Raw genomic sequence first — 115,343 nt, forward strand, 5'->3', positions numbered from 1 at the left:
CTATTATCAAACGACTACTTATGAAAAAAATCCGTTGGATGGCGCTACACTGGATGGTCACTTCAACACCACAGGTAAAAAAGGTACAATGGAGAGCACTGGTATACAAGGACTCTTTAAAACTGTTGCCAATGAAAACCTAGAGACAACAAACTGGGATTGGAACATTGACCCACAAGGATTACGGATTGGTCTTCGTCGAATAACGAACCGCTACGGATTACCAATCTTAATCAGCGAAAATGGTCTTGGTGAATACGATACCGTTGAAGCGGATGGTACGATAAACGACGACTACCGCATCGAGTATATTCACACTCATTTAAAGGCTATTCAGGAAGCAATTACAGACGGTGTTGACATGATTGGTTATTGTGTGTGGTCCTTTACTGATCTTCTCAGCTGGTTAAATGGATTCCAGAAACGCTATGGGTTTGTATATGTTAATCAGAGTGAAGACGGAAAACACGACCTTCGACGTATCAAAAAGAAGAGCTTTTATTGGTACAAGGAAGTCATTGATAATAATGGAGAAAATATTCAAGCAAATGTAAGCGCTGTCGTTAGGGTGTCTCGGTACTTGGATTAACGATAGCCTCTAAATAGCGAAATTATATTTCTATGGAGGGATGTAAAATGAAAAAGGCGTTAATTATTTGTGCAGGTGGTATGTCATCTTCTTTAATGGCTAAGAAAACAACAGAGTTTCTTAAAAAGGAGGGTCATGATATTGAATTAGAAGCAACAGGAGCTAATGAAGGTCAAAAACTGATTGAAAAAGGTGATTTTGATTTATTTTTGGTAAGTCCTCAAACAAAAATGTACTATAAAAGGCTTAAAGATGCCGGGGATCGTTCAGGCAAACCAGTTGTAAACATCCCACCTCAGGCATATGTTCCGATTCCTATGGGGATTGAAAAGTTAGCGAATGTGATTTTACAAGAGTTTCCGGATGAATGATCTGCTCTTAGATTAAGTCCAATTGAGTGGAAATAAGGCACGCTTATTAATAAACAGCTTCCCCGCTACTAAACGCTAGTAGCGAGAGCTGGATTAATAGAAGAGGGATTTAAATGAAAAAAGATGAAATGGCACAGATAGTACAAAACAGAAAAAAGTTAAGTGTAAAATCAATGTATTTTAATCGATATTTACTTGTAAGATATGTATCCGCGTCATTCTTTTTTACAAATTTTTATTGGTTAATCTCATTATTGATGAGTGATTCGTCACTATTCTTTATCCCATTGGTATTAATCATCGTATTTGTTGTGAGTGCTGCCGAACAGGTAAAAATATTTAGCAGTCATACTAATAATGCAACACACACAAAATTCTATTTTAAAATTCAACTTGTGATAAATATTATATTGTTATTACCAACTTATTTTTCTTCTTCCTTTACCCAGTTATACCCTTTCCTAATTGAAAAAGGGTCGTCTAAACTATTTATTTTAGCGATATTAATGTTAGGAATAATATTAAGTGCGATCACTCTCAAGCGTTTACATTCGATTAAACATAATGAGGATAAACATTTTGAACGCATCAAGGAATATGAACAAGCTATTAATTAATAATAGATAGGGGAAATTACAATGGAAAGTGAAAATAAAGTATTTGCTCTCTTAGAAAAATATCTAATGGGTCCAATGGGTAAAATTGCGTCCTTCCGTATAGTGCGTGCCATAATGGCTGCAGGGATGGCTTCTATTCCGTTTGTAATTGTAGGATCGATGTTCTTAGTCTTGAACGTACTACCAGAGACATTTACTTTTTTAGAGGGCTTTTTTGATAATACATTTTTCAGAATTAGTGATTTGTATATGTTAGCAAACAAAACAACGATGGGAATATTAGCGTTATATTTTGGCCTCGTTATTGGGTATGAGTATACAAAAATATTTGCTGAAGAAGAAGAGCTAAACCTAAACCCGTTAAATGGTGCTTTACTATCTTTGTTTGCATTTTTTATGACTGTTCCTCAGTTAGTTATCGAGAATGGGAAAATGACTCTCGTACATCTAATTGATGAAGACAATACAATTGTCCATGGGTGGGAAATGGTTGCAGATGGGGTAAGTCGCTTAGGAGCGACAGGAATATTCACAGCAATCATCATGTCCGTTATAGCGGTGCAAGTCTATAGATTGTGTGTTAAACAAAATTGGGTTATTAAAATGCCTGAGGCCGTTCCAGAGGGTGTGTCCAGGTCATTCACAGCCCTAATTCCGGCATTTCTAGTAGCTTTTGTTGTTTTATTAATCAATGGTATTCTAGTTGCACTGGGGACTGATATCTTTAAGATTGTTGCAATTCCTTTTGGCTTTGTTGTTAATTTAACAAGTAGCTGGGTAGGTATTTTAATTATTTACTTCTTAATCTCCGCTCTTTGGATTGTAGGTATTCATGGGGCAACTATTATTTCAGGCTTCTTGACACCAATCGTTCTAACAAACTTGCAATCTAACATAGATGGAGCAAACATTCCATTTGCAGGCGAATTCCAAAATGCATTTGTTTATATGGGGGGGTCGGGGGCTACTTTAGGCTTATGTATTTTCATTGCATTTTTAGCTAAATCAAAGCAATTAAAGGTTCTAGGCAAAGCCGCTCTTGCTCCTGGTATTTTTAATATTAACGAGCCGCTAATATTCGGATTACCAATTGTCTATAATCCCTTTTTAGCAATCCCATTTTTCCTAGCACCAATGGTATCAGCATCAATAGGTTATTGGGCGATCAAACTAAAAATTATAGGTCCTGTCATCGCACAACTTCCTTGGCCTACTCCAATTGGTGCCGGAGCTTTCTTGAGTACAGGTGGGGACTACTTGGCAATCATTGTTGCATTGGTTTCTGCTCTTGCAGCATTTATAGTTTGGCTGCCCTTCATTAAGATGTATGACAATAAGTTAGTTAAGCAAGAAGAAGGTGGAGAATCGCTAATTTAAACTAAATTATAAGTTGTGGATCTACGTCAATATTTAGGACACATCCTCCTTGAAATTCATTGTATAAATTTAACTTAGATGTGTCCATAAAACTATACTAGCATCATTGCAATCCTGAATAACTAGCTTAAGGCGGCGTATTAGAAGGATAGATCCCTTCTGATATTGCTGCTTTTTTATTCAAAACCGTTTACTCTTGTTTCATAGTAAAGCGTTTATTTTTCAATATATATTGCTCAAGTGCCCCCAATTGGATCAACAATCCAATATTCAGGAATATTAAAATATGCATATGAAACTAACTTGTTCATTTTATCTTGTTTCAAGGAGAAGGAGGAATGATTTCAATTACAAGATCCGGTGAGCCTTCAATGCCACGGTCTGTCAAAATCTCCACGCGCTGACGCGAACCATAACAAGATCAGGCTGACGGACCTCTGTTTGAGAAAGAATAACATCGGCTGGGGCATAAAAAAATAAAGAAGTTAGACATACAACCTTTCGCATAGTTGATTATAAATCTCTGCGTTTATCAGTTGATCAGTCGTTGAAGGAGATGGACTTATCAGTTCCAGTTTCCCTCCCGCTAATTCATAGCGCTCCTGATCATTCATTGAAGCATAGTTCTGATAAGTTAGATGACCTCCTTTCATAACGTTATGTTTCTTCGCACTTTTCTATCTTTAATCTCAAAGCCTCCTTCGTACTTCAATAACTAGCGGTGTACCATTTTTTAAATCATTATATCACTTACCAGCACGAAATTAAACAAATTCAGGAACGTTAGTTCCCACCATGTAAACATACACAAAGATAATCAGCTTGCTGAAATACCTATACTTTAGATCTAGCAAAATCATCGAAGTATGCATACTCCTTGAGTATTAACAACAAATGCTTAATAATTAGTGCAAATGCTTTATTTTTGCTATCCATTTGAGAATAACTTCAATCGCCTTCATATCAAAGAGATAAAAGAGCGAGATGGTAGCGACAACTAGGAGGAGGAGATTATCTTGAACAAATTACAAGGGGAAACAGCAATCGTTACAGGGGCCAGTGCTGGAATTGGTGCTGCTATTGCTAAGGAATTAGCAAGTAAAGGGGCAAATATCGTCCTCGCCGCCCGCCGAATGGATAAGTTGAACGAAGTAAAGAATGAAATTACGGAAATAACAAATGGAAAAGTGAAAGTCATTGCTGTCCAGGCGGATGTATCCGCTAAGAATGACGTTAATCAACTCGTGGAACAGGCACAAACGGAGCTAGGAAATGTGGACATTCTTGTCAATAATGCTGGACAAATGCTAACAGCAACCGTACAATCTGGCAAGGTGGAAGAATGGGAAAAAATGATTGACGTGAATGTGAAAGGCACGCTTTACAGCATCGATGCTGTCTTACCTTCTATGGTATCCCGGTCGGCTGGCCATATTATCAATATTGCTTCCGTTTCCGGTCTTGAAGTAACAAAAACAAATACCGTTTATAGCGCTACAAAACATGCGGTCCGGGTCATCTCTCAAGGATTAGAAAAAGAACTCGCTAGAACAGGTGTAAGAATAACCAATATTTCACCGGGCATGGTCGATACGAACTTAAGCAGTGACAACAGCTGGAATGGCCGTAAAAAGCTTGAACCAACTGATATTGCAAAGGCTGTCGTCTATGCTGTTACCCAGCCTAATTATGTAAATGTTAATGAAATCACGGTTCGACCGGTGTAAAAATAGGAGGGGTCTATCCAAGGATCCCTCCTTTAGCTTATTTTTTATTGTAGCTGTTATAATAACTCCTTTATAGGGAAATAGCCGCAAATAATAGATTCGTCTTTTCAAAAAGGAGGAACTAAAATGGCAGAACAAATGAAACACAAAGTATTCACCTTTTACAATGAGATACCCCTTTCGGACGATATGGCTAAATTTCTTTCACCTAAAGAAGAGGTTCAATTTTGTGTGAAAACAATAAGAGATATTGCCGTATTCACAGACAAGCGAATCCTGATTGCAGATAAGCAAGGAATTACTGGGAAAAAAGTAGAATATTTCTCTATACCGTTTAAAAATATCATCACGTATTCTATTGAGACTGCTGGTAGATTAGATTTAGATTCAGAAATCAAGCTATTCTTATCTGGTGGTTTACGTGTGGAATTACGATTCATGAAAGATAAAAACATGGATCAATTGCTGTTAAAAGTATATCAGCTCATTAATGAATATATTATTTAATGAATTTCATAATACGTATTTAATGCTTCACCATCACCATATGTAGTTGATTTAGTTCGTTCCCAACTACATATCGTGATGGAAAAGCCGACTTTGGTAATTATGAAATTCATTCTATTAATTAAAATAGAGATTGGGCAAAACACTCAGATTAAATTCAACACTGAGTGTTTTATTTGATTACAAGACTAATATTATCGATATCTCTAATTTATTCGTATTGATTTACAGACTTCTTACAGCAAATATCCTCCCTCATCATCTCCTCCACCAACTCCCGATTCCGCTTCTGAAAAAGATCATTATGTGAGGACACCATCGCATATTCATCGGCCTGCGGTTGAATAAATTGCTTCGCCCGGTTCACAGCATTTGCGGCATCTTGAAAACAGCCAGCAATCAAATTCAGTTTCCCATCGAAAGTTAAAATATCTCCAGCACCGTACAGGCCGGGAACGGATGATTCACAGTGGGCATTACCCGCAATAAAAAAGTCATTCGCCATTTTGATATTTAATTTACTTTTTTGTAGTAAACTCGCATCCTGTTCATACCCGTGATTAATGATCACATCTTCAACAGCAACTTCAATTTTCTCCCCAGTCACCTGATTTGTTATCTCAACCGATTCTATTTTCTTATCGTTCTCACAAGCAACTAATTTCGTAATCATCGTTTGCGGAAGACACTTCACAGAGCTGTTTCGCAGTTTAGTAACTTGCGCCTCATGACCAGTCGGTTCATTCTTTCTATATGTCATATATACTTTTTCCGCAATCGGCTCGAGTTCATTCGCCCAGTCAATTGCCGTATTCCCGCCCCCTGAAATAAGCACGGTTTTGCCCTTGAATCGTTTAAGTGACGTGACTGCGTAATGAATATTCGCAACTTCAAATCGCTCTTCCCCTTCAATCTCCAGTCTTTTCGGATTTAAAATCCCCGCTCCAACTGCGACAATCACTGTTTTTGAAAAATGCCTTTCGCCTGAAGCCGCCCGCAATATAAAATGTCCTGCTTCATTACGGGAAATCTCTTCTATTTTCTCATTGAGCACAACGGTTGGCTCAAAAATCAACGCTTGATCGACTAATTGCTCCATGAGCTTTTCCCCTGGAACGGGCGGCACCCCACCGACATCCCAAATCATTTTCTCTGGATAAACTTGGATTTTCCCGCCGAGACGCGGCTGATATTCAATCAGCTTCGTCTTCATTTCCCGTAAACCGCTATAGAAAGTGGAATAAAGCCCGGCCGGACCTCCACCAATAATCGTTACATCAAACAGTTCCTCTTGTTTCATCCTCATCCACTCCAACCCCAAATTATTTTAATTTTGAATAGACATTGACACATTGAAAATTTAACTATATATTAACATATATAATTGAAATTGATAATCATTATCAGTTAAATGTCACTAATTTAGGATGGAGGTAATATAAATGACCCGCCTTTCTGGTGAAGATTTATATATTGGCTATGGGGATCACTCAATCGTTAAAAATCTCAGTTTAACCATTCCAGATAAGAAAATTACAACGATCATCGGATCCAACGGTTGTGGAAAATCTACTTTATTGAAGGCTATTACACGGATTATCCCTCACCAAGGAGGCTCCGTCCTGTTAGATGGGAAAGATATTGTAAAAGAAAACACAAAAACGCTCGCAAGAAAAATGGCAATACTTCCTCAAACTCCTGAAAGTGTCGATGGGCTAACGGTTGGAGAGCTAGTATCCTACGGGCGATTCCCCTATCAAACTGGTTTCGGACGTTTAACGAAAAAGGATTTGGAAGTCATCGATTGGGCACTTGAAGTTACAGGTATAGCAGATTTTAAATACCGCCCGATCAGTTCTCTTTCCGGCGGTCAGCGCCAACGAGTTTGGATTGCCATGACGCTCGCACAAGAAACGGAAATTATCTTTCTGGACGAACCAACGACTTATTTAGACATGGCGCACCAGCTCGAGGTCTTAGAGTTATTACAGAAATTAAATGAAGAACATAACCGTACGATTATTATGGTGTTGCATGACTTAAATCAAGCGGCCAGGTTCGCTGATTATATCATTGCGCTAAAGAAAGGAGAGATCGTGAAAGCCGGGACTTGTGAAGAAATTATAAATTCGGAAGTGCTCCGGGAAGTTTTTCAAATCGATGCCGTTATCGGACGAGATCCGCGCACGAATAAACCAATGTGTATGACATATAACCTACTGAAAGGAGAAAACGAATATGAAGAAACGAATCATCCCATTTTTGCTGCTGCTCATTCTCATTAGCGCCTGCGGTAATTCCAATGCAACGGAAGAAACAAGTAACACAACAGAAGACAAAGGTGAAACCATTACATACGAATCGGAGACAGGTCCGATTGAGGTCCCCGCCAATCCTAAACGGGTCGTCATCCTCTCCGGTTATACAGGAAATGTCATCCATTTAGGAGTGAACGTTGTTGGTGTGGATGTCTGGTCTAAAGACAATCCGACCTTTGCAGAAGAATTGAAAGATGTAGCAGAAGTTTCAGAAGATGACTTGGAAGGGATCTTGGAATTGGAACCAGACCTAATTATTGCGTTATCAACGGTGAACAATCTTGAAAAGTTAGAAGAAATTGCACCAACTGTAACCTTTACATGGGGCAAAGTAGATTATTTAACCCAACATATCGAAATTGGCAAACTCCTTGGGAAAGCGGAAGAAGCGACAGAATGGGTGGAAGACTTTAAACAGCGCGCAGAGCAAATCGGTGAAGAAGTCCGTGCCAAGATTGGCGAGGATGCAACCGTATCGGTTATGGAAGCCTATGGCAAAGACCTTTATGTTTACGGCGAAGACTTTGCCCGTGGAACAGAAATCTTATATGATTCAATGAAACTCAAAATGCCTGAAAAAGTAAAGGAACACGCATCCGAATCAGGTTATTATACATTATCGGCAGAAGTGCTCCCAGAATTTGCAGGTGATTATATCGTGCTAAGTAAATATTCCGAGGCAGACACCGCCTTCCAGGAAACGGACACCTACAAGAATATACCGGCTGTGAAGAGTGGTAATGTGATTGATATGCAAGGGGAAGGTGCATCATTCAGCGACCCGGTTACATTGGAAAAGCAGCTCACACTCTTTGAAGAAGGATTTTTAGGAAAATAAAGTTATGAAGGAAAAAGCTTTAGCATTTAAATTTATACTAGCCATTCCCGTCTTTATCTGCATGTTTTTCCTTGCGATGAGCTTTGGGGCAGCGGAAATTTCGGTTCAAGATGTGTGGCTCGCACTCACAACTTCTGAGTCGAATGACGCAATTTCCATTATCCGTGAAATTCGCTTGCCCCGGGAAGTTGCTGCGATAGCTGTCGGAGCAGCGCTTGCTGTATCTGGTGCGATCATGCAAGGCTTAACCCGCAACCCGCTCGCCGATCCTGGGCTCCTCGGCTTAACGGCCGGTGCGAATGCGGCTTTAGCAATTACGATTGCCCTTCTCCCTACAGCCAACTATTTTCTCACGATGGTTGCCTGTTTCGACGGAGCGGCAATCGGAGCCGGATTAGTATTTGGCATTAGTTCGATGAAAAAGAGTGGGTTTTCTCCCTTTCACATCGTACTTGCTGGAGCTGCGGTCTCCGCATTTCTAGTTGCCATTGCTGAGGGGATCGGGATTTATTTTAAAATATCAAAAGATGTCTCCATGTGGACAGCAGGCGGAATGATCGGTACGAATTGGAAGCAACTGCAAATTATCTTGCCCTTTATCCTGATCGGAATTGTACTGGCGATTTTCCTTTCCAAGCAGCTGACGATTCTCAGTTTGAATGAAGAGGTAGCGATTGGTCTTGGGCAAAATATTTTCAAAGTTAAAATCCTGCTTTTTATCGTCATTATTATCCTCGCAGGCGCATCCGTTGCCCTCGTAGGGAATTTGACGTTTATTGGACTGATGATTCCGCATATCGTCAGGTCTTTTGTTGGGACGGATTACCGGTTTATCTTGCCAATGGCTGCGATTGCAGGAGCTGCCTTCATGCTGTTCGCTGATACAGTTGGACGCACGTTGAATGCACCATTTGAAACACCTGTTGTCGCCATCATATCCGTGATCGGCTTACCTTTTTTCCTCCTCATCGTTCGTAAAGGAGGAAGAGCATTCGTATGATACATCCGGCATTAATTAAAAAACAGCGCATCATTTTAATCATTTCATTATTACTTATTATATCGACGGTTATAATAGGCATGGGCATCGGTTCATCCAGCTTAACCTTTGACCGACTCATCCAGACGCTCCTCGGGTCTGGCAGTAGAAATGAAGAATTCATCTTATATTCAATTCGCTTGCCACGGATAGTGATTACCCTTCTATCTGGGATGGCTCTGGCTTTATCTGGAGCAATCCTGCAAGGAATTACGAGAAATGATTTGGCTGATCCCGGCATTATCGGTATTAATTCCGGGGCAGGAGTCGCCATTGCCGTTTTCTTTTTATTTTTCCCGATTGAAGCAGGAAGTTTTGTTTACATGATTCCAGTTGTTGGATTTCTCGGCGCAGTTATGACAGGCTTCCTTATTTATCTATTTGCCTATAGTAGAAAAAATGGCTTGCAACCTATAAATCTTGTGCTCATCGGGATTGGATTTTCTGCGGCACTCTCAGGTGCAATGATCGTAATTATTTCCTCTGCCGAGCGGGAGAAAGTAGATTTTATCGCCAAATGGATCGCGGGAAACATCTGGGGAACAGACTGGCCATTTATTGTCGCTCTCCTTCCCTGGCTCATCATTTTGATTCCATTTACCTTATATAGAGCGAACCGGTTAAACCTGCTTGGATTAAGTGAACCTGTTGCGGTTGGTGTTGGGGTTTCTATTGAGAGAGAGCGCGTCACACTACTATTAACAGCTGTTGCATTAGCAGCTGCTGCGGTTTCGGTCACAGGGGGAATCAGCTTCATCGGACTGATTGCACCACATCTTGCAAAATCACTAGTCGGACCAAGGAATCAACTGTTTATCCCGATTGCAATTTTACTTGGTGGCTGGTTGTTGCTGGTTGCGGATACGGTTGGAAGAAATTTGATTGATACGACGATTCCAGCTGGGATTATGGTTGCTTTGATTGGGGCCCCATATTTTGTTTATTTGTTGATAAGGGATTGAAGAAGTAGCGACTTAGAGCAAAAATATGACTGCAAATTGTGATTCATTTGCAGTCATTCCATCTTCTGTTATTCCGCACCTCGATTTTTATCGAATTCCTTGTTACTACCTTTTTGAAGTTCCATATCTGATTCAGAACCACCCTCATCATTTTCAGTCGGCTCGTTATCTCTTATATGGTCCTCGTTAAAATAACGAAGCTCATCATGCACCACTGCAAAATCACTTAACTTCCTATCTTTCCCACTATAGAATTTGCCTTATTATTAAATATGAATAAACCGCAAATTCCTTTTATAGGAAAACAACCAAGGCTTATCATATACATTATCTAAGTGGTAATTTTTAACCATGTCATTCATCACAATACATTAGCCATTGAATAATAATATCATTTCAGTTATACTGATAAAGGATTTTACAAAATATAAAGAAACCCTCTGATACAGACACATTTAGATGTCTTATTAGAGGGTTTTATTTAGATTACACACATAGTTATAAAGGAGCACTTTTATGTTAAAATCACTTTTAAAAAAGAAAACAGCTAAAGATCCCATACCAATTGACCTATGGGAAGAGAAATTCACGTATATTAAAAAGAAATGGCAAGGGACACCTGCCAACATCCAAACTTACATATTTCCGAATATGAAGCGATTTAAAGCAGAATTCCCAAAAAGTACACCGAATAAAAATGATCTATTTATCGGAGTAATACATTGGCCCGCTAATAACTGTGATATTGTTGCTATCACAAAAGGGAATACTTGCTTAGAGTATCCGCTTATCAATCAATACTTTGAGGATTTAGACGATACGTTCCTCAACACTGTGGGAATACTACCTAGTAATGATAATACCTGTCAATACTGTAATGAATTCGCAACGTTTATAAATACAGAGGGAAGTTGTCAGGAGTGTAAATAAAGCGCTTAAAACTTTTACATAGATTGGTGGGTAGGGGCATTCGGCCAATGACTTTACCCGTCAATCTTATCATATAAGCAATCGAATGAATTTCATAATTACCAAAGTCGGCTTTTCCATCACCATATGTAGTTGGGAACGAACCAACTCAACTACATATGGTGATGGTGAAGCATTAAATACGTATTATGAAATTCATTAAATCATGTTTATTTTAAAATATCCATGATTGAATAGAAAAGAGTGACATAATGCAGCCAACAATACATCATTTCTTACCATTGATTGAAACATTACCCCTCGATAGACCGCTCACCAAGCAAGATTTATTAAAAGAACAGATTTTAATCGAAAGAGACGGGGATATTGAAATGTACTATGCCCCTCACAACGAATATATTAACCGTGAAGCCAAAGTAGTTATTATTGGAATTACCCCTGGTTGGAGACAAATGAAAATCGCTTATGAACAATTTATAAAGAGTTTTGCAGCTGACGACAAGTTAGAAACATGCCTGACAGAAACTAAAAAGGCAGCTGGATTTGCTGCTTCCATGAGGAAAAATCTTATCGATATGATCGATCAATGCGGTATTCCCAGCGTACTTGGTATAGCTCACTCAACCGACCTGTTCAGTAAAAACAGATATCTACTTCATACAACATCCGTTATAAAATATCCGGTATTTTTTAAAGGAAGTAACTATACTGGACATCAGCCGGCGATAAATCGTTCCAATTTGTTACATCATTACGCTTTCCTAGATTTTCCAAAAGAATTAGCGCAAATTAGGGAACCTGCATTAATCATTCCCCTTGGAAAAACGGTGGAACAGGTGGTACTTAAGCTAAAGGATGAACAACAATTATCACATCATACTTACTTAACGGGATTTCCCCATCCTTCTGGTGCTAATGGGCATCGTGTTATGTAATTTCAGCGGGAAAAATCACAACTACGTGAAAAAGTGAAAGAATGGGGAGAGGAATGGGAGTGGTGTTAGTGCCTGGCTTTACGACAAAATCAGTTTAATGCCTGTCACTTACCGAAATTTGTCGAAGGTTTAATATCCTTCGTGATTACTACACATTCTCGCATAGCCATCAATCCTAAAATAGTTGATATTCATAAACCAAATGTTATCATTCCTCTTATTCAATAGTTGATGTCAGGAATATTCTCCATCACGTTGTTCATTGTAAATGCAATACAGCTGATATGTGGGGATAGAACGGTCTCGTCATCTTGAAATAGATTAACAAGTTCGTAGCGGTCGTTTTTCAAAATATATTGCTCGAGCGTTTCCATCCGCGGGTCAACCATCCAGTATTCTGGTATGTTAAATTGTGCATAAGTTGCCAACTTGTCAATTTTGTCTCGTTTCACAGACGAGGGAGATATAACTTCAATGACAAGATCGGGAGGACCTTCTATACCATGTTGAGAGATAACTTCCATGCGATTTCGAGAAACCAGCACTATATCTGGCTGACGTACATCTTTTGGCGACAAGATGACATCAATGGGGGCGAAGAAAATGAGATAGTCGGTTTCACAAGTTAAAGATAATTGCTTAAATACTTCAGAACTAATCAGCTGATGAATCGTCGATGGCGCCGGACTCATCAACTCCAATTTCCCGTCTACCAACTCGTAACGCTTTTCATCATCTATCAAGGCGTAGTCATCATAGGTCAGATGGTCTTCTCTAACAATAGATTTGTCTTTATTCACTTTTTTATTGCTCATTGTATCGTCTCCCTTCATTTGTAGCTGCTCATCGTTTACCATTTATCTGAAATATGACGAGAAGATAGCGATTCAACAAACACAACTCAGGTTCCGAAGCCTGAACCGTCCTAATCTTACATGGCACGCACACTTACTATCCTCCTAATTCTAAAAGAAACCCTAGCATTAGCACGAAATGAAATTACTATTGATTTTTAGTCTTTCAGTTACGTTTCAACAACAATATCGCGACGGCAGTTTTTTCCTTCAATAAGACATGTGTAGGCTCCCTCCGACATCAGCTTAATGGTATGGAAATCAAGGTATTCATGCACTTCAGGGAAAAGGCTTCAAGAGATTCTTTTAAAAAATATGTGGAAGATTTGTTTGTAGAGTTGATCATGCTTCGTGCAGGGTTGTATTTGGGGATTTTCTTTAATAAGTACTGGCATAGCTGCCATCGCTTTACATCCTTTTAAAGGCTTGGTGTGTGAGCTAGGAAGTGTTTTGTGTTTGGTAGAAAGTTAATTTAAAACAATACCACCTTGTGTGAAAGCTGCTAAGCTATTTTTAGTGAATAATGGGAATGGTTAAAAGGAATTGCAAATAATCTAGCGGAAGAGATCTAATAATTTGTAGTATAATCCACAACTTCCCGAAATGCAAGTCCGAAATCTAAATAGTCTTTCATCTTACTTGCAGAATAAATAGTCTTATGCAGATCTGCTGCAGATGCATCTCTTATTTTGTTTTGTATTTATATTGTCTTGTATTGTTTAATTAAAGGGGGCGGATGGTGGTCCAGATAATGGCCCGCATGGCGGTTCGGGTAGTGGTCCATATCGTGGTTCATAGGATGGCTCCTAGGGTCGTTTGTTCGTTTACTTTTAACGAGTTGCTCCAGCTACCTGACACTTCAACAATATTCGAGAAGTGCCTAGCATGTTTGATGAATTAAAATCGTTCTTCTCAGCTGCTTTACTGATTGGTAAAAAAATATTAACAATCTTCATTATTGCTATTATAAGATTCACGTGCTATCCTTTAACTAATTCAGACTAATTATATAGGATTAATAAACTATATAATTAGAACAATTTTTTGAGGAGGAGAGCATCATGAATACTGTTCCATTAATTGTCACTACAGAATGGTTAGCTGAAAGACTGGATGATCCTAATTTAAGATTGTTAGATGCTACAACATTTTTAAAACAACCGGAAAATGGCGGTTATTATGATGTTTGGTCAGGTAAAGATGCATATGAAAAAGGCCATATTCCTGGTGCTGTTTACGCTGATCTACTTGAAGAGCTTTCCGATCCCGATTCAACATTCAAATTCACAGTTCCACCAAGGGAATTGTTTGTGGAAAAAATTAGCGATCTGGGCGTTGGTGATGGTACGTATGTTGTCGTATATGATCAGGGATTTGCAACAGTTGGAGCACCAATCATCGCTTCAGACTGGGCATCACGTCTCGCTTGGCAATTGAATTACGAAGGCTTTGACAATGTTGCAGTTCTTGATGGAGGATTTCCGAAATGGCAGGAAGAGGGGCGTCCGGTAACGACTGAGCCTGGAACCTATCCGAAGGCGACATTTACCGGGAAACGTCGGCCAGAACTGTTAGCAACAAAAGAAGACGTAAAAAATGCTATCAACGATGAGAATGTTATTCTTATTAATAGCTTAACAGAAGCTGATTTTAACGGAGAAACAGATACCTACACACGAAGCGGACATATTCCTAGCAGTGTAAATGTATTTTTCGGCAATTTCTCGAATCCTAACACGAAGGAACTTTATGATGATGAAGCATTACGAGAAGTCTTTGAAAAGGTGGGAGCGCTCGATCCAAATAAGAAGGTGATAACCTACTGCGGCAGCGGGATTGCTGCAACTTGGAATGCACTCCTCTTAAACAAATTGGGTCAACATAATGTCGCAATGTATGATGGCTCTATGACTGAATGGACAGCAGATTCATCGTTACCATTAGATAAAGCGGAGAAATAGGGTTTCTTTTGAAATTGGATTTAGACTAACGGATAGAGAGCCATAAGTGAGAATGTGCATTATGTCATTTAATCTTATGGCTTTTAAATTTTAGTGTTTGGAACTTGGACAATATTGATGTCACGCTTACTATGAAAAAAGTGGTAACTCACCAGCGAATTGATGAGTACCACTCTATTATCATATTTAAATCATTTACCATGTCCAACCATAGGCTTTAACATCAACTGTTTCTACTTTGTCAGCAATTTCCTGAGGTAAATCAGGGTAGGATAAATCAAATCCAGCTTCACTTCCAGGATTTAGCCCAACGTCAACACTACCTTTTAAAACTCCTAGCAATGATCCATCTTCTGCAAAAAGTGCCGCAGCTATTCTGATATCATCTTGTAATTCTTCTGTAGTGTTCGTCACTACACCGGTCACTGTATAAGGCTGTGAATACTCATCAGCACCAGTAGTACCATTTACACCGGATACTTCCATTAGATTAGGGCTGTTACTTGTCTCATCAAAAGAAAAATTGTAAGTAGTCTCTTTATACTCGGATGCATCCGTTGCCGTATCCAAAATTGTTGATTCACTTATATAAGCCTGTTCACCAGGCTCTACAACGCTCGGAACCGAGTAAATCATTGAGGCAGTTCCTAGAATGCCATCTTCTGTATCTTTAAAGTTCATCTGTGTTTCACCAATTTCAATCGGAACATCTCCTGTATTCTCAAAAACAGCAGAAGAATGAACCCAGATTGTGCCGATTGAATTCTCCCATGCTCCACCTGTTGAGTTTACGATTTCTAATTTTGGTTCTGCTTCTTGTTCTTGCGTTTGCTCATCATCTTGTTCTTCAGCTGCACTTGCCTCCGCTTCATCCGCAGTCGAATCATTTGTGTCGCCTGCGTGTCCACTTCCACCACAAGCAACTAGAAACAGCGCAAAAGAAATAATGAGAAAGAAAAGAATGCTAGATTTGAATTTCATAGTCATTTTGAATCACTACCTCCGATATAGTACTATTTCATTACATCGTAGCACATGAGGGTAATTATATCTAGTTATCTACTTAATTCCTATATATTACTTAGTGCACCGTTCATTTATTCCCAAAAAATAACGAGAGTAGTGCTAACTTTTAAGTGAAGTCATAATTGACTTTTTGGCTTTTTAATCTCTAACTATGAAACCTTTCAAATTCCGACTTAAATGCTCTTTTTCGGGAGTGTACCTTTTTATAATGCTCTATTATCCGCTCTCTTGCATTTAAATCCCCATTGGACTCCAAGGTTTCCCCCAAGGAGGCGATAAGTGCGGCTGCCTTATAATAGCTCTTACGGTAGCCTCCCCCAACAATAGCATCTGTCCTTCGTTCTATTATTTTTGTTAACCATTGAATATATTTTTCATATTGTTCAGCTGATAAATCAATTTTTTCTTTCCAAGTTAAAAACTGATTTTCAAGCAATTTGGAATCTGTATATCCTAATCTGTGTGCTAAACTATTGATAAGCTGTTGCCCAGCTTTTGTAATTTCTGACCTCTTATTTAACATTAAAATAAAAAGTGGCACAGCTATCCCTATGAAACTGTTCGTCCATCCTAATGCAGTTGTATCCTTTTTACAATGTTCATAGATAACATCAAATTCAGCATTAATAAAATCAATAACCTTTTTTTGTTCCTTTGAAAGGTTATTTGTTAATAACTGTCGATTTATCCGATTAAAATAATCCGTTTTTTGTTCGGGCAATGTTTTTGCGTGTTTTGCCGCTTTATTTGCTACTTCAAATCCATCTTCATTAAGTTGAAATAATCGGAAATAGTTACTTAAAGATGAATCCGAATAAAAGGCAGCCACATAGCATGTTTCTACAATATTATGATGTTCTAAACTATTTGCAGCTACAGCAGTCAAATCTGCAATCCTAGCTCGAATAATCAAGTTTTCAGGCAATTGGTGTAGTGCTTCAAGCCCGAGTTTTTCACACTCTATCATTTGATTTCGATTCACTAGATACTCACACGCATATTTATAAAGTATGGGATGGTTTCTCGATACGTCCTTAGCTGTTTCACATAGTCTGCGAATTCCTCCTTGATACATACATGCTTCGATTAATAGTTTCCCTGCCAAGTCTCCATTTTTATTCCCTAAAAAGACAATCCAGTCCTCCATAAATAAGTCTAGGTTCGGAAGTGCCTCTGGACCTACAGTAAATATTTCTTCCATACTTAGATTATTCGACAATTTCCATGTAAAATAATTAAATATTGCGGCAGGTCTCTTTTCTCTTTCCATAGCCTGATATTTTGCATAGATTGCATGTTGAGCAATATGATGTAAATCTAATTCTATGATATTCTCTTCTACAAGATCCTCCAATTCAAGTTCTTCCCACTCTTCTGTATCTCCATCATTTATTTGAAACACCATCATACAAAGCATTTCATAGAATTTAGAAGCTTGTATGTAATCTTTTTGATATAACAATTCCTCTGTTAGCTGGAAAGCCCTTAACAAATCATCTCCAATTCTAAACTCATCGAAATAATCGTATTTAAAATCTCTATCCCAATAGCTTTCACCATACACTTCATAGCTAGTGCATTCAAAATAAACTTTTCCACTCTCTATATCCTCACAGAGTGCTTCTATCCATTCCAAATCAGCGGTAATCAAATGTTGATCCGATTGATTCATTATAGGACTTAAAAATGCATTTCTTTTATCTTCCTTCGTGACTCTAGCTAGATTGAATATCCAATTGTCTTTTTCGGAGTCTGACATGCTCGTTAATTTTTTATTAATAATTTCCATAAACTCTTTATAATTCATTATTTATCACCTCGCGTTTTAATTTAATTGGGTGTGGAAAAGTGGTCAGACGTTTACCAATTTATTCACTCCTCTTCCAATCGTGGTAAAGCATTCAGCAAGTCTCTATGTAATTTATAAATTTGTCGAAGTCAATGATTAGTTGTATCGGAATTTTTTTAATATCTTGTGTTACTTTTTGAATTTTTGCTCCCGTTTGCAAATTTTCGGTTGACTTATAACCTAGTAAAAGACAATGATAAATGGTAACATTATACCATATTGTATTTTAATTTTACATGAAAGGGGGAAATCCATTGAGTCAGGATAAATTAAACCAAAAGGCTCTAGATGAAATTATCGAAAATTTCAAGGATTTTTTCAAGAAAGAAATAGCTCAAAATCATGTTAATAATACAGTGAAATTAGTTAGATTAAAGGCATTCAATCTGAATCCATTCCTTGATAAATATAAAGCAAGATTTTTAACCGGGCAGGATGATGCCAAGAGTATTGCAAAAGCGTTAGTATATGCTAGAACTCTCGGACCTTCAATTAATACTATATTTGGAAACCAGTTGCAAAAATATTGTAGTCAAATATTGAAAGGCTTTGGTTCTACTACACAAGGTATTGATATTGAATTTATTGATATGGTAGACGGAAGAAAAAAATACTGCCAAATTAAAGCCGGGCCAAATACAATAAACAGGGATGACGTCACTACCATTAAAAATCACTTTGACAGTGTGAGAAACTTAGCCCGAACAAATAATCTCGATATTGGCTTAAATGATTTAATAGTGGGAGTATTTTATGGTACACCTGATCAATTAAGTAACCATTATAAAAATATAGATAAGGACTACCCCGTTATCATAGGTAAAGACTTTTGGCATCGACTAACTGGACACGCTAACTTTTATGATGTGCTGGGTGAGGTAATGGGGGAAATAGCTTTAGAATATGATGGTACAGAACTTTTAGAAGAAGTCATTGGACAATTAGCTAAAGAAATAGAAACAGCTCTTCAAAGTCAAAAAAATGTATCAGAAGAAAACCAAAAGCAACTTAATAAAGAATCGAAAGGAAAAATAAGAGAATTACGAGAAAAATATGAAGTAAAATAAATGAGGATGCGATTAATTGCATCCTCACTTTTCTAATTAAATTGATTTAAAGTGTTGATAATTGATAATCCGATTGCTTTCGCCATGTTAACAGGAACAGCATTTCCTATTTGTTTATAGGCATTATTTATAGAACAATCAAACTCCCAACTATCAGGGAAGCTTTGTATCCTTGCATATTCCCTAACGGTGAAAGGTCGGGTTTCATCTGGGTGACATCTTTCCGTTTGTTTTTGGGCAGGTGAGGTAGTTAAAGTCAATGATGGTTCATCCCAAGATAACCTCCGAGCCATGCCTGTTCTCCCACCACCAGAGTAATAGCTTTTTCCCATATAATCTTTCGCTATTTCTTCAGGAAGATCTCTCCAATATCCTCCTGGAGGTACAAGATCAAGAACTTTCTTTTTAGATTCGGGATAATTTGCTCCATCAGATGCGGGGACATCTTTAAGTACATCCTTTAAAGTTAGTTCATAACCATAAGGTTTAGGGAACTTAAAATTTATATCGATATAATTATTTATTAAATCATTTCTAACACCAACAATAACAATTCTTTCCCTTTTTTGAGCTACATCATAATCTAATGCCTTAAGAACTTTCCATTTCACTTTGTAACCGATACTGGAAAAAACATTTAGCATTGTTTCTAGCGTTCTCCCATGATCATGATTGACAAGGCCCCTAACATTCTCAGCTAAAAACATTTTAGGTTTTAATTGATCTAAGATCTTACCAAAGTGATAAAATAATGTACCTCGGGCATCCTGCAAACCTTCTTTTTTGCCAGCATAACTAAATGCTTGGCAAGGATATCCCCCAGATAAGAGATCCAATTCGCCTACCGCAATTTCATCAATATAGTTTTCTATGCCGACCTCCGTTACTTTCTCAATATCTTCTTCAATTACATTCCAATGAGGTTTGTTTTTTCTTAAGGTATTACAAGCATGCTTGTCAAATTCAATATTTCCAATAGACTCAAAACCAGCTTGTTCTAGACCAAGTGCCAGACCACCAGCGCCAGCGAATAATTCTAATACCTTATATTCCTTTTTAGGTTTTATTCCTCTTACCTCAACAAAATTATTATCATCTGTTTCTTTCACTATTTTTTGCGAGGTCTTTTTATTATCCTCTATCTCTTCTAGATCAAAGCCAAAGCTCATTTGTTCGGAGATTTCATCAAGCTCTACATCAAGGGTTTCACATAACTTTATAACATTAGATTTGATAGGACTGTAGTTAGGGGAAAGTATCATGGATAATTGATTTTTACTTACTCCTAACTGTTCAGCTAATTCTGTTTGTGTTTGTATTCCGCGTTTTTCCATATGAGCTCTTACTCTTTCTTTACTTAATGTATACAACTCTACCCTTCCCTTCATAAGTTAAATATAAATTTAACTATTGCACAGGTTATTATATTATGAATAGACATTGATAGTCAACAAATTAAAATCATATCTTTTTACTGTATCATACTATTATATTAGATTCGAGAAGTGACGGTCACGTGAATTAGCCTGTACCTATCAAAACTCATTTCACCTATTCACCCGCCTCCCCAATCAAAATACCCGCTCTCTCCAACTCCCGACAAACCTCCTCAATCTTTTCCAAAGAATCTGCCTCCAATGTATGCAAATGCAATCCATTCGTAAGAGATGACAAATGCGCAACATTCGGCACCCGCAAATTCTGATAGAAGAGATCAACTTCCTTTCGATTACTCACGCGAATCGAAGCCGTAATATCCCCATAAACCGGATGATCCACACTCACATCCCTCACCGTCACCCCATGGTCGACCATAATATACAATTCCGCTAACGTCTGTTCCGGTGTATGATTCACAACAATTGTCTTTCGTACCATATTATCTTCCGCTTGATCACTTATATAAATATAACCTTGACTCGTTGCGACAACTGGTTCATTTTTTGCTTTTAAAATCGACACATCTTGCACAATCACTTGTCTTGATACATTCGATTTTTCCGCAAATACAGAAGCGGTAATTGGCTCTTTTGACTTTTTGAGCTCCCTTATAATCAGCTTCTGACGCTCACTGGATGACATTTTTTCTTTACCTTGCATGTGCTTTATCCCCTTATTTGTATAGATTTTTATAATAAGTGCTTGATATTATATTAATTTTATGTAAATATAGATGTCATGACACCCACCCTAGATTATCTCATCCAGCTTATTTTTATGCAATACATGTGAAGTAATTAACAATCAAACTCTTAATAAATATGAAAATGGAGCGTACATACAATGAATCAAATCAAACTACGAAAAATGTTAGAAGACTTTTTTCTAGAAGATATTGGAGATAAGGACCTGACAAGTCATGCGATCTTCCCAGCGAAGCAAAATGGAAGCGGTATTTTTATAGCGAAGGAATCTGGAGTTATTGCAGGCCTAGACATTATTCAACAAGCTTATCATTTACTAGATTCAAAGTTAGAAGTCTCTCTTTACTATACGGACGGAGACTATGTGCAAAGGGGCGAGAAAATTGCGGAAGTCCGCGGTTCAGTTCGGAATATCTTAACTGGGGAACGGGTTATTTTAAATCTACTCCAGCGCATGAGTGGGATTGCGACCTTGACGAATCAATGTGTAGGAACGTTGAATGACTCTTCCATTCAAATTTGTGATACAAGAAAAACGACACCGGGCTTACGTATGTTCGAGAAATATGCAGTGACGGTCGGTGGTGGTAAGAATCATCGGAACGGATTATATGATGGTGTAATGATTAAAGATAACCATATTTCCTATGCAGGGTCGATTACAAAAGCTGTCGAAAAAGCCCGAGAAGCACTTGGACATATGGTGAAGATTGAAGTCGAAACAGAAAGTAAAGCAGGGGTAATCGAAGCTGTGGAAGCAAAAGCTGATGTGATCATGTTTGATAACCGGACTCCGGAAGAAGTGAAGGAATTTGCGAAGCTCGTGCCGCCCCCGATTATCACGGAAGCGTCTGGTGGAATCAACCTTGAAACCCTAGCAACATATGCAGGAACAGGTGTGCACTATATTTCACTAGGTGCGTTAACCCACTCGGTGAAAGCATTGGATATTAGTTTGCTTGTAAAAGAAGAACAGGAAAATAACTAAGGTTCCGGCAAGGAGATGCAAGATGAGAAACGTTTGGAAACTGTCGATAATCTTACTTAGCTTCACATTATTAGTCGCATGTGGAAGCGAAACAAATTCTGAACCAGCCGATGGGCAAAATACGCAGCTTTCAACAACAATCAAAGGCGGACGAACTGGTGGTGCTTGGGCGGTGTTTACGGAAGGGATTGCGGAGTCGATTCGCCGGGAGAATGGTGGATCATTTATAACGGTCGAGCCTGGAAGCATTATTGAGAATCCATTAATGGTTGGAACAGGAAAAGTTCCCTATGGCCTGTCCTATTCGATGACAGCTTATGCTGCTTATAGAGGACTAGAACCGTACAACCAAGCCTTTAAAGATATCCGTGCCGTCAGTGTCGTTGTCCCCGCAAACTATTATCAGCTTTTTACTAGAGAAGAGCTTGGGGTCACCTCGATTGCGGACTTATTAGAAAGTAATGATCCACTCCGCATATCAGTGAACCAACAAGGTTCAGCAGGCGAAGTTATTACCCGGGAAATTTTAAAATTTTATGGGGTGAGCTATGAAGAGATCATTTCTGAAGGTGGTTCAGTTGATTTCCTCTCTGGTTCGATGGCTTTTGAACTCATGGCTGACGGTAGGCTTGATGCTGCGGGGAATGCTGAATCCGCTCCTTCCAGTAACATTATCGAAGCAGCAACTACGACAAATTTGAATATGATTTCCTTTGAAAAAGAAGTGATCCAGACTATTGCCAAAAACCTAGGAATGGAGCCGAACATCATTCCAGCTGGAACCTATGATTTTCTCGCAGAAGACGTTCATACGGTGAGCACACCGGCAATTCTCATGGTTCATAAAGATGTCTCTGATGAAGAAGTCTATGCTGTCACAAATAGTATTTATAATAATTTGAATTATTTAGATACCGTTCATGAAGAATTTAAAGCATTAACGAAAAGAAATATGAGCAATGTTGGAGAACTCCCCCTGCATCCGGGAGCGGAGAAGTTTTTTAAAGAAAAAGGGCTGCTTGAAAAATAATCCAAAGGTGGACGGAGCTTAGCCTCCGATAAAGGAGTTTGTTCAATGGTGAACCTAAAAACACGTATAACCGGCTGGTTCGGGTATGGGTACCGTCGCCAGCTGTCATCCTATCATTTACATATCTTTAGACTGCTTGCTTGTATTCTAGCAGTCTATCAAATCTGGTCGGTCATTTGGGGGAAATTAGATCCGCTGAATCAAATGGCATTGCATTTATCCGGTATTCTTGCAATCGCCTTTTTGCTGTATGGTTATTCCAGGAAAGCCCACGCAGGTAAAACAACGGAAAATCCGACTTGGATCGATTATACAGCGGTACTCCTCGTCATTCTAGCTGGCATTTATTTTTCGCTGCATGCGGAGCGCATAGCGATAAGAATTCCAATTATGGACCCGCTCACGACTCTCGATTTATTTTTCGGGCTTGTGTTTATCTTGTTAGCAATTGAAGCCGCACGCCGCACGATGGGTTTTCCAATTATTGCGATTCTGCTCGTTGGTTTTTGTTATATTTTCTTCGGGCATTATTTGCCGGGAATCTGGCAACACCGGGAGTTTTCTTTTATAGAGGTCATTCATGAGCTCGCCTTCAGTTATAACGGATTATGGGGTTCTCCGATTTCAGTAGCGGCAACTTTCGTGTTTATGTTCCTCTTGTTTGGCGCATTTTTAAAGCAAGCTGGGACAGGTGAATTTTTCTTTCAATTATCGACTGCGATTGCTGGGAGAACACGAGGCGGAGCTGCCAAAGTAGCTGTATTAACGAGCGCCTTTTTCGGTTCAATTTCCGGAAGTCCAACTGCGAATGTCGTTGCAACAGGATCCTTTACGATTCCAGTGAGTAAAAAAAATGGCTATAAACCATCTGTTGCTGCAGGAATTGAAGCTGTAGCGTCAACTGGCGGAAGCATTCTGCCTCCGATTATGGGTTCGTCTGCCTTCTTAATGGCCGCGGTAACCCAAATCCCATATGGAATGATTGCCCTTGCTGCTACGATTCCAGCTATTCTCTATTATGTTTCCTTGCTGTTGATGGTTCATTTAGAGGCAGTGCGTTCTGATATACCTCGGCCGAAAGCAGAGAATATACCAGACATTAAAAAGGTGTTAAAGGAAGGATGGTTCCATTTCATCCCTTTCATTGTGCTTATGTATTTTCTTATTCAAGGTTACAGTGCATCGCGAACAGGGTTTTACGCCATTATTGCCATTATCGTCGTAAGCTGGTTTCGCAGGGAAACTCGTATTGGAGTTAAAGCGACATTTCAAGCGCTGGTGGACGGGGCAAGATCATCCATTCCTGTTACGGCGGCTTGTGCTGTTGCAGGCTTGATCATTACAGCCATCATGTCTACAGGGCTCGGAGGAAAATTAACGAGTATCGTGCTTGGCTTAACGGGCGGACTTTTTATCCCTACATTGCTGCTTGTAATGGTCATTTGTATTGTATTAGGAATGGGCATGCCAGTAGCTGCTGCGTATATTTTAACTGCGATGCTTGCTGCCCCTACATTAATTGAATTAGGTATTCAGCCAATGGCAGCACATTTATTTATCGTTTATTTCTCCATTTTTTCAGCAATCACACCACCTGTTGCCGTAGCAGCGTATGCAGCTGCTGGAATTGCCGACGAAAATCCGAACCGAGTGGGCTTAGAGGCAGTGAAATTCGGAATCGTTGGGTTCTTTATTCCATTTATGTTCGTGTTGGAACCGGCATTATTGCTGGAGGGTTCAATTGGAGAAATCGTGCTAGCTGTTCTTACTGCTTTACTAGGTATTACTGCACTTACTGGAGCGATGATTGGCTGGCTTGTAACGAATGCGACCGCGCTCGACCGGTTACTTTTACTTGGTAGTGGCTGTTTATTCATCTTCCCGGGTGTCATCTGGAATATAGCTGGCCTTGCACTCGTTCTCGTTGTTTTCTTCATGCAAAAAGGGTCAAGAGAGCAAATTTCACCGATTCATTCGATAAGAGAAGCGGAGTAAATGGCCGCTTCTCTTATTTGGTTGTTGCATTTAGTTGCAACAGGGATTTGTCAGTTAACGATTGATCAGTATGCCTGAGTCGGGCTTTAAGCAATTTTGTCAGTGACTAATTTAACAAAAAGCAACCGGGTCGGGTGGTGAGTGGCACCATTAACGACCAAATAAGCAAAAAAACGCCCCACACCAGCGTGGAGCAACCTTTGGACGCCCGCTTACCCACAAATCACCGCTTGCTTCAAAACTTCCTTCTCCAATAAAGCAACCCCAACCTCAATATCTTCTTCCTCTGTAAATTCATCAGGATGATGACTCAATCCATCGACAGAAGGAACGAACACCAGGGTAGTCGGCCAGCTGGAAGCGGTGTTCATCGCATCATGACCTGCACCACTTGCCATGAACATATAAGAAACTCCGGCCTCTTCACATGTCGCCGCAAACGCCTGCGCTAATTCCTCATCCATCATGACCGGGTCATCATTTTGGATGACTTCCATTGAAATGGGTGTCGCACGCTTCCTCTCGATTTGCTCCGCTTTTTCCTTTATCCGTTCAAGCACCCGTTCACGGGAATCGACATATATACTGCGGATATCCACCTTGATTGATGCACTCCCGGGCACAACGTTCATGGCCCTTGGCGTTATATCCAGTACACCGACCGTTGCAACTGTTTCATGTTCATCTTCAAAAAGACCTGCTTCTTCAACAGCAAGCGCTAACTCAGCTGCAGCAAGCAATGCATCTCGTCGATTCTTCATCCCAGTCGTTCCAGAGTGGGAACTCTTTCCGGAAATATGAATTGCCAATCGAAGCGGTGCCGCAATTCCTGTCACAATACCGATTTGTTTATTCTCCTGGATCAACTTTGGCCCTTGTTCAATATGCAATTCATAAAATGCTTTTACACGTCTATCACTTTGGTCTGCCTGTGGGAACTGATCCAACTCAAGTCCCTGTTCCTTTACCGCATCCCTTAGCGATATTCCATTTCTATCCTTCAATGTTTCCAATGTCGCAAGGTTCACCTTATTCATCATCACCTTACTACCAAGCGTCGCAAAGTTAAAACGTGACGATTCCTCACAAGTAAAACCGATTAATTCAATCGGATGCTGCGTCTGGGTTCCTGCTTCTTTTATCGAGCGGATAATTTCAAATCCAGCTACAACACCAAGCAGACCATCATACTTCCCACCTTGATAAATCGTATCTAAATGAGACCCAATAATGACAGGGGGAAGCGAGTCGTCTGCACCAGGCAGGCGGACGATAACATTCCCCGCTGCATCAATTTCTGTTCCAAGCCCAAGCAAGGTCCCTTCCCTCATCAAATATTGCTTTGCGAGATATTCTTCGGATGTATAGGCGATCCGCTCAATCCCTCTATCCGCCTCACCTAATTCATTCAATCTATCTAACGTTTTCATTAAGCGCTCGATTTTCATATGGTCCATCCCCATTACTTTAGCATTATGTATAGTTATAACTTACCGTATATTCCGTAATAACTCCAGACATTTTAAGATCTTAGCGTACATGCAAAAAGGGTCAAGGGAACAAGTCCCTTGACCGCATCAATATCACAAGCTTAATTGTTTCCTCTTACTTCCCATGCAGCTTCCAGTGCAGTTCCCGTACTTGTTCCGCAAGTTCCGGAACTGGTCCATCAACTACTGCGTCCCGAATCACGTCTTGGATTGGCAGACTTCGAACAGGCGACGGAGCAACTCCCAGCTCACTCATCCACTCGGCAAGCTGCTCCGACGAACTTGCGTACACAATCCGGCCTAAACCAACCCAGCCATGAGCCGCTGAACACATCGGACAATGTTCACCTGAAGTATAAACAGTCGCCTCTCTTCTATCTTCCGGCTTCATGTTCCCCGCTGCCCAGCGCGCGATAGCGAATTCCGGATGTTGCGTATGATCTCCGCCCGCAACATGATTATGGTCTTCAAATAGTACCTCTCCATCCGCTGAGACAAGGACAGAACCGAATGGCTCATCACCTTTCTCGAGAGCGGACTTTGCCAGTTCCACACAACAGCGTAAATGTTTTCTATCTGTCTCTGTTATCATATTGTAATCCTCCTTCATTCATGTACCCATATTCTATCGATGTACCCATTCACTTTACAAGCTTTCCGATTCCTTGAGGGCAACCTCTTTCAGGTCCCCCTGTAGTCTCAGAAGGTAAAATATTCCAGCAATAATCAGGATACCACCGACAGCTTCCACAGGTGTAAGCATCTCATTTAAGAGGAAGATCGCTAAAACAGAAGCTCCAATTGGTTCTCCCAACGTAGCCATGGATACCGTTGTTGTATTGACATAGTTTAATAGCATATTGAAAATGATATGTGCTCCTGTTGGAAAAAATGGCGAGCATAATGAATACGATCCAATCATTTGCACTATAACCAGTAAACGGTATCCCGCCAATTAAATTAAAGATTGCAACCGCTACCCCAGCCATAAAGAACACTAAAAAGCTGTATACCCAATGATTAATCGATTTTACATTCCGTTGACCGATCATTAAATATAGAACAACAGATACGACGGCACAGAAAGATAAAATATTTCTAAAGAAGGCGCCACTACCGCCCCCTAAATTACCTCCTCCAACAATGACAACACCAATAAAAGCAACACCCATCGCAAACACAGTACGGATATCTACCTTTTCTTTAAAGAAGAGGAGTCCTAGAGCTAAGGCAATTGCGGGCTGTAATGCTAGAATTAGAGTAGAACTTGTCACGGTTGTATGATTTAAGGATTTAAACCACAATCCAAAATACCCAGCTAAAAAGATACCAGCAAATACAATCGCTACCCATTCTCTAACTCGTATCCTAAGAAATGCTTTCCGATGTTTAATAACCATAGGAAGAATGATTAAACATGCTAAAAACATCCGATACATGACCATCACCGTCGAGGGTGCATTCGATAATTTCACAAATATTGCAGATAAGGAGATGCAGATAATTGTAATGACTAATAGAATGTTAATCGTTCTCTGCTTCAATCGTTTCCCTCCCAAAATACGTTCTATATTTTCTAAACAACCAATAAAATCAGGCAGTGTTTAGTTGACTCACCTGATTTTACTTAGCAACGATATTCATTTAACCATCCTAATAAGAAAATGTCACATAATTTTCTTTCAGTATCTTTTGTAATTTATTCAGCTTTTCAATCGAGTCACCGGAAAAACGTTTCCCAAATTCAATTACCATTGCTTCCATTAGAGCTATCGTCGGGATAATCGAGAACACGTCGTCACTTGCTTCGATTTTCAGGACTGTTGTTGCATACTTCATAATCGGACAAGAAATATGATCAGTGATTAAGATAATTGGGATATCCAGTTCATGCGCTACTTTAGCGGCCCGGATAATTCGCTCGGTATATGGTTCTAAGGAAAAAACTAATAAAACCTCCTCATTTTCTATTTGCATCACCTTATCTAACACTACTTCAGAATCGTGACTTAACTGCCTTACCTTTGGATAAAACTCTCCAATTAGCTGTTCAAAATAAAGCGCGACCGGCTTATAAGGCCTCATACCAAAGATATTGATAGATTTAGCTTGAACAAGCATATCAATTGATTTATCAAAATTCCCTAGCAAATAACTTTTTGCAAAAAAATAAAGAGGCAAATTTGTTTATGCCTCTCTGTTCCATCTTATTCAAGTTTTCTTAAATCAAAGATCTCAAACGTCCATTTCATCCCAGCGCAATTAATCTTTCTTCAGGTTCTGCAATTAATTTACCTGTCATGCCAGAAACAATTGCTTTAACATTTAAAGTCCCAGAATACCTAAACGATAATTAATTCTCATGCCATATCATTTCAAGCTTATTCTAATAAGATCTCAGGAAACAGAACTTTTCAATTATAATAAAATTATCTTCCCATCCAACCGCCATCAACAGCTAACAAGTGGCCATGCACATAATTTGAAGCATCTGAAGCTAAATATACTACCGTACCCTTGAAATCCTCTGGGCTTCCCCAACGACTAGCAGGGATACGTTCTAAAATTTGCCTACTTCTCGTTTCATCTCGAATGAGTGCTTCATTCATATCTGTTGCAATATAGCCAGGGACGATTGCATTTACATTGACATGGTGCTGTGCCCATTCATTTGCAAGTGCTTTTGTTAACTGGGCTACCCCACCTTTTGCGGATGCATAGGCTGGGATATTGATTCCACCTTGAAAAGAGTTCAAAGATGCTACATTAATAATTTTTCCACTTTTCTTTGGAACCATATAGTTTCCCGCTTGCTGCGCTAAAAGCCAAACGGCTTTTAAATTAACATTCATCACATCGTCCCAATCAGATTCTGAAAAGTCTACAGCAGGAGAACGGCGTTGGATGCCACCATTATTGACAAGGATATCAATCTTTCCGAAGTAATCCACTACAGACGGGACTGCTTGTTTAACCTGTTCATTATCCCTTAGATCGCAGGCTATAATGACGCATTTTCTTCCGAAATTCTCTATTTCTTTTTTTGTTTCTTCTTTCTCTACATTACGTTGCAATAAGGCTATATCGGCTCCCGCTTCGGCTAGCGCTAATGCCATTTCTTGCCCAATACCTCTTGTTGCACCAGTAACTACTGCTACCTTGCCTTCTAAAGAAAAAGATTTCAACATGAATAGAGTTACCCCCTGTTTATGGTTGTATTAAAATTTTTAATGATTTATCAGGCTCTCCCATAAGCGAAAAACCTTTTTCGATTTCCTCAATTTTTAGTTGATGGGAGATTACTGCGGATATATCGACTTTTCCACCAGCCATAATATCAATTGCTGTTCTAAAATCATCTTTACTATAACAACGGGTAGTTGTTAATGATATTTCATTAAAGTGCATGGAGGTCAAATCAATTAATGGTCTATTCTTAAACACACTAACTACTACAATTTTCCCCTGTGTTTTTATTAGTTTTACCGTTTGTTCTAAAGTTGTTTCGGTACCTGCAACCTCAAAAACGGTATCAATCAATTTTCCATTTGTATAGGATAAAATTCCATCGACAACATCCTTTTCTCCCGCATTAATTGGATGTAACCCCAAATCTTTTGCCTTTTCTAAACGGTAAGGACTAATATCTGAAATAAAAATATTATTCGCTCCGTTTAATTTAGCAATCATACCTATTAAAAGTCCAATCGGGCCAGCACCTAAAATGGCGACATTCTCACCAATTTTAAGACTGGATCTCCTAACAGTATGAACCGCTACTGCAAGTGGCTCGGCTAATGCAGCGACAGATAAGGAAAGCTCTTTCGGCACCCGATGCAATCGATTAATTGGTACGGTTACATACTCTGCAAAACCACCATCCATATCGATTCCTATTAACTTTAATTCCTGGCATACATGCATTTGTCCTGCCTCACATGCCGGACATTTTCCACAACTAATAGTTGGTTCGATTACTACACGGTCACCAACTGTAAAATCAGAGACTCCATTGATTGAATCAATTATTCCACTAAATTCATGCCCCATTATTAAGGGAGCTTCCGCTCTTGGATGCTTGCCGAAAAAAATCATCATATCTGTTCCACATATTCCCGCTGAAGATACTTTAATTAATGCTTCATCTTTTTTAGGAATGGGTTTTTGTACTTGTTTTATCCTTACATCTTTTCCGGAAAAGAATTGTCCAGCTTTCATGTTTGTCAACATAAACCCTCCCTACACATTCTTCCAATCAATATTCCTGTTAAATATTAAATTGTTAGCTTGATTAGTAATTAACATTACTGTTAACACAAGTTAAAAGACTTTTTCTATTTAAGCCAGCTAATAAATTATCAATAGTTAATGAGGCCATTTTCATTCTTGTTTCATGGGTCGCGCTGCCAATATGAGGTGTAATTAATATATTTTGAAGACTCATTATTGGGTTATCCGTATTTATTGGTTCAGGGTCTGTAACATCTAGTGCAGCATAAGCAATTTCTTTATTTACTAAAGCTTCATAAAGTGCTACTGTATCAACCACGGCCCCTCTTGAAGCATTGACAAAATAACTAGTTGGCTTCATTTTAGAAAACTCTTCTCTGCCAAATAGATGACGACTTTGTTCAGACAGAGGAACAAGTACAATAATAAAGTCTGACTCCTCAAGTAAACCTTCAAAAGAAGCATATTTCGCACCAATCTTTTCATTTTCTTCCCTTGGACTACGATTATGATAAATAATGTTCATTCCACTTGCTTGCGCTCTTTTTGCAACAGACCTACCAATATTCCCCATTCCGACAATTCCTAAAGTCTTCCCATACAAGTCAACACCTAATGGAATATTAAAGGGACTATCCCATTTTCCAGCCTTAACATATTCCCATCCTTCATGAATTCTCCTTGCTGAGGAAAGCATTAAACCAAATGTTAAATCGGCTGTTGCTTCTACTAGAACACCAGGAGTATTCCCAAATGGAATAGAATATTTTGTACATGCCGTAATATCAACATTATCAAATCCAACCGATGATTGAGCAATCACACGTAATGCTGGTGCATGGGATAATAAATCATCGTCTATCTTAATATCCCCCCTGCTAATCAGCCCTTCCGCATCTTTTAGCCAATCTAATAATAACTCTTGCGGGATACGGCTTGGTTTATCCCATACATTTAATTCACATTGCTCCTGCAATTTTTCCATCAAATTGTTATCTAGTTTTCCAATAACGACTGCTTTAGATTTACTCATTTAGCTACTCCTTTTTTTTCACTAAAATATGCTTCTCCAACTGTTTGTTTCGTATCGATAAAATGTTCATCTATTAAGCTATATAAACGGTCACTATCTTGAGAGTGAAGCACATTGATTAAATGTTCATGATTTTGTACTAATTTATAAATTTGATCCTTCTCTTCTGCAAACCTTTTTTTAGTTGCAACGATTAATAGACAGAGTAAAAGATGCCTAATATTATTCCATGTGTATAAGATTCTCTTATGATTTGTGTCAAGTATGATGCTTTCATGAAACAGAAGGTCATAATAAGAAAACTCTAGATAATCATCTTGTTCCGCAGAAAGTTCCATTTTCTGTACAATCTTTGTATACTTCCTAACTTTTTCTTCATCAAAATCGTTCATCACTCGTTGGAAAGCAAAGTTTTCAAGAAGAAATCGCACATCATAAAGCTCATCAACGTCTTTTTCGGTTAAACCCAAAACTTTTGCACCCATACGGCCAAGGTCTATTAGACCTTCATTTGCCAAGACCTTAAGCGCCTCTCTTACTGGGGAACGACTTGTTTGGAAGTTAGTCGATACTTGTTTTTCCGTCAAAATTGTTCCAGTTGGTATTTCTCCGCTAATGATATTTAATCGCAAGTTATTTATTATTTTTTCACCTAACGTATCATTCTTTAGCCATTTTTCAGGATAATCCATATTATATAACCCCTTAATAATTAATTATTTATTATTATTCACTCCTCTAATATTCAAGCTCCGATGATAGAATCCCTACAATCAACCTATATATTATTAATGAATTGACTTTTTATTTGTAGCTGATTCAAAGTTATTCATCATAATATTCCATGCCTCATTAATATTCGGATTTTTGTTAAACAATGCTGGTCCTCCAAGTACTATGATATCAATGCCCGCTTCGTATAGTTCCTGGTAAACTTTTTCATCAATAGAACCGTCAGCCTCTATTAAAAAATCAAAACCATTTTCCTCACGTATTTTAACCAAGTCTTTAATTTTATCTAACATATGCATAATAAATGGCTGACCAGCATATCCAGGATCAACAGTCATTACCGTAACCTTATCCAGCAAATGGAGATAATGTTTAATTTCATTTAATGAGGCCGATGGATTTATGGCGACTCCGACATTACAACCTAGAGATTTTATTTTATTTATAGTACGAAATGCTTCTTTTGCAACAGTATCAGAATGAAAAGTTATATAATTGGCACCTGATCTAGCTATTTCATCCAAATGCTCCCAAGGGTTAGTAACCATTAGATGTGCATCAATTGGAACAGTAGTTATTGATTTTATTTGTTCAATAAACATAGGTGTTGTTCCAAAACTTTTAACATAATTTCCATCTTTAATATCTATGTGAAAAAAATGGGAATTTTCATTTAAGAATTCAATTTGTTGTTTAGCTTTGAAAATATCAATTAACATTACTGAAGGTGCAAAGTATATACCTCGAGATCTTTGTTTGATCATGATTAAACCTCTCCACATTATATATTTATATTTAAGAAGACATAATACTAATAATGTAAAAGTTGCTCGGCAGCAAGGTTCTAGAAGTTGCCCACTGAAAAGATCTAGGCCACTTCTAGAAGACTTTGTCCAACTTAGTTTAGTAATATTATAGTATTAGATTATAATAGGCACTCTCGTTTTCAATTCTCGTTGTATGTTAGGATTACTTTGGCTGCTTCTCTACTTAGCATGAGTTCAAATCCTTTTTGCCACTCAGATAATGGTAAACGATGTGTAATTAATGATTTTGCATCGAGCATGCCTTTTTCGAGTAGCTTTAAACAATTTTTTAAAGATGTTGTATCGTAGGCCATGTGACCTGTTAGCGTAATAGCATTCATTGATAGGTCATTAATCGAAAAATCAACTGGTTCAAAACTCATGCCCACCCTAACAATTTGACCGTTAGTCCTAAGAATCTCTAAAGACTGCTTAAGCACTTCTGGTGGACCTGCACAGTCTACAATCACCCCTACTTCATTTTCACCTGTTATTTCTTTTACTCTGTTCACTACATCTTCCTCATCGCTTACTATAAAATGGGTAACTCCAAGTTTTTCTGCAATCTTAAAACGTACAGCCTCGTTCCTCCTAGATGCAACTAGTATTATATTAACTGCGCCCATCAACTTAGCAATTTGTACAGAACATAAACCTAATGGTCCAGCACCGAATATCACAACATTCTCACCAGGTAATAGCTTAGAACGCTGTGCTAAGGCCATGTAGGCATTACCCATTGGATCTAGCAATGCAGCTTCCTCAAAAGAAAGATTATCAGGAATTCTAAAAATTGCATTTTTATAAACCTCTAAAATTTTACCGGGAATTCTTACATATTTAGTAAAGCCACCATCCATACCTACTGTTAGTCCTAAAGATTTTTTATGTGGACAAACCAAAAAATTTCCTACAGAGCATGCATGACATTTACCACAAGCTCCTCCGGTATTTTCGGAAACAACTCTATCTCCGACCTTCCAATCAGTAACATTTTCTCCAACCTCAACGATAATTCCGGAAAATTCATGGCCTGCTATTCTTCTGTTTTCTACAGTTTCTTCCGCATCATTGTCTACGTTATAATGCTTTAAGTCTGCACCACATATTCCTGCTGCTTTCACTTCTACAAGTAGATCGTCCTTACCAACCTTCGGGATTGGTAAATCAGTTTCAAATTTAAAATGTCCAATATCCGTACCGTATCTTACTAATCCATGCATTTTATTTTTCCCCCTCGTATATTATGTTCAAGCGGTGTTTTTTCCAATTACTATATCTAGATGATTTACTAATATAATTGAATTAATATATCTCCCTCGTTAACAAAGTCTCCTTCGTTAACCCTAACTTCTTTTACAGTTCCCTTTACACTGGATGTAATGGGCATCTCCATTTTCATAGACTCAAGTATTATAACCGTCTGATCTTTTTCCAACCTTTCATTTTCTGTTACATTAACTTTCCAAACCGTGCCGGCGATATTCGAAATAATAGTATTCATTTTTACCTCCCATTACTTTTCAAAAGTGATTTGAATTCCGTTGTCAAAAAGTTTGTTGTTATTTCTCCATTGTCGAATTTAGGATGACTGCTTATTTCCATTAATGTTGGAATATTGGTTTTGATACCTTCAATTACATATTCCTCCAAAGCTTTCTTTAACGACGAAATCGCTTCTTGCCTATCTGCTCCCTTAACAATCATTTTCCCTATCATTGGGTCATAAAAGGGTGTAATGATTGAGCCTTCACGTATAGCCAACTCATGCCTTATATTCTCACCTTGCGGAAATGAAATATTAGAAATCGTTCCTGGTGATGGGAAAAATGTAACTGGATCCTCAGCATATATACGAACCTCTATCGCATGCCCATCACACTGAATATCCTCTTGACGATGCCTCAATTTTTGTCCAATTGCAATTCGTATTTGTTCTTCTACTAAGTCAACTCCGGTTATTTCTTCAGTAATTGGATGTTCTACCTGAAGTCTCGTGTTCATCTCTAAGAAGAAAATTTCTTGACTTTCACTGACTAAAAATTCAATAGTTCCAGCGTTTGTATACGCTAACGACTTAGCTGCTTTTATAGCTGTGTTGACTAACTTACCTCTTGTTTCACTACTTAGACAGGTAGCAGGAGCTTCTTCTAATACTTTTTGATGATGTCTTTGAGTGGAACAATCTCTTTCCCAAAGATGTATTGTATTGCCATATTTGTCTGCTAGAATTTGTACCTCTATATGTCGTGGATTTATGATATATTTTTCTAAATACATTTCCCCACTGGCAAAGAAGTTTTCTGATCGTTTTTGGTTGTTCGTAAACTTTTGTTTGAGTTCGTCCTCGTTGTGAATAACTTCAATACCGATACCACCACCACCAGCGCTTGCCTTTAACATGATCGGATAACCAATTTCCCTAGCTACTTCCACAGCTTCTTCAGAATTTTTTAAAGGTCTTCTTGTACCTGGCACTATAGGTATGCCTGATTCAACCATCAATTTTCTTGCCTGTATTTTATTGCCCATTTTTTGGATCACTTCAGGAGAAGGACCTATAAAAGTGATACCAGCTATACCACATGCATTAGCAAACTCAGCATTTTCTGACAGTAATCCGTAACCAGGATGAATTGCTTCTGCACCTGCTTGTTTAGCCACCTCAATAATGCGTTCGATATTTAAGTAACTCTCGCTTACTCTAGATTCACCTATATAATAAGCTTCATCAGCTAAATTCACATGTAATGTATCTTTATCTGCTTTCGAATAAACTCCTACTGTTTTAATGCCTAATTCACGACACGTTTTGATAATACGGACTGCTATTTCTCCGCGATTCGCTATAAGAATTTTCTTGAACAAAAAATCACCTCTCCCTACAGAACCATCAAAGTAAAATCAAATCAAAAACCCGAATTGCTTTTTATATATACTCTCTGCTTTTTCTACAGATACATATGTGAATTTTATCTCATCACCGGGCTTAGCTTGTCCTACTAGACCAAGGTCGCTAGAAGCAACAGTACCAACTACTGGGTATCCCGCTGTTAAAGTTCTGCCTCTATGAAGGATTATAGGTTGCCCACTAGGAACTACCTGAACAGCTCCAATAGCTACTCCACGAGATAACACCTCCTTAAAGGTGGAATGAGCAATAGGTGGACCATCTAGACGTACTCCAATATGATTGGATTGTGGAGAAACTTGATATTTTGATGTAAAAAATGTTTTTAGTTCGCTTTCAAATTTATTTGTATCTGGTCCATCACTCACATGTATATTCCATGGAGCCCCATATCTGGGAATTTCAAAATCTCTAAGATCCGCATTTGTTTCATTTAAAGAAACGTTAGTGTTCTTGAGTTTTATTTTTTGATTGTTATGTAAAGGCTCACCAAATTTCGTAACTGTATCAAGTGATACACTTCCAAGGATTTTGGGTTCATCTAACCCTCCTGCAAATGCTATATAATTTTTTAAGCCCTTACGCATATTCTTGATACTCAACGTACCTCCAGCGGGCAATTTCTGTACTTCCCATTGATTTACCAATCTACCATCAATTATTACATCTGCTGGACAACCAGTTACACAAAAAAGTACATCCACTTCACTTCTGATTGAGAAATCAAAAATCATTACTTCTATTGAAGGTTCAGACAAGTTATTGCCTAAGAGTTTATTTCCTACCATGTACGCATAAGTGTCTGTAGCACCATTAATTGTCACACCAAATTTTTCATAACCAAATCGACCTGCATCCTGTATAGTAGCTATTTTCACATCCTCTGTAATTAAATGAGAGTTATTCATAATCTACATCCATTCCTTCAATATGTTTTAATTTGTAAAATTCATATTCATCCTTTTCAATCGCAAAAAACTCTAAGTAATCTCCTGGGTTTAATATCCCTGGTGGCTCGGCTGTATGGTCGAATAAAGTTGTAGGCGATTGACCTAACATTTTCCATCCACTTGGCGCATCCATAGATGATATAGATATTTGCCCGAAAGCAATACCTAAAGTTCCAGCAGGTACAGAAGGACGAGGAGAACTAACTCGTTTCACACTTTTATTAATCGGACTTTCCATCATAGGTCCTCTTGAAAAACATAGAATTCGGTTTGGTTGAGATGTTATTGCTTGAATTAATTCTTCTTTACTTTTTTTCACTTCTTCTGCGATTAAATCAAAATCCGGTCCATATTCACCTCCAAAGGCTAGTGGTATTTTGTAATGTTTACTTTTTAAATCGATTTCTTTATCATTTATTTCTTCTATTATTCTATTAATCCAATCTAGTAAATTTGTTCTGTCAATTATTAGTAAATCGAAATGAATAAATAGTGAAGTTAGTGTTGGTACAATGCTGAGTATCCCTCGAATATTTTTCTTTCTTATTTCGTTGGTAAGAAAATGTGTTTTCTTCCAATCCTCTATTGAAAAGTGTTCCGAAAAACTTATTAATAAGCCTGAATCTCCATAATTGATTAACTCCGGTTTTAGCATTTATTCTTCACCCCTTACCATATATGAGCTTTACGAAAATGATTATAAAAATAATTGTTTTTCGATACCTTGAATCTCCACTCCTGCATCGACAAGGCTTGCCTTTATTTTTTCAGCAAGTTCTAAAGCACCCTTATTATCTCCATGTAAAAGTAGTGCATTACCTTGGACTTTTATCTTATTCCCAGTAATTGTGGTCACTTTTTGTTCAATGACCATATTTAGACAACGCTGTACAATAATTTCCGGGTCATGTAAAACAGCATTTGGTTCTGAACGCGACACAATCCTACCCTCATCATTGTAAGAACGATCAGCAAACATAATAGCTGCAGTTTTTAGTCCCCTCTCTTTGGCTGCAAAGAGAAACTCATCAGGTTGAGACAAGATGATAAGTTTAGGATCAAACGACTCTACAGCATCTAACACTGCATTGGCATAATTTCTATCAATTGCAACTAAATTTCCTAGTGCCCCGTGTGGGGTAATGTGTTGTATTTTACCCCCATGAGCTTTTGTAAAAGCACTTAATGCGCCTAATTGATAAAGAACATCGGTTGTAACTTCCCAAGGCGTTGCATCAATTTTCCTTCTTCCAAATCCCACCAGGTCAGGGAAAGAAGGGTGCGCCCCTATCCCCACTCCTTTTTCAACAGCTTGTTTTACTGTTTTACTCATAATTTGGGGGTCTCCAGCATGAAATCCACAAGCTATATTTGCGGAACTTACTAAGTCTAATAGTCTTGAATCATCAGCTATTGAGTAGCTACCAAATCCTTCTCCCATGTCTGCTACTATGTCTATCACTGGTTTCAAAAAATCCACCTCCGAAGTTTTATATTGTACCTTAATTACTGCATATTACTAGGGGTTACACGACGCTTAAAACGAATGATAAGAAAAGTCATGGCAATTAAAACAAGCAGTAATATTATAAAAAGAGGTCTTTCAAATAAGAAAAGCACACTTCCTTCTGATTTTATTAAAACTGCAGTCCGGCGAACTTGAGTTTCAAGCATTGGCCCAAGTATGAAAGCAATCATTAATGGAATCACAGAAATATCCAGCTTCATCATAATATAACCTATTAGACCAAAAACCATCATTACACCGACATCAAAGAAACTTCCACGAAATGCAAATGTACCCGCGGCAGCTATAACAAATACACTTGGAAACAAGAATCCCTTTGGAACAGTTAAAACCTTTGTAATTAATGGAATCATTACTTGTCCAACTAATAAGTTTAATAGACTCGCAATCAGTAACCCTATAAATATCGCGTATACTACGCCGGGGGTTTCTACAAACATCATCGGCCCAACAGTAATTCCGTGCACTAAGAAAGCGCCAGCAATAACTGCAATGGATGTATCACCTGGGATGCCAAGTGACAAATATGGAATTAAGTTAGAACCCCCTGCTGCACTGTTTGCACTCTCTGTCGCTGCTACTCCCTTTAATTCACCCTTTCCATATTTTTCAGGGTTTTTAGAGCTTAATACTTCTTGATTATAACTTACAATTCCCGCCACCTCTGCGCCTAATCCAGGAATAGAACCCACTGCCATTCCTATTGATGAAGATCTAAACAAAGTTTTAAGCCCTTTATCCTTTTTTAAATCTTTCCAATAAAGTTTGTTATCCTCTTTATTATCAGAAGATTTGATAGCGCTCTCTCGCTTGTTTGCATCAGTACCTTCCATCTGTTTAAATATCTCAGGGATGGTAAGCAATCCTATTAATAACGGTACAAGCTCAATTCCGGAGTAAAGTTGAGGATTATTAAAACTTAATCTACTCAGCCCTACTACTGGATCAACTCCAACTGTTCCAAGTAATAGACCCAAACCTGCGGACAACATCCCGGTTGCAAAAGATCTTCCTTGGAGTGTTCCTAAAATTAATAATGCGCATAAAATGACGATGGCGTATTCCGGTGCTCCAAACATAATTGCCACAGAAGCTATTATTCCTGAAAGAAATATTAAACAAATAGTGCCAAACGTATCTCCAATAGTTGAAGCTACCAACGCCATTTTAATTGCTTTTTTCCCTTTACCTTGTTGCGTTAGCGGGTATCCATCAAAGGTGGTTGCCAACGCGGCTGGTGTCCCAGGAGTTTTAAGCATTATTGCTGAAATTGAACCCCCAAATAATGCCCCTTTGAGTATACCAAGCAACATGGGAACGCCGACCCATATAGGCATTGCGAAAGTTAATGGCATTAATAATGCCATTACCATAGTTCCTGTCATCCCAGGAATACCGCCCACTATTTGGCCAACTGCAACACCGACTAAAACCAATATAATAGTCTCCGGTTGCAAGACCTGAAGTGCAGAATTTATAATCTGATCTATCACATCAACTCACCTCAATTTCTCAATCACCTCAAGATTAAAGCTCATACGCCCTCTTTATAACGTACTATTTTTTTGATACGGAACAAGCGGCGTGTATTCTAGTTGGTTCTCCAAATCAATACTAATATGTTAAAGTTTAATTTTGGAAAAGGTGTTTTTACACCTTTTCCAAATCATGGTTTACAAGTCACGGAAAACATCGCTAGTAACCTTTTGCTAGAAAAAGATGCTATTAGGGAAGTTTACTCCCAACTGCATGTTAAATAAAAGATGGATGATACCTATAACTCCTATACTTATTATGAGTGACATCCACCAACGTTTTTCCCCTAAATATCTTATAACACCAATCAAAAGCAGTAGACTCGCTAAATAAAATCCAAATAAATTTATAGCAACAAAAATATAAAAAACAAATATTGCTATAATAATTGCCGCTTGTTTTCCTTTCCCCTTTTCCCAAAATTCCCTCTTTTCAGTTTTATCTTTTTTCTTCATTATAGAAATTGCCTCTGCAATGGCAGAAATTATAATAATGAATAACGCTAAGAAAGGGAAAAATCCTGGTGTAATTAACTCCTTACCAATTACATCTGGTATATAAATTGGAAAAATAAATATACCACTTAAAATGCCCAGTATTCCAATTGATAGAAATAATATAGCCTCTTTATTTCTTGTCATAAAATTCCCCTATTCATCATCATTAAGATATTTCGGGACTACTTCTCCCAATCTTTCATCTTCTTCAAACATCAGTTTTTCATAATCTTCTGAACCCCTATAAAAAGCTTGTACTCCTAATTTATCCATTGCATTCTTATATTCATCAGAATTAATTACCTTCTCCATAGCCGCATCGATTGCTTCTACAACTTCATCTGGGATGTCCTTTGGTCCAACGATACCATATACTGTAGGAGGTCCTTCACCTGTTAATCCAAGTTCTTCCAATGTTTTAACATCTGGGTAACTTGGATTTGCTTCAAGGGAACTCTCGGCTAATAACTTAATAGAACCTGATTCGAGAGAGGATTTAAAATCTGCAATAACACCGACATCAATATCTCCACCTAGTAGAGCAGATAAAACTTCAGATCCGCCATTATATGGCACCTGCTCTGTCTCAACCCCACTTGTATCAAATAATTCTCTTGCTGCTAGTACCACTGGATTTACTATACCGCCTGAGCCCCATTTAAGTGAACCAGGATTTTCCTTAGCATACTCCAGCAGATCATCCATACTTTCCCACTCGCTATCTGATCGTACAATTACAGGATGATGAGCATATGCCATTGACGCAACATACGTAAAGTCATCGATTTCATAATCAACGTTTTCAAAATGCATATGAGATATATCAGTAGCAGCGGATAGTGTATAACCGTCAGAGTCTTGATTAGAAATCTCTGTCATAGCTACAATTCCCCCACCTCCACTGCGATCACTTACATTGACGGTAACCCCTAATTCATCCTCAAGTTGGTCAGCCAACTGCCTGGTGATTATATCCACATACCCCCCAGGAGAATAGGGAGAATATATATTTATCGTTTTATTTGGAAAATCATCGTGAGCCTCTGCCTCCGAGTTGGTACCCGAACAACCTGCCATTATAAAAATAGTAAAAAGTAAGCAAAAACCTATTAATAGTAATCGACCGTATTTTTTTTTCATTTGAATCTCTCCTTATAAATATATTTTAAAACTACAGGTAGTACGAATTCACAATCTACTCATATAAAACTTTTTTTAGACTTTCTACACCGGCCTCTAACTCTTCCATAGAAGCTGCGAATGACAATCGAATACATTCATTATCATTATAGGCTGCCCCTGGGGTTACAAGAACACCAGCATTTTCAAAAATATATTGACTAAATTCTTCAGAATTCATTCCATTGTAATTAACCTTAGCAAATACATAAAAAGTGCCTTCTGGAGACCTACATTCGAAACCAGGCAATGAATTTAATTCAGAAACCAAAAAGTCTCTCCTTCTTTTATAATCCTCCACCATTAAGTTCACTTCACTTTCACAATCAAACGCTTCTATTGCAGCATATTGGGAAAAAGAAGTTGCACAGCTTACCAAATGCTGTTGTACTTTAACCATTTCTTTGACTAATTCTTTTTCTGCAGCAATATACCCTAATCTCCATCCAGTCATGGCATAGCTTTTTGAAAATCCATTTATTGTGATAATGCTTTCTTTTACAGAGGGGTCACTAGCTAGACTAATATTTTTAAAATTGTCGTATACAATATGTTCGTAAATCTCATCTGAAATTGCCAAAATATTATGATCCAAAATAAATTGATTAATCTCTTTGACTTCTTCTTTCGTAAAAACTCTTCCCGTTGGATTATTAGGGGAATTGATGATAATCATCTTCGTTTTGCTTGTTACATTTTTCTCGAGTTTTTCACGTGTTATTTTAAAATTATCATCATAGTGTAGTGGAACTGAAACTGGCTTTGCTCCTGAAAGTTGAACTAATGGTTTATAAGATACCCAAGAGGGATCTAGTATTAAGACTTCATCACCTTCTTCTAAGAATGTGATGATTGCAAGATAAATGGCAAATTTAGCTCCTGGAGTGACAATGATTTCATCAACTGGATCAACCTCAATATCATTTTCATTTTGTAGCTTCTTAGCTATACTCTCCCTTAAAGTACTAACTCCTGGAGCTGGGACATAGTGAGTAAAACCAGCTTCAATACTTTTATATGCAGCTTCCTTTATGCGTTTGGGGGTATCAAAATTTGGCTCACCTATTGTCAAGTTAACTATCTTTTTCCCCGCTGCGCGCAACTCCATTGCTTTATCATTTAAAGAGCTAGAAGCCGAAGGACCAATACTTTGCACCTTAGAATTAGCAAATTTATTCACAAATTTATTCACCATCTTATTTGCCTCCTGTTTTGTGTTTAACAAAAAGAATGAGCTACTTAAGCCAATAATAATACAAATATGTGTAATATTTTTTGTTAAATATATCGCTTATCATCCGATGAATCCCTATTTGTCGAATAATAAATTTCGTTCTGAATCTTTTCTCCCCAATTTTCAGAGATAATTATTCTTCACTAAGCTGAAGATCCGCAAAAATCTTTTGGAAGTTACTCTCGAATGGAATAACTCCTTCCTCTCTAAACTTTTTTAAAGTGACCTCTTCTTGTTTCTCACGTGTGTACGCCTTTTTATAAACTTCAGCCACTTGATTCTTTGGTACGATAACAACAGCATCATCGTCACCGAAAACTAGATCACCTGGATTAACGGTTACATTACAAATATTAATTGGATTGTTTATCTTCCCCCCCACTCTCTTAGTGGTACTTTTAATATTAATGCCCCCAGAATATACAGGGAACCTAATATCCCTAATAGCTTTTGAATCTCTAACCGAACCATCTGTAACCAGACCTAAACATCCTTTTTCTTTAGCAATTGTACTCAGGACTCCACCAAACATTCCCCCTGACTCAAGATAACCACCGTATGATACTACTAATACATCTCCTGGTCTAATTAGCTCTAGTGCCTTATGTAGAATAAGATTATCACCTGGAGACGCTTGTACAGTAAATGCCGATCCACATAACCGTGATTCTGTCAAAATAGGTCTTATATTATGATTCAGAGCACCATTATTAGGTAAACATTCATTAATTGAGGCACTTTCGTTAATATTCGAAAACTTATCAATCCACTCAGACCCTAATCTTGTAAACGATTTCAAAATATCCATTTTTCCATTACCTCCAAATATTCTAATTATTTACTAAGTATTCTAGTCGACAAGTATACTAATGTCAACAATAATTTGAAAAGAATTTTGATAGCTTGAATTATGATTATATAATTTCCCAGCGACACAAGGAGGATTGAGACTCTCAAGATCAAGTTACTCACTTGAATATTCAAAATTCCATCAAGATATTATGGATGACTTTTAAATATAATTTTTACAATCAACCTAAACTTCTAACTATTTGCTATTATTCTAGTCGACAGGTATACCGATGTCAACATAATTTTTTTAATTTTAATGGTATATATTTTTCTCTTTATGTAGGAAAATCGGATAGATTATTTTTTATGAATAAATAGGACATAGAATTTGAGATTATACTTATTATTGAATATTTAGATGAAAATTTAGAGTTATTGATTACTTCACGAAAAGCCACTACAAGATTGAATAAGATTTTATGAAAGCCCAAAGATGGATGAATGAAAAGGAAAAAATAGCAAGGGAGTATAATCAACTTAATTTAAATTAGGTACAGAGTTTATATTTGATGCCAATTCTTAATCTTTATGATGCACTTCTCGAACAATAAATGGGGAAAAGTAAAGGAGAACAACGTATTACAAAGGATATTACGTCAAGCAACCAGTGCAGATAATTCACTGATGGATTATTTTTATAAATAATTAAGACGATGAATTGATGAATATATCTTCGAAACCATAAACAATAAAAATAAGATTGGCTTGATTGAGTCTGTCGGATACAGAACACAGTCTAGCCAATCATCTACATAATAAAATCTCTAACTTTTGAATAATCCACTTAATTTTTTATGACTTTATTTATTTTACTGGTCCATTCGTAATCTCCGTCAGCTTTGAATTGATAGCAAAGACCTTCGCATTAACTTCCTCTACTCCAAAACTCGCTAATCTTTTCGAATGCATCTTCATATACTTTTCAGCTGTTTCTTTTGTTTCAAAAATATAAATTCCACCAGCCTCATTTGCTTCTGGATTCTCTGTCCAAATTTTCCAGAGGAAGCCATCCTCTTCATTAATGCTTTTTGCTAAATCGGAAAAAGCTTCTGCCATTTCATCTCCGAACGGCCCGTCCATTTTAAAGTCAACCTGTAATACATATGCCATAGTTACTCTCCTTTGTTTATTTAGTCGGTTGGAAATTCCGTTTTCTTCACAAGTTTCTAATCCTCAGCTTACAAGTACATTATACTTCAGAAGTGAGTGTGACTAACACCAATAGTATTGCAGATCTGTTGTTTATCCAACACTTGCAGGAAATTGTTTAAGAAACGAAAAGAAGACCATCAGTTGAATGATCTTCTTTCGTTAAAAATACGTCTATTATTCCATTTTCGAGCGTTCCTGTTCCTTTTTCCCCACCCATTGTGCCTTAGCTCTTAATCCACTTCGATCTTTACAATATTACCTGTATTCATATCGACTTCCACTTCATATTTAACGCCTTGTGCAGTTATAATCTCGACTTCATATACCCAAACACCTTGTTCTTTCTCTAATTCCACTTTAACGATTTGTCCTGGGACTCTTCCTACTGCAATATTCATTGCTTCTTCTATCGATATTTGTCTATACCCGCTATATCTGTTATCGTATTCGGTACCCTGCCTATTATTGTAACGATTAAAGTATGGATAATAATGGTTATTCACATACATTCTCCTCGCAATCCTAGTCATTTACACTACATCCTATTCGGAGGCGAGATGTATGTAACCTAACTCGGGTGAAAATGGTCAGGAGACTAGATGAAGAACTAGAGAGCCTCTTGTTCTGCCATTTGTTGTACAGCTTGAGGAGATGAACGTTTCGATGTAAATGGGCGCATATTAAATATCATATTTAACACAATTGCTGTTACGCTCCCTGCAACAATCCCGTTATTCGTTAAAATTTGTATACCAGTTGGTAATACAGAGAATAGGTCGGGTACGACGGTTACGCCAAGTCCCATTCCTACCGAGCAAGCAATAATCATCGAATTTTCCGGAGACTCACTGATTACTTTTCCTAGCATCTTGATTCCTTGGGATACCACCATGCCGAACATGGCAAGCATGGCACCACCTAATACGGCAGTTGGAATAATCGTTGTTAAGGCAGCAATTTTAGGAACTAAACCAAAAATAATTAAGATAATTCCTGCCACAAGGATAACGCTGCGTTTTTTCACACCGGTTAATTGTACGAGACCAACGTTTTGAGAGAATGCCGTATATTGAAAGGCGTTAAAAATTCCCCCTAGTAATACCGCAATCCCTTCCGCGCGATAACCTTTTGCTAAATCGTTTTCCGATAACTTTCTATCTGTAATATCACCGAGCGCAAAATAAACACCCGTTGATTCGACTAAAGATACCATGGCGACAAGACACATCGTAATCACAGCGGAAATTTCAAATGTCGGCATACCAAAGTAGAAAAGTTGCGGCATATGGAAATAAGAAGCTTCCGCAACGGCACTAAAATTAACCTTACCTAGAACAGCTGCTACTAGAGTACCGGCAAAAAGACCGATGATTATTGATATCGAGCGAACAAATCCTTTCGAAAAGCGATACATTAAAATGATGAACGTTAACGTACCGAATCCTAATAATAGATTGGTCGATGAACCAAAGTCACTAGCGCCTTGTCCTCCAGCCAAATTATTAATGGCAACAGGGATGAGGGTTAATCCGATGATTGTAACAACACTTCCCGTCACAATCGGAGGGAAAAAGCGAACTAACTTCCCAAATATCGTGCTGATCAAAATGATAAAAATTCCCGAAGCAATAATTGAACCATATATTGCTGAGATACCGAATTCTCCGCCAATCGCAATAATTGGACCTACCGCTGTAAAAGTACAGCCAAGCACGACCGGAAGTCCAATTCCAAAGAAACGGTTGCTGACTATTTGCAGAAGCGTTGCTACTCCGCACATAAAGATATCAATCGCAACGAGATACGTGAGCTGTTCCGTTGTTAGCCCTAGTGCACCCCCAATTATAAGTGGAACTAAAATCGCGCCTGCATACATTGCAAGTACATGTTGCATTCCTAATGCCGCTGTTTTCATCTAGGTTAATCCTCCTTAAAGGTTACTTTCCCATGTTCTAGCGAAGAAACAATCGCCAGTGATTCTACTCGAATTTCTTTTTCCTCGATCAGCTTTCTGCCATTTTGAAAACCTTTTTCAATAACGATTCCAACCCCTGCTAATGCTGCTCCAGATTGTTTTACCATATCGATTAAACCGAGTGCAGCTTGTCCATTAGCGAGAAAGTCATCAATAATTAACACAACATCATCACTTGTGATGTAATCTTTCGATATAGAAATGGTGTTTGATTCTTGTTTCGTATAGGAATAAACTTCAGCGCTATACAAGTGATCAATTAAGGTTAGCGATTTACGTTTCCGGGCAAATACCGTCGGAACACCCAACCGTAACGCAGCCATGACCGATGGAGCAATTCCTGATGACTCCAGTGTTAGTACTTTTGTTATTCCTTTATCTTGAAAGCGGGAAGCAAATTCCTCACCAACTTCCTGCATTAATACGGGATCGATCTGATGGTTTAAAAACGAATCCACCTTCAATACAGAATCAGACAATACCTTACCTTCATTTATAATCTTTTGCTTTAATCGTTCCATAACGATCTCCTTTCAAATTAAAAAGCTCGGAAATGATTGCTTCGACAACTATGAAGAAGCAATCATTTCCGAGCAGAGAATCTCGAAATAAAAAGAGGAATTTTAGCCACAATGGCAAAATTATTCTTTTGCTACTTTTCATAGTCGATTTATTTACGGTAAACCGGTAGAAACTTGCAGGCCATATTCCTGCTATTATATGAAAATAATATTCACTTTAAATGTTACAAGTATAGCATGAAATCGACATATTACAAGATGTTTTGCAGATGTAAAACCTTTCGAATAATTTGGACATGGGAGCTTGATTCCTCCGCTAACGTCACGTTTGCTTATGATATATGTTTTGTCATTTTTTATAAAGGATATTAGACTTATAATGAATAGGGAAACAATAGGATATAATGAAGGTGTATTGTTTGAAAGAACCATGAGCGAGGATAGTATATTGCGACATGTCATTATTGGCGGAGTAGTCGCAGGAATGAGTGCAGCTATGGAAATTTATCGAACAGATCATGCAGCTGAAATTACTGTCTTGGAGCGTGGAGAAGATTATTCGTACGGACAATGCGGCTTACCTTATGTCAGCAATTAGCTAGAATCTTTGATAAAGAGTTGACCGAGCACATCCAAAAAAAGGCAGTACAGCAAGGAAGGCAGGATTATCTTAAGTTAAATTTGACCGGTTCTCCACATAAGTGCTAATTTCATTTTTAATCTCCAACGTCATCATCGTTTCCCGACAGGGGCAAAGGAAGGAAACAGTACTTCTTCCCTTTCTTAATGAAACGATTGAAAAATATACCTGTCCATTGATTTAAACAAAAAAGTCCAAATTCCTCTCTTCATTAGGAGGTGTTTGGACTTTTTTTCAACTAAAAAATCTAACATATGGATCACATTCAATCATGAGATTATTTAATCGTACCGCTGATAACCTCATTCTTATGTGCCATAAAGGCATCAAGCACTTCATTCTTTTCCCTGTCAGGCACATCAAAATGGTCAAGGGTTTCAGCTAAGAGTTGACCTGCGGCATCAAACTCTTCCTCTGTAAGCTTCATATCATAGTGTGTCGGTTCTAAATCAAGGGAATCCTGATTAGGTTCTGTACTGACATAATGATAGGGTCCGCCAGCTTTTTCACTAACCCACAAGGTAGTTAAAACTTTGAAACCTGCTCCCCGCCAACTTTTGTTTGCATACCAATCCTTCAGAAAAGAATTCGCGGAATTTTCCCCAACAATCGGGTCACTAGCTAATGCATCACCAAAATGATCGACAACAGCTGCAATCTTATAAATGCCACCTAGACGTTCGTATAATGATTGCTCAGCCATAATGTACCCCTTTCCATTAGATAGTTATTTCATTTTACCCTTAACAATTGACTGTAAAACATGGAAATAGAAGTATAATATAGTTAGACTTCATTCAACTATCTGTTCTAAATTAATACATTAAAGCGTGACTAGCCCCTTCTAAAGCAAGTTTGCAAAAATGAATGAAGTTGTTACATCAATCCGCTCAATATATCCAAGAGACGATGAGAGCAGCCGGAACTGGAAAAGAGTAAGTTCAACATACATAAGACAGGTCCTCGCCCCTATACTGATACACAGTCAGGCGATAGACCTGTCTTTATGTTTCTCACTATTGAAACAAAAGGAAGGGTATTAGAGTAAAAACACTGCCAAAATTGTCATCACCATCAAGCCAATCATGACAGGAAAGAAATTTTTACGCACCAAATCCATGACAGACACTCCACAGAATCCTGCAATTGCAATTAACGAGGACCACGCAATAATCGTCCCGCCACCTGTCCAAATTGCCCCCATTTGACCAATCGCTGCTAACGTCGCCGCATCAATGGAAGATGCTTCTAATGAAGCTGCAAGTGCCCCTGTGAGCGGTAATCCGGAGAACCCGGATCCATCAAGTCCAGTGATAATACCAATAACCAACAAACTGAATGCCGCGAGTATTGCACTCTGTGGCAAGTATTCCTGTGTAGCAGTAACAAGGTCAAATAAAAGTGCTGGACCTTCCTCTACACCTAAAATATTCCCTGAAAAATCAGGACTTCCTAAAAAGAAAAAACCTGCAATTGGAATAACTGGTCCCATTGCTTTAAAAGCAAAGACAAAACCATCTGTAATGTGATTACTAATATAATCGAGAGCATGATGCTTCCCAAAAGCAACGGTCGATAATAATAAGAGGATTACCGCAACGCCGCCTACGAATGCAGCGCCGTCTCCGCCAACCAAATCACCGCTTCCCGAGAATAGCTTATTATACATCATGTAAATGACGACAATCAGAAGCGTTAAAGGGACCAATACAGCAAAAACTTTACTCCACGTCGTCAAATGGGCGGTTCTTACCTTATTTGTAGAGTTTTCAGAAGTTTGTAGTGTCTGCATCTCCATTTCATTTAATGGATCATCTTTCGAACGGATCGATTTCCTGTTAAATAAGTAAGCTAACAAAATAGCTATTCCACCAGCAATTAGTGACATTACCAGTGCTTTATCAGCTACCGATTCAGCATCAATACCAGCTGAAGCGGCAGATAAACTAGGTGCAACTTGCACAATATAGTCAGAGGATAACGCCATTCCCTGCCCAGCAAGCGCAATCGCAACGGCAGCTATCATAGCTGGTAATCCAGATCGTACCGCAGCAGGAACAAGTAACGCACATATTAATGGAACAGCAGGTGTCGGCCAGAAAAATAAAGAAATAATATAGGTTACCGCTACCAAGACAAAAAAGGAAACATGCCCATTCACCATTAGTTTCTGGATTGGCTGGATCATTCGCTTATCCGCACCTAAATCACGTAAAGAATGAAGGAGCGCCAGCATAAACGTAATAATTAAAAAGATACTAAATAGTTCCTGTGCAGCAACTAAATTGGCATTAAAGATAGACGTAAATCCATCCACAATATTCCCTTTATACACCCATGCAATGACAAATGTTCCAACTAAGGTTGGCAAAACAACCCCTTTACGGAAAACCATTGTCATAATAATTAAGACTGTAAACAAGCCGTATAGTAAATGAGAAAGACTTAAGTCCAATCGTTCACTTCCTCTCCTGGAACATGCTTTAGCCTATGCATGAATTGGAGGGGATGCTACTTCAGATTCCTATGGTTTATCAACTTCTTACAACTTTCTTTCATCACTTCCATGGTTCTTATTGTTAATTTCTAATCTCCACTCCGCCTAGGATCGTCAGGCAGTTAACTTTTAAGACGGGAACTTCTTCCGTTTGTCTTCTGACCCTCGTTTTATCCTCCCAACCGCCAAGAATGGGGATCCCATATATTTCAACTTGGACATCATCCGGAACTTTCAATTCCACCCCGCCAAGGACAGTCGTTAAATCAATGGAAGCTCCATCGATAATTTGTGCATCACGAAGATCTATTTCTGCTCCTCCTAAAATCGTCGTCACCGTTCCACCTTGGAAGGTTTGTGATTGACTGTTAATATCCGCACCGGAAAATAGCACGAATGTGTCTAAATCATCTGCTATATGGATATTTTTTTCTCGTTTTATCCTCGTAAAAATAATGACAATACCAATAATAATAAATAGAAGTGGCAAAATATAGGCTTTGAGGTTCAAATCAAACCAGCGGTTCATTAGAAATAAAAGACCGATTAATAAGAACAAAAGACCTGAACTTGCTGAAGAATGCTTCCGACTAATCAGCAGAACCATCCCGATCATCATTAATAGGAGCGGCCACCAATTAGAGAACAACTGCGACAAATCAATGATTTTTGCTTGATGCAGGAGAAAACCTAAACCAAATAAGAGAAACAGCACACCTAACCAAATCCTCCCGGACATGACATACCTCCTTCATTTACGTTATATGATAGTTCTTATTATTTGAAAGGAGAATTTATTCCTTTAAGAAAGAGGTTATTAAGAAATGAGACTATTTCATTTGTCTACTTGACTTAGTAAATTAGATAGAGGGATTGCTATATATACACCCGTTGTAAGGACATCGATAAATTGAACAACTTTGTTAGCGTGAAGGTGTTTCTTCTCTTGCAAAAAATGGGCTGCCCTATACAGTGGGCAACCCAATATTTCAAACTTAACGATTTAACTTATATACTCTTGCTTCATATGGCTTTAACGTAAACTCACTAACGCCTTCCCTTTCATCCACTTCATAATTAGACAGACATAGTTCATAGGAAGATGCGTCTAGCTCTGACGGCATCGTGAACTTTACGTCTTCAGCAAAGAGGTTCGTTATGATTAACATCAAGTCATCACCCTGTGATCTTGTATAAGCATAGATCTTATCATGATCAGGTAGAATCAAGTTGTAATGTCCATAAACCAGTACGTCGTTTTGTTTTCTTAAATTGATTAGCTCTTTGTAATAATGATAAACGGAATGTGGGTCCTGCAATGAATCTTCAACATTAATATCTTTATAATTAGGATTCATTTTTATCCAAGGCGTTCCTGTTGTAAACCCTGCATTTTCCTCATTATTCCATTGCATTGGAGTTCTGGAATTGTCCCGTCCAGTATTCCAGATAATTTCCATGATTTCCTGATGTGTTTTCCCAGCTTCTTTTTCACTTTGATAAAGATTTTTGGTCGACACATCGCGGTAATCATCAATTGAATCGAATTGCACGTTCGTCATGCCAATTTCCTGCCCTTGATAAATAAAAGGAGTCCCTTGCATGAGAAAATACATTGTAGCTAAGCATTTTGCGGATTCAACTCTATACTTTTCATCATCTGCCCAAGAGGACACAGAACGGGGCTGATCATGATTCTCAAGAAATAGGGCATTCCAGCCAACCCCATCCAGGCCATTTTGCCATCTTGTCAGTGTTTCTTTTAATGAATGAATATCAAGCCCGCCTGTGATGCTTTTCCCCCAGAGATCAAGATGTTCGAATTGGAAAACCATATTAAATTTACCTTTTTCTTCGCCTACCCATTCGTCTGCTTGATCTGCACTAACACCATTTGCTTCTCCAACGGTCATAATATCGTATTTATCAAATGTTTCCTTTTTTAGTTCTTCCAAGAACGTTTGGATACCATCTTGATTCATATGTTTATCAAAAGATGAAACATATTTTAAGTTGTCTGGATTCGGCATATCAGGAAGATTAGGAGCCTTTTTAATATGGGAGATTGCATCAACTCGGAAGCCATCAATCCCTTTATCTAGCCACCAATTAACCATTTCATATAAATCCTCACGCACTTTTGGATTTTCCCAATTTAAGTCTGGCTGCTTTCTTGAGAAGACATGCAGGAAGTATTCATCTGTCTTTTCATCATATTCCCAGGCAGACCCACCGAAGATCGATTCCCAATTATTCGGTTCCTTTCCATCTTTTCCAGAACGCCAAATATAATAATCCCGATATGGGTTATCTTTAGATGATCTCGACTCAATGAACCATGGATGTTCATCAGATGTATGGTTAATCACAAGGTCCATAATAAGTTTCATACCACGGGAATGTGTTTCCTCTAATAACTGGTCAAAGTCTTCCATGGTCCCAAATTCACTCATAATATCTTGATAGTCGCTTATATCGTATCCATTATCATCGTTTGGAGATTTATAAATGGGACTAATCCATATCACATCAATACCAAGATCCTTGATATAGTCCAGCTTGGAAATGATTCCTTGTATATCTCCAATTCCATCTCCATTCGAATCCATAAAGCTTCGCGGATAAACTTGATATGCTACCGCTTCTTTCCACCATTTTCTTTCCATTTCTATTCCTCCTTGACGAACAAGACCATCATTCGGTATTTTTTTATTTTAAAGAAAGTCTGGCCTAATTAATCCAATATTTTCCCTGTTATTTAAGGTAGCGTTGATTTTATTTCCACAATAATAGTTGAATGAATTTCATAATTAACAAAGTCGGCTTTTCCATCACCATATGTAGATGGGAACGAACTAACTCAACTACATATGGTGATGGTGAAGCATTAAATACGTATTATGAAATTCATTAAGTTGGGATAATAATACGATTCTTAAACCGGGATGGATTTTTTATTTCTTTCATGAAACATCTTGCTGATTCATAGCTTGATTGGAAGATCTGTGAATCAGCAGATGTCAAAGCTTGATACGTAAAATTTATCAACTGTGTATGATTGAAATTAACGAGGCGTACATGAGTCCGCATCTTTTTTTAATAATCATACAAAAGTTAGTTAGCCTATGCATGCCTAAATTTATATTTAATAGAACTTCATTAATTGGCACTTGTTTCTTTAATGATAGAAACGGAAAGTGCACCAATAACAAGCAGAATACCTGAAATTAAAATCATAGCTGGCATAGATGAGCCTATAGCTGGGAACAAAATAAAACTTAAACAAGAAGCAATTATTTGCGGTAAACAGATACTGCCATTGAATAGTCCGAGATACGTTCCCATTTTTTCACCAGTTAAGGCGTTTGTAAGAATAGTAAAAGGAAAAGTCATCATTGCCGCCCAAGCGATACCAATTAAGATAAATGAAACAATAAGAGCCCATTGATTATGAATAAAGAATACAGAACCAAATCCAATGCCCCCAAGAGCTAAACTTAAAGCATATGCAGGTTTACGCTTGTCCCTCTGTACGCGGGACAAGACGAGTGACCATAATACCGCTCCAATTGCCTGCACAGCTGATAGCACACCAAACCAGTTACCAGCACTTTGGTAAGCAGCTGTTGTGGGATCCGACGTATTCCAAACATTTGCAGAAATTGCACCTGTCCCATATGTCCATAAATATTGAAAGCCCATCCAACAGAAGAATTGCACAACCGTAATCGTCCAAAATACTTTCGGAGCATTACGAAGCAATTGGAATATGCCTACTTTCTCTTTATTCGACCCCTCTGTAATACCGTGATATGCAGCATATTCAGCTGGTGGATATTCTTTAACCTTAATTACTGTAAACACACTACAAATAATCAGGATAATTGCTCCTGCATAAAAAGAAATGACTACAGATGGTGGTATAACTCCCTTTGGCGCGCTATTAGCAACCCCCATGATCGTCAGGATAAAAGGAAAAATACTAGCTAATACCGCACCACTGTTTGAGAGAAAACTTTGAATGGAATAGGCAAACCCTTTTTGTTTTTCGTTAACCATATCACCAACCATCATTTTAAATGGCTGCATGGCAACATTAGATGATAAATCCATAAAAAGAATAGCAACTGCACCAAAGGTCAGAGCCATCAATGATCCGAAACCAAACCCAAAACTACCGGCATTTGGGAGCAGGCACATAACAATGACCGCCACAATCGTACCCACAATTAAATATGGAAGACGACGACCTATTTTTGGAATCCACGTACGATCAGATAAATACCCCACAATCGGCTGGACAATTAAGCCTGCGAGTGGTGGCAGAATAAAGAAAAATCCTAATTGAGTCGGATCGGCACCAAGCGTCTGAAAAATACGACCCATATTTGCACTTTGCAATGAGAATGCCATTTGCACACCTAAAAATCCAAAGCTAATCATCCATATTGTAGTAATTGGTAAATTAGGTAGTGATTGTTTTGACTCTTCTCCGTGATTGTCTACCGGCTTTGCTTCAAGCATAATGTTTACCTCCTGTAACCTAAAAAGCGAGAATTTTTTGGCCATCTCTGTCTTTCTGAGCGACAGCCCGAGTTAGAACTTGTACAGGCAGAATGTTTCAAACCTGCGAATAAATGGTCTAAAATTCAACATAACCTCTATTGATTTTCTATCATCGTGATGCAATCGTTTGCATAGCGAAAAGAAATTGAATCTTTAGTATACCAATTATGTGTGAACAGCTTAATATTACCTCCAAAAATTTAGTAGTTCAATAGTAACTATTATATATCAATACACAAGTTCGCGCAAACGTTTGCACCAAATAAAGAAGGAAACTGTCATACATGAAGATGTGGATGCTTTAAATGAATATGATGGGGAAGTAATCGACGTAAACAAAGCAGGTGAAATATTTGACCTTTCCATTAATGTACATAACTATTACGTAACAGATACTCACGTACGAGTGATGGCTACTTAAAAACAATAACCAAATACCGATAAGGAATTTATAGTTATGTATCTTGAGGTTACCAATAACTCTGGAGAAGAATCACGGATCCCCTATATAATTAATGTCGTTACAGACAATCAAATAGTCCGCTATTATGGATAGAGTAGGAGATGACTCTTTCAAAAAGAATTTCGGCTCCCTTGGTTTCTTTTCTGATCAATTAATTTATAAAGGTAAATCAGAAGACCATCCTGCTATGGAGGTTCCTAAAGATAGTAATAATTTAACACTTCGCGTAGAACAATCCTGTACATGTGAAAATCCTGACACAGTTGATATACCGTTATAATTTAATTTTCCATGAATACTTTACATAATACCTATGATATTTAGGTACAATTATTAATTAAGTTTAATAATGATGATAGCGTAAAAAATAGAATTACCATTCAAATCCGATTGGTAATTCTATTTTTTATTGCCTATAACGGTTCTTTGAATAAATTCCCTAGATTGAAAATGCCTTCTTCAACCTTTAAAGCAAATTAATTTATTTTTTCTAACCCGAATGAATTTCATAATACGTATTTAATGTTTCATCATCACCATATGTAGTTGAGTTGGTTCGTTCCCAACTACATAATAAAAATTTCGCTCTTCTATTTTCCGCCATTTGTGATACAATTCTCCCTGACGTATCTAAATGCGGTCTTTTTAATGCCTATCTTAACTTCAATCAGTAATCAAAGGAATTCTTATCTTCCATCTCTGTTAAACTCGTTTTCCTTTGTTTTACTGATACAGAGATTTATTTAGTATTTCTTTTACCCTTCCGACAGTTTTATCCTCTAACATCACTTTAATGCCGTGTGGGTGTGTAGCCGAATTAGTGAGGATCTTAGCGACAACCCCTTCCGTTAACTCTCCGGAACGCTGATCTTTTTTTTGCACGACCCTAACTCTTTTGCCAATTTGAATATCTTCTCTCTTATTTCCATCCATCCATCTCACTCCTATATGTTGTTAGTCTTCATTAAAACATAACTTGAAGCGCCAAACCACCACTAGTAAATGTTAATTGAAACAGTACCCTATACCTCTTGAATCCCTACTGCTTCAAAAAATTTACGTGTTCAAAGTAAATCTCCTCTTTTGGAAGATAAATAAATAATCCAATCCTGCCCCTCGATAGTAAAACACGATATATATTTCTTATTGTCTGTTCTCCTCTTTTATATTCTTTTAAAGCATTAATACTCCACATACCATCTTGTAAAATAAAATCCCTCGCAAAGTATACGATAGGTTTAGTTCAAGACCTTGATGTATTTTGCAAAACAAAAAATACACAAGATTGCAATTGCAATTACATAATGTTGCAACTTGACTTTGAGCCTCTGCGGGCATGAGTACAAAGCCATGAAGCCAGCCGTAGCAAGGGCTGACTTTGCCAATGAAGGCTATCATGCCCGCCTCTCAAAGTAAAGTTGTAACGCTAAAATCCTTTGCAATACTCTGCACCTTTATTTTGCACTATACACTTGACACACAAATTCGCTTGCAGCGAGATCTAAATTAGAAGAACTTCTAAAAAAACCAAGAATCAATATTCTCTTTTGGATCGGTTTGATTGATCATTATTGCATTATTTAAATATATCCTTTTTTAGCATGACTAATGTTTGATGAAGTTATTAATCCATAGAAATTGTCTCCCGTTACTTGAGCATTTTTTCTAGATAATACTTTGCTATATTTAAGTCATCAACCATATGAATAAAATAACCCTGTTCTTGAGGCTTTCTATACTCCTCTCTCGCGCCACCAACATGCATTCTCGTCCACGGGTTTCAGCGGTGCAACTTACCAACACAGTATGAAAGACACTTCCATTTCCTATCTCGACACCAGTCCCTTCGTGAGGGACTGTAACTTACATTATAAAATTAAAAACCGCCTTTACTTATGATAAGGTTCCCCCCTAATAATCCTAAATCCCCGATACACCTGCTCCAACAATACCAACCGCATCAACTGATGAGGAAACGTCAGCTTCGAAAACGACAACGCAAAATTACTCCGCTTCCTTACCTCATCACTAATCCCAAGCGATCCGCCAATCACAAAAGCAACCTTGCTTTTACCATACGTTGCAAGCTCATCCATTTTCGCAGCAAGCCCAACTGACGTCAGCATTTTACCTTCAATTTCTAATGTAATGACATACGTATCCTGCTTAATCGCGCCTAGAATTCGTTCGCCTTCTTTTCGTTTCACGGTTTCCATTTCCGCATCACTCATCGTTTCAGGAGCTTTCTCGTCGGAAAGTTCAACAATGGAAACATCGGCATAACTCGAAAGCCGTTTCAGATATTCCTGAATACCTTGCTTGAGGTATTTTTCCTTTAATTTACCGACAGATATGATTGTTATTTTCATCTTCGTTCTTCCTCTCTATTTCCACTCGTATTCACTTTTATTATCTATCATATCCTGTTTCAGCCAAGCTAGTAACGCAGCTGTTTCATCACGCTTAAAGGTAGGTAACACAGCCGCGCTCCCAAATGAAAAAGGGGACACAACTGCTTTTACATTCTCTACTCTATCAAGCAACCTTCGTTCCTTTTCCTCTGACAAAAGCACGAGCTTAGGAAATGGCTTTTCTTTAAATCCTTCCACCACAAGGACATCCATTTTCATAAAGGCATAAAAGTCAATAAGCTGCTCCACCCTCAAATCAGGAGCTGTAAACTGAAAAACTCCCTCTCCCTCGACCCCTGCAAACATTGCGCCGGCCTTGCGATGCTGCTCGCTGTCCGTGTCACTAAAACCAAGTGGAATGCCGCCATGGCCATGATGCTTAAGCGATCCCACCTTCAGTCCTGTTTCCGTAAACATTTTAATAATTCGGGTAGAAAGGGTCGTTTTTCCACTATTTTTGTACCCGGCAATTTGAATGATTCTCATCCTGATTCTTCTCTCCAATCCCTCTGTAGAGCAGTTTGTTCTCTTATTTTAAAAAATGTATTTTGTTTATTTTTTTACAAAACGGTTATTATACATAATATCACTTTAAAGGAGTGAGGAATCTATCGCGGACCAGAGAGATAGATTGGTGGTCCAGATTGAGAAAAAGCGATTGAAAATGTACGAAGCTTATACGAACAATGCCACTTATGAAAAGCTAATAAATATTTCACAGGAACTTGACCAATTGCTTAATCAATTAGCGACACTCAATCAAAAGAGAAAACAGGAGAAATAATTTCGGCGTAGGATAAAAAGGTTCATGTACTAGATAAAGAATCAACCTACATAAGAAACTAAAAAAACCGAACAAGCACGATGGATTGTTCGGTTTTTTCCTGCATTTTTTTCGACATCATTCGACAAAATGAAAAGCATAAGGATTCGTTTTTCATTTCACAATCTGTACTTTACGGATGGTGCGGTCTTCTACTGTGAGGATTTTAAAAGTAAGATTATCTCGTTCGAGTGTGTCGCCGGTTTTTGGAAAGTCCTTGAATTCGCTTAGTAAGTAGGCGGCGAGAACGTCCTCTTCCTCAGGGATTTCTGTTTGGAATATTGTATTTAAACGGTGCAACGTAACTTTTCCATCACAAATTACTTTCGTTGGTGTCAGTTTTTCAATTAATACTTCACTTTCTTCATCCATCTCATCATGGATCTCAAGTCCGATCATTCCTTCAATAATATCTTCGTGCGTGATAATTCCCTCTGTCCCGCCATATTCATCTAGCACGATGGCGAGATGTCTCCGTTCTTTCGTCATCTTGCGGAAAATCTCTTCAATCGGCTGGAATTCATAGACAACGAGTGGATCGGAATCGATAAATTCCTCCAATTTTCGGTTGGGATTCACAGACCATGAAAGTAAGTATTTCGTATGCATGATTCCGACGATATTATCGATATCTTCGTCATAAACAGGGAAGCGTGTAAATCGGTTATCAATCGCAAAATCACGCACTTCTTCATAAGTGGACGAGATTGGCAAGGCGACAATATCTACCCGGGGTGTTTTCATAACATCACGGACATTTAAATTGTAAAAATCCAGCACACCTTTAATCCGGTATGATTCATCCGCTCGGAATGTTCCTTCGAGCCCCGCAAGTTCCACGAGTGTTCGCAGTTCATCTTTTGAGACGGAGACTTCTTCCATTCCCTCCTTATGAAAACGATTTGTGATAAGAAGCGACATTTTCCCGAGGAGCCAAATAATTGGCTTTAATATTTTGATAACACCCTGAATAATGGGGCATACTGCTGATGCAATTTCTTGCGGGATTGCTCGGGCTATTGTTATTGGAATGATTTCCGCAAAAATGATGATCGTCAAAATCGTAATCGTAACAGCTAAAATCGTGTTAAAGTTTGTATCCAACGTCCAATAAACGACAAGGGAAACGATGGAAAGATCCACGATATTATTGCCGATTACGTTCACGATATACAGTTCGCTCGGATTTTCGATAATTCGCAAGAGCTTTTGTGCTTTTTTGTCCTCATTTTTTGCCTGGGTTTGCAGTTTTACCGGATTTAACGAGGTGAGCGCTGTCTCACTTACAGAGAAGAAAATCGATAGAACGAATAGTATAGCGATGATCACAATGATCACTTGGTTTTTCCTCCTTCAAGATACTGAGTTCACGTCTAGGTAAAGAAAAGAAAACACCGTTCCTAAGGAATGTGCTTTCTTTTCAATTAGAATAAGTTTTGAATAAATAGGCGAATGACATCTGCTCCGGCAACGAATGTACCTAAGGAGCTGCCAAGATTTGCCAACACGATAACGAGTAATACACGGGTCACTTTATTATTCCAAAATCCTTTGACACTTGTCACGTCATCTGCTAATGTTTCAAAATCGCGGACGAGTGGCTTTTTCATCCATGCTTGGACTAATCCCGCAAACCAGCCAGCTGCAAGAAATGGGTTTAAAGATGTAAAGGGCGCTGCAACAATTGCTGTAAGCACAGCGAGTGGATGACCAAGCGCAATAATCGTTCCGAGACCCGCTAAAGAACCGTTCCAGAGGAGCCAGCTCCAGATTTGCTGCATCCCGGCATCCGGATTTTGGAAAAAGGTTAGTGCAATGAGCGCGATAATAACGAGTGGAATCATCCAGCCAATAACTTTTGGTGCTTTTGACTTGGGCGGCCGCTTCGTCAATGCTTTTAAATCTTGCTCCTTATGTATTTCTTTTGTAATCCCGGGCACATGGGCCGCTCCTAGAATAGCGACAATTTTCTCTCCTGGTGCTTCTTTAATTTTCTGGGCGAGGTATTGGTCTCGTTCATCAATCAACGGCTTTTTCAGCCGCGGAAAGTTCTCCGTAATTTCTTGAAGCATTGCATTAATGGTGTCCTGTTGCTTCATTTTCTCTAGCTCTTCTTCGGTAATTGTTTCATTACTGAAGATGCTGAAAATAATTTGGCTGAGCAGTGTGGCTTTTCCTTTGAGTCCGATATTTCCCCAAATTCGTGAAAACGTGACCTGAATATTTCGGTCAGCGAGAACGAGCTCTGCTCCGACATCTTTCGCCGATTCGATTCCTTGAATCATTTCCTGGCCAGCATTAATACCAAATTGTTTTGCCATTCGTTTTTGAAAAGAGGAGATGGCAAGGTTCATAAGGAGTAACGATGCTTTCTTTTGCTTGATTACTTTAAAAATATCAGTTTCCTGCCATTTGTTTCCGTCGGTTATCGATTGGTAACGTTGCTCGTCCAGTTCAATACAGACAGCATCTGGTCTTTCTTCTTCAATAACATCTTTTACCTGCTCGGCACTTTGCTTGGAAACGTGCGCCGTTCCGACCAGAATGATTTCTTTCCCGTTTATTTCTAATCGCGTTATATTATCCACAAGTATAGATTCCTTCCTTTGATTAATCCTTGAGCCCGTTAAAAATGCTTATTACTTCTATAATAAACTAGCGTCCAGTGAAAATAAAATAAAATGTGCTTTTTGCTCGATTCTTTTTCAAATAGGACTTTCTTTTTAAGGAGGAACTTTGTATGATTAAAAATAAACAGATAGCTTAATAATGGGTATCGGTAAATAAGAGGGGGAGTAACATGCTTGAATTAGATTTTGATGAAGAAATTACATTAAGGCTTATTCAGGAATCAGATGCCAGTGAATTGTTCGAGCTGACGGAAAAATCACGGGCGGAGCTTCGCGAGTGGTTGCCATGGGTTGACGGGACACAAACGGAGCGGGATAGTCTTGCGTTTATTCAGCATTCACTTGAAGCGTACGACGCAAAAAGGTCGTTAAACTGTGGAATTATCTACAATGGCAAACTATGCGGAATGCTCGGTTTTAATTTAGTTGATTGGCCAAATCGTGTCGGGCATATCGGCTACTGGCTTGCGACAGACATGGTCGGGCGTGGCATTATGAGCCGGGCAGTCAGCGGACTTGTGCATTATGGATTTTATGAGCTTGATTTAAACCGGATGGAGATTCGTGCCGCAGTTGGGAACCGGAAGAGTCGGGCGATTCCAGAGCGGCTGAATTTTAAAGAAGAAGGAACAATCCGACAGTCCGAGTGGCTGTATGACCATTTTGTAGATCATGTCGTTTACGGTATGCTTCGCTCTGAATGGGAGTGAGTATTTTGTTCTTATCGGTCGGTTTCCTGGAATGTTATATCGATCATTTCTTCCGTTTCTTTGTTATAACGAATATCGATATAGACGCCAAATTCCTTTTCCTTGCCGCGCAGCCATAATTTAAACTTTTCCGTTGTTATTCCGTCCCTTGTAATCGCACCGATATGTAAATAATCGATGATTGCAGCTTCAGGGTACCTCTCCTTCGTTGCTTGCATGGCGACTCGGCCCCATTGGGCGTAGGAAGGGGCTTCTTCCTCTGTGCTCGGTTCATTTTGTGTTGGATTTGCAGTTGCAGCGATTGGAAAGAGGAAGAGTGAAATAGTGATTATCGTGAATAGTAACTTGCCCATCATGATCAGCTCCTTTTTATATAGGTTGTGTTTTTAAAAAATATTTATGAGGAAAAATAGAAAAAGCATGTCCACCTCCTTTTAAAGTGAGATGGATATGCTTTTTATTAATTCATTTGCACATTATGAAGTCTTGCGAAGATCCCATTTTGTGTAATCAACTCGTCATGCGTTCCTTGTTCCTCAATCCCATTTTTCGTAACGACCATAATGCGGTCAGCATTTTTAATCGTTGCAAGACGGTGAGCAATAACAAGGGTTGTCCGGTTTTCTGCGAGTTCATTTAATGATTCTTGAATAATTCGCTCTGTCTCTGTATCGAGGGCCGACGTCGCTTCATCGAGAATAAGGATTGGCGGGTTTTTCAGGAACATCCGGGCAATCGCAATCCGCTGCTTCTGTCCACCTGAAAGCTTAAGGCCGCGCTCACCGATTTGCGTTTCGTAGCCATTCGGAAGTTCTGCAATAAATTCTTCCATATGCGCACGGCGAGCCGCTTCATAAATTTCCTCATCAGTCGCATCAAGATTACCGTAAGCGATATTTTCTTTGAGTGTCCCTGTAAAGAGGAAGACATCCTGCTGGACGACTCCGATATTTTTGCGGAGAGAAGCTTTTTTCATATCGCGAATATCCATGCCATCAATAAAAATACTGCCATCGTCCACATCATAAAATCGCGGAATCAGAGAAGAAATGGTCGTTTTACCGGCACCGGACGGACCAACAAAAGCCACTGTTTCCCCAGACTGAACGTTTAAATTCAGATTATCGAGCACGGGTTGCTTATTTTCCTCATAACCAAATGTAACATTTTTAAATTCAATATTCCCTTTGAGGTTGCCCGCGTCAACTGCATCTGGTCTATCTTTTACGTCTGGATCCACATCGAGCATTTCAGTAAATCGCTTAAACCCGGCCATCCCTTTTGGATATAGCTCGAGTAGGGCCGTAATTTTATTGATCGGGTTCGTAAGCACATTCATAAGAAGAATAAAACTGACAAGTTCCCCGTATGTTAGTCGGTTATTGAAGGTGAGCCAAGCACCGAATACAAGCACAAACAATGTCATAAGCCGCATAAGCAGATAAATACTCGAGTGAACCGTCGCCATAACGCGATACGCTCCGAGTTTCGCTCGGCGGAACTTTTTATTATTCTCATTGAATCGTTTCATTTCAAACTGCTCATTCGTGAACGCTTGAACGACACGTACACCAGAAACTGCATCTTCCACTCGGGCATTTACATCGGCAATATCTTCATACATCTTTTTCCACGAACGGTTCATGCGAATATTTCCGTATGAAATAAGGAAAATAAGAATCGGAATGGCGATTAACACAACAAGTGCAAGCATTGGATTGATTGTAAACATAATAACGAAAGCACCTAGAAATGTCATGATGGAAATGAAAAAGTCTTCGGGACCATGGTGGGCAAGCTCGCCGAGATCAAAGAGATCATTCGTAATTCGACTAATCATATGACCGGTCTTCGTATTATCGAAAAAACGGAAAGACTGTTTTTGCACGTGATGGAATAATTCGTTCCGCATATCGGTTTCAATATTTACCCCTAATTTGTGTCCGAAATAAGTTACAACATATTGGAGCAGGGTGCTTATGATATACACAATTAAGAGTAACGCACCTACTGTTAAAATAATATTCCAGTCGTCACCCATTAAGAGATCATCGATAAACCACTGAACAGCGAGTGGAAAAGCAAGTTCAAGAATTGCCACAATTATTGCTGCCGAGAAATCGACAATAAATAGCCGTTTATGTGGCTTATAATAAGAGAAAAAACGACGTATCAACGTGATGCACTTCCTTTTCCTTTTTTAAAGTCTACTAGAAATTATATGCTTTGTTGGGAGTAGATTCAAGAGAGAAGGTTTGTTTGATTGTGAATAAGTGAAAACATGTGGAATGTTATTCACGTTGTGGAGTATTTATCCGTGGATAAATCGTGGATAAGAGTTTTTTTTTGTTGAAACGCTGTGATTATCCCCAAAGTTATCCACATATGCACAAGTGTTCCTACTTATTTTGTTATGGAATGATTTTCCACTACTATATATAGAAATCACGTGAAATCTTATCCACGGAATGTTAATAAGTTCGCTTTTGCTGTGGATAATAGGGTTCATTTGTTTGAAAGTTCAGTGGATAAAGTGCAGCATCTAAAATACTGCACCTTTTACTGTGACAAATGCTCTGACCCCATGTCCCACTATTGAGCAGTAAGAGTTGCTTCGGTTTCATGAATCTCTCCGTTACGGTAATAGGTAATTGGTAGGGTGTCGCCGATTTCCTTTTCATGGAAAAGAATTTGTCTTAAATCAATGACGTTCGTAATCGGCTTACCGTCCAGTTCGACAATGACATCGAATCGTTCCAGACCACCTTGGTCAGCAGGCGATAAAGGCTGGACACTCCAAATATAGACCCCGCCAGTTACCTCAGCTGGTAAAGCTAATGTATCCTCCCATTCTTGGTGTGGAATTTCATCTAAAGAATAGACTTCAACTCCTAGGAATGGCCGCTCTACCACACCGTTTGTTTCAAGTTCTTGCATAATCGGCAGGGCATGATCAACTGGAATTGCAAATCCCAAGCCTTCTACCGCTGCTTCATTAATTTTCATTGAATTAATACCGATAAGCTGACCGTAGATATTGATCAGGGCACCGCCACTATTTCCTGGATTGATGGCAGCATCGGTTTGGATAACTTCTGCCTGCCAATCAGGACGACCATCCATATCAAAATCTTGCGGAATTGTTCGTTCCGTACCGCTAATCACACCTTGCGTAACCGAGCTCGAAAACATGAGACCGAGCGGGTTGCCGATCGCGATTGCTGGTTCACCGACCTTCACATTGCCAGAAGAACCAATTTCTATCACATCATTTACAGTATTACTCGGCATCCGGATGACAGCAAGGTCACTAAACAGATCACTTCCAATCATTTCTGCTTCAACATGTGTATCATCATAAAGAACGACTTCAATCTGATCCGCTCCTTCGATGACATGATGATTGGTTACGACATAAGCATTCCCATCTTCTATTTTATAAATCACTCCTGAACCGGTTCCAGCCTCGATTGAGCCTTTCTCCCGCCAAAAATCATTCTGGCGTTGGATATTCGTTACGCCGACAACAGTTGGAGTAACTCGTTCGACAACATCGGTTACTTGTGTGGATACATCGACACTCACCGAAGTGTTCTGCAGTGGTTTATTTAATCCGTTATGAATTGTTTCGCTCGTTCCGTCTGTTGTTGCTTGGGGAATAATATTCGCTTTCATTAGTTCTGGAATCGCAACAGAGACAATTAAAACACCGATAATAACACCTAAAAGCAGGGGAGTGAGCCAGTAAAATTTCCTGTGCACTCTCCGTTTATAATAGCCCATTCACTAACCTCCTCCATTACTATCTTCTTAAAGCTAGTATTACCAAAAGTCTTATATTCATAACGCTTTTAGAGCGGGATATTGGGGTCAGAGCACAAAAAAACAGGTCAACCAGGAATTTCCTGATTGGCCTGTTAAACAACATCATATAATAAGGTTGGTTCTTTTGGATCGGTGTCACATAATTCAATATTAATACCGCGTTCTTCGAGTACACGTGACACGGACATGCGGGCAAGGTCTTTCATGTTATTGTCCAAGCTTAGATGCGCTAGGTAAATCCGCTGCGTATTATTATTAATGACGTCAGCGAGAGCAAGTCCAGAATCTTCATTGGATACATGCCCGGAATCACCTAAAATACGCTGCTTCACATTCCACGGATACCTTCCCATCCGAAGCATATCCACGTCATGATTCGCCTCAAAAATATAAGCATCTGCGTCTTCCACTGTTTTCTTAATCCGGTCTGATACATAACCTAAATCGGTCACGAGTGCAACTTTTTTCCCGCCACTATAAAATGTATAAAACTGTGGTTCCGCAGCGTCATGAGAGACACCAAAGGATTCGATATCCATATCGCCAAAGGTTTGTACCTCTTCTCGGTTAAAAACAAACTTCTGATCAACGGTAAGCTTTCCAATCGAATGTTCCATCGCTTTCCATGTTTTTTCATTTGCATAAATCGGCAAATTATACTTCCGCGCAATAATACCAAGTCCTTTTATATGATCACTATGTTCATGCGTCACTAAGATGCGGGAAAGCTCGCTCGGGTCAAGGTGAGCTTTTTCAAATAGTAAATCAATCTGTTTCCCGCTCAACCCCGCATCGACAAGTATCTTTTCTTTTTTCGATTCTATATAAAAAGCATTCCCTGTACTCCCTGATGCGAGTACACTAAAACGTAAACTCATTCTGTTTCACTCCGATTATCCATCTCTAATCTATCCTCTAAAAGAGGTAAGAAATTTTCCCTTAGCTCATTTTCTTCATCTAACATATTCATCCGGATAGTGTGTTCACCAATGATATTCAGTAAAAACTCTGTCTCATTACTTTCATAAATGAGACCTTCAATCGCATTGACGAAATGATCTCGGCTCTCATTTACCGTCACTTTCCATGTTGGCGCAAATACTTGAATACCTTCTGCAGAAATCCGCGAATAGTAGCCAATCTGTATACGCGACACATTATCCCCACGTTGTAAATAATTTGCTTTGAAGAGTTGACCGATCACTTGCGTAGGCTGATTCAACTGCACAGGTCCATCCTCAACTTCGACTTCCCCAAGAATCGTCTGGCTATAATGGGTCGCTTCATTATCATCATTTAAATACACGAGCAACAAACCGTTCTCATTATAATAAATGGGGCTTTTTTCCTTCACTTGGAAAAACATCAATATATTCAATTCTTCATTCCACTCTGAAATCGTATATTCGTTTCCGTAAAGCACGTGGGGAAGAATCGCTGTTTCCAGCCCTTCATTAGTCATATCTTTTGAAAGCTGAATCGGGCTATTCCATTCACTGATAATCATATTATTATTAAAAACTTCTGTCGTCTGTTCTTCTAATTCATCCAGTTCCTCAAGGTCCTCATCTGACAATTCCCGTTGGATGACCGATATATAGGCCGCTTCGGTCACATCTACTGGATCGGCGTCATTCGTTATTTGTTCCGAAGCGAGCTGATCCTCAATCGGCAATTCTTGATTGTCGAGAAAGCCGACATCTTGCTGCCTGTCGATGAAAGCAGAGACCAAATAAATATTGAGGATGAGAAAGCTAAGGATAAATAATGTTTTAATATTTCCCCATTGCATCCTTAGTTCCCTCCTCTCCCTTGAGTTTCTTCATCAAACACGATTTTTTGCCATGAATTGTTTTCTTTCTTATACCAAGCTGGAATCATCTCAAAGTATTCACTGTTCTGATCATCCCGCTGGTAGTTCAACTCATAACCTATTCTAACATCTTGAATATTTTCCATCGAAACATCCGTATCCGTTTCTAAAGAACTAATAATACTTTCTCCTGATGAAAGTGCAATTTCCCGAAGTTCGAATTCACTATCAAATAAATAAAGTGGTCGATCATATTCAACGAGCTGCATGCTGTTCTGATAAACACTCCATCTTTGCTGGATGGTGGCGAGCTTATGAATATTAAAAACAGGATAGCTCTTATAATGCATCTGATACGTCACTTGGTTTGTATTCAAATTGACATCATCCAAGCGATAATCTTGATCCAAGCGCAATTCATAGGTCCACCCACTATGATTATTAATATTACTGATACTCCGGTCAAGCAAGTCTGCTTCATTGATAACACGATCCGGTTCATCAGTTGACGGTGAAATATGGCTAATATACTCCATTCGCTTCCCGTTCTGATAAACACTCATTTGCCGGTTATCCGTAAAATAAGCTTCCCCGATCGTCTGCGAATTCGTTACGCGAACAACTCCGGGGTTGGGGAATAGAATATTGACGAATAATGTTGGCTCAATTTGTGTTGGTGTAATGGAATAAGAGCTCAAGCTCACCTTACCCGATGGAACATAAATTGGGTTCGTTTGCTCATTCATCACTAGATATTCCCGATAAGCATCTTCATCCATCTCCGTCATCATAACCGACAATTGCTCATAAATATTCATATCATTAACTAATGCTACCGCGCGCTGATTCGATTCATCCGAGACAAACTCAAGCTGCAAGGACTTACTATCGTGTACGAAGCTAATATACAACCGCTTCATTGACGAATTCGGGAAAATAATATCATCTGGTCCAAAATTAAATAGTGGGTCGAGTATTTTTGTCGGAATTTCATCTCCAAATATGAGCTCAATCATCTCTTTAGACCGTTCGACCGTCTCATCACTATCCAACACTTCATAATTTGAAATGCTCCATTCTTGTATTTGCTGATACAGCTGATCCTGTGCTGTTGGGTCGTTAAACCCATAATAACCTGAAGCAGTGTGAAAAATAATATCTGTCGGCTTTATGAGACTCTGCTTCGTTTCCTCCCCCGACCCTCCTGCATCAACCTCTCTATTTCCACTCTCGCTGCTGATTACCTGGTTCGAGTTCGGCTGATAACTCCATAATGTGAAAGACAGGAGAATACTAATTCCTATCAATACAGTGAGTATAAACGTTTTTATCGTTTCAAATTTCATCGGATATCCCTCCGCTTCCTCTTAATAAGCGGGAGTGTAAAGTAAATGGTCGTTCCGTGGCCTTCTCTGCTTTTTGCCCAAATTCGACCATGGTGAGCTTCGACGAGTTCTTTTGTAATTGCAAGTCCTAGACCTGTTCCGCCCAGCTTCCTCGTTCTTGCCCGGTCTGTCCGGTAAAAGCGGTCAAAGATTTTTTCCAATCGATCATAAGGTATTCCCATCCCTTCATCTTGAACGGAGATGAGTAAGTAATGGCGTTTATTCTCTGCTCGAAAGAAAATTCTGCCACCCTCTGGAGAATACTTAATCGCATTTGATATGATGTTATCGAGAACTTGTGTCATCTTATCTTTATCAATCCATACTTGATATTTCTTATTCGGCAATTCCCGTTTAATTGTCATCGTCTCCGGCAAATTCATTTCAAACCGGTCAATAATCTGATGGAAATAATCGATAAAATCTGTTTCCTCTTTGTGGAGCGAATATTCCTCTGCGTCCATTCTGGAAAGCTGAAGAAGATCATTTACCATCCGAATCATCCTGTCTGTTTCATTTTGCGTAACTTCGAGGAATTTCGGTGCGATTTCCTTATCTTCCCATGCTCCGTCCGCCAATGCTTCGAGATAGCTTTTCATTGTCGTAAGCGGGGTTCTTAGCTCATGGGAAACGTTGGATACAAAATCCCTGCGCTCTTGTTCGACTTTTTCATCTTCTGTCACATCATTTAACACCGTAATGAATCCATTCACCGCATCCTGGTCATCTTTCACCGTGGAGAAATTTGTCCGAATGAGGAATGGCTGGTTATCATCACTGAAATCAATAATCATCGAACTATTTTCCCGTAGTTCCGATATATCGACAAGTTTTTCATCAAGTTGTAAAACATCCAGTAAATCATCGCCAATCAAATCGTCCGGATTTTTTCCTAATAAAACTCCGGCAGCTTCGTTGATTAATGTAATCGAGCCTTCCTGGTCAGTTGCTATTACTCCGTCTGACATGTTGGAGAGAACGGAACTGAGCTTAAAGCGTTCTTCTTCAATCGTTGCATAAGAATGTCTCAGCCTGCTGTTCAAGTCATTAAACGCTTCTGACAGCTGGCCAATTTCGTCTTTCCCGTATATCTTGACCTTTTGTGTAAAGTCGCCTTTCGCCATTGCTTGTGCTTGCCTGCGCATTTCTTTGATCGGCTTTGTAATTGAACGGGCAACAAGCACACCGATAATGGCGGAAATGGCAATCGCAAGCAGGGCTCCTTGCAGGAAGATTTTATTAATTTCATCCAATTGATTGTATACGCCTTCTAATGAGGATTCCATGTAAATCGCACCGACTACTTTATTTTCATTATCAAAAATCGGGTCTACACGGACATAGACGTATTCACCGCTTTCATTAATGAAATCATCTTCATTTGTCGTATCGAAAAAAAGTACCTGTTGGATAATATCTCTTGTAATCCGCTGATTGATTTCCAGCAAATTGTTATTCGTACCAATAATGATACTTTGATTGTTTACAACAATTACGTTTGTCAGTTCATCGGTGCTGAGTTCATTTACAATATCTTGCACTTCTGACTCCAAACTGATTCCTTCTTCTGTTTCTGTACGTTCTCGATTAAAGACAAGCTCCAAGTTATAGCTAAGAAGCTCCATTCGACTGGAGACGTTATCTTTAAAGCTCTCTTCCAGGTTATTGGAAAGCTGTCCGGTAAAGAATGCTCCGATAAGCTGAACAGCTAAAATTAATAAGAGAATATAAATGATAATGAATTTTAATTGTATCGAACGAAAAAATCCGACTTTATGCATCGCAACTACTCCTGATCAGGATTACGTAAATAATAACCAACCCCGCGCCTGGTTACAATCCATGCTGGGTTACTCGGGTTCTCCTCTATTTTCTCACGCAGCCTTCTTACCGTTACGTCAACAGTACGAACGTCCCCGAAATAGTCATAGCCCCAAACGGTTTCAAGGAGATGCTCCCGGGTCATGACTTGTCCGATATGACGAGCAAGGTAATGTAATAATTCGAACTCACGGTGGGTTAGTTCGATTTGCTCCCCGTCACGGGAAACAACGTAAGCATCCGGGAAAACAGTAAGATTTCCAATGACGATGTTTTTCGTCGGTTTCTCTGTTTCCTCTGGCAGCTGCTGCCTGCGCAAATTCGCTTTTACCCGGGCAATGAGCTCACGGTTACTGAATGGCTTGGTCACATAGTCATCCGCACCAAGCTCAAGGCCGAGCACCTTATCAATTTCTGAATCCTTTGCGGTCAGCATAATAATTGGCATGCTCTTTGTTTTACGCACTTCACGCAGGACTTCATTTCCATCTTTATTCGGCAACATAATATCGAGGAGAATTAGATCAGGATCCTCCTCTTCCGCCATCCGGATTGCCTCGTCACCGTCGTTTGCAACAATAACTTGGTATCCTTCTTTTTCTAAATTAAATTTTAATATATCTGCAATTGGTTGTTCATCATCTACAACTAATATTTTCTGATTCAATTTTGCCACATCCTTTTCATGTAACGCTTACCTCTATTTTAACGTACTTTTGCCAATCTGTCTGTACCTATTTGGTCTGACCCCAAGTCCCGCACCAATTCAAAAAAGCACGAGGTTTGTGCTCGTGCTTTATGCTTGGATGGGTGCTTGTGGGATGTCTTGTTCGCTGTAGCGATAGTCCAAGTCAACGAATTTGTTATATTCTTTCACAAAGGCAAGTTCGACGGTACCGGTTGGACCGTTACGTTGCTTGGATATAATGATTTCAATAATGTTTTGCTTTTCCGATTCGGAATCATAGTAATCATCACGGTACAGGAAACCAACAATATCAGCATCCTGCTCAATACTTCCCGATTCCCGAAGGTCGGACATCATTGGGCGCTTATCTTGACGTGATTCAACGCCACGAGAGAGCTGTGACAGTGCAATAAGCGGTACTTCCAGCTCTCTTGCCAATCCTTTTAGAGAACGGGATATTTCGGAAACTTCCTGTTGTCTATTTTCCTGGGAGCCGGCGCTTCCTTGAATGAGCTGTAAATAGTCAATCATAATCATTCCAAGGCCATGTTCTTGTTTTAACCGGCGGCATTTCGAACGGATTTCACTTACCCGAATACCTGGTGTATCATCAATGAAAATCCCAGCATTCGATAAAGAGCCCATTGCCATTGTTAGCTTTCCCCAGTCATCTGCCTGCAACTGACCACTCCTTAGCCGCTGGGAATCAATATTTCCCTCCGCACAGAGCATCCGCTGGACAAGCTGGTCCGCTCCCATCTCGAGACTGAAGATCGCAACGTTATTATTCGTCTTTACGGCAACGTTTTGAGCAACGTTCAAGGCAAACGCGGTCTTACCGACGGAAGGACGGGCGGCGATAATAATCAAATCGTTTCGCTGGAACCCGCTCGTAATCCGGTCGAGTTCTTGGTAACCAGTCGGAACCCCAGTTACGTCTCCTTGATTTTCATGAAGCTGCTCGATTTTATCATAAACGTCAATAAGTACGTCTTTTATATTTTTAAAACCTTCACTGTTCTTTCTTCCGGAAACTTCAAGAATGGTCTTCTCCGCTTCATTTAAAACGTCATCGACTTCATCCTCGCGCTCAAATCCTGAAGTGACGATATCTGTTGCGGCACGAATGAGGCGGCGAAGCAATGCTTTCTCCTCTACAATCCGGCTATAGTATTCAATATTCGCAGCGGTCGGCACACTTTCAGCGACTTGCATGAGGTACGTAACCCCGCCTGCTTCTTCTAGTTGCTTCCGATCATTCAAATAAGTCGTAACGGTAATGACGTCAATTGGTTCACCCCGGTCCGCAAGCTGCAACATTGCAGCGAAGATCCGTTGATGACTCGCCCGGTAAAAGTCTTCCGGCATCAAAATTTCCGATGCACTGGTAAAGCTTTCCGGCTGCAAAAATACCGCTCCGATGACCGATTGTTCCGCTTCTATATTATGTGGTGGTGTACGGTTATTTAGTCCTTGATCCATGGTGGTTCCTCCTCTCTTATGTCGATTCATGAAGTAAAAAAGGACTCACGCGAGATTCGTGAGTCGCTGGGACGACTTTGTTCAGGGTTTTCTGGGACAGTTGCCCCCTCCCTTACGCCCCAAATTTTGGGACAAGTGCTCTGACCCCCATGTCCCATTATTTTTGTTCGGTGACGTGGACTTTGATGGATCCGGATACTTCTGGGTGGAGTTTGATTGGTATGGTTGTGTAGCCCAAAGCACGAATTGGTTCATCTAGTTCGATTTTACGTCTATCGATTTTATGTCCATAATCTTTCGCTAGCTTTTCAGCAATTTGTTTGCTTGTAATGGAGCCGAATAAGCGGCCGCCTTCCCCTGATTTCGCTTGTAATTCCACTGTTAAGTCAGCGAGTTTATCTTTTAACTGGATTGCTTCCTCTTTTTCTTCTTGTTCTTGCTGTGCGCTCTTCCGTTTCTTTGCGTCGAGCGCTTTTAAGTTTCCTGGCGTTGCTTCAATCGCCAATTTATTTTTTAGGAGATAGTTTCTTGCATAACCTTCTGCTACGTCTTTTACTTCTCCTTGCTTTCCTTTACCTTTTACATCTTTCACGAAAATTACTTTCATTCCGTTTCTCTCCCTTCGAAATATTCATCAATGATATCTTTTAATAATAATTCAACATCATGAACGGTCGTATCTTCTATTTGAGTTGCAGCGTTCGTTAAATGTCCACCGCCGTTCATTCGTTCCATTATAATCTGGACATTAATTTGTCCAAGCGAACGGGCACTGACACCAACCCGACCGTCATCGCGCTCAGAGATTACAAAGGAGGCGGTCACTCCCGTCATCGTTAGAAGTGTATCAGCGGCTTGGGCAATCAATACAGGCCCGTACGTGTCCCCTGGCTCTGCAGCAACAATGGCGATTTTTTCTCGGTATATTTCCGTTCGCTCGATTAATCTGCTGCGCTGCAAGTAAATACTGAGGTCTTCTTTTAATAACTGCTGAACAAGTACAGTATCTGCACCCTTCGCCCTTAAGTAAGAGGCTGCATCAAAGGTACGGGAACCTGTCCTTAACGTAAAGCTTTTCGTATCTACTATAATACCAGATAACAGAGCGGTTGCTTCGAGCATTCTTAACTTGATTGTTTTTGGCTGGTATTCCAATAACTCTGTCACGAGTTCAGCGGTTGAAGACGCATATGGCTCCATATAAACAAGTGTAGGGTTATCAATAAACTCTTCACCGCGGCGATGATGGTCAATCACCACTTTATATTCTGTCTTTGAAAGTAAAGCAGGTTCAGCGACCATTGATGGTTTATGTGTATCAACGATAACAATTAAACTCTGGCTCGTCATAATATCCTCTGCCTGGTCTGGTTCGATAAATCGTGCCCAGAGCTCCTCGTCAGCCTGAATCGCATCGATTAAACGCTGTACACCTGTATCCACATCATCTGGGTCAAATACAATATAACCATCCACACCATTGGCTTTTGCAATATTTAAAATCCCAATCGCTGCACCAACTGAATCCATATCCGGTGATTTATGTCCCATAATAATGACATTATCGCTCACTTTCACAAGGTCTGTCATTGCATGAGAAATAACTCGGGCACGGACGCGGGTCCGTTTTTCCATCGGATTTGTCTTTCCACCATAAAAACGAACCTTGCCGGCCTCATCCCGAATCGCCACTTGGTCCCCACCTCGGCCAAGCGCTAAGTCCAGACTCGATTGGGCAAGTTCACCAAGCTGTGGTAAAGGCACGTCCCCTTGGCCAACTCCGATACTTAGCGTGACATTCGTACTCTGATCCCCGGTGATTTCCCGAATTTCATCCAAAATATCGAATTTCACTTCTTCTATTTGTCTTAAGATCTCCCTCGTTCCGATCGCGAGAAAACGTTCCTGAGAAGTCCGCTTCACATAAAGACCGTTCCGCTTCGCCCAATCATTAATTAGGGCAGTAACTTCTGAATTGAGCTGACTTTTTGACGTGTCATCCATTGGCAACGTGATATCTTCATAATTATCAAGGAAAATAACAAATAAAACCGTCTGATCGTTTTCATAAAGGATGCGTAATTGTTCTCGTTCGGTTTCATCAATAAAGTAAATTAACCGCTCATTCTTATTAATCTTCGTGTGAAAATAATATTCATCCAATGGAATAATCGTATCATCTCGATCTTCTTTAATATCTGTAATCAATTCTTCCGACAAGAAATTAAGGGAGGAACCAATCACTTCTGCTTCATCTGAATTAAATTGTCGCATATACGGATTTGCCCATTCAATTTTATAATTCTCATCGTAAAGCACAATTCCAAAAGGAAGCTCACTTAAAGCCTCTTTCCCTACCATCTTGACGCGGGTTGAAATTAGCTTGATTTCATTTTGCAGCTCTTCTATACGCTTATTTTCTTTATGCATACTATAAGCTAATGAAGTGAGCAGTAGAATGGTACCTGCTATTCCAACTTTCCACTCATAATAAAAAAGGATGGCAAGCAAAATGGCGGATAGAATATAGATAATCCAAATATGATTTTCTAATAATCGCTTCCTTTTTATCTCCGGCATAACTGTTCACTCCAATTTTGCTTCCGTTAAAAATTATTTATTTTTTTGAAGGCGAGCCCTCAAATTTAATCCTATATCAATTATACCTAAGATCCTAGCGAAATAAAGGAGAAATATTGGAAACAGGATAGTTAGCACGATACTTGCAATAGGAATTACCTTCGACCACTTCTTATAATGCGTAAAGAAGAAGATGAATGAGAATCCTTGAATAACGAGTAACATTTCTAAAATAATCAGTGCATTTTGCACACCAATAAACATAACACCGTTCGGATCAAGCGTGATAAAGGATGCAATAATGACGATTAAATAAAGCCAGATGATAGACGTTGGTAATTTTAAATTACGAAATGGTGGAAAGTATAGTTTTTTATCTTCCATCCGGTTCAATACTTTATAACTAACCCACTGTACAAGAAACGCTAAAAATACCGCAATAATAGCAACGAAAGCTGGCATCAGGTTAACAAAGTAATGAATTTGCTCTATAAATAATGCTTCCATGTCTACGGATTCTTCGGACTCGAGACCTACTCCTTCCATAAGAGAAATATACCAATCGACTTGCTCCGTTGCAATCGTTTCGATTTCTTGAACAAAACTCACTCCAAGAAGAACTTGCGTGAAAGCAAGCGTAAATAACAGGCCTCCGATAAAACCAAGCGTTCCATAAGCCCATGTTTCATAAGCGGTACGTTTTTTGTTAATCGCATGACCAATTAACAACCCTACTGCTCCCATCATAAGGGTAAGTGGTAAGTATATAATCGTTAGAATCATACTAATAAGAGAAGCTATTGCTACGACAAGCAATCCTGGCTTAATTCCATGTCTTGATGTGTAAATGACAAAAGGCAGCGGGAGCAGAATCATCACAAAAGCTGATAAAATCGGTACTAATGTAACAAACAGGAGAATAAGGTAAACTCCTGTAATGAGTGCTCCTTCTGTCAGTTTTTTTGTATCGTTCATTTCTTGCATGCACCTCTGTTTTTTTAATTTATATTGTCCTCTTATCTTAACATGAAAGCCTCTATTATTTCGTGGTTAACGTTCGTGAAATCCTTCAAGAGAATGTACTGCCTGTCACGATATGCTCTAGGAATTAATCATTTCGAAATGACTCTCTACTTATTGCTTGTCGAAATTTCCCGAAATTATTTCCCGGGTAATATTTTTTAGCAGATTAATGAATTTCATAATATGTATTTAATGCTTCACCATCACCATATGTAGTTGAGTTGGTTCGTTCCCAACTACATATGGTGATGGGAAAGCCGACATTGGTAATTATGAAATTCATTCAGATTACTGAATTATCCAATTCAATTGGTGATTTCCCTGTTGAAATTTCAGCCACAATCAAAGCATTTATTTGGGATATCATCTATAATTATAATGTATAAGTATGTTTACATAAGGATGGAGCCCATGATTCTCATAGATGCATTTATTAATAGTCTAAAATTGCCTAATAAAAATGCGATGTTCAAGCTAAACCGGATCAGTATGGATATCGTTGTTTTTTACTTATTTATTTTAATTTTTATCGTCTCTATTCCACATCTCGTCCTTCAGCTCCGGAGCACAGAGGGGCTCGCTGGCGGGTTACCTGTGATTTTAAAATTGATTTATTTCTTTATGTTCTATTATCTGCCATTAACAATCGCTGTATTCTTGTTTATTTCTGTAATGGCGTATGTTGGAATCGGAATGGCGAAACTGATGAAGAGAAAGTTAAGGTATCAGATCATTTGGAAGCTGCTTGCTTTCACAACGACGATTCCTTTCTTCGCATATATGCTGCTCGCATCATTTTTACCAATCTCTGATAAATATTTGTTCCTTGCGATTATCTATTCTCTCGTTCTATTAATTTTAATGATCTTGAAGTATCCGAAGCGGAGAGTACGGAAGAAGAACAAATAAAGTGAAACTTCACTCTGGGGGTTCCTTACTTCCCCACAGAGTGTCAGTTGAACAGAATCAGGGATTTACGGACTGTTATCTCCCACTTTCACATTTGAGTTCCTCTCATGTTTAGAGCTAGGGGATTACAGACCGTTGATGTGTGGTAATTTTTTCAAATGGAGGTATCAGTAAAATTCATACGAAACAATTATTCATCTATATTCTTTCAGTCTCATTAAATGCGTTAGGTAATAGTTTCATGATTGTAGCGAACTTCGGAAGTGCACCGTGGACTTCTGCAGGGGAAAACTTAGCATATATCTTACCATTTTCCGTTGGAGTTTGTGTCATTATTTTACATATGTTTTCTTTTCTGCTTAGTTATTTGATGAACGTAAGACTCAGTTTAAAAATGATTGGACAAAGTCTCATTCTCGCCTTTATTTTTGGAGGTTTTATTGATTTATTCTTATACCTCCATCAATCAATCTACATTCCAGGTGATACTTTCATACGCGGTTTGTATTTGTTTGTTGGCCTTAATTTTATTGCCATCGGCGTCAGTATTTATTTCCAAGCTGGCTCGATTTACTTACCGACGGACTATTTATTGAAAGCATTCGGTAAATTGATGAAAAATTATACAGTCGGAAATATTTTATTTACGGCTGTGCCATTATTCATTAGTATTGGTATTATTTTATATCGATCTGAAATGTCCGGGATTGGTATTGGTACTTTATTCTTTATGTTTGGACTCGGATTTTTAATGGATGTGTATAACCGGCTGATTCGTATTCGAAACATGGAAGTGAGTAGCAGTAATTAGAAAAGAAAAAACAAAGACACCTCAAAACGAAAGAAAAACGTTTTGAGGTGTTTTTGTCTTACTCCGCAACAAATGGCAGAAGTGCCATTTGGCGAGCACGTTTAATAGCTACTGTAAGTTTACGCTGATATTTTGCAGATGTTCCAGTTACACGACGAGGAAGAATTTTTCCACGTTCGGAAATGAAACGTCTTAATAAATCAACATCTTTATAATCGATATAGGTAATACCGTTAGCTGTGAAATAACATACTTTACGGCGTCTACCACCACGTCCGCGACGAGCTGCCATGAGCGATTACCTCCTTCTCTTAAATGTAAATTATATAATCGATTGTTCATTACGAACAGTTAAGTTAACTCTTTATAAGCCATTCTAACCAATGTTAGAATGGTAAGTCATCATCTGAAATGTCAATCGGTTCTCCATTATTGCGGAATGGATCTTCCGTTGCTTGACCTTGACTCTGACCTTGGCCTTGGTTCGGGCTTGGTTGGAACTGGCCTTGTCCACCAAACTGATTCTGGTTTTGATTTTGAAATTGGTTCTGGTTCGGCTGGTATCCTGGTGCACCACCGCCTCTATCTTGAGAAGCATTTTTTGACTCCAGGAATTGGATGCTATCTGCAACAACTTCTGTTACAAAAACGGTCTTACCATCCTGACCTTCATACGTACGTGTTTGCAAACGACCATCGACACCGATCAAACTACCCTTTCTCATAAAGTTTGCAAGGTTTTCCGCTTGGCGGCGCCATACGACACCATTAATGAAATCTGCTTCACGTTCTCCCTGCTGATTAGAAAAAGGACGATTCACTGCGACAGTGAAGTTAGCCACTGCTATTCCGTTTGGTGTATAACGTAAATCAGGATCCCTTGTTAACCTGCCTACTAATACGACACGATTTAACATCAGAACCACTCCTTATTATTGTTCATCTCGAATTACCATATGACGGACAATATCATCAGAGAACTTAGCTAGACGGTCGAATTCGTTAACTGCTTCTTCACCGCCAGTGAAGTTAATGACAACATAGTATCCATCACGATATTCATTGATTTCATAAGCAAGACGACGCTTGCCCTTCTCATCAACTTTTGTGATTTCCGCGCCATTATCAGTTAGAATTTTGTTGAAACGCTCAATTAGGTTTGTTTGCGCCTCTTCTTCGATATCTGGGCGGATGATATACATAATTTCATATTTGTTCATCCGTTACACCTCCTTTTGGTCTTAGCGGCTTCCAGTAATTTTCTGGGAGCAAGGAGCAATTTATAAAATATAATTACTCACAATAAGATATTATAACAAACTATTCTACTTTAAACAAGGTTTCGAGATCCCTTTTTTTACGTTTATTCACGGAATTTTATACATTAAAGCGGAAATGGATAACATCGCCGTCCTGAACGATATAATCTTTCCCTTCTAAACGAATTCTTCCCTTTTCTCTAGCTACCGCCATTGAACCTGCTTCTAGCAAATCATCATAGGATACCGTTTCAGCACGGATAAACCCTCTCTCAAAGTCCGTATGGATAATTCCAGCTGCTTGTGGTGCTTTAATTCCTTTTCTAAATGTCCAGGCGCGCACTTCCTGCTCACCTGCAGTGAAATATGTTCCAAAGCCTAATAAGTTGTACGAGGCTTTAATCAGTTTATCAAGGCCTGATTCTGCAATACCTAGCTCTTCCAGGAACATATTTTTCTCGTCGGGCTCCAGTTCAGCAATCTCTTCTTCAATTTTTGCACAAACGACAATTACCTCCGCATTTTCCTCTGCCGCATAATCTTTTACCTTCTGCACAAATTCATTCGCATCAGAATCAGCAACTTCATCTTCACTCACATTCGCAACATAAAGGATCGGTTTATTTGTAAGGAGATGCAGCCCTTTCACAATTTTATCCTGGTCTTCATTGAATTCGACTGTACGTGCTGGCTTGTCATTTTCGAGTGCTTCTTTCAGCTTTGTTAACACTTCTAATTCCTGTAAAGAATCCTTATCTTTCTGTCTTGCCAGCTTTTCCACACGCTGATAACGTTTCTCTACTGTTTCCAAGTCTGCTAAAATCAACTCCAGATTAATGATTTCGATATCATCAATCGGATCAACTTTTCCAGACACGTGAGTAATGTTCTCATCTTCAAAACAGCGGACGACCTGGCAAATGGCGTCCACTTGACGAATATGGGAAAGGAATTGGTTACCAAGTCCTTCTCCTTTACTTGCCCCTTTTACAATTCCTGCGATATCGGTAAATTCAAAAGCTGTCGGTACCGTCTTCTTTGGTTTTACAAGTTCGGTTAATTTATCTAGACGCTCATCAGGTACTTCCACTACACCGACGTTTGGATCGATTGTTGCGAACGGATAGTTTGCAGCTTCGACCCCTGCCTGTGTAATTGCGTTGAATAATGTAGATTTTCCAACGTTCGGAAGCCCAACGATTCCTGCTGTAAGGCTCATTAAAATTCCACTCCTTAAGGATTTCTTTCGTCACGAACGCGTTCGTTACTCCAATTATAGTATAAGTAATCGGAAAAAGAAAAAACTAAAAAAAGAAAAATAGGTAACAAGTTTGTACCTACTTTTGTCATTTGCATGCCATATTTACGTTTTCCTTGACTACTCCTCTATTATCATACTATCTTTTTGGGATGTTTATCAAATATAGATGATTTATAAAAGGTTTTAAAACAACACATTACAAGAACCAAGCCTTCCATTAGTTCGAATGAAAAGAAAAAATAATATGCTATTTAAACCGTATAGACACTAAAACAGCTAACAAAATTGACTGTTAGCTGTTTTTAGAGCCTTTTGTATTAATATCGTTCAAACCCTCTATCCAAATTTATTCCGCTTTTTCGAGGACTTTTTTAAGTTTTTTCGTGAACTCCCGACGAGGGATCATGACACTGTGGTCGCAGCCTTGGCATTTGATACGGATATCCATGCCCATGCGGATGATTTTCCAGCGGTTTTCTCCACAAGGATGTGGTTTTTTCATTTCAACAATATCATTTAAAGTAAATTCTTTATCCGCCAATCTGATTCCTCCTTTGATAGATCTTACAACGCAAATGTGCTCTTTCCTTATTATACCTGTGTTTGTGCCTCTGTTACAATTAAAATTCACCTATTATTCTTCCATACCGGATAAAGAAGTAGTTTGACTAATATATATAGATTCAATATTCCATATAATGGGTAAATAAATGCAACCAATTGAGTAAAACTGATAAGACTGAATGGCAGCATAATCGTCAACATAATCGCAGCTGCTTTTAATAATGATAGATTGAGTTTTTTATTTACTCTAGTAACCATCCCTAGCAAAGTTGCTGCAGCCGTTGTGTAAATAGCAAGCCAAAGCATCAGCATCATAACGACAATTACAGTTTGTCCATAATTATTAATAATTAAATATAGCGGGATGGCAGGTAACTCTACTTGTTCAGCAAGCTCCATTAAGTTTGTATTGTATATAAATGTGATAATACCGAGTATGAGACCGCTTGAAACGGAGGCGATATATATTTCACCTTTGGATTTTATCCGATTCCCTATTGCCCCCAATACAGCAATTAACGGTAAAATGTTTAATGCAGTAAATGGAAAAGCAGCAGTCCAATTGTCCTGTTTTTCCCAATTACGATGGAATGATATATCCCCGTCTTTCATAAAAACGAGAAGAATTACAACAAGAGCTATGATTAACAATGGCATTAGTAATTGATTGATATTTAATAATTCACTAATTCCTTTACTAAAAATAATTAATAGTCCTGCAATAATAAAGATAATTCCCCACCAAAATGGGATTCCAAATGACTCGAACGTTGCCCCACTACCCGCAATCATCACGACCGTTACACTAAAAAGATAAATGAAGATTAAATAATCGTAAACCAATGCCAATTTCTTTCCCGTCAACCGATGAAGTACTGGAACATAATTCGTGCTCTGCAATTCATAACTGATATTTAAAATTGTTGTTGTACAGACAATAAAGAAAACCGTGAACAAAAGAATTGCCAGTCCACTTCCCGCACCAAAAAATTGCCATATCTCCCTCCCTGACGCATAACCCGCCCCCATTATTGCACCTGTTATTAAAAACATATTCTTTATCCCTGCACGAATCATGCTTATTCCTCCACTCATGATGTATAGTTTTCAGAAAAAAGCCATATACTATACCAATATGTTTTTGGAGGATAAGCTATGAATCAGAAAACGTCAGAACAAGAGAATTCCAACTTTCGAATCCATTACAATGAAGAACAAGCTATCGAAAGGGTGAGCGAAAAGATTATTTCCTGGTTCCCGCGATTGCCACGTGAGTACATCGTCGTCTGTATTGGAACCGATCGTTCGACAGGAGATGCGCTTGGACCTTTAACCGGCACATTACTTACTGCAAAAAAACCGAGGCATTTAAACATCTACGGCACCCTCCATCAACCGGTTCACGCAACAAATTTAACAGAATATATCAGTGATATTAAACATAAACATAGGCATCCATTTATCATTGCAGTTGATGCTTGCTTAGGGAGGCATGCTTCCATCGGTCATTTAATAACAGGAATTGGCCCTTTGAAGCCTGGTGCTGCCTTAAAGAAGGCACTTCCGGAGATTGGAGAAATTCATCTTACAGGAGTTGTAAATTCAGGTGGTTTTATGGATCATGCTGTTTTGCAAAGCACTAGATTATCAATGGTGATGGATATGGCCGAAACGTTCGCTGAATTACTGGATCGTATCGATCAACAATTAAGTCCAAGTTTTATCCGGCCTGCTGTTCTGCGTCATTACCCGGAAAGAAACGAAATGATTTAACAATTGAATGAATTTCATCATTACCAAAGTCGGCTTTTCCATCACCATATGTAGTTGGGAACGAACCAACTCAACTACATTGGTGATGGTGATGCATTAATTACGTATTATAAAATTCATTAAATTGATTCTTTATATTTTCTTGTGTTCCCTTCCCATTATTTGGTATGCTTTTGTTAGAGTGATAGATTATAGAAAATCTTATTCTATAAAGTGAAACTTCATTCAGTGGAGGGAAAGGTACCTCCACTGAATGTTAGTTGAACAGAATCAGGGATTTACGGACTGTTTCTCTCCCACCTTCACATTTTGGGCTTTCCTCACGTTCAAAGGGGGATTACAGACCGTTAATGCGTGATGAAACGACTCTAACTGGAGGTTTTATTCATCGATATAGAGTGGCTATTCATCGCTTCATTATTTTTAAATGGAGTTCTTCTTTTGATTATTTATGGACAAACGAAACGAATCAATCGGCTGGCAGAACGGAACAAGCAACCACTCCATTTAGAGAATGATGAAGAATTTATGCAATCGGTAAAAGAAAAGATTGCTACGGTTGGTGATGTAAAGGCAGTGAAATATGTGCGTATGGAAAAAGGCCTGTCATTAATTGATGCAAAGAAATATGTAGATAGCTTAAAATAGAGCCACTTTTTATAGTGACTCTATTTTTATATGGCTAAAACATCTGGAAAATAAAATAAATCAGTACAACGAGGAATAAGGCAGGCATTAAGTTGGCAATACGGATTTCTTTTATTTTCAATAAATTCAACCCAATAGCGACAATTAGTAAACCACCGACCGATGTTATTTCAAGTATTAATCCATTTAGCATCGCTTCCGGAACCCACTTTTCAATTTGAGTAGCGAATAACGTAATCGCCCCTTGATAAAGGATGAGTGGGATAACCGAAAAAACAACCCCGAACCCTAAGGTAGTCGTCAATACAAGGGCTGTAAAACCGTCAATTATCCCTTTTGTAATGAGAACTTCATGGTCCCCTCTTATTCCACTATCTAATGCACCAATGATTGCCATTGCGCCGATACAGAAGATCATCGTCCCTGTAATAAACCCTTGCGAAACGCTAATCGTATCATCTTTTGTCGTAAACTTGCTTCCCAGCCACATCCCTAATCGATTTAAAGCATCTTCTATCCGCATGAACTCCCCGATTATCGCACCAAACAATAAAGAAATGAGTACAATGACAATATTCTCTGTGGAAAAAGCCATTTGTAGACCGATTAATATAACAGCAAGTCCTATCCCATGCATCACTGTTTCTTTATATTTATCTGGGATACGAGTGAAAAACATCCCAATAATACTGCCTGCAACAATTAATAACGCATTTACAATTGTTCCAAATAAGACCATCATTTACACCTTCGTATTCCCTTTCGTGTTCCACGTGGAACAACACATATAATCAAATTTTTCTCAATGTTCCACGTGAAACATTTTCATGTAATATGTATTCCATTCTAAATTGATAAAGTGAAACTTCACGCAGTGGGGGGCTTTTCTTTCCCCACTGCGTGTTAGTTGAACAGATTCAGGGATTTACGGACTGTTTATCCCACACCTTCACATGTTGGTTTTTCCTCACGCTTAGAGCTGGGGTATTACAGACCGTTAATGCGTGATAAAGAAGGACCAACAAATAAATCGTTGGTCCTTCTTCTTATTTTTCAAGAAATTCGATGATGCGTTGAAGGTCATCATCATTGTAAAATTCAATTTCGATTCTACCTTTTTTCTTTCCTTGCTTTATCGTGACAGAAGTGCCTAATCGGTCACGTAAAATTGCTTCACGTTCTTGTATGAATACATTCTTTTTCGGTTTTTCCTGACGCACCGGTTTTTTCTCATTCAATTCAACAACAAGCTTCTCTACTTGTCTAACATTCAACTTTTCTTTGCGGATTTTATCAACAAGTGGAATCAATTTTGCCTTATCCTTTAATCCGATTAACGCTTTCCCGTGTCCCATAGATAACTCACCATTATTAATATAGGCAACAATTTGATCCGGCAAAGATAACAACCGAACAGTATTTGCAATGTGGGATCTGCTCTTTCCAAGACGCTTTGATAATTCTTCTTGAGTAATTTTGAGCTCATGCATTAGATTACGATAAGCATGCGCTTCTTCAATTGGAGTCAAATCTTCCCGTTGCAAGTTCTCTAGTAAAGCAAGCTCCATCATCCGTTCATCGGAAAGCTCTTTTATAACAACTGGAACTGTCTCTAATCCTGCTTCTTTTGCTGCGCGGAATCGTCTCTCCCCTACTACAATTTCATAACCTTTGATGCTTTTTCGTACAATTAAAGGCTGGATAATTCCGTATTCTAGAATACTTGTCTTTAACTCTTCAATCGCATCCGCATGAAATGTTTTTCTTGGTTGATACGGATTTGGGCGACATTCATTGATTGCTATTTCTTCAACCATCTGTTCATCCTGCTCTCCCATGTCGGGAAAGTACACTTCTAGACCTCTACCCAACCCTTTCGCCACTCTGCATCACTTCCTTTGCTAATTCAAGATACACTTCTGCTCCCTTTGACTTAGGATCATAGTTAATGATTGGCTGACCGTGACTCGGTGCTTCACTTAATCGTATATTCCGTGGAATAATCGATTTATACACCTTTTCCTGGAAATATTTTTTTACTTCGGCTACGACTTCAATTCCAAGATTCGTTCGTGCATCAAGCATTGTTAGTAAAACACCTTCAATCATCAAATGTTTATTTAAATGCTTCTGAACAAGTCTGATGGTGTTTAAGAGCTGACTTAATCCTTCTAAAGCGTAATATTCACATTGTACTGGAATGATGACGGAGTTGGAGGCGGTTAATGCGTTAAGCGTAAGAAGACCTAATGATGGTGGACAATCGATAATAATATAATCATATTCCTCTTGAAGTTGTTCTAATGCTTTACTCAGCCGCATTTCCCTCGACATAATTTGTACTAACTCTATTTCCGCCCCAGCAAGTTGAATCGTTGCAGGTATTATATCTAAGTTGACCATATCTGTGGAAACAATCACATCTTCTGCAGGAACTTCTTCAACAAGTACGTTGTAGATACAGTACGGTACATCTGCTTTATTAATCCCTACTCCGCTTGTTGCATTTCCTTGTGGATCCGTGTCGATCAAAAGGACTTTATTTCCTAATGAAGCCAGTCCTGCACTCAGGTTAACTGATGATGTTGTTTTCCCGACGCCACCCTTTTGATTTGCGATGGACATTATTTTTACCATGTTGACACCTACCTAAAAAATATACTATTTATTTTATCATTAAATACTAGAGTTAGACTATTTTTTTAGTAATCTAATATAAATTGATTCAAACTTACTAGTAAATAACACAAAAATATATGTTGTTTAAAATCTTGCAGAAATACCCATCTCACGTGAAAAGATGGGTATTTTAAATGGATATAATCCATATCTGATGATTATTACTGGTTGTTTTTTGGTATTTTAATCGTAATTTGATAATAATCATCCATCTCCTGCTCATCCGACTCTACTTTAACTCCAGTATCAGAGACCATGGAAAGGGATTGCCGAATCGTATTCATTGCAATGCGAATGTCTTTGTTTATTCCTTTTAATTGTGCTCGCTTCCGCTTTGGAGCTTCTTCTTTCACATTCAATGCAGCGATTCTTTCTTCTGTCTGTTTCACATTAAGTTCTTGATCGATGATCAACTGCAGTATTTCCAATTGCTTCGTTTCATCTTTTAATTTAATAAGCGCCCGCGCATGTCTTTCCGTTATTACTTTTTGCAACAGCGCTTCTTGAACAGGTTCTGGTAACTTTAATAACCTTAATTTGTTTGCGATTGTAGATTGATTCTTACCTAAACGTTGCGCAAGTGCTTCTTGTGTCAAAGAATGAAGCTCCAATAATTGGGAATATGCCCTAGCTTCTTCAATAACTGTCAACTCTTCACGCTGAAGGTTCTCGATTAAGGCTACAGAAGCTGTTTCTGTATCGGACATTTCACGAATGATCGCTGGTATTTGCTCCCACTCCAGGGAAGTTACAGCTCGCCATCTGCGCTCACCAGCAATGAGTTCGAAGCGATCCTCATCCAACTTTCTTACAACAATTGGCTGTATCATGCCATGTGTATGAATGGTTTGCGCTAATTCTTGTATCTTCTCATCATCGAAAATTGTTCTAGGTTGAAATCGATTGGGCTCAATTTTTTTAACTTCCAATTCGACGACCTCATTCAGAAGGAATTCTGTTTCTTCAGCCTCCGAATTCGATTTATCCCCTATTCCAAAAAGCCGATTAAAAGGACTCACCACTAGTTGACACCACCTTACATACTTTTACGCTAAATTAGTGCATGATGATAAAATGTTCCACGTGAAACATTTTATCTTACTCTATGAGTCTCTGTTCTCTCTATCTTATAATATTCTACCATAATTACGTAATAAAAGGACCTATTTAGCAATATATTTCATGCGTGGTTCATTATGAAAGTGCATGAGGATCACCTTTTATTAAAAAAAAGAATTGCCCACTAATATTCATTAGCGGGCAGAATTGTTATTCGATTGGATTTTTATTCGGTGTACCAGGTTTGCGCGGATATTTTTTTGGTGTTTTTCTACGTTTTTCAATCCAATAGATTGTTCTTTCGCTATCTTCTTGTGGCAGTGTGAATGTTTTTTGACCAATCGTCTTGCCACCAAATAATTCTATTGCATTTTTGGCATTTTCTAATTCCTCTTCAGCCTGGGCTCCTTTTAGAGCAAGGAATATGCCGTTTTTCTTCACTAATGGTAAGCAAAGTTCAGTTAATACCGACATTCTCGCCACAGCACGAGCCGTAACAATATCATATGTTTCGCGGAACTTCACATTTTTGCCAAAACTCTCCGCTCGGTCATGATAAAAGGATACGCCTGCGAGATCTAAAGCAGTAGCAAGATGATTCAGGAAGACAATCCGTTTTTGCAAGGAGTCCACAATTGTTACTTTTAACTCCGGAAAGCAAATTTTTAATGGAATACTGGGAAATCCTGCACCAGCGCCTACATCGCAAATTGTTTGTTCACCGGTAAAATCATGATGAAATGCAGGTGTTATGGAATCATAAAAATGCTTCAAGTAAACATTCTCTTCAGCTGTAATTGCTGTAAGGTTTACTTTCTCATTCCATTCTACCAAGGTCTCGTAATAAATAGCGAACTGATTCATTTGTTCATCGGTTAATTCAATCCCCTGCTCCGAGAGAGCTTGTCGAAACTGTTCTGGATTCATCTAAAGATAACGCTCCTTTATGCTTATGTTAACGTACTTGTTTAATTAGCAACCCTTGCTATATTTCCTTGTTCAATATAAACAAGCAGAATAGAAACATCAGCCGGATTCACACCAGATATCCGAGACGCTTGCCCAACGGACAATGGACGAATTTTCTTTAGCTTCTCTTTCGCTTCGGAAGCAAGGCCATTGATTCCGTCATAATCGATATCTTCCGGGATTTTCTTATCTTCCATCTTCATCATTCGCTCGACTTGTTCATTCGACTTTTTAATATATCCTTCATATTTGACTTGGATATAAACCTGTTCACGTGCTTCTTCATCCAATGCTTCGTTTGATTCAATCATTTGATCGATAAAGTTATAGTTTACTTCCGGTCGTTTCAACAAGTCATATGCATTCGTTGCGTCTTTTAAGGCTGTTGAATTGATTGTCTCAAGGAGATGATTCGCTTGTTCCGGTTTAATGATAATTTTCTTCAGTCTTTTTATCTCTTCTTCTACAAGTCGTTTCTTTTCTACTAATTTGTTGTAGCGTTCTTCAGAAATCAAGCCGATTTCATAGCCGATTTCCGTTAATCGCATGTCCGCATTATCATGGCGAAGAAGCAAACGGTATTCAGCACGGGATGTTAATAAACGGTAAGGTTCATTCGTCCCTTTCGTTACAAGATCATCTATCAGTACGCCGATATAGCCTTGCGAACGGTCGAGAATAACGGGCTCTTTTCCAAGGACCTTTGATGCAGCATTAATTCCTGCCATAATTCCTTGACCAGCAGCTTCTTCATATCCGGATGTACCGTTAATTTGTCCTGCAGTAAAGAGACCTGGGATACTTTTCGTTTCCAGTGTCGGCCATAATTGTGTTGGAGCTACGACATCATACTCAATTGCATAGCCCGGACGCATTATTTCTGCTTTCTCCAGTCCTGGGATTGTTTTAATCATTTCATATTGAATGTTCTCTGGAAGTGAAGTCGATAGTCCTTGGACATAAACTTCTTCCGTATTTCTTCCCTCAGGTTCAAGGAAAATTTGATGACGCGGCTTATCATCAAAGCGAACAATTTTATCCTCAATGGACGGGCAATAACGGGCACCTGTCCCCCGCTTCACTCCAGAATACATGGAAGAAAGCTCTAAGTTATTGTTAATAATTCCATGTGTAAATTCATTTGTGTGTGTCAACCAGCATGGCAGCTGATCGATAATTTTGGTCGTTGTTTCATAGGAAAAATTACGCGGATTTTCATCTCCCGGTTGAATTTCCGTTTTCGAATAATCGATCGTTTGACTATTTACACGTGGAGGTGTACCTGTTTTGAATCGTTTCAGGTTAAACCCAAGTTCCTCCAGATTTTCGGAAAGATTAACCGAAACACGCTGATTGTTTGGACCACTTTCATATTCTAAATGACCCATTAATACTTTTCCACGCATAAAGGTTCCTGTTGTGATGATAACTGCTTCAGCACGGTATTCCGCTTCCGTCTCTGTCACAACCCCTTTACAAACGCCGTCTTCCATAATCAGGGAGTCAACCATTCCTTGACGAAGTGTCAGATTTTCTTGGTTCTCCACTAATTTTCTCATTTCTTGCATGTAGACTGTTTTGTCAGCTTGTGCACGTAACGCTTGTACAGCAGGTCCTTTTCTTGTATTTAACATACGCATTTGAATCGATGCTTTATCAATCACCTTCCCCATGACACCACCAAGAGCGTCAATTTCACGGACAACAATTCCTTTTGCTGGTCCGCCGATAGAAGGATTACATGGCATAAATGCGAGCATATCGATGTTAAGAGTCAGCATCAGCGTTTTTGCGCCTCTTTTTGCTGCAGCGACAGCCGCTTCAATACCGGCATGTCCTGCCCCCACAACGATGATATCGTAATTTCCTGCATTAAAAGTCATTTCATTCACCCTTTCATATGATCAAAAGTGGAAGCGCACTTGCTTATCCGCTGGGCGCTGGAAGTGAACGCGGACCACCATACTTACATCCACAATTGAACATGTATATTTTTTTTATTTTATTTAAACAAAGGAATGAATTTCATAATTACCAAAGTCGGCTTTCCCATCACCGTATGTAGTTGGGAACGAGCCAACTACATATGGTGATGGTGAAGCATTAAATACGTATTATGAAATTCATTAAAAGTTTTATTTTCCTAAACAGAATTGAGAAAACAGCTGATCGATAAGACTGTCGCTTGCCGTATCCCCAATAATTTCACCTAAAAGCTCCCACGTTCGGGTTACATCAATCTGAACGATATCAAGTGGCATTCCTAGTTCAATGCCTTCCATCGCATCCTCAAGTGCCTGTTTTGCTTGCTTAAGGAGCTGGATATGACGGATATTCGAAACATAAGTCATGTCTCCTGTATCGATCTCACCTTCAAAAAAGGTTGAAGCAATTGACCTTTCCAGCTGTTCTACTCCTTCTTCTACTAGTAAAGATGTCGTAATTACCGGACGTTCTCCAGCAAGTTCCCTCACCTTTTCGAGATCGATTTTTTGTTCTAAATCCATCTTATTGACGATGACAATATAATCAAGTCCTTGTACGGCTTCGAATAGTTTCCTATCCTCTTCCGTTAAATCTTCATTAAAGTTTAAAACGAAGAGAATCAAATCGGATTCTTGCAGTACTTGCCGCGAGCGCTCCACACCGATCTTTTCAACGATGTCTTCAGTCTCCCTAATACCTGCAGTATCAACAAGACGAAGCGGCACACCACGGACATTCACATATTCTTCAATAATATCACGGGTTGTTCCTGGAATATCGGTGACAATTGCTTTATTTTCCTGTACGAGGGTATTCATCAGAGAGGATTTTCCAACGTTTGGACGGCCGATAATTGCAGTAGCGATCCCTTCACGGAGAATTTTCCCCTGGTTGGCCACTTCAAGCAACTCTTTGATCCGCTTATGAACCTCTCTTGATTTTGTCCGCATCATTTCATGACTCATCTCTTCGACGTCATCATATTCCGGATAATCAATATTTACCTCAACATGAGCAACGGTTTCGAGAAGTTCCTGACGTAATTCGGTAATGAGTTTTGATAGGCGCCCGTCCATTTGTTTCACAGCAACAGACATTGCTTTATCTGTTTTTGCACGAATCAGGTCCATGACGGCTTCCGCTTGTGATAAATCTATTCTTCCATTAAGAAAAGCACGTTTTGTAAATTCTCCGGGTTCTGCCAGACGTGCTCCTTTCGACAATATGATATCTAATACTTTATTGACTGCTACCATTCCACCATGGCAATTGATTTCTACTATATCTTCACGCGTGAATGTTTTCGGTGCCCGCATAACAGAAACCATTACTTCATCTGCAATATCGTTCGTCTCAGGGTCGATAATCCTCCCATAATTTATCGTATGGGTTGCTGCTTCATGAAGATCCTTACCTGTAAAAAGTTCATTTGTAATAGTAATTGCATCCGGCCCGCTCAAACGCACGATTGCAATTGCACCTTCTCCAACTGGTGTTGAAATCGCAGTAATTGTATCTGTCGACATTGCTACACCTCCAACTTGTTCTATCGTTAAATTAGCACGTTTTCCAGTAAACGTCACTAACAAAAAAGAATAACATAAATCGGCGAGAAAATAAAGTTATCCACATTAATTTTCTTAGATTGTCATACCTTTTTTGTCATTGCATTTTATCCACATGTGGATAGTCAAGTTAGGATAAACACACTGACCCCCTTGCCCCAGATTCTTTAAGCATAAAAAAATCACCCGATTTTAAAGGGTGATTTTTAAAGTTTCTATTTATTATGGTTTGATTACAATATGCCGGTGGGGTTCTTGTCCATCGGAATAGGTTGTAATTTCAGTCGAATCCTGGAGTGCGTTATGGATGATTTTTCTTTCAAAGGCAGGCATCGGTTCGAGTGCAACTTTTTTATTTAAGCGTTTTGCTTTATCTGCCATCTTATGGGCAAGTGATACAAGCGTTTCGCGTCTGCGTCCCCGGTACCCTTCCGCATCCAAGGTTACGGTGTAATAGATTTCTTTCTGTTTGTTGATCGCTAGATGAGCTAAATACTGTAAGGCATTGAGTGTTTGTCCGCGTTTTCCGATAAGAATGGCGATATTTTCGCCACCCATTTCAAAGGCTACATGATTGTCTTCTATCGTTGTTTTAATTTCAACGTCGACGTTCATATTCTTTGTAACTTCTTTCAAGAAATTTTCCGTTTCTTTAATTGGGTCTTTTTTTTCACTGACCTTTACAATGGCCCGTTTCGCTCCAATTAAACCGAGTATTCCTTTTTTACCTTCATCGATAACCTCAATTTCAACACGGTCCTCAGTCGTGTTTAACTGCTGTAGAGCTGATTGTACAGCTTCTTCAACTGTTGAACCGCTAGCAGTTATTTCTCTCACTTTTTGTCTCCTCCAGTATCGGTATTCGTCATCATTGGTTTATTGATTAGTAATGTTTGGAAAACCATAAAGATATTACCTGTTACCCAGTACAACGCAAGAGCTGCTGGGAAGAAGAACGACATGACACCAATCATAATCGGCATCATATAAAGCATTAAATTCATTTGCATTGCCATCTGTGGATTCTGGGATGCTGATGTATTTGTAGACATCATGAGTTTTTGCTGCAGGAATGTGAATCCAGCAACAAGAAACGGCAACACATAGTCCGGTGAACCAAGTTCGAACCACAAGAAATTATATTGACTGATTTCTGTCGTCCGCATAATCGCATGGTACATTGCGATTAAGACAGGCATTTGGACAAAAATCGGTAAACATCCTGCCAATGGATTTACACCATTTCGCTGGAAAAGTTCCATTGTTTCTTGCTGTAACTTTTGTTGAGTGTTCGCATCTTTCGAGCTGTATTTCTTCTGGATTTCTTGCAATTTCGGCTGAATAGCCTGCATAGCTTTAGAACTTTTAATCTGTTTTATACTTAGTGGTAAAATTAAGAGACGAATAACAACCGTAACGATAACAATAGATAATCCAAAACTATTATTGAAAATATGAGCTATTTTTGTAATAACCCAGGAGAGCGGGTACACAAAAATAGTGTTCCAAATCCCTTCACTCTCTGCAGTAATCGGCTCATTGATCTCCGTACATCCTGCAAGCAGCAATGCAAGGCCGATCATTGCAAATAGCAATATATATTTTTTGCGCAACATTTTTCCTCCTTAGCGTGAACGTGAAACTCTATCTGCTATTTTATCCTAATTGCAGATAAGATTCTATGTTTAACTTGTTTTTTATTTATTTTTAAAAAGACGCTGCTTATATAATAAATGACTTAAACTTTTTTTCATTTCGTGAAATCCCATATTCTTCGTAGGTTGCCTTGCAATAATAATCATATCTACTGTCGGTTTAATATCTGCTTCCATTTCATGAAAGGCCTGACGGAGATAGCGTTTAATCTGATTTCTTTTCACAGCATTTCCAATTTTTTTTCCGACAGAAAGGCCGATTCGGAAATGCTCCTGCTCCGCTTTTTCGGCATAATAAATGACAAGCTGACGGTTTGCGAATGATTTTCCGTGCTTGAATATGTATTGAAATTCGTTATTTTTTTTAATCCGATATGCTTTTTTCATTCACTTCACCTTTATTACTCTCTAGCTTACCCAAATTGATAAAGCACTTATTTTAATATGTCTAGTTTCAGCGCCCTAAACGAGCGCTTCCACTTTTCTAATAAAAAAACCACTGACTGATCAGTGGCTTATGCGGATAATACTTTTCTTCCTTTACGACGACGACGTGCTAATACTTTACGTCCATTTTTCGTAGCCATACGTGCACGGAAGCCATGTACCTTTTTACGCTTACGGTTACTCGGTTGAAATGTTCTTTTCATTATTACTGCACCTCCTAGGGATTCTAATATCTAAAGTTTAATCATTAACTAATCCAGTAGACAGTCTCAATAATTATACGTAAAACCTATCCCCCATGTCAACTACAATTTTTTTAAAAAGTTTCACCTCTTCATCTTCTCTTGTTGTATAACACCAGAAAAGCGCTATAAACTTATCAACAACTTATACACGCCCACTATTTTTTAACATCCAGATTATTCGACTGCTATCGACAATTTACTCACACGATAAACGTATGTTGATACTTTTTTGTAAACACGCCGGGAATTTTGTGGATAACTTTTGAAACCCCTTGCGTTACAAGCTTTTATTTGCTATTATTAGTATGTTTTCTCCTGTGGAAAACTAATTGCTTATTATTTTTATACACAGGTTGTGGACAACGTTGTGGATAGTCATTCACAGCTTCTTAATTATTTTTTCCACAGATTTGTGGATATAGTTTATAAATCATGCTAAACTTTAAGGACTACATATTCATTCATCCACAGCCTTTTTATTAGAAAACTTGGCATTCACCTCCTTTTTTACTGCCAATTGGGCAATTAAGGGAGGCTATTTTAACCTGTCTACAAAAACTACCGCGTTACAATCTACATTCAGAAAGGAGTGAATTCCCGATTGGAAAATATTGAAGAGCTGTGGCAAGCCGCTTTAGAAAAGATTGAAGAAAAGGTTAGTAAACCAAGCTACGATACATGGTTAAAAAATACAGAAGCTGTAGAAATAAACCAAACAACATTGATTGTATCTGCACCGAATGAATTTGCGAGAGATTGGTTGGAAAACCAATATACGAATGTCATCAATGAAGTACTGGAAGAAGTGACCGGATCCAGACTTGATACGAAATTCATTATTCCCGATCCTTCGCCAGCTGTAGAGGAAGTAAAACAAGACAAACTAGAAACAAATTCACCAGTGAATCATAATGATTTTCCTAAATCGATGCTAAATGAAAAATATACATTTGATACGTTTGTCATTGGAGCTGGAAACCGATTCGCACATGCTGCTTCCCTCGCTGTTGCTGAGGCTCCCGCAAAAGCTTATAACCCGCTGTTTATCTATGGGGGAGTTGGCCTTGGTAAAACCCATTTGATGCATGCAATTGGTCATTATGTAAGAGAACATAACCCGGAAGCGAAAGTTGCTTACGTTACTTCTGAGAAATTTACGAATGAATTCATTAACGCAATCATGGAAAATAAATCCAATGCGTTTCGCAATAAATACCGGAATATAGATGTCCTATTAATTGATGATATTCAATTCATAGCTGGAAAAGAATCAACCCAGGAAGAATTTTTCCATACATTTAATGCATTACATGAAGAAAGTAAACAAATTATCATCTCTAGTGACCGTCCGCCAAAAGAAATTCCGACATTAGAAGATAGATTGCGTTCGCGCTTTGAATGGGGTCTTATAACAGATATTACGCCGCCTGATCTGGAAACGAGAATCGCAATTTTAAATAAAAAGGCTAAAGCAGAAGGACTTGAGATTCCAAATGAAGTCATGCTTTATATTGCAAATCAAATCAATACGAACATTCGTGAGTTAGAAGGGGCACTTATTCGCGTAGTTGCCTATTCTTCGCTAGTCAATCAAGATATTGATGCTTCCCTTGCCGCAGAGGCATTGAAAGATATTATTCCGAGCAATAAGCCAAAGGAAATTACCGTGGAAGGAATCCAAGAAATCGTTTCAAGAAAATATAATATTCGTATGGAAGACTTCGCTGCCAAGAAACGGACGAAATCAATCGCCTTCCCAAGACAGATTGCCATGTACCTCTCAAGGGAAATGACCGACCTTTCATTACCGAAGATTGGCGATGAATTTGGGGGACGAGATCATACAACTGTTATACATGCTCATGAAAAGATCTCAAAAATGATTGCAGATGATGCTTCTTTCAGTCAGGAAATCGATGAAATTATAGAAACGATCAAATCAATTTAAAGGATTGCCTGTGTATACTGTTCATAAGCTTTCATAGATATTAACAGATTATCAACGTGTGTAAAACTTCGTCTGACAAGATATCAAGGTACTTATCCACATATCAACAGGCCTTATTACTATTATTACTGTTTTTTATAATAAATAATATATATATAGAACTTCCGCTAGGAGGACAAATTCATGAAATTTACAATCAAACGAGATTTATTAATAACTGCTGTTCAAGATGTAATGAAAGCAATCACTCCAAGGCCAGTCATTCCAATTCTTTCTGGAATGAAAGTTGAAGCAAGCATTCATGGTATTACATTATCAGGAAGTGATTCTGATATTTCGATCGAATCTTTTATTCCTAGTGAAGACAATGGAAATGTAAATGTAGAAAATATTGAACCTGGAACGATTGTACTTCAAGCAAGATATTTCCCTGATATTGTAAGGAAATTACCGCAAGATACAGTGGATTTCATTGTAGAAGAAAATCATCAAGTAAAAATCAGCTCTGGAAAATCTGAATTTACCCTTGTTGGTCAAAGCGCAGAAGAATATCCGCACTTACCAAGGCTTGAAGCAGAAACAAGCTTTGAAATGCCAATTCCATTATTTAAAAATATGATCAAACAGACCGTATTTGCTGTATCAACAATGGAAACACGTCCGATCTTAACTGGTGTAAATATTAAACTGGAGAATAATGAACTTACTTTCACTGCAACTGACAGCCACCGTTTAGCAATGCGGAAAACGGCTATTGAGGCAGTCGGAATTGAGTTTCATAATGTGGTTGTTCCTGGAAAGAGTTTAAATGAGTTAAATAAAATATTGGATGATACGGAAGAAACGGTTGAAATTAATGTTACGAATAACCAAATTCTCTTCCGCACAAAGCATTTAAGCTTTCTCTCTCGTCTACTCGACGGAAATTATCCGGAAACTTCAAGACTGATCCCGGAAGAAAGAAAAACAAGAATCGTCGTCAACACAAAAGAATTACTAAATACGATTGACCGGGCTTCCTTGCTTGCACGAGAAGAAAGGAATAATGTCGTTAAATTGACGACTCAAGAGAGTTCCATCGTAGAAATTACAAGTAACTCACCAGAAGTTGGAAATGTACACGAAGAAATTGTAGTAGAAACGATTGAAGGTGAAGAATTGAAGATCTCTTTCAGTTCGAAATATATGATGGATGCACTAAAATCCATGGAATATGATGAAGTAATCATCGACTTTACTGGAGCAATGCGCCCGTTTGTACTCATTCCAAAAGAGGACGATTCGATTTTACAATTAATTTTACCAGTACGAACATATTAATTTTATAAAAACTCATAAAGAAAACACTTATCCACATGTGGGTAAGTGTTTTCTACTTACTTAGGGAACTAAAAAAATAGGAAGGTTGTATATAATTAAAGTTGCTAGCGCTATCCATGTCCGCTCTGCGCCCAGCAACTATCAAACTTCACACTCCTTCAATCGATAAAGAAGACTTGCCGATTGGCTTCAGCCAGAGGCTTAGCCGCACTTATACCCTTGTGGTGAAAGTCAACATCAACATCAACTCACTCTCGTCGCCTGAGTTTCCTTTTTCTCCCTTCCGGTAAAAAGGAGGTTCGATTAAGCTCGCCCCTTCCTCGGGCAACATCGAACTACCTCCCATCCTGGGAGGCACAGTTTGTACGTTGCTGCGACTACTGGATGTGCTAGTGCAGGTGTTGCGAAGACGATCGCGTTTTTAACCTGCAAGGGCGCTTCCGCCTTTGTTATATCTAAAACTAAAAATAAGCCATTTTGAGAAGTTTTTGCCCTTCCCCAGTGGATTACCTTTCAAAATAGCAAAAACTTTAGTAAAATAGGTTTATAGAGTTTTTAACGGTAAATACTAAAACTAACATGTCTTTTACGGGAAAAAATATATTTTATTTTTTTAAAAGAGACTAAAAGGAAACTTGGTGATGAGTGATATGCAGGAAAAAGTAAACATAACAACGGAGTATATAACGCTGGGTCAATTGATTAAAGTTCTTAATATCCTTGAATCTGGCGGCATGGTGAAAGCTTATCTACAAGATGTAGGGGCAAATGTAAATGGAGAAGTCGAACATCGCCGCGGCCGCAAGTTATATCCAGGTGACATAGTAGAAGTCGAAGGTAACGCTTATATCGTAAGTGCTGAGGACTAAGGTATATGCATATCGAACAGCTAGTCCTTAAAAACTTTAGAAATTATGACGCACTTACGCTCACCTTTGACGATAGAGTGAATGTCATTATCGGGGAGAATGCACAAGGCAAGACAAATTTGATGGAAGCAATCTATTGTCTTGCATTTACCAAATCTCACCGGACAACAAAAGAAAAAGAACTTATTCAATGGGACAAAGAATATGCTAAAATAGAAGGTAGAGTAAAAAAGAAAAACCAGGCACTTCCCCTTGAGATGATTATTTCCACGAAAGGAAAGAAGGCAAAACTAAATCATTTGGAACAACGCAGATTAAGTGATTTCATTGGTGCATTAAATGTCGTCATGTTTGCCCCGGAGGATCTGACACTTGTAAAAGGACCTCCTCAAGCCCGGAGACGGTTTATTGATATGGAGCTCGGGCAGATTCAAGCGACATATATTTATCATTTGGCACAGTATCAGAAAATATTAAAACAGCGAAATTCTCTTCTGAAACAATTACAACGTCAGGGTGGGAATCAAGTAACGATGCTTGAAGTTCTTACCGAACAGTTAATCCAGCATGCTGCCATCACTCTAGCAAAACGGTTCAGCTTTTTGAAACTGCTACGAAAATGGGCAGCACCCCTTCATCATCAAATCAGTCAAGAACTGGAAGAGCTGGAAATTAAATACGATGCTAGTGTCGATGTATCTGAGCAGGACGGCGAAGAAGAAATCGAAACGGCTTTTCGGCATAAATTCGAAGAAATTCAAGAGAAGGAGATAGAACGAGGAACAAGTCTCATCGGTCCCCACCGTGATGATTTAACCTTTTACGTAAACGGGATGGATGTTCAGACCTATGGTTCTCAAGGCCAGCAACGGACTACCGCCCTTTCCTTGAAACTCGCAGAAATTGAACTGATCCATCATGAAGTCGGCGAATACCCAATTTTATTGTTGGATGATGTATTAAGTGAGCTGGATGATTTTAGACAATCCCATTTGTTAAATACCATTCAAGGAAAAGTACAGACCTTTGTTTCGACAACAAGCGTTGATGGTATTCATCATGAAACATTGAAAGAAGCAGAATTGTTCCGGGTGACAAATGGAACCGTATCTGTAGAAAAACACTAAAGGAGGTCGTTACTTACCTTATGTTTATCGATATTGGGAATGGGAATGTCATACAATCCTCAACAATTATTGCAATAATTGATTACGAGCTTATCTCCTCATCTGTGCTTTTACAAGAAATGGTAGACCAAGCCAAACAAGAAAAAACATTAAAAGGACCAACCGTCCAAGCAAAATCCATGATGGTCACGACAAAAGGAACCTACGTCAGCACCCTATCCGTAGCAACCCTAAAAAAACGCACAAGCATCAAAGCAACCATCAAACACATGGAAGACTATTATGAGTAATTCTATGATTACTGAGATTTATCCAGACTGATTATAGTATTTATCTTGTTGAAAGAATGAAATTTAAGTTTTTCCTGGGAGCAGTCCAAATACCTTGAAACTCCTGCGGGAGGATAGGCTAGGTGAGACCCCACAGAGCGTCAGCCCGAGGAGGCTTACCAGCAGAGAAGAATGAACTGCAATTCTTCATTGCCCGTGGAAAGAAAGAGGTATTTGGACTGCGAACCCTGGATAGAAAATAGAAATGAGTGAGCGATTTATGGCAGAAAATGTATCTAACAATCAATCCTATGACGCGGAACAAATTCAAGTCTTGGAAGGCCTCGAAGCTGTTCGCAAACGTCCAGGAATGTACATCGGATCCACAAGTTCAAGAGGACTCCACCATCTCGTCTGGGAAATCGTTGACAACAGTATCGACGAAGCCCTTGCTGGTTACTGTGATCATATCCAAGTCATCATCGAAAAAGACAACAGCATCACCGTAAAAGATAACGGTCGTGGTATCCCTGTCGACATCCAAAAGAAAACAGGTCGGCCAGCAGTCGAAGTTATTATGACGGTTCTTCATGCCGGCGGTAAATTCGGTGGTGGCGGTTATAAAGTTTCCGGTGGACTCCACGGAGTTGGTGCATCCGTTGTAAATGCTCTTTCCAGCGGTCTCGAAGTGTACGTACACCGTGAAGGGAAAATTCACTCGATTGCCTTTGAACAAGGTAAAGTAGTAAAAGAACTCGGTGTCATCGGTGAAACAGAGATTCAAGGAACAGAAATCCATTTCACACCGGATCCGGAAATTTTCACGGAAACGACGGAATTCGAATTTGACATATTAGAGCAGCGTCTCCGTGAGCTCGCCTTTTTAAACAAAGGTCTTACCATCACAATTGAAGATAAACGGGAAGATGCAGAGCCTGTCAGCTATTACTACGAAGGCGGAATCAATTCGTATGTTGAGTATATTAACCAGAATAAAGAAGTGCTTCATGAACCGTTTTATGCAAACGGCACATCGCAAGGTATTGAAGTTGAAATATCAGTTCAGTACAATGACGGCTTTGCCTCTAACCTTTATTCTTTCGCTAATAATATTCACACGTATGAGGGTGGTACCCATGAATTTGGATTCCGTAGTGCTTTAACCCGTGTAATTAATGAATATGCCCGTAGAAGCGGATTATTAAAAGAAAATGAAACAAACTTAACTGGGGATGATGTACGAGAAGGAATGACCGCAATTGTCTCTATCAAGCATCCGGACCCGCAATTTGAAGGTCAGACGAAAACGAAACTGGGAAACAGTGAAGTTCGTACGGTTACCGACCAAGTTTTCAGTGAAACGTTCCAAACATTTCTCCTTGAAAATCCAACGGTTGGCCGCATTATTGTCGATAAAGGACTAATGGCTTCCCGCGCAAGAGTCGCTGCGAAAAAGGCAAGAGAGCTAACGAGAAGAAAAAGTGCGCTGGAAATCTCGAACTTACCAGGTAAACTCGCTGACTGTTCCTCGAAAGATGCTTCTATTAGTGAACTGTATATCGTAGAGGGGAACTCTGCCGGCGGTTCTGCTAAAGCTGGTAGAGATAGGCATTTCCAGGCAATTTTGCCGCTTCGAGGTAAGATTCTGAACGTGGAAAAGGCAAGACTCGACCGAATCCTATCTAACGCGGAAATTCGTTCGATGATTACTGCGATAGGAACGGGAATCGGTGAAGAATTTGATATAGAAAAAGCACGTTATCATAAAATCGTAATTATGACGGACGCCGATGTCGATGGTGCTCATATCCGCACCTTGCTGCTTACATTCTTTTTCCGGTATATGCGCCCATTAATTGATTACGGATATATCTATATTGCACAGCCACCGCTATTCCAAATTAAACAAGGGAAAAACGTGCAATATGTTTATAGTGATGAGGAATTACAGGCATCCTTAGCTGAACTGCCAGAAGCACCAAAGCCAGTCATCCAGCGTTACAAGGGACTTGGTGAAATGGATGCTGATCAACTTTGGGACACAACGATGAGTCCAGAGAACCGCACCTTGCTTCAAGTTCAGCTGACGGATGCGATTGAAGCGGATCAAGTCTTTGATATGCTCATGGGCGATAAAGTAGAACCGCGCCGTGACTATATTGAGCAAAATGCAAAATACGTCCAAAACTTGGATATATAGAATGTGGAAATGAAGAGGACTTGGGCGATATCGCTCCCCTCTTTCATTTCTTGTGTACGGGGAAAAGGAGTTTCCCGACTAGGAGGTAACAGAAATGGCCGAAGAACGCAGGAATGTACAGGAAATAAATATTAGTCAGGAAATGCGGACATCTTTCCTTGATTATTCTATGAGTGTTATTGTATCAAGGGCTTTACCCGATGTACGTGACGGTATGAAGCCAGTTCACCGCAGAATCATTTATGCGATGAATGATTTAGGTATGACGCCGGATAAAGCATATAAAAAATCCGCCCGTATTGTCGGGGAAGTAATCGGTAAGTATCATCCGCATGGTGACTCTGCTGTTTATGACACGATGGTGCGAATGGCACAAGATTTCAGTTATCGCCATATGCTTGTTGATGGTCACGGAAACTTTGGTTCTGTCGATGGTGACCAAGCTGCAGCAATGCGTTATACCGAAGCGAGATTATCAAGAATATCGATGGAATTAGTCCGGGATCTGAATAAAGATACAGTTGATTTCAGAGATAACTATGATGGTTCAGAGCGAGAACCAGCTGTTTTCCCTGCCCGTTTTCCTAACTTGCTTGTGAATGGAACGTCAGGAATTGCAGTCGGAATGGCGACAAATATCCCGCCTCACAACTTAGGTGAGACGATTGATGCTGTTCTTGCTCTATCAAAAGATGAAGAGATTACAGTCGAGGAATTAATGGAGTATCTCCCAGGACCAGACTTCCCGACGGCGGGAATCATCATTGGTAGAAGCGGCATAAGAAAAGCCTATGAAACAGGTAGAGGCTCGATTACGATGCGGGCGAAGGTTGATATTGAAGAACATGCGAATGGGAAATCAACGATTATCGTAACCGAATTGCCATTCCAAGTGAATAAAGCAAGACTGGTAGAAAAGATTGCTGAACTCGTCCGGGATAAGCGAATTGAAGGGATTACCGATCTGCGTGACGAATCGAGCCGTGATGGCATGCGTATTGTAATGGAAATCCGCCGTGACGCTAATGCGAACGTTATTTTAAATAATTTATATAAATATACGGCTCTGCAAACAACATTCGGTGTGAACACATTAGCACTAGTCGACGGGCAACCGCGAATTTTAAATATTAAACAATGCCTGGAGCATTATCTCACGCACCAGGTTGAAGTCATTGAAAGACGTACTGCTTTTGAACTGAAGAAAGCAGAGGCTCGTGCTCATATTTTAGAAGGATTACGGATTGCACTTGATAACCTCGATGCTGTCATTAGCTTGATTCGTAATTCGAAAACAACTGAAATTGCCCGTGAAGGCTTAATGACACAGTTCAGTCTATCAGAAAAACAGGCTCAAGCTATTCTAGACATGCGACTTCAGCGTTTAACTGGTTTAGAGCGTGAAAAGATTGAAAATGAATATAATGAATTACTCGCACTAATTGCTGAACTGAAAGCAATTCTTGCTGATGAAGAGAAAGTACTCGAAATCATCCGCGAAGAATTAATTGAAATTAAAGAGCGTTTCAGTAACGAGCGTCGTACGGAGATTGTTGTTGGAGGGGCTGGATTCTTCGAGGATGAGGATTTGATTCCGGAAGAAAACATTGTCATTACGCTCACCCACAATGGCTATATTAAACGATTGCCGGCTTCTACGTATCGTACACAGCGCCGGGGCGGCCGCGGAATTCAAGGAATGGGAACGAATGAAGATGACTTTGTCGAACAACTCGTCTCCTGCTCAACCCATGATACGATACTCTTTTTCACAAACCGTGGAAAGGTTTATCGCTTGAAGGGTTATGAAATCCCGGAATTCAGTCGTACTGCAAAGGGAATCCCAATCATCAACTTATTGCAAGTTGAAAGTGATGAGTGGATCAACGCAGTTATTGCTGTTGAAGAATATGATGAAGAAGCATATCTTCTCTTTACGACGAAGTATGGAATTGCTAAACGCACATCGCTTTCCATGTTTACGAATATTCGACGAGGCGGCTTGATTGCTGTTCATTTACGCGACGAAGATGAACTTATCTCCGTTCGCTTAACGGACGGGAAAAAGGATGTAATGATTGCAACGAAAGATGGCTATCTAATTCGTTTTGAGGAGGACCAAATTCGTCCGATGGGAAGAACAGCAGCCGGGGTGAAAGGTATTTCTTTACGGGATGAGGATGAAGTTGTCTCGATGGAAATCATAGAGCCTGGAGCGAACATTCTTCATGTGACGGAAAATGGTTACGGGAAACAGACGCCTGAAGAAGAATACCGCAGGATTAACCGTGGCGGTAAAGGTGTCTTGACGTGCCGAATTACGGATAAAACCGGAAAAGTCGTGAAAGTGAAAACAGTGACAGGCAAAGAAGATCTGATGCTCATTACAATTGCTGGTGTTCTTATCCGTATCCCGGTGGAAGAAATTTCTGAAACAGGAAGAAATGCAATGGGTGTCCGCCTCATTCGCCTACAGGACGAAGAACAAGTTTCAACTGTTGCTAAGATTGATGATGAAGAGGAACTGGAAATTGAAGAAGATTCGTCAGAAGTAACAGAAACAGAAAATACAAATGATCGTGAACCTAACAGTGACATCCAAGAATCACCGGAAACAGATGAAACAGATGATGACGAAGATATAGAAGAATAATTATATTCGAAGTGACCCGGAATAAACGGTTAAGCGTTTAAGGCGGGTCACTTTTCCTAATTTTTCCTTGGAGGTAGAAGTATGCGTGTTCATCCATCACAATTAGTTGCAGGTACCGTGCTTTTACTGGATGTATTGGGTAAATCCGGTCATCCGATTATAAATGAGCGAACAGTCCTAACAAATGAACATATTACCGTCCTACATAAATTTCTCATTGAATCCGTAGAAGTTTCGACTAAACTGGAAAACGGTGAAACATTTATTGCGAAAGAACAGCCAAAACGTGTAGAAAAGCCGAAACCTGTGCAGAAGAAAATTTACTTGGAACCTGAAGAGGATCGCTCCTTCCCTGCCCATTACATGGAAGCGGTGCGGGATTATAAACAACTTTTCACCGAATGGAATAACAATGTTCCTATTGATATGGTAAAGGTAAGGCAGTCTATTCTTCCCCTGCTTGAACGGATTGAGGAATTGGATATGGAAATTTTCACGCTCCATCAATACGGAACACGAGAAGATTATATTTACTACCATGGTGTTGCAGTCAGTCTCCTTTCTGCATTTTTAGGAAAGGAGCTAGGCTACCGTAAAGGGGAATGGATTCAGATTGGCTTAGCCGCCTACCTTGCAGATGCTGGGATGACACGGATTGATTTTGGTATAATTACAAAAGGATCTCCCCTAACCGAACCCGAAGAAAACGATATGAGAAATCATTCAACTTACTCTTACCGGATGGTTGAAAAAGTGACCGGTTTATCAAAGGCAGGAAAAATTGCCATTTTGCAGCACCATGAACGGATGGACGGGAGCGGGTATCCACTAGGCATACGGAATGAACAGATCAATACATTTGCCCGGATCCTTGCTGTCTGTGACACATACTATGCGATGACGAGTGACCGTTTGGAGAAGCAATCTGTTTTTAAAGCGCTGGAAGAACTTTTCCAGGAACGATATACGAAGCTTGATCCACAGATTGTTCAATCCTTTATTGAGAGTTTAGCCAGGCGAGCCGTCGGAAAAACCGTCCACCTATCGAATCATAAGACAGGGGAAATTGTTTACTTTGATGATGATCACCCAGCGTCCCCATTAGTGAAATTACACGAGACAGGTGAGATTATCGGCTTGCAAATGAATCCTAATTTACATATTGAGGAGATTATATTAGATTAAGTGGGTTTAGCGTTTGGCAGGGATTAAATGCCTGAAGGTAGTTGTTTAGTAGAGCTTCGGTTGTATATAGGGCTCTAATGATCCGTCGGCTGTGATATTCTTTCGGTCATTTACAGGGCTTCTAATGAACCGAAAATCGTAACTGCCAGCCTAACACTCCCCTAATCAAGTAACTAATTAAACCTCATTTCAGTAGATTAAACTTTATATTCAAACGATTAAAATCCAATACAGATAGAATTCTTTACGAAAGAAACAGGAGGCATTATGAATAATCAATCTTTTACCCCAGTTATCATTGGAACGGATATCAATGCCTATAATATGGCGATTTCCTTCCATGAAGCCTACGATATTCATCCTATTCTTGTCGGAAAGCAGGAAATGGGATTTACTAGCTTTAGCACGATTCCTGAACGGATCGACATTCATCCTGACTTAACGGATAAAGGGAGATTTGTTCCGATTTTAAAAGAACTCGCAGAAAGCTTACAGAACCGCAATCACCCATTAATCCTTGTTGGCACGAACGATGCGTATGTCCGTTTGATCATCGAACACGATGAAGAATTAAAAAATTATTACCGTTTCACCTATATTTCCGAGGATCTGATGAATCAGCTCCAGAAGAAAGCAAATTTCTATAAACTTTGCCGTGAATACGGAATTGATACACCGGCGACATCTTTCTATGACTGTAATGACGATGCTCCGTTCACGGAAGAAATGACCTATCCAATTATTATCAAACCAAGTAACGGAATTGAATATTATAAACACCCGTTCACTGGTCAAGAAAAGGTATACAGGGTAAATACACCGGAAGAAACAGATAAGGTCATTAAGATGATTAAGGAAAGCGGCTACCGGGATGAACTGATTATGCAAGATTATATACCGGGAGACGACACGTACATGTGGGATTCCGTCCTTTATTTGAATTCGAAAAGTAAAACGGAACTTGTTACTTTCGGACAAGTTGTTTTGCAGGAGCATACCGCAACAGCGATTGGTAACTATACATCCGTCCTAACTCGTTACAACGAAGAAATGATGAAAAAGCTACAGCAATTTCTAGAGACAGTCGGCTATGTCGGCTTTGCTAACTTCGATATGAAATATGATGAACGTGATGGGAAATTTAAAATCTTTGAAGTCAATATCCGCCAAGGCCGCTCCAGCTATTATGTAACGGCACTTGGGCACAATATGGCAAAGTACATTGTCGATGATGTACTTCATGATAAGGAAAAGTCAACTACCTATCTGAATGAAGAATATCTGTTTTCCGTTGTGCCACGGATTGTGTTAAACAACTTTGTCGAAAATGATGCAGTGAAGCAAGATGTGAATCGGCTTATTAAACAAAAAAAATGGGGTAACCCCCTCTTTTATAAAAAGGATAAGAGCTTTAAGCGTAAATTCTATATGCTGCTTAGACAATTTAACTATTATCGGAAATATAAAAACAATAAATGGTAAAATCCCCAGTATGCCTGGGGATTTTTTCTAGAAAAAGGATGAACTACTAACTGTAAAGATTTAGAATCTATTTACTATTCCTATTAAATTCGATCTGGTTGAAAAACGTCAACAATTGGCGTAAAGTAAATAAAAATAGCTAAACAAGACGAGATTGGTTACAGAATATATTAGGAGGCCAGAACAAACATGCGTGAAGATAAATTTGGGAAAGAAGGCTTAACATTTGATGATGTATTGCTTATTCCTGCCCAGTCAAATGTACTGCCGAATGAAGTGGAACTTGGAACACAGTTATCCGAAAAGTTGAAGTTGAAGTCCCCTTTTATTAGTGCCGGGATGGATACCGTTACAGAAGCAAAAATGGCAATTGCGATGGCACGTCAAGGTGGTTTCGGAGTAATCCATAAGAATATGTCCATTGAAGAACAGGCGGAAATGGTCGACCGGGTAAAACGTTCTGAAAGTGGTGTTATTACGAATCCGTTTTTCTTAACGCCAGAGCACCAAGTATATGATGCTGAACATCTTATGGGTAAATTCCGGATTTCTGGTGTGCCGATTGTAAATGATATCGAGGAGCAAAAGCTTGTCGGTATTTTAACGAACCGTGACTTGCGCTTTATCCAGGATTATTCCATCCAGATATCTGAAGTAATGACGAGTGAGAATCTTGTCACTGCCCCGGTAGGTACAACATTGAATGAAGCGGAAAAGTTACTGCAGCAGCATAAGATTGAAAAGCTTCCCCTCGTTGATGAAAATGATATCTTAAAAGGTCTTATCACGATTAAAGACATTGAGAAAGTCATCGAGTTCCCGAACTCTGCAAAGGATTCCCAAGGTAGATTACTCGTAGCAGCTGCAGTCGGTATAACCGGAGACGCAATGAGCCGTATTGAGAAGCTCGTCGAAGCTGGCGTTGACGCCATTGTAATTGATACAGCCCATGGTCACTCAGATGGTGTATTGAATCAATTGAAAAAGGTGCGAGCCGCTTATCCGGATCTTGATATTATTGCAGGGAATGTCGCAACTGCAGAAGGAACGGTAGCTTTAATTGAAGCAGGTGCAACGGTAGTCAAAGTCGGAATTGGGCCAGGTTCTATTTGTACAACCCGCGTTGTAGCTGGTGTTGGTGTACCGCAAATTTCAGCTGTCTATGAATGTGCAAAAGCAGCACAAGAATACAATGTACCTGTTATTGCCGACGGTGGAATCAAATATTCCGGTGATATTGTAAAAGCTATTGCTGCAGGAGCACATGCGGTCATGCTTGGTAGTATGTTCGCAGGTACTACGGAAAGCCCTGGGGAAACCGAAATTTACCAAGGCAGAAAATATAAAGTTTATCGTGGAATGGGATCCCTCAGCGCAATGAAAGCAGGTTCCAAGGATCGCTATTTCCAAGGAGATACCGATGATGCGAAGAAACTTGTACCAGAAGGAATTGAAGGACGTGTTCCTTATAAAGGCGCACTTTCAGATATCTCGCATCAATTAATCGGTGGTTTACGTTCTGGTATGGGATACTGTGGAACGGCAACGATTGAAGACTTACGTAAGAACGGACAATTCGTTAAAATTACGAATGCCGGCCTCCGTGAAAGCCATCCACATGATGTGCAGATCACAAAAGAAGCTCCGAACTATTCGGTACAGTAAGTTGTATCACGCATTAACAGTCTGTAATATGCCTACCGAATGAAGTTTCACTTTATTAAAATAAACACCTATTTTTCCCCCAGGTTACACGCAAACCTGATAGAAAAATAGGTGTTTTTTTATCCTTTAAGCAGGTAAAATGAACGGGGGTGAATAGATAGGGAAATTACTAGAATCAGGACTTAGCTCCTTCTATTTTTTTTGATGAAAATGTGATAGAATATTTAGGTGCTGCACTATAAATTTTTTAATCATGTTGGAGGTAAAATAAGTTGATTCAAGTTACTAAAAAAACTGTATCAGGAATACTTGCATTTGTATTACTGATTACATCGTTAATGATACAGCCACTCACGATACATGCAGAAAGTACCCTTGATTTAAATGCAGAGTCTGCCATCTTAGTTGATGCGGGGACTGGAAAAGTTCTTTATGCGAAAAACGCAGATATTGCCCTTCCTCCAGCAAGTATGACGAAAATGATGACGGAATATCTTGTTCTTGAAGCAATCGATGAAGAAAAAATCGACTGGGATACAACAACACAAATCAGCGATTATGCATATAAGATTTCTGCTAATGTCCTGTTTTCAGGAATAGGTTTAACACAAAATAAAGATTATGCCGTACGTGATTTATATAATGCGATGGCTGTCTTCTCTGATAATGCGACAACCATTGCACTTGCTGAATTAATTGCAGGTTCTGAAACGGAATTTGTAAAAATGATGAATGACAAGGCTGAGGAATTAGGCCTTTCCGAATATAAATTTGTAAATAGTTCGGGTCTTGATAATGATTCCCTAGGCGATGACATGCCAGAAGGAACCGATCCGAATGCGAGTAACCTTTTGTCTGCACGCTCTGCCGCTCAGCTTGCCTATCATTTAGTTAATGATTACCCGGAAGCTCTAGAAATTTCCAGCCAGACAGAAGTAGAATTTGATGAGCACAAAGTAGAAAACTTAAATTGGATGCTTCCCCATGAAGCGACATATCTACAGTCATTCCATTATGAAGGAATGGACGGACTGAAGACAGGTAATACAGAGCTTGCTGGATTCACGTTTACTGGAACAGCGGAACGGGATGGAACTCGTCTCATTACCGTTGTGATGAAAACTGGTTCAAAAGAAGAGCGTTTCAAAGAAACAGCGAAATTACTTGATTATGGTTTCAATAATTTCGCATCTGAAGAATTATTCCCGGCTGGTCATCAGCTGGAAGACGAGGGAACTCTCCCTGTAGCTAAAGGTAAAGAAAATGAAGTCAGTGTCTCTATTAGTGAGGGCATTGCGATTCCAATCCAATCTGAAGAAACGGAATTATACAGTTTGGAATATAATATTGATGAAGAGAAGCTGAATGATAACAACGAAATTGTCGCACCAATTGAAAAAGGTGAAAAGCTTGGTACTGCAACGCTTGTATATCAAGGAGAAGCAACCGATCATGGTTATATATTCGACCAGGAATCCGTCGTTGTTGATGTGGTCAGTGATGAAGCAGTTGAAAAAGCAAACTGGTTTATGCTTACGATAGGTGCAATCGGTGACTTCTTCGGCAATGTCTTCACAACAGCAGTAGATTGGATTAAAGGATTGTTTTAATCTGTTCTAATAGGAATCATAGCCAAATGAACAATATATTTAAGCATTGATTTTTGCTATATAAAGAATAAAACTAAAGTAGCAATGAAATATTAGCTAAAGCATGCTTGCTTTTTTTAAGTGAATCGGCTATGATGGTAGCAAATCAGATGAATTAAAGGTATTGACAGGAAATAGTAGCAGTTCGTTCTTCTAAAGAGAGTCGATGGTTGGTGCGAATCGACGTTGAAAAGCTGTGAATCCATCCTTGAACTGGTTTATCGAACAGGACTTGTTCCAGAGTAAATAAACCCGGGGTCTCTGCACCGTTAAAGCAGATCGAGCCGGAAGAGATTTTCTTTTCAACAAGGGTGGCAACGCGGGAATATCAACTCTCGTCCCTATTATTAGGGATGGGAGTTTTTTGATTTTAAAATATAATTTTTCTAATAAAAGGAGGAAATGCAAATGTTGGACATGAAATTTTTACGGAACAATTATGAAGAAGTGAAAGCGAAACTTCAGCACCGGGGTGAAGACTTATCCGAGCTCGATACATTTGGTGAACTCGATGAGAAACGCCGGAAATTGATCGCTGAGACAGAGCAGTTGAAAGCGAAAAGAAATGCTGCGACACAAGAAATTGCGAAGTTGAAGAAAGAGAAGCAGGATGCGGATGTTGCGATTCAGGAAATGCGTCAAGTCGGTGAGGAGATTTCCAAACTTGATAAAGAATTGAAAGAAGTGGAAGCAAGACTTGAACAGGTCATGTATGCCATCCCGAACATTCCACATGAGAGTGTGCCAATTGGTGAGGATGAAGAAGATAACGTCGTCCATCGCACGTGGGGAGAGCAGCCGGAATTCTCTTTTGAAGTGCAACCGCATTGGGATATCGCAACAAACTTGAACATTTTAGATTTCGAACGTGCAGCTAAAGTTACCGGTAGCCGCTTTGTTTTCTATACGGGACTTGGTGCAAGGCTTGAGCGTGCTTTATTGAACTTCATGATGGACTATCATGCAGATCATCACGGTTATACGGAAATCCTACCGCCATATATCGTGAATCGCATGAGTATGACCGGTACAGGACAGCTTCCGAAATTTGCGGAGGATGCCTTTAAACTCGAGGACTGGGATTATTATTTGATTCCGACTTCAGAAGTACCCGTCACGAACTATCACCGTGATGAGATCATGCTTGATTTACCGAAGCGGTATGTTGCGTACAGTGCCAACTTCCGTTCTGAAGCTGGCTCTGCTGGACGTGATACGAGAGGTTTGATTCGGCAGCATCAATTTAACAAAGTCGAGCTCGTCCACTTTGCAAAGCCTGAGGATTCTTATGAGACATTGGAGACATTAACAGGTCACGCGGAGAAAATCCTGCAGGAATTAGAGTTACCATACCGTGTGATGAGCATGTGTACTGGTGATTTAGGATTTACTGCTGCAAAAAAATACGATATTGAAGTATGGATTCCCAGCCAGGACACGTACCGGGAGATTTCTTCTTGCTCTAACTTTGAGGATTTCCAAGCAAGACGTGCTGGCATACGTTTTCGTCGTGATACGAATGCGAAGCCTGAATTCGTGCATACATTGAACGGTTCTGGTCTTGCAGTCGGTCGTACAGTCGCCGCTATACTAGAGAATAACCAGCAGGAAGACGGTTCTGTTGTCGTACCGAAAGCACTTATTCCTTATATGGGTGGAAAAGAAGTTATTAAATAGAGCATGTTAACCAGCTGGTTGTAGAAAATGTCGCCAGCTGGTTTTTTTTCATAAGTTTCTCTGAAATAGATTGACAAGCATAAATTATTTATGGTATATTATATCTTGTGACTATGGAGGTATACCCAAGTCTGGCTGAAGGGGTCGGTCTTGAAAACCGAAAGGCGGGTCAAACCGCGCGGGGGTTCGAATCCCTCTACCTCCTCCATATTTATAAATCATAAATCCTTTAAAACGCCTATTCTTATTGAATGGAGCGTTTTTTGTTCTTTACAACATACATGCTCAAGTTTAAGTTAAACCCGCTCTCATTCTCATAATAAAATACCGAACTACTCACCTAATAGTACCCATTTTCGAAATCCCCACTTGACAAAGAATACAATTCATTCTACTATTAACAGAAATAACATACACTTTAGACGATGATCAGACTAGTAATACGCGAACTGTCCGACAGAAAATGGGATTCACCGGCTGAGAGATCCCTGCGCACAAGCTTGTATGAACCTACCTGGGAGTCGTTAGCGATAAACTAACCGCAGGAAACTGTGTTATCAATGCAGAGAGGGCAATTTATTGCCAAAAATAGGTGGTACCGCGGAGCTGATTCCGTCCTTGTTGCAGGGATGGAATCAGCTTTTTTAGTTGTGAAAAAGAAAAGAAGAGGTGTTCGAATTGCGTAAACGTATTGTGTTTGTAGGGTGCGGCTCGATGGCAGAAGCAATCATGGCCGGCATACTGCAGACGAAGACAGTAGATAAAAATGATATTTATGTAACAAATAAACAAGATGAGGAACGATTGAATGATATAGCAGCTATGTATGGCGTGCAGACATCTTATGATAAAGAAGAGCTGTTAGACCTGGCAGATGTCGTTATCTTAGCAATGAAGCCAAAAGATTTAACGGAGTCAATAAGTGAAATCCGCTCATTTATAAGAGAAGATCAACTCGTCATTTCTATTATTGCAGGCATCATGACGGAAACAATTGAGAAAATAATTGGAAAAAGGAATGCTGTCATTCGAGCGATGCCAAATACATCAGCACAAATTGGTTATTCAGCCACTGCAATCGCAGGCGGCAAATATGTCGATGAAGAAAAAATCAATTTTACGAAGAAATTATTCCAATCGATTGGAATAACGAAGGTAGTGAATGAAGCGGATATGCATACGGTGACAGCCGTTTCTGGGAGCGGTCCAGCATTCGTCTACTATTTTGTTGAAGCGATGACAAAAGCGGCTCTAGAAGCCGGAATGGAAGCTTCTACGGCTGATGCGCTGATTACCCAGACAATTATCGGTGCTGGGAAAATGCTGGAGCAGTCAGGGCAACCAGCCTCCACTTTAAGGGAAAATATTACGAGTGAAGGTGGAACAACTGCAGCAGGACTACAAACGCTTAAATCAAATGATTTTGAGGAAATTATTATCGCTTGTATCGAAAGTGCCCGGCTTCGTTCCATCGATTTGGGAAAAACGTTTTAAGCAGAGAAAAAAGGCGGGGAAAAACTGCCCTGTCTTTCCTTTCTGCTCTTGGTTTTTCTTCTTAATTTTTGTATAATAGTAATGTTACCTATCTTCCCCACTATGGCTCCGTAGCTCAGGGGATAGAGCGTTAGTTTCCTAAACTATGCGTCGCAGGTTCGAATCCTGCCGGGGCCGCTTAAAAAATCATTTATCCACATGTGGATAAATGATTTTTTTATTTTTTGACTGGTCACATCTCTTAAAATGTATTACATTAAACCTATCCTAGGGAGGTAATGAAATGAATCGGTATCTTGACGAGGTCGTCAGTCGCATGATTTAGTCACCAAGTTGAACATCTATATGGATTATGGTGTCAAGGAATATTGGATTGCTAATCCGATGTTGAATACCATTACAATTTATTCGCTTAATCGCGAAAATATATATGAACAATCCGATATGAAAACAGATCATGGAAAAGTTACATCAAAGCTTTTTGGTGGTATTCAGATTGATTTGTCTTATCTATTTAAAGAATAATAATGCTCATTTATTAAAAGCACAGGCAGACTTTATCTCTGTGCTTTGCTCTTTTAATAAAAAACGTTTCCGAAACTTTTCAGCTAAATTACTTTTAAAGTGTCACAAAATGTTCTAAAATAGATTTAAGTTCGTACAAGATTTACATTATTTCATGTAGTTAGAAATGTTAACGGTTACAAAAAAGGAGAGGTGAATGATGGATATGAAGCCAATTCCCGCAAGAGATGGGGACTATAACTTACAGGATTATGATTCATACAGGGAGAATTTTTCCTGGGGGAATGTGTTGCAGCATCTCAGTATGCAGCAGACGGGAAAGGTGAATATGGCGTATGAAGCA

111 protein-coding genes, 2 tRNA genes, 1 pseudogene, 1 riboswitch and 1 other annotated feature (2 of these 116 cut by a window edge) are annotated in these 115,343 nt (G+C 39.1%); of the genes and pseudogenes, 43 read left to right on the forward strand and 71 right to left on the reverse strand.

Annotation, left to right across the window (positions count from 1 at the left end):
• From L3V42_RS06225 to L3V42_RS06250, 6 genes are all read left to right on the forward strand, one after another.
• Positions 1–589: the 3' portion of a glycoside hydrolase family 1 protein gene (locus L3V42_RS06225; RefSeq protein ID WP_238471558.1), read on the forward strand. Its footprint begins 896 nt before the window's first position; only the last 589 of its 1,485 coding nucleotides appear in the window; the start codon falls outside the window, past its left edge; the stop codon is at positions 587–589.
• A 47-nt stretch (positions 590–636) separates the two neighbouring features.
• Entirely contained in the window at positions 637–960 is a 324-nt protein-coding gene (locus L3V42_RS06230; protein WP_156856129.1) for a PTS cellobiose transporter subunit IIB, read from the forward strand.
• 113 nt (positions 961–1,073) lie between these two features.
• Positions 1,074–1,577 carry a hypothetical protein gene (locus tag L3V42_RS06235; protein WP_235763316.1) on the forward strand — a complete coding sequence of 168 codons (504 nt, stop codon included), beginning with the start codon at positions 1,074–1,076 and terminating at the stop codon, positions 1,575–1,577.
• A gap of 21 nt (positions 1,578–1,598) precedes the next feature.
• Complete coding sequence (gene celB, locus L3V42_RS06240; protein WP_235763315.1) at positions 1,599–2,954, forward strand: PTS cellobiose transporter subunit IIC; 1,356 nt, start codon at positions 1,599–1,601, stop codon at positions 2,952–2,954.
• 1,016 nt (positions 2,955–3,970) lie between these two features.
• Positions 3,971–4,681: an SDR family oxidoreductase gene (locus L3V42_RS06245; RefSeq protein WP_235763314.1), complete on the forward strand. Its 711-nt coding sequence runs from the start codon at positions 3,971–3,973 to the stop codon at positions 4,679–4,681.
• A 126-nt stretch (positions 4,682–4,807) separates the two neighbouring features.
• The gene (locus L3V42_RS06250) at positions 4,808–5,188 is read left to right on the forward strand and encodes a PH domain-containing protein (RefSeq protein WP_238471559.1); all 381 of its coding nucleotides are present in this window, start codon (positions 4,808–4,810) and stop codon (positions 5,186–5,188) included.
• A 211-nt stretch (positions 5,189–5,399) separates the two neighbouring features.
• Here L3V42_RS06250 and L3V42_RS06255 read toward each other — a convergent pair whose 3' ends face one another.
• On the reverse strand, positions 5,400–6,488 hold the full coding sequence (locus L3V42_RS06255; RefSeq protein ID WP_238471560.1) for an NAD(P)/FAD-dependent oxidoreductase: 1,089 nt from the start codon (positions 6,486–6,488) through the stop codon (positions 5,400–5,402).
• A gap of 142 nt (positions 6,489–6,630) precedes the next feature.
• Here L3V42_RS06255 and L3V42_RS06260 point away from each other — a divergent pair, with 142 nt between their 5' ends.
• The 4 genes from L3V42_RS06260 to L3V42_RS06275 are packed head-to-tail and all read left to right on the forward strand — an operon-like array spanning position 6,631 to position 10,345.
• A complete protein-coding gene (locus tag L3V42_RS06260; protein ID WP_238471561.1) occupies positions 6,631–7,473 on the forward strand; it encodes an ABC transporter ATP-binding protein in 843 nt (280 codons plus the stop codon).
• Positions 7,427–8,344, forward strand: a complete 918-nt coding sequence (locus L3V42_RS06265) for an iron-hydroxamate ABC transporter substrate-binding protein (RefSeq protein ID WP_238471562.1) — start codon at positions 7,427–7,429, stop codon at positions 8,342–8,344. The genes L3V42_RS06260 and L3V42_RS06265 overlap by 47 nt, the downstream gene beginning before the upstream one ends.
• A gap of 4 nt (positions 8,345–8,348) precedes the next feature.
• Positions 8,349–9,344: a FecCD family ABC transporter permease gene (locus L3V42_RS06270; protein ID WP_238471563.1), complete on the forward strand. Its 996-nt coding sequence runs from the start codon at positions 8,349–8,351 to the stop codon at positions 9,342–9,344.
• Complete coding sequence (locus tag L3V42_RS06275) at positions 9,341–10,345, forward strand: FecCD family ABC transporter permease (RefSeq protein WP_238471564.1); 1,005 nt, start codon at positions 9,341–9,343, stop codon at positions 10,343–10,345. The genes L3V42_RS06270 and L3V42_RS06275 overlap by 4 nt, the downstream gene beginning before the upstream one ends.
• A gap of 68 nt (positions 10,346–10,413) precedes the next feature.
• Here the strand turns inward: L3V42_RS06275 and L3V42_RS06280 are convergent, their stop codons facing one another.
• Positions 10,414–10,560 carry a hypothetical protein gene (locus L3V42_RS06280; RefSeq protein ID WP_235763308.1) on the reverse strand — a complete coding sequence of 49 codons (147 nt, stop codon included), beginning with the start codon at positions 10,558–10,560 and terminating at the stop codon, positions 10,414–10,416.
• Between the two features lie 301 nt (positions 10,561–10,861).
• Here L3V42_RS06280 and L3V42_RS06285 point away from each other — a divergent pair, with 301 nt between their 5' ends.
• Both L3V42_RS06285 and L3V42_RS06290 read left to right on the forward strand, forming a co-directional pair.
• The gene (locus tag L3V42_RS06285) at positions 10,862–11,275 is read left to right on the forward strand and encodes a hypothetical protein (RefSeq protein WP_238471565.1); all 414 of its coding nucleotides are present in this window, start codon (positions 10,862–10,864) and stop codon (positions 11,273–11,275) included.
• A gap of 251 nt (positions 11,276–11,526) precedes the next feature.
• Positions 11,527–12,210, forward strand: coding sequence for a uracil-DNA glycosylase family protein (locus L3V42_RS06290; protein ID WP_238471566.1), 684 nt, complete (start codon positions 11,527–11,529; stop codon positions 12,208–12,210).
• Positions 12,211–12,431: 221 nt separating this feature from the next.
• Here L3V42_RS06290 and L3V42_RS06295 read toward each other — a convergent pair whose 3' ends face one another.
• A complete protein-coding gene (locus tag L3V42_RS06295; RefSeq protein ID WP_238471567.1) occupies positions 12,432–13,025 on the reverse strand; it encodes a Uma2 family endonuclease in 594 nt (197 codons plus the stop codon).
• A gap of 1,100 nt (positions 13,026–14,125) precedes the next feature.
• On the opposite strand from L3V42_RS06295, the gene L3V42_RS06300 reads away from it, so the two are divergent.
• Entirely contained in the window at positions 14,126–15,025 is a 900-nt protein-coding gene (locus tag L3V42_RS06300) for a sulfurtransferase (protein WP_238471568.1), read from the forward strand.
• Positions 15,026–15,220: 195 nt separating this feature from the next.
• Here the strand turns inward: L3V42_RS06300 and L3V42_RS06305 are convergent, their stop codons facing one another.
• Positions 15,221–16,012, reverse strand: a complete 792-nt coding sequence (locus tag L3V42_RS06305) for an FxLYD domain-containing protein (RefSeq protein ID WP_238471569.1) — start codon at positions 16,010–16,012, stop codon at positions 15,221–15,223.
• A gap of 184 nt (positions 16,013–16,196) precedes the next feature.
• On the reverse strand, positions 16,197–17,840 hold the full coding sequence (locus L3V42_RS06310; protein ID WP_238471570.1) for a hypothetical protein: 1,644 nt from the start codon (positions 17,838–17,840) through the stop codon (positions 16,197–16,199).
• 314 nt (positions 17,841–18,154) lie between these two features.
• Here L3V42_RS06310 and L3V42_RS06315 point away from each other — a divergent pair, with 314 nt between their 5' ends.
• Positions 18,155–18,967: a PmeII family type II restriction endonuclease gene (locus L3V42_RS06315; RefSeq protein ID WP_238471571.1), complete on the forward strand. Its 813-nt coding sequence runs from the start codon at positions 18,155–18,157 to the stop codon at positions 18,965–18,967.
• Between the two features lie 32 nt (positions 18,968–18,999).
• Here the strand turns inward: L3V42_RS06315 and dcm are convergent, their stop codons facing one another.
• Both dcm and L3V42_RS06325 read right to left on the reverse strand, forming a co-directional pair.
• Positions 19,000–20,337, reverse strand: a complete 1,338-nt coding sequence (gene dcm, locus L3V42_RS06320; protein WP_238471572.1) for a DNA (cytosine-5-)-methyltransferase — start codon at positions 20,335–20,337, stop codon at positions 19,000–19,002.
• Positions 20,338–20,518: 181 nt separating this feature from the next.
• Positions 20,519–21,067: a transcription repressor NadR gene (locus L3V42_RS06325; RefSeq protein WP_238471573.1), complete on the reverse strand. Its 549-nt coding sequence runs from the start codon at positions 21,065–21,067 to the stop codon at positions 20,519–20,521.
• Positions 21,068–21,250: 183 nt separating this feature from the next.
• Between L3V42_RS06325 and nadC the strand changes: the two genes are divergently transcribed.
• Genes nadC through L3V42_RS06340 form a run of 3 tightly spaced genes read left to right on the forward strand, consistent with a single transcriptional unit; the run spans position 21,251 to position 25,124 of the window.
• The gene (nadC, locus tag L3V42_RS06330; protein ID WP_238471574.1) at positions 21,251–22,099 is read left to right on the forward strand and encodes a carboxylating nicotinate-nucleotide diphosphorylase; all 849 of its coding nucleotides are present in this window, start codon (positions 21,251–21,253) and stop codon (positions 22,097–22,099) included.
• A gap of 22 nt (positions 22,100–22,121) precedes the next feature.
• On the forward strand, positions 22,122–23,129 hold the full coding sequence (locus L3V42_RS06335) for a TAXI family TRAP transporter solute-binding subunit (RefSeq protein ID WP_235763304.1): 1,008 nt from the start codon (positions 22,122–22,124) through the stop codon (positions 23,127–23,129).
• 45 nt (positions 23,130–23,174) lie between these two features.
• Positions 23,175–25,124, forward strand: a complete 1,950-nt coding sequence (locus L3V42_RS06340; RefSeq protein ID WP_238471575.1) for a TRAP transporter permease — start codon at positions 23,175–23,177, stop codon at positions 25,122–25,124.
• Positions 25,125–25,336: 212 nt separating this feature from the next.
• On the opposite strand, the gene L3V42_RS06345 is transcribed toward L3V42_RS06340, so the two are convergent.
• The 25 genes from L3V42_RS06345 to L3V42_RS06460 all read right to left on the reverse strand — a co-directional run bounded on the left by L3V42_RS06345 (position 25,337) and on the right by L3V42_RS06460 (position 47,750).
• Positions 25,337–26,572: a Zn-dependent hydrolase gene (locus L3V42_RS06345; protein WP_238471576.1), complete on the reverse strand. Its 1,236-nt coding sequence runs from the start codon at positions 26,570–26,572 to the stop codon at positions 25,337–25,339.
• A 157-nt stretch (positions 26,573–26,729) separates the two neighbouring features.
• Positions 26,730–27,206, reverse strand: a complete 477-nt coding sequence (locus L3V42_RS06350) for a nucleoside deaminase (RefSeq protein ID WP_238471577.1) — start codon at positions 27,204–27,206, stop codon at positions 26,730–26,732.
• Between the two features lie 54 nt (positions 27,207–27,260).
• Complete coding sequence (locus L3V42_RS18485; RefSeq protein WP_369412847.1) at positions 27,261–27,473, reverse strand: EamA family transporter; 213 nt, start codon at positions 27,471–27,473, stop codon at positions 27,261–27,263.
• Positions 27,379–28,158 (reverse strand): DMT family transporter, encoded by a 780-nt coding sequence (locus tag L3V42_RS06355; RefSeq protein ID WP_238471578.1) that lies wholly within the window; start codon positions 28,156–28,158, stop codon positions 27,379–27,381. Before L3V42_RS06355 ends, L3V42_RS18485 begins: the two co-directional genes overlap by 95 nt.
• Before the next feature lie 109 nt (positions 28,159–28,267).
• On the reverse strand, positions 28,268–28,795 hold the full coding sequence (locus L3V42_RS06360) for a MurR/RpiR family transcriptional regulator (RefSeq protein ID WP_238471579.1): 528 nt from the start codon (positions 28,793–28,795) through the stop codon (positions 28,268–28,270).
• 248 nt (positions 28,796–29,043) lie between these two features.
• A complete protein-coding gene (kduD, locus tag L3V42_RS06365) occupies positions 29,044–29,802 on the reverse strand; it encodes a 2-dehydro-3-deoxy-D-gluconate 5-dehydrogenase KduD (RefSeq protein WP_238471580.1) in 759 nt (252 codons plus the stop codon).
• Between the two features lie 19 nt (positions 29,803–29,821).
• Positions 29,822–30,832 (reverse strand): zinc-dependent alcohol dehydrogenase, encoded by a 1,011-nt coding sequence (locus tag L3V42_RS06370; protein WP_238471677.1) that lies wholly within the window; start codon positions 30,830–30,832, stop codon positions 29,822–29,824.
• Between the two features lie 73 nt (positions 30,833–30,905).
• The gene (locus L3V42_RS06375) at positions 30,906–31,877 is read right to left on the reverse strand and encodes a 2-hydroxyacid dehydrogenase (RefSeq protein ID WP_238471581.1); all 972 of its coding nucleotides are present in this window, start codon (positions 31,875–31,877) and stop codon (positions 30,906–30,908) included.
• Positions 31,874–32,569 (reverse strand): GntR family transcriptional regulator, encoded by a 696-nt coding sequence (locus L3V42_RS06380; protein ID WP_238471582.1) that lies wholly within the window; start codon positions 32,567–32,569, stop codon positions 31,874–31,876. The genes L3V42_RS06375 and L3V42_RS06380 overlap by 4 nt, the downstream gene beginning before the upstream one ends.
• Before the next feature lie 96 nt (positions 32,570–32,665).
• Positions 32,666–33,373: a D-allulose 6-phosphate 3-epimerase gene (gene alsE / locus L3V42_RS06385; protein WP_238471583.1), complete on the reverse strand. Its 708-nt coding sequence runs from the start codon at positions 33,371–33,373 to the stop codon at positions 32,666–32,668.
• A 182-nt stretch (positions 33,374–33,555) separates the two neighbouring features.
• Entirely contained in the window at positions 33,556–34,638 is a 1,083-nt protein-coding gene (locus L3V42_RS06390) for a zinc-binding dehydrogenase (RefSeq protein ID WP_238471584.1), read from the reverse strand.
• A gap of 68 nt (positions 34,639–34,706) precedes the next feature.
• Entirely contained in the window at positions 34,707–34,919 is a 213-nt protein-coding gene (locus L3V42_RS06395; RefSeq protein WP_238471585.1) for an acetyl-CoA carboxylase biotin carboxyl carrier protein subunit, read from the reverse strand.
• Positions 34,920–34,921: 2 nt separating this feature from the next.
• A complete protein-coding gene (locus L3V42_RS06400; protein WP_238471586.1) occupies positions 34,922–36,283 on the reverse strand; it encodes an acetyl-CoA carboxylase biotin carboxylase subunit in 1,362 nt (453 codons plus the stop codon).
• 36 nt (positions 36,284–36,319) lie between these two features.
• Positions 36,320–37,234 (reverse strand): 5-oxoprolinase subunit C family protein, encoded by a 915-nt coding sequence (locus tag L3V42_RS06405; protein ID WP_238471587.1) that lies wholly within the window; start codon positions 37,232–37,234, stop codon positions 36,320–36,322.
• Positions 37,227–37,931 (reverse strand): 5-oxoprolinase subunit B family protein, encoded by a 705-nt coding sequence (locus L3V42_RS06410; protein ID WP_238471588.1) that lies wholly within the window; start codon positions 37,929–37,931, stop codon positions 37,227–37,229. The genes L3V42_RS06405 and L3V42_RS06410 overlap by 8 nt, the downstream gene beginning before the upstream one ends.
• Positions 37,932–37,973: 42 nt before the next feature.
• Positions 37,974–38,738, reverse strand: coding sequence for a LamB/YcsF family protein (locus tag L3V42_RS06415; RefSeq protein WP_238471678.1), 765 nt, complete (start codon positions 38,736–38,738; stop codon positions 37,974–37,976).
• A gap of 44 nt (positions 38,739–38,782) precedes the next feature.
• A complete protein-coding gene (locus L3V42_RS06420; protein WP_238471589.1) occupies positions 38,783–40,297 on the reverse strand; it encodes a tripartite tricarboxylate transporter permease in 1,515 nt (504 codons plus the stop codon).
• Between the two features lie 216 nt (positions 40,298–40,513).
• The gene (locus tag L3V42_RS06425; RefSeq protein WP_238471590.1) at positions 40,514–40,981 is read right to left on the reverse strand and encodes a tripartite tricarboxylate transporter TctB family protein; all 468 of its coding nucleotides are present in this window, start codon (positions 40,979–40,981) and stop codon (positions 40,514–40,516) included.
• A gap of 9 nt (positions 40,982–40,990) precedes the next feature.
• Positions 40,991–41,977 carry a Bug family tripartite tricarboxylate transporter substrate binding protein gene (locus L3V42_RS06430; RefSeq protein ID WP_238471591.1) on the reverse strand — a complete coding sequence of 329 codons (987 nt, stop codon included), beginning with the start codon at positions 41,975–41,977 and terminating at the stop codon, positions 40,991–40,993.
• A 55-nt stretch (positions 41,978–42,032) separates the two neighbouring features.
• Positions 42,033–43,211 (reverse strand): pyridoxal phosphate-dependent aminotransferase, encoded by a 1,179-nt coding sequence (locus tag L3V42_RS06435; protein ID WP_238471592.1) that lies wholly within the window; start codon positions 43,209–43,211, stop codon positions 42,033–42,035.
• Between the two features lie 172 nt (positions 43,212–43,383).
• Positions 43,384–44,058, reverse strand: a complete 675-nt coding sequence (locus tag L3V42_RS06440) for an RraA family protein (RefSeq protein WP_238471593.1) — start codon at positions 44,056–44,058, stop codon at positions 43,384–43,386.
• An 848-nt stretch (positions 44,059–44,906) separates the two neighbouring features.
• A complete protein-coding gene (locus tag L3V42_RS06445) occupies positions 44,907–45,212 on the reverse strand; it encodes a monooxygenase (protein ID WP_238471594.1) in 306 nt (101 codons plus the stop codon).
• A gap of 272 nt (positions 45,213–45,484) precedes the next feature.
• The gene (locus tag L3V42_RS06450; RefSeq protein WP_238471595.1) at positions 45,485–45,784 is read right to left on the reverse strand and encodes a PepSY domain-containing protein; all 300 of its coding nucleotides are present in this window, start codon (positions 45,782–45,784) and stop codon (positions 45,485–45,487) included.
• 77 nt (positions 45,785–45,861) lie between these two features.
• Positions 45,862–47,169, reverse strand: a complete 1,308-nt coding sequence (locus L3V42_RS06455; protein ID WP_238471596.1) for a nucleobase:cation symporter-2 family protein — start codon at positions 47,167–47,169, stop codon at positions 45,862–45,864.
• 5 nt (positions 47,170–47,174) lie between these two features.
• Positions 47,175–47,750 (reverse strand): xanthine phosphoribosyltransferase, encoded by a 576-nt coding sequence (locus L3V42_RS06460; protein ID WP_238471597.1) that lies wholly within the window; start codon positions 47,748–47,750, stop codon positions 47,175–47,177.
• A 121-nt stretch (positions 47,751–47,871) separates the two neighbouring features.
• Positions 47,872–47,973, reverse strand: a riboswitch (purine riboswitch).
• A gap of 225 nt (positions 47,974–48,198) precedes the next feature.
• Here L3V42_RS06460 and L3V42_RS06465 point away from each other — a divergent pair.
• A pseudogene (locus tag L3V42_RS06465) lies at positions 48,199–48,339 on the forward strand (FAD-dependent oxidoreductase); the annotation flags it as partial.
• 328 nt (positions 48,340–48,667) lie between these two features.
• On the opposite strand, the gene L3V42_RS06470 reads toward L3V42_RS06465, so the two are convergent.
• The 5 genes from L3V42_RS06470 to L3V42_RS06490 all read right to left on the reverse strand — a co-directional run bounded on the left by L3V42_RS06470 (position 48,668) and on the right by L3V42_RS06490 (position 55,411).
• Positions 48,668–49,093, reverse strand: a complete 426-nt coding sequence (locus L3V42_RS06470; protein WP_238471598.1) for a group I truncated hemoglobin — start codon at positions 49,091–49,093, stop codon at positions 48,668–48,670.
• Positions 49,094–49,429: 336 nt separating this feature from the next.
• Positions 49,430–50,845, reverse strand: a complete 1,416-nt coding sequence (locus L3V42_RS06475) for a hypothetical protein (protein ID WP_238471599.1) — start codon at positions 50,843–50,845, stop codon at positions 49,430–49,432.
• Between the two features lie 124 nt (positions 50,846–50,969).
• Positions 50,970–51,626, reverse strand: coding sequence for a LiaF transmembrane domain-containing protein (locus L3V42_RS06480; RefSeq protein ID WP_238471600.1), 657 nt, complete (start codon positions 51,624–51,626; stop codon positions 50,970–50,972).
• A 256-nt stretch (positions 51,627–51,882) separates the two neighbouring features.
• The gene (locus L3V42_RS06485) at positions 51,883–53,553 is read right to left on the reverse strand and encodes a glycoside hydrolase family 13 protein (protein ID WP_238471601.1); all 1,671 of its coding nucleotides are present in this window, start codon (positions 53,551–53,553) and stop codon (positions 51,883–51,885) included.
• Between the two features lie 493 nt (positions 53,554–54,046).
• Positions 54,047–55,411, reverse strand: a complete 1,365-nt coding sequence (locus L3V42_RS06490) for an SLC45 family MFS transporter (RefSeq protein WP_235763294.1) — start codon at positions 55,409–55,411, stop codon at positions 54,047–54,049.
• Positions 55,412–55,706: 295 nt separating this feature from the next.
• Here L3V42_RS06490 and L3V42_RS06495 point away from each other — a divergent pair, with 295 nt between their 5' ends.
• Entirely contained in the window at positions 55,707–55,874 is a 168-nt protein-coding gene (locus tag L3V42_RS06495; RefSeq protein WP_238471602.1) for a hypothetical protein, read from the forward strand.
• A gap of 765 nt (positions 55,875–56,639) precedes the next feature.
• On the opposite strand, the gene L3V42_RS06500 is transcribed toward L3V42_RS06495, so the two are convergent.
• From L3V42_RS06500 to mobB, 3 genes are all read right to left on the reverse strand, one after another.
• Positions 56,640–56,849, reverse strand: a complete 210-nt coding sequence (locus L3V42_RS06500; protein WP_235763292.1) for a YwbE family protein — start codon at positions 56,847–56,849, stop codon at positions 56,640–56,642.
• A gap of 956 nt (positions 56,850–57,805) precedes the next feature.
• Complete coding sequence (gene rlmH, locus L3V42_RS06505) at positions 57,806–58,285, reverse strand: 23S rRNA (pseudouridine(1915)-N(3))-methyltransferase RlmH (RefSeq protein WP_238471603.1); 480 nt, start codon at positions 58,283–58,285, stop codon at positions 57,806–57,808.
• A 15-nt stretch (positions 58,286–58,300) separates the two neighbouring features.
• Positions 58,301–58,813, reverse strand: a complete 513-nt coding sequence (gene mobB, locus L3V42_RS06510; protein ID WP_238471604.1) for a molybdopterin-guanine dinucleotide biosynthesis protein B — start codon at positions 58,811–58,813, stop codon at positions 58,301–58,303.
• A gap of 148 nt (positions 58,814–58,961) precedes the next feature.
• Here mobB and L3V42_RS06515 point away from each other — a divergent pair, with 148 nt between their 5' ends.
• Positions 58,962–59,111 carry an aspartyl-phosphate phosphatase Spo0E family protein gene (locus L3V42_RS06515; protein WP_235763094.1) on the forward strand — a complete coding sequence of 50 codons (150 nt, stop codon included), beginning with the start codon at positions 58,962–58,964 and terminating at the stop codon, positions 59,109–59,111.
• 153 nt (positions 59,112–59,264) lie between these two features.
• Here L3V42_RS06515 and L3V42_RS06520 read toward each other — a convergent pair whose 3' ends face one another.
• Positions 59,265–60,488, reverse strand: a complete 1,224-nt coding sequence (locus L3V42_RS06520; protein ID WP_238471605.1) for a hemolysin family protein — start codon at positions 60,486–60,488, stop codon at positions 59,265–59,267.
• 86 nt (positions 60,489–60,574) lie between these two features.
• On the reverse strand, positions 60,575–61,744 hold the full coding sequence (locus tag L3V42_RS06525; protein WP_238471679.1) for a TraB/GumN family protein: 1,170 nt from the start codon (positions 61,742–61,744) through the stop codon (positions 60,575–60,577).
• Between the two features lie 206 nt (positions 61,745–61,950).
• Between L3V42_RS06525 and L3V42_RS06530 the strand changes: the two genes are divergently transcribed.
• Positions 61,951–62,490, forward strand: coding sequence for a GNAT family N-acetyltransferase (locus tag L3V42_RS06530; RefSeq protein ID WP_238471606.1), 540 nt, complete (start codon positions 61,951–61,953; stop codon positions 62,488–62,490).
• A gap of 11 nt (positions 62,491–62,501) precedes the next feature.
• Here L3V42_RS06530 and L3V42_RS06535 read toward each other — a convergent pair whose 3' ends face one another.
• The 12 genes from L3V42_RS06535 to L3V42_RS06590 all read right to left on the reverse strand — a co-directional run bounded on the left by L3V42_RS06535 (position 62,502) and on the right by L3V42_RS06590 (position 77,059).
• Complete coding sequence (locus L3V42_RS06535; RefSeq protein WP_238471607.1) at positions 62,502–62,843, reverse strand: DUF3889 domain-containing protein; 342 nt, start codon at positions 62,841–62,843, stop codon at positions 62,502–62,504.
• Positions 62,844–62,950: 107 nt separating this feature from the next.
• Positions 62,951–64,666, reverse strand: coding sequence for an ABC transporter ATP-binding protein (locus L3V42_RS06540; protein WP_238471608.1), 1,716 nt, complete (start codon positions 64,664–64,666; stop codon positions 62,951–62,953).
• Positions 64,667–65,082: 416 nt separating this feature from the next.
• Positions 65,083–66,273, reverse strand: a complete 1,191-nt coding sequence (locus L3V42_RS06545; protein ID WP_238471609.1) for a S1C family serine protease — start codon at positions 66,271–66,273, stop codon at positions 65,083–65,085.
• Between the two features lie 134 nt (positions 66,274–66,407).
• Entirely contained in the window at positions 66,408–67,193 is a 786-nt protein-coding gene (locus L3V42_RS06550; RefSeq protein WP_235763100.1) for an MBL fold metallo-hydrolase, read from the reverse strand.
• Positions 67,190–68,107, reverse strand: a complete 918-nt coding sequence (locus L3V42_RS06555) for a two-component system regulatory protein YycI (protein WP_235763101.1) — start codon at positions 68,105–68,107, stop codon at positions 67,190–67,192. Before L3V42_RS06555 ends, L3V42_RS06550 begins: the two co-directional genes overlap by 4 nt.
• Before the next feature lie 2 nt (positions 68,108–68,109).
• On the reverse strand, positions 68,110–69,474 hold the full coding sequence (locus tag L3V42_RS06560) for a YycH family regulatory protein (protein WP_235763102.1): 1,365 nt from the start codon (positions 69,472–69,474) through the stop codon (positions 68,110–68,112).
• Complete coding sequence (walK, locus tag L3V42_RS06565) at positions 69,471–71,294, reverse strand: cell wall metabolism sensor histidine kinase WalK (RefSeq protein WP_238471610.1); 1,824 nt, start codon at positions 71,292–71,294, stop codon at positions 69,471–69,473. Before walK ends, L3V42_RS06560 begins: the two co-directional genes overlap by 4 nt.
• Positions 71,295–71,299: 5 nt before the next feature.
• Positions 71,300–72,001 (reverse strand): response regulator YycF, encoded by a 702-nt coding sequence (yycF, locus tag L3V42_RS06570; protein WP_235763104.1) that lies wholly within the window; start codon positions 71,999–72,001, stop codon positions 71,300–71,302.
• A 129-nt stretch (positions 72,002–72,130) separates the two neighbouring features.
• Entirely contained in the window at positions 72,131–73,504 is a 1,374-nt protein-coding gene (gene dnaB, locus L3V42_RS06575; protein WP_235763105.1) for a replicative DNA helicase, read from the reverse strand.
• Between the two features lie 157 nt (positions 73,505–73,661).
• Positions 73,662–74,111, reverse strand: coding sequence for a 50S ribosomal protein L9 (gene rplI, locus L3V42_RS06580; protein WP_235763106.1), 450 nt, complete (start codon positions 74,109–74,111; stop codon positions 73,662–73,664).
• Positions 74,108–76,084: a DHH family phosphoesterase gene (locus tag L3V42_RS06585; RefSeq protein WP_235763107.1), complete on the reverse strand. Its 1,977-nt coding sequence runs from the start codon at positions 76,082–76,084 to the stop codon at positions 74,108–74,110. The genes rplI and L3V42_RS06585 overlap by 4 nt, the downstream gene beginning before the upstream one ends.
• Positions 76,085–76,117: 33 nt before the next feature.
• Positions 76,118–77,059: a YybS family protein gene (locus L3V42_RS06590; protein WP_235763108.1), complete on the reverse strand. Its 942-nt coding sequence runs from the start codon at positions 77,057–77,059 to the stop codon at positions 76,118–76,120.
• Positions 77,060–77,518: 459 nt separating this feature from the next.
• Here L3V42_RS06590 and L3V42_RS06595 point away from each other — a divergent pair, with 459 nt between their 5' ends.
• Positions 77,519–78,016, forward strand: coding sequence for a DUF1189 domain-containing protein (locus L3V42_RS06595; RefSeq protein WP_235763109.1), 498 nt, complete (start codon positions 77,519–77,521; stop codon positions 78,014–78,016).
• A gap of 142 nt (positions 78,017–78,158) precedes the next feature.
• Positions 78,159–78,827 (forward strand): DUF6198 family protein, encoded by a 669-nt coding sequence (locus L3V42_RS06600; protein WP_498072166.1) that lies wholly within the window; start codon positions 78,159–78,161, stop codon positions 78,825–78,827.
• Between the two features lie 58 nt (positions 78,828–78,885).
• Here L3V42_RS06600 and rpsR read toward each other — a convergent pair whose 3' ends face one another.
• The 6 genes from rpsR to L3V42_RS06630 all read right to left on the reverse strand — a co-directional run bounded on the left by rpsR (position 78,886) and on the right by L3V42_RS06630 (position 82,988).
• Positions 78,886–79,119, reverse strand: coding sequence for a 30S ribosomal protein S18 (gene rpsR / locus L3V42_RS06605; protein ID WP_235763111.1), 234 nt, complete (start codon positions 79,117–79,119; stop codon positions 78,886–78,888).
• Positions 79,120–79,213: 94 nt separating this feature from the next.
• Positions 79,214–79,744, reverse strand: a complete 531-nt coding sequence (ssb, locus tag L3V42_RS06610; RefSeq protein ID WP_238471611.1) for a single-stranded DNA-binding protein — start codon at positions 79,742–79,744, stop codon at positions 79,214–79,216.
• A 15-nt stretch (positions 79,745–79,759) separates the two neighbouring features.
• Positions 79,760–80,047 (reverse strand): 30S ribosomal protein S6, encoded by a 288-nt coding sequence (gene rpsF / locus L3V42_RS06615; RefSeq protein ID WP_235763113.1) that lies wholly within the window; start codon positions 80,045–80,047, stop codon positions 79,760–79,762.
• Between the two features lie 157 nt (positions 80,048–80,204).
• Positions 80,205–81,305, reverse strand: a complete 1,101-nt coding sequence (gene ychF / locus L3V42_RS06620; RefSeq protein ID WP_235763114.1) for a redox-regulated ATPase YchF — start codon at positions 81,303–81,305, stop codon at positions 80,205–80,207.
• Positions 81,306–81,693: 388 nt separating this feature from the next.
• On the reverse strand, positions 81,694–81,888 hold the full coding sequence (locus tag L3V42_RS06625; protein ID WP_235763115.1) for a DUF951 domain-containing protein: 195 nt from the start codon (positions 81,886–81,888) through the stop codon (positions 81,694–81,696).
• Positions 81,889–81,974: 86 nt separating this feature from the next.
• Positions 81,975–82,988 carry a YkvI family membrane protein gene (locus tag L3V42_RS06630; protein ID WP_235763116.1) on the reverse strand — a complete coding sequence of 338 codons (1,014 nt, stop codon included), beginning with the start codon at positions 82,986–82,988 and terminating at the stop codon, positions 81,975–81,977.
• A 78-nt stretch (positions 82,989–83,066) separates the two neighbouring features.
• On the opposite strand from L3V42_RS06630, the gene yyaC reads away from it, so the two are divergent.
• Both yyaC and L3V42_RS06640 read left to right on the forward strand, forming a co-directional pair.
• Complete coding sequence (gene yyaC, locus L3V42_RS06635) at positions 83,067–83,684, forward strand: spore protease YyaC (RefSeq protein WP_235763117.1); 618 nt, start codon at positions 83,067–83,069, stop codon at positions 83,682–83,684.
• A gap of 441 nt (positions 83,685–84,125) precedes the next feature.
• Positions 84,126–84,332, forward strand: coding sequence for a hypothetical protein (locus tag L3V42_RS06640; protein ID WP_238471612.1), 207 nt, complete (start codon positions 84,126–84,128; stop codon positions 84,330–84,332).
• Between the two features lie 34 nt (positions 84,333–84,366).
• On the opposite strand, the gene L3V42_RS06645 is transcribed toward L3V42_RS06640, so the two are convergent.
• The 11 genes from L3V42_RS06645 to rpmH all read right to left on the reverse strand — a co-directional run bounded on the left by L3V42_RS06645 (position 84,367) and on the right by rpmH (position 94,895).
• Entirely contained in the window at positions 84,367–85,071 is a 705-nt protein-coding gene (locus L3V42_RS06645) for a DUF554 domain-containing protein (RefSeq protein WP_235763119.1), read from the reverse strand.
• A gap of 307 nt (positions 85,072–85,378) precedes the next feature.
• Positions 85,379–86,215: a ParB/RepB/Spo0J family partition protein gene (locus tag L3V42_RS06650; protein ID WP_238471613.1), complete on the reverse strand. Its 837-nt coding sequence runs from the start codon at positions 86,213–86,215 to the stop codon at positions 85,379–85,381.
• The gene (locus L3V42_RS06655) at positions 86,196–86,969 is read right to left on the reverse strand and encodes a ParA family protein (protein WP_235763121.1); all 774 of its coding nucleotides are present in this window, start codon (positions 86,967–86,969) and stop codon (positions 86,196–86,198) included. Before L3V42_RS06655 ends, L3V42_RS06650 begins: the two co-directional genes overlap by 20 nt.
• A gap of 203 nt (positions 86,970–87,172) precedes the next feature.
• A complete protein-coding gene (noc, locus tag L3V42_RS06660; protein ID WP_238471614.1) occupies positions 87,173–88,033 on the reverse strand; it encodes a nucleoid occlusion protein in 861 nt (286 codons plus the stop codon).
• Positions 88,034–88,280: 247 nt separating this feature from the next.
• Positions 88,281–88,997: a 16S rRNA (guanine(527)-N(7))-methyltransferase RsmG gene (gene rsmG / locus L3V42_RS06665; RefSeq protein WP_238471615.1), complete on the reverse strand. Its 717-nt coding sequence runs from the start codon at positions 88,995–88,997 to the stop codon at positions 88,281–88,283.
• Positions 88,998–89,038: 41 nt separating this feature from the next.
• The gene (gene mnmG, locus L3V42_RS06670) at positions 89,039–90,922 is read right to left on the reverse strand and encodes a tRNA uridine-5-carboxymethylaminomethyl(34) synthesis enzyme MnmG (protein ID WP_238471616.1); all 1,884 of its coding nucleotides are present in this window, start codon (positions 90,920–90,922) and stop codon (positions 89,039–89,041) included.
• A gap of 252 nt (positions 90,923–91,174) precedes the next feature.
• On the reverse strand, positions 91,175–92,551 hold the full coding sequence (mnmE, locus tag L3V42_RS06675) for a tRNA uridine-5-carboxymethylaminomethyl(34) synthesis GTPase MnmE (RefSeq protein ID WP_235763125.1): 1,377 nt from the start codon (positions 92,549–92,551) through the stop codon (positions 91,175–91,177).
• 261 nt (positions 92,552–92,812) lie between these two features.
• A complete protein-coding gene (gene jag, locus L3V42_RS06680; protein WP_238471617.1) occupies positions 92,813–93,427 on the reverse strand; it encodes an RNA-binding cell elongation regulator Jag/EloR in 615 nt (204 codons plus the stop codon).
• The gene (spoIIIJ, locus tag L3V42_RS06685; protein ID WP_235763127.1) at positions 93,424–94,203 is read right to left on the reverse strand and encodes a YidC family membrane integrase SpoIIIJ; all 780 of its coding nucleotides are present in this window, start codon (positions 94,201–94,203) and stop codon (positions 93,424–93,426) included. The genes jag and spoIIIJ overlap by 4 nt, the downstream gene beginning before the upstream one ends.
• Before the next feature lie 84 nt (positions 94,204–94,287).
• Positions 94,288–94,632 carry a ribonuclease P protein component gene (gene rnpA / locus L3V42_RS06690; RefSeq protein ID WP_235763128.1) on the reverse strand — a complete coding sequence of 115 codons (345 nt, stop codon included), beginning with the start codon at positions 94,630–94,632 and terminating at the stop codon, positions 94,288–94,290.
• A 128-nt stretch (positions 94,633–94,760) separates the two neighbouring features.
• Positions 94,761–94,895: a 50S ribosomal protein L34 gene (rpmH, locus tag L3V42_RS06695; RefSeq protein WP_235763129.1), complete on the reverse strand. Its 135-nt coding sequence runs from the start codon at positions 94,893–94,895 to the stop codon at positions 94,761–94,763.
• A gap of 643 nt (positions 94,896–95,538) precedes the next feature.
• Here rpmH and dnaA point away from each other — a divergent pair.
• The 18 genes from dnaA to acsA form a co-directional block, all read left to right on the forward strand.
• A complete protein-coding gene (dnaA, locus tag L3V42_RS06700) occupies positions 95,539–96,885 on the forward strand; it encodes a chromosomal replication initiator protein DnaA (RefSeq protein WP_235763130.1) in 1,347 nt (448 codons plus the stop codon).
• Positions 96,886–97,068: 183 nt separating this feature from the next.
• A complete protein-coding gene (gene dnaN, locus L3V42_RS06705) occupies positions 97,069–98,205 on the forward strand; it encodes a DNA polymerase III subunit beta (protein ID WP_235763131.1) in 1,137 nt (378 codons plus the stop codon).
• Positions 98,206–98,855: 650 nt separating this feature from the next.
• On the forward strand, positions 98,856–99,074 hold the full coding sequence (yaaA, locus tag L3V42_RS06710) for a S4 domain-containing protein YaaA (RefSeq protein ID WP_235763197.1): 219 nt from the start codon (positions 98,856–98,858) through the stop codon (positions 99,072–99,074).
• A gap of 5 nt (positions 99,075–99,079) precedes the next feature.
• Complete coding sequence (gene recF, locus L3V42_RS06715; protein ID WP_238471618.1) at positions 99,080–100,201, forward strand: DNA replication/repair protein RecF; 1,122 nt, start codon at positions 99,080–99,082, stop codon at positions 100,199–100,201.
• Positions 100,202–100,221: 20 nt separating this feature from the next.
• Positions 100,222–100,491 carry an extracellular matrix regulator RemB gene (gene remB, locus L3V42_RS06720; RefSeq protein ID WP_235763133.1) on the forward strand — a complete coding sequence of 90 codons (270 nt, stop codon included), beginning with the start codon at positions 100,222–100,224 and terminating at the stop codon, positions 100,489–100,491.
• Positions 100,492–100,750: 259 nt separating this feature from the next.
• The gene (gene gyrB / locus L3V42_RS06725) at positions 100,751–102,670 is read left to right on the forward strand and encodes a DNA topoisomerase (ATP-hydrolyzing) subunit B (RefSeq protein ID WP_235763134.1); all 1,920 of its coding nucleotides are present in this window, start codon (positions 100,751–100,753) and stop codon (positions 102,668–102,670) included.
• A gap of 94 nt (positions 102,671–102,764) precedes the next feature.
• Positions 102,765–105,323, forward strand: coding sequence for a DNA gyrase subunit A (gyrA, locus tag L3V42_RS06730; protein ID WP_238471619.1), 2,559 nt, complete (start codon positions 102,765–102,767; stop codon positions 105,321–105,323).
• Positions 105,324–105,404: 81 nt separating this feature from the next.
• Positions 105,405–106,508 carry an HD-GYP domain-containing protein gene (locus tag L3V42_RS06735; protein WP_235763136.1) on the forward strand — a complete coding sequence of 368 codons (1,104 nt, stop codon included), beginning with the start codon at positions 105,405–105,407 and terminating at the stop codon, positions 106,506–106,508.
• 267 nt (positions 106,509–106,775) lie between these two features.
• Positions 106,776–107,990: a carboxylate--amine ligase gene (locus L3V42_RS06740; protein ID WP_235763137.1), complete on the forward strand. Its 1,215-nt coding sequence runs from the start codon at positions 106,776–106,778 to the stop codon at positions 107,988–107,990.
• Positions 107,991–108,179: 189 nt separating this feature from the next.
• Positions 108,180–109,655 carry an IMP dehydrogenase gene (gene guaB, locus L3V42_RS06745; protein WP_238471620.1) on the forward strand — a complete coding sequence of 492 codons (1,476 nt, stop codon included), beginning with the start codon at positions 108,180–108,182 and terminating at the stop codon, positions 109,653–109,655.
• 272 nt (positions 109,656–109,927) lie between these two features.
• Positions 109,928–111,265 (forward strand): serine hydrolase, encoded by a 1,338-nt coding sequence (locus L3V42_RS06750; protein WP_235763139.1) that lies wholly within the window; start codon positions 109,928–109,930, stop codon positions 111,263–111,265.
• Between the two features lie 154 nt (positions 111,266–111,419).
• Positions 111,420–111,650: a binding site (T-box leader), on the forward strand.
• A gap of 62 nt (positions 111,651–111,712) precedes the next feature.
• The gene (serS, locus tag L3V42_RS06755) at positions 111,713–112,981 is read left to right on the forward strand and encodes a serine--tRNA ligase (RefSeq protein ID WP_238471621.1); all 1,269 of its coding nucleotides are present in this window, start codon (positions 111,713–111,715) and stop codon (positions 112,979–112,981) included.
• Between the two features lie 115 nt (positions 112,982–113,096).
• Positions 113,097–113,189, forward strand: a tRNA-Ser gene (locus L3V42_RS06760).
• 352 nt (positions 113,190–113,541) lie between these two features.
• Positions 113,542–113,667: a hypothetical protein gene (locus L3V42_RS18275; RefSeq protein WP_255771036.1), complete on the forward strand. Its 126-nt coding sequence runs from the start codon at positions 113,542–113,544 to the stop codon at positions 113,665–113,667.
• Complete coding sequence (proC, locus tag L3V42_RS06765) at positions 113,660–114,475, forward strand: pyrroline-5-carboxylate reductase (RefSeq protein ID WP_238471622.1); 816 nt, start codon at positions 113,660–113,662, stop codon at positions 114,473–114,475. The genes L3V42_RS18275 and proC overlap by 8 nt, the downstream gene beginning before the upstream one ends.
• 104 nt (positions 114,476–114,579) lie before the next feature.
• A tRNA-Arg gene (locus tag L3V42_RS06770) sits at positions 114,580–114,652 on the forward strand.
• Positions 114,653–114,820: 168 nt separating this feature from the next.
• Positions 114,821–115,000 (forward strand): Uma2 family endonuclease, encoded by a 180-nt coding sequence (locus L3V42_RS06775; RefSeq protein ID WP_238471623.1) that lies wholly within the window; start codon positions 114,821–114,823, stop codon positions 114,998–115,000.
• Positions 115,001–115,199: 199 nt separating this feature from the next.
• On the forward strand, positions 115,200–115,343 hold the beginning of the coding sequence (gene acsA, locus L3V42_RS06780) for an acetate--CoA ligase (RefSeq protein ID WP_238471680.1). It continues 1,572 nt past the right edge of the window; only the first 144 of its 1,716 coding nucleotides appear in the window; it begins with the start codon at positions 115,200–115,202; its stop codon lies beyond the right edge, outside the window.

It is taken from the genome of Oceanobacillus alkalisoli (genome assembly GCF_022213125.1).
Lineage (GTDB): Bacteria > Bacillota > Bacilli > Bacillales > Amphibacillaceae > Oceanobacillus > Oceanobacillus alkalisoli.

Excerpts from the sequence above, each read along its gene's own strand:
- L3V42_RS06275 (WP_238471564.1), top strand. The coding sequence starts at position 9,341 with ATGATACATCCGGCATTAATTAAAAAACAGCGCATCATTTTAATCATT.
- L3V42_RS06350 (WP_238471577.1), bottom strand. The coding sequence starts at position 27,206 with ATGATAACAGAGACAGATAGAAAACATTTACGCTGTTGTGTGGAACTG.
- L3V42_RS06305 (WP_238471569.1), bottom strand. The coding sequence starts at position 16,012 with ATGACTATGAAATTCAAATCTAGCATTCTTTTCTTTCTCATTATTTCT.
- L3V42_RS06500 (WP_235763292.1), bottom strand. The coding sequence starts at position 56,849 with ATGGATGGAAATAAGAGAGAAGATATTCAAATTGGCAAAAGAGTTAGG.
- ychF (WP_235763114.1), bottom strand. The coding sequence starts at position 81,305 with ATGAGCCTTACAGCAGGAATCGTTGGGCTTCCGAACGTTGGAAAATCT.
- L3V42_RS06470 (WP_238471598.1), bottom strand. The coding sequence starts at position 49,093 with ATGGCTGAGCAATCATTATACGAACGTCTAGGTGGCATTTATAAGATT.
- gyrB (WP_235763134.1), top strand. The coding sequence starts at position 100,751 with ATGGCAGAAAATGTATCTAACAATCAATCCTATGACGCGGAACAAATT.
- mobB (WP_238471604.1), bottom strand. The coding sequence starts at position 58,813 with ATGAGAATCATTCAAATTGCCGGGTACAAAAATAGTGGAAAAACGACC.
- rpsF (WP_235763113.1), bottom strand. The coding sequence starts at position 80,047 with ATGAACAAATATGAAATTATGTATATCATCCGCCCAGATATCGAAGAA.
- L3V42_RS06550 (WP_235763100.1), bottom strand. The coding sequence starts at position 67,193 with ATGAGTTTACGTTTTAGTGTACTCGCATCAGGGAGTACAGGGAATGCT.
- L3V42_RS06255 (WP_238471560.1), bottom strand. The coding sequence starts at position 6,488 with ATGAAACAAGAGGAACTGTTTGATGTAACGATTATTGGTGGAGGTCCG.
- remB (WP_235763133.1), top strand. The coding sequence starts at position 100,222 with ATGTTTATCGATATTGGGAATGGGAATGTCATACAATCCTCAACAATT.
- mnmG (WP_238471616.1), bottom strand. The coding sequence starts at position 90,922 with ATGACTTTTAATGCAGGAAATTACGATATCATCGTTGTGGGGGCAGGA.
- kduD (WP_238471580.1), bottom strand. The coding sequence starts at position 29,802 with ATGTTGAAATCTTTTTCTTTAGAAGGCAAGGTAGCAGTAGTTACTGGT.
- serS (WP_238471621.1), top strand. The coding sequence starts at position 111,713 with ATGTTGGACATGAAATTTTTACGGAACAATTATGAAGAAGTGAAAGCG.
- L3V42_RS06450 (WP_238471595.1), bottom strand. The coding sequence starts at position 45,784 with ATGACTAGGATTGCGAGGAGAATGTATGTGAATAACCATTATTATCCA.
- L3V42_RS06250 (WP_238471559.1), top strand. The coding sequence starts at position 4,808 with ATGGCAGAACAAATGAAACACAAAGTATTCACCTTTTACAATGAGATA.
- L3V42_RS06655 (WP_235763121.1), bottom strand. The coding sequence starts at position 86,969 with ATGGTAAAAATAATGTCCATCGCAAATCAAAAGGGTGGCGTCGGGAAA.
- L3V42_RS06630 (WP_235763116.1), bottom strand. The coding sequence starts at position 82,988 with ATGATTCGTGCAGGGATAAAGAATATGTTTTTAATAACAGGTGCAATA.
- L3V42_RS06430 (WP_238471591.1), bottom strand. The coding sequence starts at position 41,977 with ATGAAAAAAAAATACGGTCGATTACTATTAATAGGTTTTTGCTTACTT.
- ssb (WP_238471611.1), bottom strand. The coding sequence starts at position 79,744 with ATGTTAAATCGTGTCGTATTAGTAGGCAGGTTAACAAGGGATCCTGAT.
- guaB (WP_238471620.1), top strand. The coding sequence starts at position 108,180 with ATGCGTGAAGATAAATTTGGGAAAGAAGGCTTAACATTTGATGATGTA.
- L3V42_RS06590 (WP_235763108.1), bottom strand. The coding sequence starts at position 77,059 with ATGAACGATACAAAAAAACTGACAGAAGGAGCACTCATTACAGGAGTT.
- rplI (WP_235763106.1), bottom strand. The coding sequence starts at position 74,111 with ATGAAAGTAATTTTCGTGAAAGATGTAAAAGGTAAAGGAAAGCAAGGA.
- L3V42_RS06435 (WP_238471592.1), bottom strand. The coding sequence starts at position 43,211 with ATGGTGAATAAATTTGTGAATAAATTTGCTAATTCTAAGGTGCAAAGT.
- L3V42_RS06490 (WP_235763294.1), bottom strand. The coding sequence starts at position 55,411 with ATGCTTGAAGCAAAGCCGGTAGACAATCACGGAGAAGAGTCAAAACAA.
- L3V42_RS06260 (WP_238471561.1), top strand. The coding sequence starts at position 6,631 with ATGACCCGCCTTTCTGGTGAAGATTTATATATTGGCTATGGGGATCAC.
- L3V42_RS06775 (WP_238471623.1), top strand. The coding sequence starts at position 114,821 with ATGGATTATGGTGTCAAGGAATATTGGATTGCTAATCCGATGTTGAAT.
- L3V42_RS06345 (WP_238471576.1), bottom strand. The coding sequence starts at position 26,572 with ATGAAAATCGAGCGCTTAATGAAAACGTTAGATAGATTGAATGAATTA.
- L3V42_RS06560 (WP_235763102.1), bottom strand. The coding sequence starts at position 69,474 with ATGAAATTTGAAACGATAAAAACGTTTATACTCACTGTATTGATAGGA.
- mnmE (WP_235763125.1), bottom strand. The coding sequence starts at position 92,551 with ATGTCGACAGATACAATTACTGCGATTTCAACACCAGTTGGAGAAGGT.
- L3V42_RS06425 (WP_238471590.1), bottom strand. The coding sequence starts at position 40,981 with ATGACAAGAAATAAAGAGGCTATATTATTTCTATCAATTGGAATACTG.
- L3V42_RS06440 (WP_238471593.1), bottom strand. The coding sequence starts at position 44,058 with ATGGATATTTTGAAATCGTTTACAAGATTAGGGTCTGAGTGGATTGAT.
- L3V42_RS06445 (WP_238471594.1), bottom strand. The coding sequence starts at position 45,212 with ATGGCATATGTATTACAGGTTGACTTTAAAATGGACGGGCCGTTCGGA.
- L3V42_RS06285 (WP_238471565.1), top strand. The coding sequence starts at position 10,862 with ATGTTAAAATCACTTTTAAAAAAGAAAACAGCTAAAGATCCCATACCA.
- L3V42_RS06265 (WP_238471562.1), top strand. The coding sequence starts at position 7,427 with ATGAAGAAACGAATCATCCCATTTTTGCTGCTGCTCATTCTCATTAGC.
- L3V42_RS06295 (WP_238471567.1), bottom strand. The coding sequence starts at position 13,025 with ATGAGCAATAAAAAAGTGAATAAAGACAAATCTATTGTTAGAGAAGAC.
- L3V42_RS06595 (WP_235763109.1), top strand. The coding sequence starts at position 77,519 with ATGATTCTCATAGATGCATTTATTAATAGTCTAAAATTGCCTAATAAA.
- L3V42_RS06645 (WP_235763119.1), bottom strand. The coding sequence starts at position 85,071 with ATGGTCTTATTTGGAACAATTGTAAATGCGTTATTAATTGTTGCAGGC.
- rnpA (WP_235763128.1), bottom strand. The coding sequence starts at position 94,632 with ATGAAAAAAGCATATCGGATTAAAAAAAATAACGAATTTCAATACATA.
- L3V42_RS06585 (WP_235763107.1), bottom strand. The coding sequence starts at position 76,084 with ATGCCGGAGATAAAAAGGAAGCGATTATTAGAAAATCATATTTGGATT.
- L3V42_RS06535 (WP_238471607.1), bottom strand. The coding sequence starts at position 62,843 with ATGGGCAAGTTACTATTCACGATAATCACTATTTCACTCTTCCTCTTT.
- celB (WP_235763315.1), top strand. The coding sequence starts at position 1,599 with ATGGAAAGTGAAAATAAAGTATTTGCTCTCTTAGAAAAATATCTAATG.
- L3V42_RS06455 (WP_238471596.1), bottom strand. The coding sequence starts at position 47,169 with ATGAAAACAGCGGCATTAGGAATGCAACATGTACTTGCAATGTATGCA.
- yaaA (WP_235763197.1), top strand. The coding sequence starts at position 98,856 with ATGCAGGAAAAAGTAAACATAACAACGGAGTATATAACGCTGGGTCAA.
- L3V42_RS06335 (WP_235763304.1), top strand. The coding sequence starts at position 22,122 with ATGAGAAACGTTTGGAAACTGTCGATAATCTTACTTAGCTTCACATTA.
- yyaC (WP_235763117.1), top strand. The coding sequence starts at position 83,067 with ATGAATCAGAAAACGTCAGAACAAGAGAATTCCAACTTTCGAATCCAT.
- L3V42_RS06340 (WP_238471575.1), top strand. The coding sequence starts at position 23,175 with ATGGTGAACCTAAAAACACGTATAACCGGCTGGTTCGGGTATGGGTAC.
- walK (WP_238471610.1), bottom strand. The coding sequence starts at position 71,294 with ATGCATAAAGTCGGATTTTTTCGTTCGATACAATTAAAATTCATTATC.
- L3V42_RS06405 (WP_238471587.1), bottom strand. The coding sequence starts at position 37,234 with ATGAATAACTCTCATTTAATTACAGAGGATGTGAAAATAGCTACTATA.
- L3V42_RS06530 (WP_238471606.1), top strand. The coding sequence starts at position 61,951 with ATGCTTGAATTAGATTTTGATGAAGAAATTACATTAAGGCTTATTCAG.
- L3V42_RS06310 (WP_238471570.1), bottom strand. The coding sequence starts at position 17,840 with ATGGAAATTATTAATAAAAAATTAACGAGCATGTCAGACTCCGAAAAA.
- L3V42_RS06395 (WP_238471585.1), bottom strand. The coding sequence starts at position 34,919 with ATGAATACTATTATTTCGAATATCGCCGGCACGGTTTGGAAAGTTAAT.
- L3V42_RS06230 (WP_156856129.1), top strand. The coding sequence starts at position 637 with ATGAAAAAGGCGTTAATTATTTGTGCAGGTGGTATGTCATCTTCTTTA.
- rpsR (WP_235763111.1), bottom strand. The coding sequence starts at position 79,119 with ATGGCAGCTCGTCGCGGACGTGGTGGTAGACGCCGTAAAGTATGTTAT.
- L3V42_RS06485 (WP_238471601.1), bottom strand. The coding sequence starts at position 53,553 with ATGGAAAGAAAATGGTGGAAAGAAGCGGTAGCATATCAAGTTTATCCG.
- L3V42_RS06740 (WP_235763137.1), top strand. The coding sequence starts at position 106,776 with ATGAATAATCAATCTTTTACCCCAGTTATCATTGGAACGGATATCAAT.
- L3V42_RS06325 (WP_238471573.1), bottom strand. The coding sequence starts at position 21,067 with ATGCAAGGTAAAGAAAAAATGTCATCCAGTGAGCGTCAGAAGCTGATT.
- L3V42_RS18275 (WP_255771036.1), top strand. The coding sequence starts at position 113,542 with ATGCAGAGAGGGCAATTTATTGCCAAAAATAGGTGGTACCGCGGAGCT.
- L3V42_RS06270 (WP_238471563.1), top strand. The coding sequence starts at position 8,349 with ATGAAGGAAAAAGCTTTAGCATTTAAATTTATACTAGCCATTCCCGTC.
- dnaB (WP_235763105.1), bottom strand. The coding sequence starts at position 73,504 with ATGGATCAAGGACTAAATAACCGTACACCACCACATAATATAGAAGCG.
- L3V42_RS06735 (WP_235763136.1), top strand. The coding sequence starts at position 105,405 with ATGCGTGTTCATCCATCACAATTAGTTGCAGGTACCGTGCTTTTACTG.
- rlmH (WP_238471603.1), bottom strand. The coding sequence starts at position 58,285 with ATGAAAATAACAATCATATCTGTCGGTAAATTAAAGGAAAAATACCTC.
- L3V42_RS06380 (WP_238471582.1), bottom strand. The coding sequence starts at position 32,569 with ATGGATTATCCTGAAAAATGGCTAAAGAATGATACGTTAGGTGAAAAA.
- L3V42_RS06545 (WP_238471609.1), bottom strand. The coding sequence starts at position 66,273 with ATGGGCTATTATAAACGGAGAGTGCACAGGAAATTTTACTGGCTCACT.
- L3V42_RS06460 (WP_238471597.1), bottom strand. The coding sequence starts at position 47,750 with ATGGAACGATTAAAGCAAAAGATTATAAATGAAGGTAAGGTATTGTCT.
- L3V42_RS06235 (WP_235763316.1), top strand. The coding sequence starts at position 1,074 with ATGAAAAAAGATGAAATGGCACAGATAGTACAAAACAGAAAAAAGTTA.
- L3V42_RS18485 (WP_369412847.1), bottom strand. The coding sequence starts at position 27,473 with ATGCTATTAAACTATGTCAATACAACAACGGTATCCATGGCTACGTTG.
- L3V42_RS06410 (WP_238471588.1), bottom strand. The coding sequence starts at position 37,931 with ATGCTAAAACCGGAGTTAATCAATTATGGAGATTCAGGCTTATTAATA.
- rsmG (WP_238471615.1), bottom strand. The coding sequence starts at position 88,997 with ATGAATCCAGAACAGTTTCGACAAGCTCTCTCGGAGCAGGGGATTGAA.
- L3V42_RS06375 (WP_238471581.1), bottom strand. The coding sequence starts at position 31,877 with ATGAGTAAATCTAAAGCAGTCGTTATTGGAAAACTAGATAACAATTTG.
- gyrA (WP_238471619.1), top strand. The coding sequence starts at position 102,765 with ATGGCCGAAGAACGCAGGAATGTACAGGAAATAAATATTAGTCAGGAA.
- dnaN (WP_235763131.1), top strand. The coding sequence starts at position 97,069 with ATGAAATTTACAATCAAACGAGATTTATTAATAACTGCTGTTCAAGAT.
- L3V42_RS06370 (WP_238471677.1), bottom strand. The coding sequence starts at position 30,832 with ATGAAAGCTGGACAATTCTTTTCCGGAAAAGATGTAAGGATAAAACAA.
- recF (WP_238471618.1), top strand. The coding sequence starts at position 99,080 with ATGCATATCGAACAGCTAGTCCTTAAAAACTTTAGAAATTATGACGCA.
- L3V42_RS06300 (WP_238471568.1), top strand. The coding sequence starts at position 14,126 with ATGAATACTGTTCCATTAATTGTCACTACAGAATGGTTAGCTGAAAGA.
- L3V42_RS06290 (WP_238471566.1), top strand. The coding sequence starts at position 11,527 with ATGCAGCCAACAATACATCATTTCTTACCATTGATTGAAACATTACCC.
- alsE (WP_238471583.1), bottom strand. The coding sequence starts at position 33,373 with ATGATCAAACAAAGATCTCGAGGTATATACTTTGCACCTTCAGTAATG.
- rpmH (WP_235763129.1), bottom strand. The coding sequence starts at position 94,895 with ATGAAAAGAACATTTCAACCGAGTAACCGTAAGCGTAAAAAGGTACAT.
- L3V42_RS06480 (WP_238471600.1), bottom strand. The coding sequence starts at position 51,626 with ATGTCCGGGAGGATTTGGTTAGGTGTGCTGTTTCTCTTATTTGGTTTA.
- L3V42_RS06555 (WP_235763101.1), bottom strand. The coding sequence starts at position 68,107 with ATGCAATGGGGAAATATTAAAACATTATTTATCCTTAGCTTTCTCATC.
- nadC (WP_238471574.1), top strand. The coding sequence starts at position 21,251 with ATGAATCAAATCAAACTACGAAAAATGTTAGAAGACTTTTTTCTAGAA.
- L3V42_RS06390 (WP_238471584.1), bottom strand. The coding sequence starts at position 34,638 with ATGCATGGATTAGTAAGATACGGTACGGATATTGGACATTTTAAATTT.